General features: G+C 71.8%; 104 protein-coding genes, 1 pseudogene and 1 riboswitch (1 of these 106 only partly in view). Of the genes and pseudogenes, 50 read left to right on the forward strand and 55 right to left on the reverse strand.

The annotated features are described in order from the left end of the window. Positions 1-1,587, reverse strand: partial view of an acyl-CoA dehydrogenase gene (locus H295_RS0105260; RefSeq protein WP_020134287.1) — the 5' portion only. It extends 240 nt beyond the left edge of the window; only the first 1,587 of its 1,827 coding nucleotides appear in the window; its start codon is at positions 1,585-1,587; its stop codon lies off the left edge, out of view. 129 nt (positions 1,588-1,716) lie between these two features. Beyond that, positions 1,717-2,565 carry an intradiol ring-cleavage dioxygenase gene (locus tag H295_RS0105265; RefSeq protein WP_028809067.1) on the reverse strand — a complete coding sequence of 283 codons (849 nt, stop codon included), beginning with the start codon at positions 2,563-2,565 and terminating at the stop codon, positions 1,717-1,719. Positions 2,566-2,683: 118 nt separating this feature from the next. Here H295_RS0105265 and H295_RS0105270 point away from each other — a divergent pair, with 118 nt between their 5' ends. The 3 genes from H295_RS0105270 (at position 2,684) to H295_RS0105280 (ending at position 6,370) form a co-directional block, all read left to right on the forward strand. After that, positions 2,684-3,160, forward strand: a complete 477-nt coding sequence (locus H295_RS0105270) for an SseB family protein (protein ID WP_020134289.1) — start codon at positions 2,684-2,686, stop codon at positions 3,158-3,160. A 179-nt stretch (positions 3,161-3,339) separates the two neighbouring features. Further along, the gene (locus H295_RS0105275; protein ID WP_020134290.1) at positions 3,340-5,286 is read left to right on the forward strand and encodes a YncE family protein; all 1,947 of its coding nucleotides are present in this window, start codon (positions 3,340-3,342) and stop codon (positions 5,284-5,286) included. Between the two features lie 112 nt (positions 5,287-5,398). Next, positions 5,399-6,370: a pirin family protein gene (locus tag H295_RS0105280; RefSeq protein WP_028809068.1), complete on the forward strand. Its 972-nt coding sequence runs from the start codon at positions 5,399-5,401 to the stop codon at positions 6,368-6,370. Positions 6,371-6,464: 94 nt separating this feature from the next. On the opposite strand, the gene H295_RS0105285 is transcribed toward H295_RS0105280, so the two are convergent. Next, positions 6,465-8,621, reverse strand: a complete 2,157-nt coding sequence (locus H295_RS0105285) for a SpoIIE family protein phosphatase (protein ID WP_043217064.1) — start codon at positions 8,619-8,621, stop codon at positions 6,465-6,467. 155 nt (positions 8,622-8,776) lie between these two features. Here H295_RS0105285 and aspS point away from each other — a divergent pair, with 155 nt between their 5' ends. Both aspS and H295_RS0105295 read left to right on the forward strand, forming a co-directional pair. Next, positions 8,777-10,540 carry an aspartate--tRNA ligase gene (gene aspS / locus H295_RS0105290; protein ID WP_020134293.1) on the forward strand — a complete coding sequence of 588 codons (1,764 nt, stop codon included), beginning with the start codon at positions 8,777-8,779 and terminating at the stop codon, positions 10,538-10,540. A gap of 119 nt (positions 10,541-10,659) precedes the next feature. Next, on the forward strand, positions 10,660-11,598 hold the full coding sequence (locus H295_RS0105295; RefSeq protein ID WP_020134294.1) for an intradiol ring-cleavage dioxygenase: 939 nt from the start codon (positions 10,660-10,662) through the stop codon (positions 11,596-11,598). Positions 11,599-11,659: 61 nt separating this feature from the next. Here the strand turns inward: H295_RS0105295 and H295_RS0105300 are convergent, their stop codons facing one another. Next, positions 11,660-12,136 (reverse strand): hypothetical protein, encoded by a 477-nt coding sequence (locus H295_RS0105300; RefSeq protein WP_020134295.1) that lies wholly within the window; start codon positions 12,134-12,136, stop codon positions 11,660-11,662. Positions 12,137-12,238: 102 nt separating this feature from the next. Further along, a complete protein-coding gene (locus H295_RS0105305; protein WP_028809069.1) occupies positions 12,239-13,090 on the reverse strand; it encodes a DNA-binding protein in 852 nt (283 codons plus the stop codon). 372 nt (positions 13,091-13,462) lie between these two features. Between H295_RS0105305 and H295_RS0105310 the strand changes: the two genes are divergently transcribed. Next, complete coding sequence (locus H295_RS0105310; RefSeq protein ID WP_020134297.1) at positions 13,463-14,338, forward strand: helix-turn-helix domain-containing protein; 876 nt, start codon at positions 13,463-13,465, stop codon at positions 14,336-14,338. After that, entirely contained in the window at positions 14,335-14,547 is a 213-nt protein-coding gene (locus H295_RS0105315) for a DUF397 domain-containing protein (RefSeq protein WP_020134298.1), read from the forward strand. Before H295_RS0105310 ends, H295_RS0105315 begins: the two co-directional genes overlap by 4 nt. A gap of 413 nt (positions 14,548-14,960) precedes the next feature. On the opposite strand, the gene H295_RS0105320 is transcribed toward H295_RS0105315, so the two are convergent. The 3 genes from H295_RS0105320 to H295_RS0105330 form a co-directional block, all read right to left on the reverse strand. Further along, complete coding sequence (locus tag H295_RS0105320) at positions 14,961-15,491, reverse strand: GNAT family N-acetyltransferase (protein ID WP_020134299.1); 531 nt, start codon at positions 15,489-15,491, stop codon at positions 14,961-14,963. A gap of 89 nt (positions 15,492-15,580) precedes the next feature. Continuing rightward, positions 15,581-17,296, reverse strand: a complete 1,716-nt coding sequence (gene metG, locus H295_RS0105325; protein WP_020134300.1) for a methionine--tRNA ligase — start codon at positions 17,294-17,296, stop codon at positions 15,581-15,583. Between the two features lie 148 nt (positions 17,297-17,444). Further along, on the reverse strand, positions 17,445-19,109 hold the full coding sequence (locus tag H295_RS0105330) for a VWA domain-containing protein (protein ID WP_020134301.1): 1,665 nt from the start codon (positions 19,107-19,109) through the stop codon (positions 17,445-17,447). A gap of 271 nt (positions 19,110-19,380) precedes the next feature. On the opposite strand from H295_RS0105330, the gene H295_RS0105335 reads away from it, so the two are divergent. Next, positions 19,381-21,423, forward strand: a complete 2,043-nt coding sequence (locus tag H295_RS0105335; RefSeq protein WP_020134302.1) for a PhoX family protein — start codon at positions 19,381-19,383, stop codon at positions 21,421-21,423. A 14-nt stretch (positions 21,424-21,437) separates the two neighbouring features. Here H295_RS0105335 and H295_RS0105340 read toward each other — a convergent pair whose 3' ends face one another. Further along, positions 21,438-22,394 (reverse strand): LysR family transcriptional regulator, encoded by a 957-nt coding sequence (locus H295_RS0105340; protein WP_020134303.1) that lies wholly within the window; start codon positions 22,392-22,394, stop codon positions 21,438-21,440. Positions 22,395-22,543: 149 nt separating this feature from the next. Here H295_RS0105340 and snpA point away from each other — a divergent pair, with 149 nt between their 5' ends. After that, positions 22,544-23,206 carry a snapalysin gene (snpA, locus tag H295_RS0105345; RefSeq protein ID WP_020134304.1) on the forward strand — a complete coding sequence of 221 codons (663 nt, stop codon included), beginning with the start codon at positions 22,544-22,546 and terminating at the stop codon, positions 23,204-23,206. A gap of 79 nt (positions 23,207-23,285) precedes the next feature. On the opposite strand, the gene H295_RS0105350 is transcribed toward snpA, so the two are convergent. The 3 genes from H295_RS0105350 to H295_RS0105360 are packed head-to-tail and all read right to left on the reverse strand — an operon-like array spanning position 23,286 to position 26,938. After that, positions 23,286-25,211 carry an FUSC family protein gene (locus H295_RS0105350; protein WP_020134305.1) on the reverse strand — a complete coding sequence of 642 codons (1,926 nt, stop codon included), beginning with the start codon at positions 25,209-25,211 and terminating at the stop codon, positions 23,286-23,288. 22 nt (positions 25,212-25,233) lie between these two features. Further along, positions 25,234-26,181 carry an endonuclease/exonuclease/phosphatase family protein gene (locus H295_RS0105355; RefSeq protein ID WP_020134306.1) on the reverse strand — a complete coding sequence of 316 codons (948 nt, stop codon included), beginning with the start codon at positions 26,179-26,181 and terminating at the stop codon, positions 25,234-25,236. A 10-nt stretch (positions 26,182-26,191) separates the two neighbouring features. Beyond that, on the reverse strand, positions 26,192-26,938 hold the full coding sequence (locus H295_RS0105360) for an alpha/beta fold hydrolase (RefSeq protein WP_020134307.1): 747 nt from the start codon (positions 26,936-26,938) through the stop codon (positions 26,192-26,194). Between the two features lie 112 nt (positions 26,939-27,050). Between H295_RS0105360 and H295_RS0105365 the strand changes: the two genes are divergently transcribed. Continuing rightward, positions 27,051-28,379, forward strand: a complete 1,329-nt coding sequence (locus tag H295_RS0105365; RefSeq protein WP_020134308.1) for a PLP-dependent aminotransferase family protein — start codon at positions 27,051-27,053, stop codon at positions 28,377-28,379. On the opposite strand, the gene H295_RS0105370 is transcribed toward H295_RS0105365, so the two are convergent. Beyond that, positions 28,288-29,115 carry a hypothetical protein gene (locus H295_RS0105370; protein ID WP_020134309.1) on the reverse strand — a complete coding sequence of 276 codons (828 nt, stop codon included), beginning with the start codon at positions 29,113-29,115 and terminating at the stop codon, positions 28,288-28,290. The two genes, H295_RS0105365 and H295_RS0105370, sit on opposite strands and share 92 nt — an antisense overlap. A 210-nt stretch (positions 29,116-29,325) precedes the next feature. Between H295_RS0105370 and H295_RS0105375 the strand changes: the two genes are divergently transcribed. After that, a complete protein-coding gene (locus H295_RS0105375) occupies positions 29,326-29,847 on the forward strand; it encodes an SH3 domain-containing protein (RefSeq protein ID WP_020134310.1) in 522 nt (173 codons plus the stop codon). 114 nt (positions 29,848-29,961) lie between these two features. Here H295_RS0105375 and H295_RS0105380 read toward each other — a convergent pair whose 3' ends face one another. Further along, positions 29,962-30,390, reverse strand: coding sequence for a hypothetical protein (locus tag H295_RS0105380; protein WP_020134311.1), 429 nt, complete (start codon positions 30,388-30,390; stop codon positions 29,962-29,964). Positions 30,391-30,557: 167 nt separating this feature from the next. Here H295_RS0105380 and H295_RS47785 point away from each other — a divergent pair. After that, positions 30,558-31,206: pseudogene (locus tag H295_RS47785) on the forward strand (hypothetical protein); the annotation flags it as partial. A 1,099-nt stretch (positions 31,207-32,305) separates the two neighbouring features. Here the strand turns inward: H295_RS47785 and H295_RS0105395 are convergent. After that, entirely contained in the window at positions 32,306-33,541 is a 1,236-nt protein-coding gene (locus tag H295_RS0105395) for an amidohydrolase (RefSeq protein ID WP_020134313.1), read from the reverse strand. Positions 33,542-33,685: 144 nt separating this feature from the next. Between H295_RS0105395 and H295_RS0105400 the strand changes: the two genes are divergently transcribed. Continuing rightward, positions 33,686-34,237 (forward strand): tellurite resistance TerB family protein, encoded by a 552-nt coding sequence (locus H295_RS0105400; RefSeq protein WP_028809070.1) that lies wholly within the window; start codon positions 33,686-33,688, stop codon positions 34,235-34,237. A 47-nt stretch (positions 34,238-34,284) separates the two neighbouring features. On the opposite strand, the gene H295_RS47470 is transcribed toward H295_RS0105400, so the two are convergent. Next, positions 34,285-34,458, reverse strand: coding sequence for a hypothetical protein (locus H295_RS47470; RefSeq protein ID WP_020134315.1), 174 nt, complete (start codon positions 34,456-34,458; stop codon positions 34,285-34,287). 123 nt (positions 34,459-34,581) lie between these two features. Here H295_RS47470 and H295_RS0105410 point away from each other — a divergent pair, with 123 nt between their 5' ends. Next, positions 34,582-35,928, forward strand: a complete 1,347-nt coding sequence (locus tag H295_RS0105410) for a helix-turn-helix domain-containing protein (RefSeq protein ID WP_020134316.1) — start codon at positions 34,582-34,584, stop codon at positions 35,926-35,928. A gap of 503 nt (positions 35,929-36,431) precedes the next feature. Here the strand turns inward: H295_RS0105410 and H295_RS0105415 are convergent. After that, entirely contained in the window at positions 36,432-37,208 is a 777-nt protein-coding gene (locus H295_RS0105415) for a hypothetical protein (RefSeq protein ID WP_020134317.1), read from the reverse strand. A gap of 301 nt (positions 37,209-37,509) precedes the next feature. On the opposite strand from H295_RS0105415, the gene H295_RS48345 reads away from it, so the two are divergent. Beyond that, positions 37,510-37,644, forward strand: coding sequence for a hypothetical protein (locus H295_RS48345; RefSeq protein WP_020134319.1), 135 nt, complete (start codon positions 37,510-37,512; stop codon positions 37,642-37,644). Between the two features lie 26 nt (positions 37,645-37,670). On the opposite strand, the gene H295_RS0105430 is transcribed toward H295_RS48345, so the two are convergent. Beyond that, on the reverse strand, positions 37,671-38,492 hold the full coding sequence (locus H295_RS0105430; RefSeq protein WP_020134320.1) for a MerR family transcriptional regulator: 822 nt from the start codon (positions 38,490-38,492) through the stop codon (positions 37,671-37,673). Positions 38,493-38,588: 96 nt separating this feature from the next. Between H295_RS0105430 and H295_RS0105435 the strand changes: the two genes are divergently transcribed. From H295_RS0105435 to H295_RS0105445, 3 genes are all read left to right on the forward strand, one after another. After that, positions 38,589-39,158 (forward strand): hypothetical protein, encoded by a 570-nt coding sequence (locus H295_RS0105435; protein WP_158691022.1) that lies wholly within the window; start codon positions 38,589-38,591, stop codon positions 39,156-39,158. A 204-nt stretch (positions 39,159-39,362) separates the two neighbouring features. Next, entirely contained in the window at positions 39,363-40,598 is a 1,236-nt protein-coding gene (thrS, locus tag H295_RS0105440; protein WP_020134322.1) for a threonine--tRNA ligase, read from the forward strand. A 67-nt stretch (positions 40,599-40,665) separates the two neighbouring features. Beyond that, entirely contained in the window at positions 40,666-41,628 is a 963-nt protein-coding gene (locus tag H295_RS0105445) for a nucleoside hydrolase (RefSeq protein ID WP_020134323.1), read from the forward strand. 16 nt (positions 41,629-41,644) lie between these two features. Here H295_RS0105445 and H295_RS0105450 read toward each other — a convergent pair whose 3' ends face one another. Continuing rightward, a complete protein-coding gene (locus H295_RS0105450; RefSeq protein ID WP_020134324.1) occupies positions 41,645-42,781 on the reverse strand; it encodes a HoxN/HupN/NixA family nickel/cobalt transporter in 1,137 nt (378 codons plus the stop codon). A gap of 26 nt (positions 42,782-42,807) precedes the next feature. Beyond that, positions 42,808-42,997: riboswitch (cobalamin riboswitch) on the reverse strand. An 80-nt stretch (positions 42,998-43,077) separates the two neighbouring features. Here H295_RS0105450 and H295_RS0105455 point away from each other — a divergent pair. Beyond that, positions 43,078-43,425 (forward strand): ArsR/SmtB family transcription factor, encoded by a 348-nt coding sequence (locus tag H295_RS0105455; RefSeq protein WP_020134325.1) that lies wholly within the window; start codon positions 43,078-43,080, stop codon positions 43,423-43,425. A gap of 145 nt (positions 43,426-43,570) precedes the next feature. Here the strand turns inward: H295_RS0105455 and H295_RS0105460 are convergent, their stop codons facing one another. The 3 genes from H295_RS0105460 to H295_RS0105470 all read right to left on the reverse strand — a co-directional run bounded on the left by H295_RS0105460 (position 43,571) and on the right by H295_RS0105470 (position 45,131). Continuing rightward, complete coding sequence (locus H295_RS0105460) at positions 43,571-43,789, reverse strand: hypothetical protein (protein ID WP_020134326.1); 219 nt, start codon at positions 43,787-43,789, stop codon at positions 43,571-43,573. 44 nt (positions 43,790-43,833) lie between these two features. After that, the gene (locus H295_RS0105465; protein ID WP_020134327.1) at positions 43,834-44,049 is read right to left on the reverse strand and encodes a hypothetical protein; all 216 of its coding nucleotides are present in this window, start codon (positions 44,047-44,049) and stop codon (positions 43,834-43,836) included. Positions 44,050-44,186: 137 nt separating this feature from the next. Continuing rightward, positions 44,187-45,131, reverse strand: a complete 945-nt coding sequence (locus H295_RS0105470) for an LAETG motif-containing sortase-dependent surface protein (RefSeq protein ID WP_020134328.1) — start codon at positions 45,129-45,131, stop codon at positions 44,187-44,189. Between the two features lie 308 nt (positions 45,132-45,439). Here H295_RS0105470 and H295_RS0105475 point away from each other — a divergent pair, with 308 nt between their 5' ends. Then, complete coding sequence (locus tag H295_RS0105475) at positions 45,440-47,107, forward strand: glycoside hydrolase family 13 protein (RefSeq protein ID WP_020134329.1); 1,668 nt, start codon at positions 45,440-45,442, stop codon at positions 47,105-47,107. Here H295_RS0105475 and H295_RS0105480 read toward each other — a convergent pair. Next, positions 47,104-47,865, reverse strand: a complete 762-nt coding sequence (locus H295_RS0105480) for a DUF4142 domain-containing protein (protein WP_020134330.1) — start codon at positions 47,863-47,865, stop codon at positions 47,104-47,106. The two genes, H295_RS0105475 and H295_RS0105480, sit on opposite strands and share 4 nt — an antisense overlap. 212 nt (positions 47,866-48,077) lie before the next feature. Between H295_RS0105480 and H295_RS0105485 the strand changes: the two genes are divergently transcribed. Continuing rightward, positions 48,078-48,752, forward strand: coding sequence for a DUF6445 family protein (locus H295_RS0105485; RefSeq protein WP_020134331.1), 675 nt, complete (start codon positions 48,078-48,080; stop codon positions 48,750-48,752). 67 nt (positions 48,753-48,819) lie between these two features. Here H295_RS0105485 and H295_RS0105490 read toward each other — a convergent pair whose 3' ends face one another. Then, positions 48,820-49,296 (reverse strand): hypothetical protein, encoded by a 477-nt coding sequence (locus H295_RS0105490; protein ID WP_020134332.1) that lies wholly within the window; start codon positions 49,294-49,296, stop codon positions 48,820-48,822. A gap of 149 nt (positions 49,297-49,445) precedes the next feature. Here H295_RS0105490 and H295_RS0105495 point away from each other — a divergent pair, with 149 nt between their 5' ends. Continuing rightward, positions 49,446-49,928: a DUF7144 family membrane protein gene (locus H295_RS0105495; protein WP_020134333.1), complete on the forward strand. Its 483-nt coding sequence runs from the start codon at positions 49,446-49,448 to the stop codon at positions 49,926-49,928. 639 nt (positions 49,929-50,567) lie between these two features. On the opposite strand, the gene H295_RS0105500 is transcribed toward H295_RS0105495, so the two are convergent. Continuing rightward, positions 50,568-50,939 carry a DUF6479 family protein gene (locus H295_RS0105500; protein ID WP_028809071.1) on the reverse strand — a complete coding sequence of 124 codons (372 nt, stop codon included), beginning with the start codon at positions 50,937-50,939 and terminating at the stop codon, positions 50,568-50,570. A gap of 156 nt (positions 50,940-51,095) precedes the next feature. Here H295_RS0105500 and H295_RS0105505 point away from each other — a divergent pair, with 156 nt between their 5' ends. Together H295_RS0105505 and H295_RS0105510 are read left to right on the forward strand one after the other, a co-directional pair. Continuing rightward, on the forward strand, positions 51,096-51,746 hold the full coding sequence (locus H295_RS0105505; protein WP_020134335.1) for a DUF4328 domain-containing protein: 651 nt from the start codon (positions 51,096-51,098) through the stop codon (positions 51,744-51,746). 110 nt (positions 51,747-51,856) lie between these two features. Beyond that, positions 51,857-52,951 (forward strand): sugar ABC transporter substrate-binding protein, encoded by a 1,095-nt coding sequence (locus tag H295_RS0105510; protein ID WP_020134336.1) that lies wholly within the window; start codon positions 51,857-51,859, stop codon positions 52,949-52,951. 7 nt (positions 52,952-52,958) lie between these two features. Here H295_RS0105510 and H295_RS47475 read toward each other — a convergent pair whose 3' ends face one another. Further along, positions 52,959-53,117: a hypothetical protein gene (locus H295_RS47475; protein WP_020134337.1), complete on the reverse strand. Its 159-nt coding sequence runs from the start codon at positions 53,115-53,117 to the stop codon at positions 52,959-52,961. Between the two features lie 209 nt (positions 53,118-53,326). Between H295_RS47475 and H295_RS0105520 the strand changes: the two genes are divergently transcribed. The 3 genes from H295_RS0105520 (at position 53,327) to H295_RS0105530 (ending at position 56,299) form a co-directional block, all read left to right on the forward strand. Then, positions 53,327-54,529 carry a sensor histidine kinase gene (locus tag H295_RS0105520; protein ID WP_020134338.1) on the forward strand — a complete coding sequence of 401 codons (1,203 nt, stop codon included), beginning with the start codon at positions 53,327-53,329 and terminating at the stop codon, positions 54,527-54,529. A gap of 101 nt (positions 54,530-54,630) precedes the next feature. Then, entirely contained in the window at positions 54,631-55,290 is a 660-nt protein-coding gene (locus H295_RS0105525) for a response regulator transcription factor (RefSeq protein WP_020134339.1), read from the forward strand. Between the two features lie 106 nt (positions 55,291-55,396). Beyond that, the gene (locus tag H295_RS0105530) at positions 55,397-56,299 is read left to right on the forward strand and encodes a CPBP family intramembrane glutamic endopeptidase (RefSeq protein WP_020134340.1); all 903 of its coding nucleotides are present in this window, start codon (positions 55,397-55,399) and stop codon (positions 56,297-56,299) included. 32 nt (positions 56,300-56,331) lie between these two features. Here the strand turns inward: H295_RS0105530 and H295_RS0105535 are convergent, their stop codons facing one another. Then, entirely contained in the window at positions 56,332-56,703 is a 372-nt protein-coding gene (locus tag H295_RS0105535; RefSeq protein ID WP_020134341.1) for a hypothetical protein, read from the reverse strand. A gap of 85 nt (positions 56,704-56,788) precedes the next feature. Between H295_RS0105535 and H295_RS0105540 the strand changes: the two genes are divergently transcribed. Genes H295_RS0105540 through H295_RS0105550 form a run of 3 tightly spaced genes read left to right on the forward strand, consistent with a single transcriptional unit; the run spans position 56,789 to position 58,800 of the window. Continuing rightward, complete coding sequence (locus H295_RS0105540; RefSeq protein ID WP_020134342.1) at positions 56,789-57,418, forward strand: RNA polymerase sigma factor; 630 nt, start codon at positions 56,789-56,791, stop codon at positions 57,416-57,418. Further along, entirely contained in the window at positions 57,415-58,437 is a 1,023-nt protein-coding gene (locus H295_RS0105545) for a CU044_5270 family protein (RefSeq protein ID WP_020134343.1), read from the forward strand. The genes H295_RS0105540 and H295_RS0105545 overlap by 4 nt, the downstream gene beginning before the upstream one ends. Positions 58,438-58,473: 36 nt before the next feature. Further along, positions 58,474-58,800, forward strand: coding sequence for an antibiotic biosynthesis monooxygenase family protein (locus H295_RS0105550; RefSeq protein WP_020134344.1), 327 nt, complete (start codon positions 58,474-58,476; stop codon positions 58,798-58,800). A gap of 49 nt (positions 58,801-58,849) precedes the next feature. Here H295_RS0105550 and H295_RS0105555 read toward each other — a convergent pair whose 3' ends face one another. Then, positions 58,850-60,418 carry a carbohydrate-binding protein gene (locus H295_RS0105555; protein WP_020134345.1) on the reverse strand — a complete coding sequence of 523 codons (1,569 nt, stop codon included), beginning with the start codon at positions 60,416-60,418 and terminating at the stop codon, positions 58,850-58,852. 173 nt (positions 60,419-60,591) lie between these two features. On the opposite strand from H295_RS0105555, the gene H295_RS0105560 reads away from it, so the two are divergent. Beyond that, positions 60,592-61,218, forward strand: a complete 627-nt coding sequence (locus tag H295_RS0105560) for a phosphoribosylanthranilate isomerase (RefSeq protein ID WP_020134346.1) — start codon at positions 60,592-60,594, stop codon at positions 61,216-61,218. A gap of 117 nt (positions 61,219-61,335) precedes the next feature. On the opposite strand, the gene H295_RS0105565 is transcribed toward H295_RS0105560, so the two are convergent. Next, on the reverse strand, positions 61,336-64,155 hold the full coding sequence (locus H295_RS0105565; protein ID WP_234021566.1) for a transglycosylase SLT domain-containing protein: 2,820 nt from the start codon (positions 64,153-64,155) through the stop codon (positions 61,336-61,338). A gap of 323 nt (positions 64,156-64,478) precedes the next feature. Between H295_RS0105565 and H295_RS0105570 the strand changes: the two genes are divergently transcribed. Beyond that, complete coding sequence (locus H295_RS0105570; protein ID WP_020134348.1) at positions 64,479-65,537, forward strand: hypothetical protein; 1,059 nt, start codon at positions 64,479-64,481, stop codon at positions 65,535-65,537. Positions 65,538-65,629: 92 nt separating this feature from the next. Here H295_RS0105570 and H295_RS0105575 read toward each other — a convergent pair whose 3' ends face one another. Further along, on the reverse strand, positions 65,630-67,249 hold the full coding sequence (locus tag H295_RS0105575) for an alpha/beta hydrolase (protein WP_028809074.1): 1,620 nt from the start codon (positions 67,247-67,249) through the stop codon (positions 65,630-65,632). Between the two features lie 285 nt (positions 67,250-67,534). Between H295_RS0105575 and H295_RS0105580 the strand changes: the two genes are divergently transcribed. From H295_RS0105580 to H295_RS0105595, 4 genes are all read left to right on the forward strand, one after another. Next, a complete protein-coding gene (locus tag H295_RS0105580) occupies positions 67,535-69,754 on the forward strand; it encodes an MMPL family transporter (RefSeq protein WP_043217144.1) in 2,220 nt (739 codons plus the stop codon). Positions 69,755-69,900: 146 nt separating this feature from the next. Continuing rightward, positions 69,901-71,130: a sensor histidine kinase gene (locus tag H295_RS0105585; protein ID WP_020134351.1), complete on the forward strand. Its 1,230-nt coding sequence runs from the start codon at positions 69,901-69,903 to the stop codon at positions 71,128-71,130. Between the two features lie 70 nt (positions 71,131-71,200). Then, entirely contained in the window at positions 71,201-71,998 is a 798-nt protein-coding gene (locus H295_RS0105590; protein WP_043217145.1) for an inositol monophosphatase family protein, read from the forward strand. Positions 71,999-72,451: 453 nt separating this feature from the next. Next, positions 72,452-72,982, forward strand: coding sequence for a TerD family protein (locus H295_RS0105595; RefSeq protein WP_020134353.1), 531 nt, complete (start codon positions 72,452-72,454; stop codon positions 72,980-72,982). A gap of 4 nt (positions 72,983-72,986) precedes the next feature. On the opposite strand, the gene H295_RS0105600 is transcribed toward H295_RS0105595, so the two are convergent. Together H295_RS0105600 and H295_RS0105605 are read right to left on the reverse strand one after the other, a co-directional pair. Then, positions 72,987-74,333 carry a hypothetical protein gene (locus H295_RS0105600; protein ID WP_020134354.1) on the reverse strand — a complete coding sequence of 449 codons (1,347 nt, stop codon included), beginning with the start codon at positions 74,331-74,333 and terminating at the stop codon, positions 72,987-72,989. Between the two features lie 142 nt (positions 74,334-74,475). Next, the gene (locus H295_RS0105605; protein WP_028809077.1) at positions 74,476-76,323 is read right to left on the reverse strand and encodes a glycoside hydrolase family 15 protein; all 1,848 of its coding nucleotides are present in this window, start codon (positions 76,321-76,323) and stop codon (positions 74,476-74,478) included. Positions 76,324-76,530: 207 nt separating this feature from the next. Here H295_RS0105605 and H295_RS0105610 point away from each other — a divergent pair, with 207 nt between their 5' ends. Beyond that, positions 76,531-77,403: a DUF2182 domain-containing protein gene (locus tag H295_RS0105610; protein ID WP_020134356.1), complete on the forward strand. Its 873-nt coding sequence runs from the start codon at positions 76,531-76,533 to the stop codon at positions 77,401-77,403. Positions 77,404-77,541: 138 nt separating this feature from the next. Continuing rightward, on the forward strand, positions 77,542-78,198 hold the full coding sequence (locus H295_RS0105615; RefSeq protein WP_020134357.1) for a DUF1326 domain-containing protein: 657 nt from the start codon (positions 77,542-77,544) through the stop codon (positions 78,196-78,198). Between the two features lie 27 nt (positions 78,199-78,225). Here the strand turns inward: H295_RS0105615 and H295_RS0105620 are convergent, their stop codons facing one another. The 7 genes from H295_RS0105620 to H295_RS0105650 all read right to left on the reverse strand — a co-directional run bounded on the left by H295_RS0105620 (position 78,226) and on the right by H295_RS0105650 (position 87,621). After that, on the reverse strand, positions 78,226-78,450 hold the full coding sequence (locus H295_RS0105620; RefSeq protein WP_020134358.1) for a hypothetical protein: 225 nt from the start codon (positions 78,448-78,450) through the stop codon (positions 78,226-78,228). A gap of 43 nt (positions 78,451-78,493) precedes the next feature. Then, complete coding sequence (locus tag H295_RS0105625; RefSeq protein ID WP_020134359.1) at positions 78,494-79,735, reverse strand: acyltransferase family protein; 1,242 nt, start codon at positions 79,733-79,735, stop codon at positions 78,494-78,496. A 411-nt stretch (positions 79,736-80,146) separates the two neighbouring features. Next, a complete protein-coding gene (locus H295_RS0105630) occupies positions 80,147-80,368 on the reverse strand; it encodes a hypothetical protein (protein WP_028809078.1) in 222 nt (73 codons plus the stop codon). A gap of 375 nt (positions 80,369-80,743) precedes the next feature. Further along, complete coding sequence (locus H295_RS0105635; protein ID WP_028809079.1) at positions 80,744-81,511, reverse strand: polysaccharide deacetylase family protein; 768 nt, start codon at positions 81,509-81,511, stop codon at positions 80,744-80,746. Positions 81,512-81,711: 200 nt separating this feature from the next. After that, positions 81,712-82,821, reverse strand: coding sequence for an ABC transporter permease (locus H295_RS0105640; protein ID WP_043217147.1), 1,110 nt, complete (start codon positions 82,819-82,821; stop codon positions 81,712-81,714). A 676-nt stretch (positions 82,822-83,497) separates the two neighbouring features. After that, positions 83,498-85,936 carry a SpoIIE family protein phosphatase gene (locus tag H295_RS0105645; protein ID WP_020134363.1) on the reverse strand — a complete coding sequence of 813 codons (2,439 nt, stop codon included), beginning with the start codon at positions 85,934-85,936 and terminating at the stop codon, positions 83,498-83,500. Between the two features lie 116 nt (positions 85,937-86,052). Then, positions 86,053-87,621, reverse strand: coding sequence for a helix-turn-helix domain-containing protein (locus H295_RS0105650; RefSeq protein ID WP_020134364.1), 1,569 nt, complete (start codon positions 87,619-87,621; stop codon positions 86,053-86,055). A 204-nt stretch (positions 87,622-87,825) separates the two neighbouring features. Here H295_RS0105650 and H295_RS0105655 point away from each other — a divergent pair, with 204 nt between their 5' ends. Genes H295_RS0105655 through H295_RS0105665 form a run of 3 tightly spaced genes read left to right on the forward strand, consistent with a single transcriptional unit; the run spans position 87,826 to position 89,110 of the window. Further along, positions 87,826-88,131, forward strand: a complete 306-nt coding sequence (locus H295_RS0105655; RefSeq protein ID WP_020134365.1) for a hypothetical protein — start codon at positions 87,826-87,828, stop codon at positions 88,129-88,131. A gap of 13 nt (positions 88,132-88,144) precedes the next feature. Further along, on the forward strand, positions 88,145-88,327 hold the full coding sequence (locus H295_RS0105660; protein WP_020134366.1) for a hypothetical protein: 183 nt from the start codon (positions 88,145-88,147) through the stop codon (positions 88,325-88,327). A 15-nt stretch (positions 88,328-88,342) separates the two neighbouring features. Next, entirely contained in the window at positions 88,343-89,110 is a 768-nt protein-coding gene (locus H295_RS0105665; RefSeq protein WP_020134367.1) for a hypothetical protein, read from the forward strand. A 94-nt stretch (positions 89,111-89,204) separates the two neighbouring features. On the opposite strand, the gene H295_RS0105670 is transcribed toward H295_RS0105665, so the two are convergent. From H295_RS0105670 to H295_RS0105685, 4 genes are all read right to left on the reverse strand, one after another. Beyond that, positions 89,205-89,507 (reverse strand): SCO5918 family protein, encoded by a 303-nt coding sequence (locus H295_RS0105670; RefSeq protein WP_020134368.1) that lies wholly within the window; start codon positions 89,505-89,507, stop codon positions 89,205-89,207. A 90-nt stretch (positions 89,508-89,597) separates the two neighbouring features. Then, entirely contained in the window at positions 89,598-91,046 is a 1,449-nt protein-coding gene (locus tag H295_RS0105675; protein WP_020134369.1) for a DEAD/DEAH box helicase, read from the reverse strand. Between the two features lie 178 nt (positions 91,047-91,224). Then, on the reverse strand, positions 91,225-91,428 hold the full coding sequence (locus H295_RS0105680; RefSeq protein ID WP_007383480.1) for a cold-shock protein: 204 nt from the start codon (positions 91,426-91,428) through the stop codon (positions 91,225-91,227). A gap of 250 nt (positions 91,429-91,678) precedes the next feature. After that, entirely contained in the window at positions 91,679-91,999 is a 321-nt protein-coding gene (locus H295_RS0105685) for a MerR family transcriptional regulator (RefSeq protein WP_020134370.1), read from the reverse strand. A 737-nt stretch (positions 92,000-92,736) separates the two neighbouring features. Between H295_RS0105685 and H295_RS0105690 the strand changes: the two genes are divergently transcribed. Next, positions 92,737-94,104 carry a phosphatase PAP2 family protein gene (locus tag H295_RS0105690; RefSeq protein ID WP_020134371.1) on the forward strand — a complete coding sequence of 456 codons (1,368 nt, stop codon included), beginning with the start codon at positions 92,737-92,739 and terminating at the stop codon, positions 94,102-94,104. Positions 94,105-94,130: 26 nt separating this feature from the next. Here H295_RS0105690 and H295_RS0105695 read toward each other — a convergent pair whose 3' ends face one another. After that, the gene (locus H295_RS0105695) at positions 94,131-95,456 is read right to left on the reverse strand and encodes a transcriptional regulator (protein WP_020134372.1); all 1,326 of its coding nucleotides are present in this window, start codon (positions 95,454-95,456) and stop codon (positions 94,131-94,133) included. 188 nt (positions 95,457-95,644) lie between these two features. Here H295_RS0105695 and H295_RS0105700 point away from each other — a divergent pair, with 188 nt between their 5' ends. The 3 genes from H295_RS0105700 (at position 95,645) to H295_RS0105710 (ending at position 98,592) form a co-directional block, all read left to right on the forward strand. Continuing rightward, entirely contained in the window at positions 95,645-96,376 is a 732-nt protein-coding gene (locus H295_RS0105700; protein ID WP_020134373.1) for a DUF4232 domain-containing protein, read from the forward strand. A 59-nt stretch (positions 96,377-96,435) separates the two neighbouring features. Further along, complete coding sequence (locus tag H295_RS0105705) at positions 96,436-97,497, forward strand: right-handed parallel beta-helix repeat-containing protein (protein ID WP_020134374.1); 1,062 nt, start codon at positions 96,436-96,438, stop codon at positions 97,495-97,497. Positions 97,498-97,563: 66 nt separating this feature from the next. After that, positions 97,564-98,592: a methyltransferase gene (locus H295_RS0105710; RefSeq protein WP_028809081.1), complete on the forward strand. Its 1,029-nt coding sequence runs from the start codon at positions 97,564-97,566 to the stop codon at positions 98,590-98,592. A 69-nt stretch (positions 98,593-98,661) separates the two neighbouring features. Here H295_RS0105710 and H295_RS0105715 read toward each other — a convergent pair whose 3' ends face one another. The 10 genes from H295_RS0105715 to H295_RS0105760 form a co-directional block, all read right to left on the reverse strand. Next, positions 98,662-98,997 (reverse strand): TcmI family type II polyketide cyclase, encoded by a 336-nt coding sequence (locus tag H295_RS0105715; protein WP_020134376.1) that lies wholly within the window; start codon positions 98,995-98,997, stop codon positions 98,662-98,664. A gap of 19 nt (positions 98,998-99,016) precedes the next feature. Further along, positions 99,017-99,496, reverse strand: coding sequence for an SRPBCC family protein (locus tag H295_RS0105720; RefSeq protein ID WP_020134377.1), 480 nt, complete (start codon positions 99,494-99,496; stop codon positions 99,017-99,019). A 1-nt stretch (position 99,497) separates the two neighbouring features. Further along, on the reverse strand, positions 99,498-99,755 hold the full coding sequence (locus H295_RS0105725; protein WP_020134378.1) for an acyl carrier protein: 258 nt from the start codon (positions 99,753-99,755) through the stop codon (positions 99,498-99,500). A 43-nt stretch (positions 99,756-99,798) separates the two neighbouring features. After that, positions 99,799-101,049 (reverse strand): beta-ketoacyl synthase N-terminal-like domain-containing protein, encoded by a 1,251-nt coding sequence (locus H295_RS0105730; protein WP_020134379.1) that lies wholly within the window; start codon positions 101,047-101,049, stop codon positions 99,799-99,801. After that, entirely contained in the window at positions 101,046-102,314 is a 1,269-nt protein-coding gene (locus tag H295_RS0105735) for a beta-ketoacyl-[acyl-carrier-protein] synthase family protein (RefSeq protein ID WP_028809082.1), read from the reverse strand. Before H295_RS0105735 ends, H295_RS0105730 begins: the two co-directional genes overlap by 4 nt. Further along, positions 102,311-102,766, reverse strand: a complete 456-nt coding sequence (locus H295_RS0105740; protein WP_028809083.1) for a cupin domain-containing protein — start codon at positions 102,764-102,766, stop codon at positions 102,311-102,313. Before H295_RS0105740 ends, H295_RS0105735 begins: the two co-directional genes overlap by 4 nt. Before the next feature lie 94 nt (positions 102,767-102,860). Beyond that, complete coding sequence (locus H295_RS0105745) at positions 102,861-103,937, reverse strand: SchA/CurD-like domain-containing protein (RefSeq protein WP_020134382.1); 1,077 nt, start codon at positions 103,935-103,937, stop codon at positions 102,861-102,863. Positions 103,938-104,085: 148 nt separating this feature from the next. Continuing rightward, positions 104,086-104,820, reverse strand: a complete 735-nt coding sequence (locus tag H295_RS0105750) for a class F sortase (protein WP_420706189.1) — start codon at positions 104,818-104,820, stop codon at positions 104,086-104,088. Between the two features lie 158 nt (positions 104,821-104,978). Next, complete coding sequence (locus H295_RS0105755) at positions 104,979-105,482, reverse strand: hypothetical protein (protein ID WP_028809084.1); 504 nt, start codon at positions 105,480-105,482, stop codon at positions 104,979-104,981. 237 nt (positions 105,483-105,719) lie between these two features. After that, on the reverse strand, positions 105,720-107,423 hold the full coding sequence (locus tag H295_RS0105760) for an FAD-dependent oxidoreductase (RefSeq protein WP_020134385.1): 1,704 nt from the start codon (positions 107,421-107,423) through the stop codon (positions 105,720-105,722). 254 nt (positions 107,424-107,677) lie between these two features. Here H295_RS0105760 and H295_RS0105765 point away from each other — a divergent pair, with 254 nt between their 5' ends. The 5 genes from H295_RS0105765 (at position 107,678) to H295_RS0105785 (ending at position 111,638) form a co-directional block, all read left to right on the forward strand. Beyond that, positions 107,678-108,589 (forward strand): LysR family transcriptional regulator, encoded by a 912-nt coding sequence (locus H295_RS0105765; RefSeq protein WP_020134386.1) that lies wholly within the window; start codon positions 107,678-107,680, stop codon positions 108,587-108,589. A gap of 117 nt (positions 108,590-108,706) precedes the next feature. Then, entirely contained in the window at positions 108,707-109,030 is a 324-nt protein-coding gene (locus tag H295_RS0105770) for a hypothetical protein (RefSeq protein WP_020134387.1), read from the forward strand. A gap of 3 nt (positions 109,031-109,033) precedes the next feature. Further along, complete coding sequence (locus H295_RS0105775; RefSeq protein WP_020134388.1) at positions 109,034-110,320, forward strand: WXG100 family type VII secretion target; 1,287 nt, start codon at positions 109,034-109,036, stop codon at positions 110,318-110,320. Beyond that, entirely contained in the window at positions 110,317-111,015 is a 699-nt protein-coding gene (locus H295_RS0105780; RefSeq protein WP_020134389.1) for a hypothetical protein, read from the forward strand. Before H295_RS0105775 ends, H295_RS0105780 begins: the two co-directional genes overlap by 4 nt. Further along, on the forward strand, positions 111,012-111,638 hold the full coding sequence (locus H295_RS0105785) for a hypothetical protein (protein ID WP_020134390.1): 627 nt from the start codon (positions 111,012-111,014) through the stop codon (positions 111,636-111,638). The genes H295_RS0105780 and H295_RS0105785 overlap by 4 nt, the downstream gene beginning before the upstream one ends. A 141-nt stretch (positions 111,639-111,779) precedes the next feature. Here H295_RS0105785 and H295_RS0105790 read toward each other — a convergent pair whose 3' ends face one another. Continuing rightward, positions 111,780-112,133: a MerR family transcriptional regulator gene (locus H295_RS0105790; RefSeq protein ID WP_020134391.1), complete on the reverse strand. Its 354-nt coding sequence runs from the start codon at positions 112,131-112,133 to the stop codon at positions 111,780-111,782. Positions 112,134-112,896 lie beyond the last annotated feature (763 nt).

The raw sequence follows: 112,896 nt of genomic DNA on the forward strand, positions 1-112,896 counted from the left end.
GTTGAGGCCGACCTTGTAGATGTTCTTGACGTCCTGCTCGGTGGCCGCGAGGTCGGTCAGCATCAGACCGACGATGGCCTCCAGCTCCACGGCCGCCTTGGCCAGCTGCTCACGGGCGCCCGCGAGCTCCTCGCCACCCGTGCCCACCGCCAGGAACTTCTTGATGTCCTCGGCGAGGGAGTTCAGGGCCGCGCCCTGGTTGCGGACGATCTTCCGGAAGAAGAAGTCCTGGCCCTGGATCGCGGTCGTGCCCTCGTACAGGGTGTCGATCTTGGCGTCCCGGATGTACTGCTCGATCGGGTACTCCTGGAGGAACCCGGAGCCGCCGAAGGTCTGGAGCGACTGGGCGAGCTGCTCGTAGCCCTTCTCCGAGCCGTAGCCCTTGACGATCGGCAGGAGCAGGTCGTTCAGCGCCTCCAGCGCCTTGACGTCCTCGCCTTCCGCCTCCTTGACCTGGATCTCGTCCTGGATCGAGGCGGTGTACAGCACCAGCGCGCGCATGCCCTCCGCGTACGCCTTCTGCGTCATCAGCGAGCGGCGCACGTCCGGGTGGTGCGTGATGGTGACCTTGGGCGCGGTCTTGTCCATGAAGTTCGCGAGGTCGGGACCCTGCACGCGCTCCTTGGCGTACTCCAGCGCGTTCAGGTAGCCCGTCGACAGCGTGGAGATCGCCTTCGTGCCGACCATCATCCGCGCGAACTCGATGATCCGGAACATCTGGCGGATGCCGTCGTGCTTGTCGCCGATCAGCCAGCCCTTGGCGGGGTGGCGGTCGCCGAAGGTCATCTCGCAGGTGTTGGACGCCTTGAGGCCCATCTTGTGCTCGACGTTCGTCGCGTACACGCCGTTGCGCTCGCCCAGCTCGCCGGTCTCGAAGTCGAAGAGGTACTTCGGGACCAGGAAGAGGGACAGGCCCTTGGTGCCGGGGCCGGCGCCCTCGGGACGGGCGAGGACGTAGTGGAGGATGTTCTCCTCCATGTCGTGCTCACCCGAGGTGATGAAGCGCTTCACGCCCTCGATGTGCCAGGAGCCGTCCTCCTGCTGGACCGCCTTGGTGCGGCCGGCGCCCACGTCGGAGCCCGCGTCGGGCTCGGTGAGGACCATCGTGGAGCCCCACTGCTTCTCCACGGCGACCTTGGCGATGTGCTTCTGGACCTCGTTGCCCTCCTCGAAGAGGATGCCGGCGAACGCGGGGCCCGAGGAGTACATCCAGACGGCCGGGTTGGCGCCCAGGATCAGCTCGGCGAAGGCCCAGATCAGGGAGCGGGGCGAGGTGGTGCCGCCGATCTCCTCGGGCAGGCCGAGCCGCCAGTACTCGGAGTCCATGAAGGCCTTGTAGCTCTTCTTGAAGGACGCCGGGACCGGCGCGGTGTTCGTCTCGGGGTCGAAGACCGGCGGGTTGCGGTCGGCGTCCGCGAAGGACTCCGCGAGCTCGTTCTCGGAGAGGCGGGTCAGCTCCTCCAGGATGCTCTTCGCGGTCTCGACGTCCATCTCCGCGAAGGGCCCGGTGCCGTACACCTTGTCGCGCCCGAGTACTTCGAAGAGGTTGAACTCGATGTCGCGCAGATTCGACTTGTAGTGCCCCATGGCGACGGCTCCGTTAAGAGTTCGGCGAGGCACTTGGTTCCTCGCGCTAGTTCACGTACCAACAAGTAGCTACGATGATGCTACCCGTCGGTAATAAGCCGCAACCCCGATCCGGCCATCTGTGAGGAGTCACACCGCGACGGTCAGCGAGGCGGTGTACCCCTCCGCCACGCTCCCCTTCACCGCCGCGAGCTGCTGGTCGTGACCGTCCCGGAAGACGCTGTCCGTCTCCAGGGACAGCCGCCGCAGATTGGCCACGCTCGACCCGTACCCCTCACTCGCGTAGACCGTGTCGCACACGTCCTCGGGGAACGCCAGCTGTGAGGTGCTGGTGATCGCGGTCGCGCTCGTGGCGTCCCGGAGGCTGCCGTAGACCTCGAAGTGGACGTGCGGCCAGCGGCCCGGATAGCAGCCCGGGAAGACGCTGGTGAAGGTGACCTGCCCCTTCTCGTCCGTCTCCTGGACGCCCCGCAGGTAGTTCTCCCTGGTCAGGCCGTCGGTGTAGAGGGAGTAGCCGCCCTCCCGGTCGCAGTGCCACACATAGACGGCGGCCCCCTTCCGCGGAGTACCGCAGCCGGAGTCCGCGTCCACCACCGTGAGCGTCAGCGTCAGGGGCACGCCCTCGGCGGTGCCGCCCGCGGAGTCGCCGAAGCTGCCGGTGATGTCCTGGCGGACGACTCCGCTCTCCTTCAGCACGTTCACCCCGTTCGAGCCGTCGCCGGGGTAGGGGCCGGCGGTCTCCTCGGGGACGGCGGCGCAGGTGGTGCCCGTGGCCGCGTCCGTTCCCGCGCCCGCTCCCGTGGCCGACGGCGACGTCACGGCCGTGGGAGAGGAGGAGCCGGTGCAACCCACCAGGGGCAGCAGGCCCGCCCCCGTCCCCGCCATGAGCCGGATCATCCGTCGGCGGGCGAGCACGGGAAGGTCGTAGGAGAGTCCCCGGTCGTGCTCGTGCATCTCGTCATCGCGCTGTCGGCCCATGCGTCGACGCTACGGGCGGCCCCCACCGGAAACCCAGGGCCGGCCGCTGTCAGGTCACTGTCGGTTTCCGGGGCCGTAGCTGCCCGCCGCCCCCACCCCCCTCGGTAGGCTTACGCCCATGTACGGCTACGACCAGAACGCCGACGCCCAGCAGCAGTACGGCGTCCCGCCCCAGCAGCCCATGGCCGGCGGTGTGGGCGGGTACGGCCAGCAGCCGCCGCTGTACCCCGAGCCGTCCCCGCCCTCCCTCGCGGACGCGGTGCGTGCCTTCACCACCGGGCAGATGGCGGCCGAGGACTTCCAGCAGGTCTTCGCCACGTCCAAGGTCTACTGCCCGCGCGGCGACAACCCCGGGTTCCTCGCCCTGCACAACACCCAGCAGCCGGTGATCCCGATGTTCACCACGCTCAAGGAACTGCGCAGGTACGCGGGCAAGGAGTCCAAGTACTTCGTGATCACCGGCGCGGAGGTCCTCGACCTGCTGCCCACCGGGTACGGGTTCGTCCTCGACATGGAGGGCGAGCACCGGATCGTGTTCGACGCGAAGGCCGTGGAGCAGATGGTCGACTTCGCGATGCGGCGGATGTACGGGTAGCGGTCGCTCCGCGCGATCGAAAACTCCGTTCGATTGTCACAGCCATGCCATAGAGTTCCCTCCGGCAGCCGCGCCCCGCACGCCACCGCCTTCCCGGCGGTCCGCGTCCGGACGCCGCGCGGCGCTTTCAGCTCTCCCGGCACCGCCGGGATCTCTTGTGGGGGTACATCACTGTGCGCATGCGCAGCATCTCGGCCGCGACGGCGTTCGCGGTCATGTTCGGCTCGGTGGCGCTGAGCGTCGGCGCGGCCGGTTCCGCGTCGGCCGCCTCCGCCGTGGTCACCAGCCCCGGCGGCCTTGTCGTGGACGACGCCCTGCGACGAGCCTTCGTCAGTGACCAGGCCGACGGCCAGATCCTGGCCACCGACTACAACGGCACCCTCGTCGCACAGACCAGCGGCCTCGGCGACGTCACCGACCTGGCCGTCTCCGACGACGGCACCACTCTCTACGCCGCCGTCGCCGACCGCCACGAGATCGTCGCCCTGAACGCGACCGACCTCAAGGTGAAGGCCCGCTACCCCGTCGCCACCGACACCGGCCCACGCTACGTCGCCTTCTCCGCGGGCAAGGTCTGGTTCACCTACGGCGACCAGTGGGACGGCGACCTCGGCTCGGTCGACCCGGCGGTGGACCCGACGAGCGGTACCGACCCGGTGGCGCTGGCCCAGCTCCCGACCGAGGGAACGGGCATCGGACTGTGGGGCCAGGCCCTGCTGGACACCGACCCGCTGCGGCCGGAGCTGCTGGCCGTCGGCGAGACCGGGGACTCCTCGGGCACCGAGGGCGTCCTCGACGTGTCCGGCGGCACGCCCAAGGCGATCGCCTGGAACGACCACTCGTACGAGCTGAACGACGGCCTCGGCGACATCGACCTCGTCGCGGGCAGCGACCAGGTGCTCGTCAACGGCACCGACCGGCACGCCTGGGCGAACGGCACCCTCACCAAGGCCGGCGCCTACCCGGGCGGACAGCTCGCGGACATCGGACGCAGCGGCCTGATCGCCCAGGTCGCCGGCACCAAGATCGCGATCTACCGGCCGAACGCCACGCGGCCGGTCCGCACCTACGGCACCGGCTCCCAGCCGGCGGCCGACGTGGCCTGGGCCGGCGACTCCTCCCGGGTCTTCGCCCTCGTCGCGGGCAGCGGCGGCTACACGGTCAAGGTGCTCACCGGCCCCACCCTCAACGTCCCCACCCTCACCGTCAACGCCCCCGCCACGGCCACCCGCGCCAAGTCGCTCACCGTCACCGGCAAGCTCTCGGCGACGGTGCCGCTGCCCGCCGGGGCCCGGCTCTCGGTCACCCGCACCGACCTGGAGAGCCCGAACGGCAAGGCGCTGCCCGGCGTCACGGTGAAGGCCGACGGCACCTACTCCTTCACCAACACCCCGCCGGCCGGCGGCAAGGTCACGTACACGGTGAAGTACGCGGGCGACGCCGAGCACGCGGCCGTCAGCGCCTCCGACAAGGTCGACGTCTCCCGCGCGGCCACGTCCCTGAGCCTGAACAACAACGGCAAGCTGTACAACTACGGCACCGACGTGAAGTTCACCGCGCACCTCGGCAAGACCTACAAGAACCGCTCCGTCTCGATCTACGCGGACCCCTTCGGCAGCGACCGGGGGAAGAAGCTGATCAGGACCGCCAACGTCAACGCCGACGGCAACGTCACCGCGGTCGTCGACATGACCCGTGACACCACGGTCACCGCCGTCTTCACGGGCGACTCCCGGTACAAGCCGAAGACGGTGAAGTCCACGGCGTACGCCCGGGTCAAGGTCTCCTCCGCCGTCTCCAAGCACTACAAGAAGGCGAAGATCGGCTCGACCTCGTACTACTGGTTCCACAAGAACACGTCCCCGGTGATCACCACGACGATGACCTACTACCCGGGCCGCCAGCAGCGTCTGGACCTCGAGGTCTACTACGCGGGCGCGTGGCGCTCCTCGGACTCGCAGTACTTCTCGCTCGGTACGAACGGGAAGTCGGCGGTCAGCCTCGGCGCGCCCGGTGAGTCCGGCCTCAAGGCGCGGATCCGGCCGGTGTACGTGAACGGCTCGTCCGGCGACACGGTGAACTCGACGACGTACGGATCGTGGAAGTACCTGTACTTCAGCAACTGACGCGGTACGGCCTGAAGCGAGGGCCCGGAGGGAATGTCCTCCGGGCCTCTGCCGTTGGAGGTGGCAGAAAGTTCAATGCTCAACTAAACTCGAACCACAAGGAGGTACCGACATGCCTGCAGTGACTGTCGACAACCCGCTGACCCTGCCGCGCGTGGCCGCGACGGCGGACGCGGTCGCCCGTCCCGTCCTCGGCGTGACGACCGCGCCGAGTGGTTTCGAGGGTGAGGGATTCCCGGTGCGCCGGGCGTTCGCCGGGATCCATTACCGGCACCTGGATCCGTTCATCATGATGGACCAGATGGGTGAGGTGGAGTACGCGCCGGGCGAGCCGAAGGGGACCCCCTGGCACCCGCACCGCGGATTCGAGACCGTCACCTACATCATCGACGGGATCTTCGACCACCAGGACAGCCAGGGCGGTGGCGGCACCATCACCAACGGCGACACCCAGTGGATGACGGCCGGTTCGGGTCTCCTCCACATCGAGGCCCCGCCGGAGTCCCTCGTGATGTCCGGAGGACTCTTCCACGGCCTCCAGCTGTGGGTGAACCTCCCGGCCAAGGACAAGATGATGGCACCGCGGTACCAGGACATCCGCGGCGGCAACGTGCAGCTCCTGTCCACCCCCGACGGCGGTGCGCTGCTGCGTGTCATCGCGGGTGAGCTGGACGGCCACCAGGGACCCGGTGTCACCCACACCCCGATCACGATGATCCACGCGACGCTGGCGCCGGGTGCGGAGATCACCCTGCCCTGGCGTGAGGACTTCAACGGTCTGGCGTACGTCCTGGCGGGCCGCGGCAGCGTCGGTGCCGAGCGCCGTCCGATCCACCTGGGCCAGACGGCGGTCTTCGGTGCCGGTGGTTCCCTCACGGTCCGCGCGGACGAGAAGCAGGACTCCCACACGCCGGACATGGAGGTCGTCCTCCTGGGCGGACAGCCGATCCGCGAACCGATGGCGCACTACGGCCCGTTCGTCATGAACACCCGCGAGGAACTCCAGCAGGCGTTCGACGACTTCCAGAAGGGCCGCCTGGGGACGATCCAGGCCGTGCACGGGATGACTGAGGGCGGGCTGTAAGTCCGGTACCGCACGACATGACCCGATGCCGCACTTCAGTTGTGCGGCATCGGGTTTGTTCTGTCTGTGCACGGGCCAGCGTGCACACGGCGATCTACTGGGTCGAGGACCCGTCCGGTGGCTCATGGAGTTCGAACCAGAGGGTCTTGCCCTCGCCGCGGGGGTCGACGCCCCACAGGTCGGCGAGGAGTTCGATCAGCATCAGGCCGCGGCCCGAGGAGGCCAGTTCGCCGGGGCGGCGCTTGTGGGGGAGGTCGTCGCTGGTGTCGGTGACCTCGACGCGCAGCCGGCGGTCGCCGGGCTCGCCGCGGACCTCGGCGACCAGCAGCGCGTCCGCGTCGGTGTGGACCAGGACGTTCGTCAGCATCTCGGAGAGCAGCAGGACCGCCGAGTCGACCTGGTCGGCGGAGGACCAGTCGTGCAGCAGCTCGCGCAGCTGGTGGCGGGCCACCGCGATCCGTTCCGGTTCCGCCTGGGCCACCGACAGCATCGAACGGCGGGCCGGTGGCCCCGCGGTGGCCGTGTCGTCGTCCTGCGAGGTGTGCCGGTGCAGCAGCAGGACCGCTATGTCGTCCTCGCGGCGGTCGGCGAGAGGGCCGGTGGTGTGGTGGGAGGAGGGGCCGTGCACCGCCTGGACGAGGGCGTCGGCGAGCTCCTCCGGGCCGCCGTCGTGGGTCTCCAGGATCGTCCGGACGCGCTTCCAGCCGGTCTCGAAGTCGTGGCCGCCGGTCTCGATCAGCCCGTCCGTGCAGAGCATCAGCGTCTCGCCGGGCTGAAGGACGATCCGGGTCGTGGGGTAGTCGGCGTCCGGGTCGATGCCCAGCGGGAGGCCGACGTGTGTGGTGCGGGCCAGCACCGTGCCGTCGGCCAGGCGGATGGCCGGCTCGGGATGGCCGGCCCGGGCCACCTCCAGGGTTCCGGTCGCCGGATCGACCTCGATGTACAGGCAGGTCGCGAACCGGGTGTCGGCGGGATCGCCGCCCTCGCCGGCGCCGTACGTCATGCCGTTGAGGAAGCGGGAGGCGCGGGAGAGGACTGCGTCGGGGCGGTGGCCCTCGGAGGCGTAGGCGCGCAGGGCGATGCGGAGCTGGCCCATGAGCCCGGCGGCCCGTACGTCATGGCCCTGGACGTCCCCGATGACCAGGGCGAAGCGGCCGCCCGCAGTCGTGCGGGAGGTGCCGCCGGGCAGCGGGATCATGTCGTACCAGTCGCCGCCGACCTGGAGGCCGCCGCCGGTGGGGACGTAGCGGGCGGCGACGGTCATGCCCGGAATCTCCGGGCCGAGGCTCGGGAGCATCGAGCGCTGGAGCCCGTCGGTCAGCTCGCGCTCCGACTCGGCCACTCCCGCGCGGGACAGCGCCTGGGCCAGCATCCGGGCCACCGTCGTCAGCACCGAGCGCTCGTCCGGTGTGAAGGCGACCGGATAGGCGAAACCCGCCATCCACGCCCCCATGGTGCGGCCGGCCACGGTCAGCGGCAGGAACGCCCAGGACTGGCGGTCGAAGCGCTGGGCGAGCGGCCAGGTGACCGGGTAGCGGGAGCGGTAGGCCTCGGGGCTGGAGAGATAGACGGCACGGCCGGTGCGGACGACCTCGGCGGCCGGATAGTCGGTCTCCAGGGACATGTGGGAGAAGGGGCTCTCGTCGCCGGGCTGCTGGCCGTGGTGGCCGATGATCGTCAGCCGGTCGCCCTCGACGCCGAAGACGGCCAGGCCGTCGGGGCTGAAGCCGGGCATGGACAGGCCCGCGGCCACCCGCAGCACCTCGGCGGTGGAGCGGGCCTCGGCCAGTGCGCGGCCCGCGTCCAGCAGGAAGGCCTCCCGGGAGCGCCGCCAGTCGCCGGTGACCGCGGTGCGTCCGGCGGGGGTGCCGGGGGTCGGCTCGGTGACCTCCTGGAGGGTGCCGATCAGCCGGAACGACTTCTTCTGCCGGTCGTACGACGGCTTGGAGCGGCTGCGTACGGTACGGATCACCCGGCCCCGCTCGTCCATGATCCGGATCCGGACCTCGGCGAGGGTGTCCTCGGCGACGGCGAGGCCGACGACACTGATGATCTCGTTCCAGTCGACCGGGTGCAGCCGGGCCCGTGTCTGGGCCTCGGTGAGGGTGGCCTGCTCGGCGGGCAGGCCGAGCAGCCGGGCGGCCTCCGCGTCGACCGTGACCAGTTCGGTGGCGGTGTCCCAGTGCCACAGGCCGGTCGCGAGAGCGGTGAGGACATCCCCCACGGCGGGCAGGGGCTCACCAGTGCGCATTGCCCCACTTTAAGAACAGGGGATCGAGGAGTGCCACTGTTGACCGAGTCGTAATGGTGGGAGCCGGTCCTTGGTGCCCCGGTACGCTTGGGGGAGTTTCACGTGAAACAGACACGTGAGGCAGCCCCCGATCCGCGAAGGCTGGATGAACGACGATGCATCGGTACAGGTCCCACACCTGCGGCGAGCTCCGCTCCTCTGACGTCGGCACCGACGTCCGACTGAGTGGCTGGCTGCACAATCGGCGCGACCTGGGCGGCATCCTCTTCATCGATCTGCGCGATCACTACGGCATCACGCAGCTGGTCGCCCGGCCGGGCACGGAGGCCTACGAGGCGCTGGACAAGGTCTCCAAGGAGTCCACGGTCCGGATCGACGGCCGCGTTGTTTCACGTGGAACCGAGAACGTGAACCCGGACCTGCCGACCGGTGAGATCGAGGTCGAGGTCGGCGAGGTCGAGCTGCTGGGCGCGGCCGCCCCGCTGCCGTTCACGATCAACACCGAGGACGGGGTCAACGAGGAGAGGCGCCTGGAGTACCGCTTCCTCGACCTGCGTCGCGAGCGCATGCACAAGAACATCATGCTGCGCTCGTCGGTGATCGCCTCGATCCGCTCGAAGATGGTGGCGCTCGGCTTCAACGAGATGGCGACCCCGATCCTGTCCGCGACCTCCCCCGAGGGCGCCCGTGACTTCGTGGTCCCCTCCCGCCTGAACCCGGGCAAGTTCTACGCCCTCCCGCAGGCGCCGCAGCAGTTCAAGCAGCTGCTGATGATCTCCGGCTTCGACCGCTACTTCCAGATCGCGCCCTGCTTCCGCGACGAGGACGCGCGCGCGGACCGTTCGCCGGGCGAGTTCTACCAGCTCGACGTCGAGATGAGCTTCGTCGAGCAGGAGGACGTGTTCCAGCCGATCGAGCGGCTCATGACCGAGCTGTTCACGGAGTTCGGCGGCGGCCGGGAGGTCACCTCCCCCTTCCCGCGGATCCCGTTCCGTGAGGCGATGCTGAAGTACGGCTCCGACAAGCCGGACCTCAGGGCCCAGCTGGAGCTCGTCGACATCACCGACGTCTTCGAGGGCTCGGAGTTCAAGGCGTTCGCCGGCAAGCACGTGCGGGCCCTCGCGGTGCCGGACGTCTCGGCGCAGCCCCGGAAGTTCTTCGACCAGCTCGGCGACTACGCGGTCTCGCAGGGCGCCAAGGGTCTCGCCTGGGTGCGGGTGGCCGAGGACGGTTCGCTGTCTGGTCCGATCGCGAAGTTCCTCACCGAGGAGAACGTCGCCGAGCTGACCAAGCGGCTGTCGCTGGCCGCCGGGCACGCGGTGTTCTTCGGCGCGGGCGAGTTCGACGAGGTCTCGAAGATCATGGGCGCGGTCCGCGTCGAGGCCGCCAAGCGTGCCGGGCACTTCGAGGAGGGCGTGTTCCGGTTCTGCTGGATCGTCGACTTCCCGATGTACGAGAAGGACGAGGAGACCGGCGCGATCGACTTCTCGCACAACCCGTTCTCCATGCCGCAGGGTGGTCTGGAGGCCCTGGAGACCCAGGACCCGCTGGACATCCTGGGCTGGCAGTACGACATCGTCTGCAACGGCGTCGAGCTGTCCTCCGGCGCGATCCGGAACCACGAGCCGGAGATCATGCTCAAGGCCTTCGAGATCGCGGGCTACGACCGTGAGACCGTCGAGGACAAGTTCGCCGGCATGCTGCGCGCCTTCCGCTTCGGCGCCCCGCCGCACGGCGGCATCGCCCCCGGCGTCGACCGCATCGTCATGCTGCTCGCCGACGAGCCCAACATCCGCGAGACCATCTCCTTCCCGCTCAACGGCAACGCCCAGGACCTGATGATGGGCGCGCCGACGGAGCTGGAGGAGGCCCGGCTGAGGGAGCTGCACCTGTCGGTGCGCACGCCGCAGCCGAAGTAGACGGTGAGCTGAGGAGATGGCCCGGAACCGACGTCGGTTCCGGGCCATTTTGCTGTCCCTGTGGAAACCACAGTCCGCTCCGACGTGGATGACAGCCTTCTTACCTAACTTCCCTGCCCATGACAGGAATCCAGCCGGAACACCAGCAGTCGGCCCCCGGGCCGAAACACAAGAAGGACCTGACGCGGCGCAAGGTCGTCGTGGCCGGAGCGGGCGCGGCCGTGGCCGTGGGCGCGGCGGGCACGCTCGCCGCGTCGGGTGCCTTCGCGAGCGAGACCACCAGCACGGCGGCCTCGGCGAGCAGCACCTCCACCGCCGCCGAGGGCTGCTACCGGCTCACCTCGGAGACCACCGAGGGGCCGTACTACATCGACGCGGACAAGATCCGCCGGGACATCACCGAGGACAAGGAGGGCATCCCCCTCACCCTCCAGCTCAAGGTGATCGACTCCGAGACCTGCAAGCCGATCGCGGATGCCGCCGTGGACATCTGGCACTGCGACGCGCTCGGCATCTACTCGGGCTACGAGGCCTCGTCGACCGGCGGTGGCGGCACTCCCCCGAGTGGTGCCCCGAGCGGCATTCCGACGGGTGAGCCGCCGTCGGGTGCGCCGACCGGAGGCACTGGCGGTGTCCACCAGGACCCCACCGACGACGAGCGCTATCTGCGCGGCACCTGGAAGACCGACAAGCACGGCCAGGTCACCTTCAGGACGATCTTCCCGGGCTGGTACCGGGGCCGGACCGTGCACGTCCACACCAAGGTGCACGTGGACGGCACCTGGACCGACGCCGGCTACGAGGGCGGGCACACCTGCCACACCGGCCAGTTCTTCTTCGACGAGGAGTCCGTGCTTGCCTCCGCCGAGGTCGAGCCGTACTCCACCAGCACCACCGAGCGCACCACGCTCACCGAGGACACGATCTACGACCAGAGCGGCACCACGGGCGGCCTGCTCAAGCTGAAGTACAACAAGAAGAACATCGCCAAGGGCGTCATCGGCTCGATCACGATGGGCGTCGACCCGGACACGACGAACGACGGCACGTCCTTCTGACCCACGCACACCGAGGCGCCCGGGACCCTGAAGTCCCGGGCGCCTCCGCGTGGGCCGCGGCTCAGGTGTCGTAGGTTCCGTCCCACGGGTCCGCGAAGGCGAGGCGGTCGGGGTAGAGCTCTGCCCACTGTTCGCCCTCGTCCTCGCGGATCACCAGGCCGAAGCGGACGCCCTCGTGGAGGAGGCTGAAGGGGCGGATCGCGATGTCCGTGTAGGAACGGCGGGGGAGGCTGCGGAGCAGGGTCGCCCGGTGGACCTGGGCGCGTGTGAGCGGAGAGGCGTCGCCGACCGGGTCGCGCTGCTGCTCCGCCCAGGTGCCGGCACACCAGATGTCCGAGTCGCGGTAATTGCCCTCCGCGTCGAAGGTGTGCAGAACCGCGAACAGGCGTTTCTGATCTTCCCAGCCTTCGTCGAGGCGGAACCCCTCGGGAAAGGCATACGTGATCGACGCCAGGAACTGACCCTCCGCATACCGCCCGATCGTCTCGGTGCGGTGCTTCGGCTCGTACGCGACAGGAATGACCCCGGGCACTGCCATGGCGCAAACCATACGGCTTGGCGCGGACACGGCGATGCCCGGGTCGGTATCCGGACGGGTCCGGAGAGTCGGGCGGGTCCTGGTGGGGGCGGAGTCGACGGACTAACCGGTTCGGCAGTCGCGGCAGCGGCCGGGGGTCGGTGCGCGGAAGGGGCGGTCGCAGCCGTCGCACATCTGGAAGGGGTGTCTGGGCTCCGCGACCGGTGAGGCCGGGGGCCGTGGCGGTGGCAGTGGTGGTAGCTGGGCGGTCAGGCGGTGGGCCAGGAACGCGGCCGGGCGGACCAAAGGCTCCAGTGGCAGGTTCTCGGCCAGCGCACGGCTCACGGCGGCGGGGCCGAGGTCGCGCTCCAGCCAGGCGGCGACACCGGGAGCCAGATGTTCGGCGTCGGTGGCGGAGAGGAGGAGACGGGGGTCGCGGCGGCGGAGACCGGCGAGGACGTCGAGGGCTGCCTGGAGGAGTGCGGGCGAGGTGTATCCGGGTCGCGGTACGGCGGGCAGGCGCTTGCGGGGAGGTGGCTTGTCCGCCGCCGGGCGTCGGGTGGGTCTGCCGGAGGTCTCGGTGGCACCGGTCCGGTGACCTGGCTTGTTGCAGGAGACCGTGCGGGTGACCATCTGGCCGGTGGGGGTGCGGACCTGGGAGCGGCGGAGGTAACCGGCGGCCTGGAGTTCGCGGAGGGCGGCGGCGATGCGGGTGGGGCCCTCGGGGAAGCGCTTGGCGAGGGTCTTGATGTCGACAGCCGTGCCTGGTCGTACCGACTGGATGTAGCACGCCAGCCCGATGGCGAGCAGCGACAGTTCCTCGTGCTGGACGAGGTGGTTGCCGACCACCGTGAAGTTCTCGGTGTGGCGGGCGTTGTCGTGGACCACGCCGGACTGGGGTCGCGCGTGGGGGTGGTTTTTGCCCGGTACGCGGGACTGGGCGCGCGTGGGCGCACTAGGATTTTCGGCATCCATCGGGAAGAGGTCCGTTCTTCCTTGGTGGTCAGGCCCTCGCACTGGGATTGCAGTCCCGGCGAGGGCCGACGCATGTCTGGGGTTGTGGGTCTTGCTGCGCTGAGCGTAAGGCAGGCAACCGGTCCCGAATCCAGCCGAGTTGGGCATATTCACCCTCGCGGGTGAGTTTGCCCGGCGGGAGGGAGGGGTGGGGCTTGGTGGGGTCCTTTTTCCCCGTGGGTGGTTCATAGGGAGCGCAGGTCGCACCGGAACCCGACCCCTCGGATTCCGGTGCAGCGGTTGTCCAGGCCTTGTCCAGAGGTGTCCGGACTGTCCGGAGTACCTGTACGGGTAGGGGCGTTGAGGCACGGTCGTACGACGGAGGGGTGCGGGATGTCGGTGGACACGGAGGCGGGACGGCTCAGGACCGAGGCGGACGAGCCGGGTTGGGAGGTGGATCCTGACGACGACTGGGGGCTGGCCGTACTCGCCACGGTGGGGCGGCAGTTGCGGCTGCGGCGGGAGGCCGTGGGGCTGCGCGTGCCGGACTTCGGGGAGGCGGTCGGGTACGGCGAGGACATGGTCTACAAGATCGAGGCGGGGAAGCGGATTCCCAGGAAGGAGTATCTGGACCGGTCCGACGAGGTGTTGGACGCGGGCGGGCTGATCTCGGCGTCCTGGGAGGACGTGAAGAAGGTCCGGTACCCGAAGAAGGTGCGGGACCTGGCGACGATGGAGGAGAAGGCGGTCGAGATCGGGGTGTACGTGTGCAGCAGCATCCCCGGCCTGCTCCAGACGCCCGACCACGCACGGGCCCTGCTGGAATCCTGGCTGCCCGTCTACGCGCCCGAGGACCTGGAACGCCGCGTGGCCGCCCGGATGGCCCGGCAGTCGGTCTACGAACGCTCGCCCGCTCCCACCCTCGCCTTCGTCCTGGAAGAGTCGACGCTGCACCGCGGGGTTGGAGGCACAATGGTGCGGCGACAGCAGTTCGAACGTCTGCTGGAGGTGGGGCGGTTGCCCAACGTCACGCTTCAGGTGATGCCGTTGGACAGTCCACCGCATCCGGGCATGAGCGGGAGGATCGAGTTGCTGAAGTTCGAGGACGGCACCGCCGTCGGACGCTGCGACGGAGCGTTCAACGGCCGCCCGGTCTCGGACCTGAGGGAACTGCGGATCCTCGAGCTGCGATACGGCACCATCCGGGCCCAGGCTCTTCCCCCGGGGGAGTCGGCGGCCCTCATCGAGCGACTGCTGGGAGAAACATGATCCGCAAGCCCACTGCCGGTGACGCCTCCGGGCTCGCGTGGTTCAAGAGCAGCTACAGCGACGGCCCCGACGGTGACTCCTGTGTCGAGGTCGCCACCACCCCTGCCGTTGTCCACGTCCGTGACTCCAAGAGCCCCGACACCGGACCGCGCCTCGCGCTGACGCCGGGCGCCTGGAGGGATTTCGTGGCGTACACATCGGGGAACTGACCCACGGGTACCCACGTCCACGGCCTCCGACGGCGCTGCGCCACCACTGCGTGGAGCCCGGAGGCCGTAGGAGCAGGTGGCCCGGAACCTCCCCAAGGCGGACTCCGGTGTGCACGACCACGCCTCGCACAGCGCGCGCAAGGAGGCCGTCCAGGCTTGCCGACATCCGCCACCACGCCTTCTGCCACGTCGGCGTGGGGTGGCGGCGAGCGAACCCGTGGTCGGCGTCACGGTGCGGCACTGATGAGAAGACCTCAGCCGCCAACCCTCGTGGGCCGACAGGTGCCACGGCCAGGCGGAGACCAGGCTTGCGGCGGGTCGGTCGGCGAGCCGAACGGTCCGAGACCAGTGAGACGATCGCCTGACTTCCGGGCAGAAGAGCAGACTCAGCCGGCGAAGCACCGGCCCGGGCATCAGGGCCTCAGCAGTCCGCCCACCCACCAGTCGTGCGGTTTGCCGTCGTTGGCGATGCCGCGATTGCGCAGAGTCCCTTCGACGGTGAAGCCGAGTTTCTCGGCGACGGCACGCGAGCCGGTGTTCCCGGCCATGGCCCACCACTCGATGCGGTGGACGTCGAGGGTGGCCCAGCCCCAGTCGCACAGGGCCCGAGCCGCCTCCGCCGAGTACCCGCGTCCGCGCTGTTCCTTGACCGCCCAGTAACCGAGCTCCCAGACGCCGCGGCTGACGAGGGTCAGGCAGTACGAGCCGACCAGGGCGCCGGTGTCCTTGCGGAACGCGCCGAGGGTGTAGTCCCTGTCCTCGGCCCACTGAGCGGGCAGCTTCTCGTCGACGAGCTTCTCTGCGTCCGTACGCCGGTACGGCACCGGCACCGGCGTATAGAACTGAATGTCCTCGTCCTGGCAGGCTTCGTGCACCGCATCCACGTCGGCGGATGTGAAGGCCCGAAGCACCAGACGGTCGGTCTCAAGAGTCACCGGATCCATCGCGGCAGTATGAACACCACCGGCAAGCAGCGACCAGCGAATATCCGTCGGCCCTGCCTGCTGAGGCAGGGCCGACGCGACGGTGACGGTTACACCGAGTCGCCGCCGAAGCGCTCCTTGTAGTTCTCCAGGTCCTCGTCCGTCAGCTTGGCGAACAGGACCGGGGGGACCGTGAAGGGGATGCCGGGGGTGAGGGCGGTCAGGGTGCGGGCCTCGTCGGCGGAGATCCAGGTGGCGGTGTCGGAGGGCAGGGCGAACGCCTGGCGCATGGCGGCCGAGGTCGCCGGGATGAAGGGTTCCGAGACCACCGCGTAGAGGTGGATCAGGTTCATCGCCGTGCGCAGCGTCAGCGCCGCGCCGTCCTTGTCCGTCTTGATCTCCAGCCAGGGGGCCTTCTCCTCCAGGTAGGAGTTGCCCGCCGACCACAGCGCGCGCAGGGCCGCCGCGGCCTTGCGGAACTGGAGCGCCTCCATCTGCTGCTCGTACTCGGCGAGCAGCCGGGCGATCTCCTCGCCCAGCTTCGCCTCCGCCGCACCCGGCTCACCGCCCGCCGGGACCTCCTCGCCGAAGCGCTTCTTGGAGAAGGACAGGACGCGGTTGACGAAGTTGCCGAGGGTGTCCGCCAGGTCCTTGTTCACCGTGGCCGTGAAGTGCTCCCAGGTGAAGGACGAGTCGTCCGACTCGGGGGCGTTCGCGATGAGGAAGTACCGCCAGTAGTCGGCGGGGAGGATGTCGAGGGCCTGGTCCGTGAACACGCCCCGCTTCTGGGACGTGGAGAACTTCCCGCCGTAGTACGTCAGCCAGTTGAAGGCCTTGACGTAGTCGACCTTCTTCCACGGCTCGCGCACGCCCAGCTCGGTCGCCGGGAACATCACCGTGTGGAACGGGACGTTGTCCTTCGCCATGAACTCGGTGTAGCGGACGTCGGTGTCGACGTCGTACCACCACGACTTCCAGTCCCGGTTCTCCGGGTCCAGATCCGCCCACTCCTTCGTCGCGCCGATGTACTCGATCGGGGCGTCGAACCAGACGTAGAAGACCTTGCCCTCGGCCGCGAGCTCCGGCCAGGTGTCGGCCGGGACCGGCACGCCCCAGTCCAGGTCACGGGTGATCGCGCGGTCGTGCAGGCCTTCGTTCAGCCACTTGCGGGCGATCGAGGAGGCGAGCTGGGGCCAGTCGTCCTCGTGGGCCGCCACCCATGCCTCGACCTCGTGCTGGAGCTTGGACTGGAGGAGGAAGAGGTGCTTGGTCTCGCGCACCTCCAGGTCGGTGGAGCCGGAGATCGCCGAGCGCGGGTTGATCAGGTCGGTGGGGTCCAGGACGCGCGTGCAGTTCTCGCACTGGTCGCCGCGGGCCTTGTCGTAGCCGCAGTGGGGACAGGTGCCCTCGACATAGCGGTCCGGGAGGAAGCGGCCGTCGGTGGGGCTGTAGACCTGGCGGATCGCGCGCTCTTCGATGAAGCCGTTCTCGTTCAGGCGGCGGGCGAAGTGCTGGGTGATCTCGACGTTCTGCTGCGAGGAGCTGCGGCCGAAGTAGTCGAAGGCCAGCGCGAAGCCGTCGTAGACCGCCTTCTGCGCGTCGTGCGCCTGCGCGCAGAACTCCGCGACCGGGATGCCCTGCTCCTTCGCGGCCAGCTCGGCGGGGGTGCCGTGCTCGTCCGTCGCGCAGATGTAGAGGACCTCGTGGCCGCGCTGGCGCAGGTAACGGGAGTAGACGTCCGCCGGGAGCATGGACCCCACCATGTTGCCCAGGTGCTTGATCCCGTTGATGTACGGAAGGGCGCTGGTGATGAGGTGTCGAGCCATCGGGGGCTGCTCCCAGGTTGGTCGTGCGGGTGAGTCGCTAGTCGCTAGTCGCTTCGCGAGTCTTGAAATCGTATCCGACATGGGTGGGCCGCCCGCTTCCCGTTTTCGGCAGGGGGGAAGGGGGCGGCCTCGGGGTGCTGCTACGGCGTCACGGGCGCCAGTTCGCCAGGATGCCCTCGTAGATCTCCGCGTCCGTGAGTTCCTTCGGGGTCTCGCCCGCGAGGAAGTGGGACGTGGTGGGGAGCTTCAGCTTGCGGAGGTAGTCGAAGGCCTTGTTCTCCGGGTCACCGAAGGCGACGAAGGAGAAGAAGACGTTCGGGTGGGTCTTCGCCGCCTCCGTGAGGGCCTGGGTGGCGGGGGTCTTCGCGTCCGGGGCGCCGTCCGTCTGGAAGACGACGAGGGCGGGGGTGTCGGGGGCGTTCTTGGTGTGCTGCGCGAGGACTTCCTCGACGGCGGCGTGGTAGCTGGTACGGCCCATGCGGCCGAGGCCCGCGTGCAGGTCGTCGATCTTGTTCTCGTGGTCGGTGAGGGTGAGCTCGCCGGTGCCGTCCAGTTCCGTGGAGAAGAAGACCACGTGGACCGTGGACTCGGGGTCCAGGTGGGCGGCGAGGGCGAGGGTCTGCTCGCCGAGGGCCTGGGCGGAGCCGTCCTTGTAGTACGGGCGCATGCTCGCGGAACGGTCCAGGACGAGGTAGGTCCTCGCGGTGGTGCCGGTGAGGTTGTGGGCGGAGAGGGTGGTGGCGGCGGTGTCGTAGGCGCTGCGGAGGGGTGCGGGGACCGTCACCGACCGGCCTTCGGCCGGGTCGTCGTTCCCACCCGCACCACCCGTACCACTTTCGTCGTCGGCTGCGGGTGGCCCCTGTGGGGCGTTCTCGCCGTCGGCGGCCGCGGGGGCCTCCGGCTCGGGGACGGGCTCGGGCTCGGGGGCGGATTCGAGCTCGGGCTCGGCCTCGGGGACGACGTCGGCGACCGGTGCGGGCTCGGGCGCGGGTTCGGTTTCGGGTTCTACGGCGGCTGCGGGGGCGGGCTCGGGCTGGGGCTCGGGTTCTGCGACGGCCTCCGGCTCTGGCTCGGGAGCCTCGGTGGCTACCGGCTCGGGCTCTGCGGCCTCGGGCTTCGCTACCTCTGCTGCCGCAGGGACGGGCTCCTCGGCCACCGGCTCGTCCGGGGTCGCCTCAGGCTCCGCGGCGGGTTCCTCGGCAGCGGCCTTTTCGGCGACGGGCTCCTCAGCCGTCGTCGTCTCGGGCTCCGCCGGCGACTCCGTTTCCGCTGCGGGTTCCTCGGCAGCGGCCTCCTCGGCAACCGGCTCTTCAGCGACGGCCTCCTCGGCGGTCGCGTCCTGAGCCGCAGGCTCCTCAGCCGCCGTCGTCTCGGGCTCCGCCGGCGACTCCGTTTCCGCTGCGGGTTCCTCGGCAGCGGCCTTCTCGGAGGCCGGCTCCTCAAGCGCGGGCTCCTCCGCTGCCTGCGCCTCGGCCGCCGGCTCCTCGGCAGTCACCCGCTTCTCGGCGGCCGCCTCCGTAGGTGCCTCCGCGACCGGTGTCTCCACCTGCTCCGTCGACCCCGCCGGAGGCGTCTGCTTCGGGACCGTCACGTTGTCGAACGCGGCTGAGACCAGCTCGTGCTCGGAGTCGGAGTCCGAGTCGGTGGTCGGCGTCTCGGTGCGGGGTTCGGGGACCGTGGCCGTCACCTCCGCCGGAGGCGCCGGCTTCGGTTCCGTCGCCTCCTGCGAAGGAACCGCACCCTCTGCCTCGGTGGCAGCGGCCTTGCGTGATCGGCCGCCGAACGCGTTCCGCAGGAGAGTGAGAATGCCCATTAGCGCAACCCTTCGCATGAGTTGAAGCCCGTCAATCCCTGGCCAGGACGGACACGTAAGGTTAGCGGCCCCGGATGGCGATCTTGGGCAGGGGCGGGTGACGGGACCGCCTCCAGTCAAGACCTACTTCCGGACGTAACCCGTGGGCGCCCTCAACTCTCCTCCGTCCACCCCGGATTCATTCACCGTTCACCGCCCCGCCCTGCTCCCGCACAGACGCCCCCCTACCGTCCGTCAAGCGAGACTCAAGGGGAAGCAAGGGGAGAGCAAAGTGCGTGTGCAGCTGCCGTTGATCAACGCCGTCCACGGGCGGTCCGCCCTGACCTGTCGGTTCCGGTGCGGGGACGCCTGTTTCCACCCCGCGCCCAACACTTCCGCCAACCCGTACGTCGGCGACGTGATCGCCGCCGCGCTCAGCCGCCGTTCGGTGATGCGGGCCGCCGCCGTCGTCACGGTGGCGGCCGCCGCCGGTACGGCCGTCGCCGTTCCCGACGCCGAGGCCGCCGACGTCAGGAAGGGCACGCCCCGCGGCAAGGCTGCCCGTGGACTCCGGTTCGCGCCCGTCGCGCCCAACACCGCCGACACCGTGACCGTCCCGGCCGGCTACGCCCAGAACGTCGTCGTGCGCTGGGGCGAGCCCATTCTGCGCGGAGCCCCGGCCTTCGACCCGGAGCGGCAGACCGCCGCCGCCCAGGCCGGTCAGTTCGGGTACAACAACGACTTCCTCGCGCTGCTGCCCCTCCCGGGCGAGCGCGGCCGGCAGGTGCTCGTCGCCAACCACGAGTACACCGACGAGGTCCTGATGTTCCGCGGCTACGACGCCGCCAACCCCACCCGCGAGCAGGTCGAGATCGCCTGGGCCGCGCACGGTCTCGGTGTCGTCGTGGTGGAGGAGAACAGGAAGAACGGCGCCCTCACCCTCGTCCCCCGGCATCACCTCAACCGGCGCGTCACCGCCACCACCGAGTTCCGGCTGACCGGGCCCGCCGCCGGGTCCGACCTGCTGAAGACGTCCGCCGACCCGACCGGCCGCAAGGTCCTCGGCACGCTCAACAACTGCTCCGGCGGCACCACCCCGTGGGGCACCACCCTGCACGGCGAGGAGAACTTCAACCAGTACTTCGCCAACGCCAGCCGGGCGACCGACAAGCGGTACGGGATCGGGGCGGGAGCGAGTGAGCGCAAGTGGGAGCGGTTCGACAAGCGGTTCGATGTCGCGCAGGAGCCCAACGAGCCCCACCGCTTCGGGTACGTCGTCGAGCTCGACCCGTACGACCCGTCCTCCACGCCCCGCAAGCACACCGCGCTCGGCCGGTTCAAGCACGAGGGGGCGACCGTACGGCTGACGCACGACGGGCGGCCGGTGGTGTACTCCGGGGACGACGAGCGGTTCGACTACTTCTACAAGTTCGTCGGCAGCAAGCGGATGAAGCACGGCAGCGGCAGGGCCGTGCGGGAGCACAATCTCTCGCTGCTCGACGAGGGGACCCTGTACGTCGCCCGCCTCACCGGCGACTCCCCCGCCCTCGAGATCGACGGCACCGGGAAGCTGCCCGCCGACGGCGAGTTCGACGGCGGCGGGGAGTGGATCCCACTGGCCACGGCCACCGCGAAGGGTGCCGTGTCGCACGTCGAGGGCATGTCCGCCGACGAGGTGTTCGTGTTCACCCGGCTCGCCGGGGACAAGGTCGGCGCGACGAAGATGGACCGGCCGGAGGACATCGAGCCCAACCCGCGCACCGGCAAGGTGTACGTCGCCCTGACGAACAACACCAACCGCGGTGTCGGCGCGAACGCCCCGGCCGACGAGGCCAACCCCCGCAACGCCAACAAGCACGGGCACGTCCTCGAACTCACCGAGCGGTGGAACCGGGCCGACAGCACCGAGTTCGCCTGGACGCTGTTTCTCGTCGCCGGGGACCCGGAGGATCCGGCCACCTACTTCGCCGGGTTCCCGAAGGACCACGTCAGCCCCATCTCCTGCCCCGACAACGTGGCCTTCGACCCGCACGGCAACCTGTGGATCTCCACCGACGGCAACCAGCTCGGCTCCCACGACGGCCTGTTCGGGGTCGCGACCCGGGGCGAGCGGCGCGGTGAGCTCAAGCAGTTCCTGACCGTGCCGACCGGGGCGGAGACCTGCGGTCCGCTGGTCCAGGACCGGCGGGTGCTCGTGGCCGTGCAGCACCCCGGTGAGATCAACGGGGCGACGGTCGAGAAGCCGGCGAGCACCTGGCCCGACGGCCCGGGGAGGATCGTCCGTCCGGCGGTCGTGGCGGTGTGGCGCAAGGACGGCCACGACATCGGCGTCTGAACCGGACAAGTGCCTCAGGGCACGGCCGGAACCGTCGGGCGCCGCTCCCCGCTCCCCGCACCGCCCTGTTCCAGCCATTCCCGGTACGCCGGTGCCTGCCGTGCGCTCTCCCAGTACGCCTCCTCCAGCGCGGGACGGACCCCGTCCAGGTCCGTCTCGGTGCGGGCCGCGAGGAGGAGTCGTACGCCGAGCGGGTCGCCGTGCAGCCGTCGTACCGCCATGTCGGGGCGGGGCACCCGGGTGGGCTGGCAGACGGTGACGACCTCACCGGTGGCGACCAGGGCGTCGGCCGTGTGGTAATCGCCGTGCAGGACCGTGGGGTTGACGCCCGCCGCGCGGAACATCCGCTGCACGGCGTCCCATTCGCCGTCGACCGTGGGGTCGATCATCCAGCGGTCCCCGGCCAGGTCGGCGAGGGTGACCACGGGCTTCGCGGCCGCCGGATGGTCCGCCGGCAAGGACACGAACTGCGGCTCGCGTTCGACCAGGACGCGCAGGCACAGCTCGCGCGGGATGCGCAGCGGGCAGCCCTCCACCTCGTGCACGAAGGCCACGTCGAGCTGGCCGTCGGCGACCATGCGCAGCAGCGCGTTGGGGGAGACGTTCATGTGGAGGGTGGGGTCCTGGCCGTGTGCGCGCAGCCGGCGCAGCCAGCCCGACAGGGCCCGGCTCGCGGTGGAGCCGACACGGAGTTGCGGGCCGCCCGTCGCGGCCGCGCGGGCGTCCGCCACCAGGGAGCGCATCTCGGCCAGCAGGGGGCGGGCGCGGCTGAGGACGAGCCGCCCCAGCGGGGTGGGGCGGCAGCCGGATCGGGCGCGGACGAACAGCGCGCCGCCCAGGGCCTGTTCGATCCGGCGCAGCTGGGTACTCAGCGACGGCTGGGCGACGCCCAGCTGACGGGCGGCCCGGTGCAGGCTGCCGGTGTCGGCTATGGCCACCACCGCGCGGAGGTGTCTCACCTCGAGGTCCATGCGATCGGAGCGTAAGGCGGGGGCAGGGGTTGCACCAGGGGTGCCGAACTCCGGTGATAGGCCCGTACTATCGCCGGTTGGCATCATCACAGCCACCGCACAGGCACCGACACTCACATCGACGACTCACCCCCACCAAGGAGTCCTCGATGCGCAAGCACCCCCATGCCCTCACCGCCACGGCGGTCGCCCTCGGTCTGGCAACGGCCGGTCTGGTCACGGCGGTTCCCGCCTCCGCGGCACCGGAGCCCGCGCCGCGGGCCGGCTACACCGCGACCACGACGACGGACACCAGCGAGGCGTTCTTCCAGGCCGTCCTCGCGTCCGTGGCCGAGAAGCGGGCCGCGAACCCGAACAGCGCCGCGGCCGTCACCGTGGTCTACGACGCCTCCCGGGCACCCACGTTCAGCTCCCAGATAAGCCGCAGCGCCCAGATATGGAACAGCTCGGTGTCGAACGTCAGACTCCAGTCGGGGTCGGCGGCGAGCGCCGACTTCTCCTACCGGGAGGGCAACGACTCGCGCGGTTCGTACGCCTCGACGGACGGGCACGGGCGCGGCTACGTCTTCCTGGACTACCGGCAGAACCAGCAGTACGACTCCACCCGGGTCACCGCGCACGAGACGGGCCATGTGCTCGGGCTGCCGGACCACTACTCCGGTCCGTGCAGCGAGCTGATGTCGGGCGGCGGCCCCGGCACGTCCTGCACCAACGCGATCCCGAACTCCGCCGAGCGCAGCCGGGTGAACCAGCTGTGGGCCAACGGCCTGGCCGCCGCCATGGACAAGGCCCTGCACAAGTCCGACCGCTAGACCAGGACCAAGCCGCCACCCCCCACCCCGGTGCGGGCCGCCCACCACGAGAGGGCGGCCCGCACCGGCATGACGGCGGTCAGCGCGGTGAGGTGATCGCGCGGGCCGCCGCCACCTCCTGGCGCACCGGCTCCAGCACGCTGCCCGCGGGCCCGGTGAGGTCGGTGCGGACCTCGTAGAGGGTCTCCGCCTCGCGCAGGCCGTCCGCCAACTCCCGCAGTTGCAGGGTCACCTGGACGACCTCCGCGGTCGACGGGGGCGCGGCTCCGTGACGTACGCGGACCCGGGCCGCGGTCGTGGCGTCCACGATCCGCTCCACCGCGACGACCAGCGGCCACCAGGCCGCCGCCCGCCGTCCCATGGGCGGCGGTTCGGTCAGGGCGCGCTGGAACTCGGTGCGGATGACCGAGAGGTCGCGATAGAGGCGGCGGCGCATACGGGCGCGAGCGGCCGGTTCCACCCCGTTGCCGAACGCGCCCTCCACATAGGCCGCCGTGTCCGCGACCGCGTCCGCCAGGCGGTCGCCGACCCGGGTGTGCCAGCTCTCCGGCCACAGCAGGTACCCCGCGACCAGGGCGATGGCACAGCCCATCAGGGAGTCCAGCAGGCGGGGCAGCAGCAGGGCGGTGCCCTGGTGGTTGAGGATGTCCGACAGGAGCAGGATCACCGGGGTGATGGCGGCCGTCTGATAGCCGTAGCCCCGCGGGGTGAGCGCCGGGATCAGCGGGGCGAGCAGCAGCATCACCGGTACGTCCCACCACCCGCGCGGCACCTGGGAGAGCACCGCCGCCGCGACCACAAGACCGGCCACCGTGCCCAGCGCCCGCAGCAGCGCCCGGGAGAACACCGAGCCGAAGTCGGGCTTGAGGACGAACGTGATCGTCAGGGCCACCCAGTAGGAGCGGGGGACGGGGACGATCGAGACCAGTGCCTGGGCCAGCCCGATGCACAGCGCGAGGCGGAGCCCGTACCGCCAGGACGCCGCCGACAGGGCCACGTTGCGGGCGGCGCCTGCGGCCCGGACGCCGAGTGCGGCCGGGCGGCCGAGGCGGTCGTCGATGCCGCGCGGGTCCACGTCCGGTACGGCGACGACCTCGGCGGCGTGCCGCAGGGCGTGGTCGACGGCCCGGCTGGTCTCCGACACCGGCACGGGCAGCTTCAGGCCGATGGGGCCGGTGTATCCGGTCTCCACGGCCCGCGCGAGATGGCGGACCGTCTCGGGAATCTCCGGTGCCAGCGGCCGCCCCGACAGGTGGGCGGCGGGTGCGGCCTCCACCACCGGCGTGATCGCGTTCAACTGGGCGAGCAGCCGGGTCAGTTCGGGGCTGCGGCCGTGGTGGCGGGCGCGCCGGGCGAGGACGAGGTCGTACGACTGGTTCAGGGACTGGGTGACGGTGTGCCGTGCCTCGTCGTACTCCGCGCGGCCGCAGGCGGCCATCAGGTCGGCCACCGTCCGGTAGGTGGCCGCGACCGCCGCCCGTTCCGGCACCCCGGACCTGAGCGGCCAGGCCAGCAGCGCGAGGAGCAGGACGAGCAGGCCGCCGCCGGTCATCAGCAGCGGGGCGAGCCACCAGTCGCCGGGCATCGGAAGGCCCGCACCGACCACGGAGTTCAGCAGCAGGAGCAGACCGGAGACGGAGGCGACCGCGCCGATCGTCGAGATCATCCCGGAGACGAGCGCGACCGCGGTGACCGCGCAGACGGCGATCCAGCCCTGGCCGTACACCAGGGACCCGAGCGTGATGCCGACGGCGCCGAACAGCTGCGGGATCGCGATGTTGAGGATGCGCATGCGGTAGGCGTCGGCGGTGTCGCCGATGACGCCGGACAGGGCGCCCATGGAGACGAGGGCGCCGTACGCGGCCTGGTCGACGGCGAGTCCGACCGCCAGCGGGAGGGACATCGCGACGGCCGCGCGCGCCACGGCGGCCCGGTTGACGGGGGCCTGCTGGGCTTGGAGGTTCCGGACCAGCCAGTCGGGCGGGGTGAGGCCGATGCGGGACATGCGCTCATTATGAACACCCAGGTCAAGCGGGCCGGTGGAGTGCCAGGTCCACCAGCAGGGCCCGGTGGTCGGTGTCGGCCAGGTCCAGGAAGCGGGCGTCGCGCGCCGAGAAGTCCTTCGACACCAGGACGTGGTCGATCTGGGCCCCGATCACCGGGGCGGTGCGGGCCGGCCAGGTGGGGGTGCGGCCGGAACGGGCGAGACGGGCGGCGTCGCGCAGTCCGGTGTCGAGGAGCGCGCGGAAGGCCGCATGGTCCTGGGAGGCGTTGAAGTCTCCGGCCAGGAGGGTGGGTTCAGGACCCCGGGAGGCGGCGAAGTCCCGCAGGGCGCCCAACTCCCGCCGCCATGCCCCCAGCTGTCCCGGCAGGGGCGGCATCGGGTGCGCCAGTTGCAGGCGTACGGCGTGACCGCGCACCTCGGCGACGGCTCCCGGCATGCCCATGGTCGCCGGAACGGCGGGGGCGGCCCGCAGCGGGAAGCGGCTCAGGATGACGGACCCCGTGGAGCCGGCGCCCTCCACGGACCGCCGGTACGGGTACTCCCCGGCGAGGGTCTCCCGCAGGGCCGCCGAACAGCCGTACTCGCACTCCTCCACGAACACGACGTCCGGCTCCTCCCGGCGTACGGCGGCGACCAGCGCGTCGGTGGCCCGGCCGAACTCGACGTTGGAGGTGAGGACTTCCAGCCGGGCGAGCACCCGGCCGTCCGGTTCGGCGCCCTCGCCGTGGGGGGCGAGGAACCACGCGAGCAGGCCCAGGGCCACGGCCGCCCACAGCGTCCCCGGCCACCAGCGGGTGAGCAGGGCGAGGGCCAGCCCGAGGCCGGTGGGCGCGAGCAGCCACGGCAGGAAGGCGAGGAGCTGGGGGACGGGGGTGACGCCGTCGGTGTCGGCGACGCGGCAGCCGACGACCGCGCTCACGGCGGCGAGGAGCAGGGCGGAGGTCCAGATGCCGAGGCGCCGGTGGGTCACCGTGCCGAGCCTACGAGCGGGCGTCGACCTGCGCCAGGAACTCCCCGAGCGCGGCGTTGAACTCGGCCGGCCGCTCCAGGTTCGGCAGGTGCGCCGCGCCCTCGATCACGCACAGCCGGGACTCCGGGAGGGCCGCGTGCATCGCCTCCGCGTCGGCGACCGGCGTGTAGGTGTCGTCGGCGCCCACGACGACCAGGGCCGGGACCGTGACGCGGGGCAGCAGCTCACGGTGGTCGGAGCGGGCGGCGCGGGCACGCAGGGCGGCCGCGGCGGACTCGGGGCGGGTGGCCGTCATCATGCCGAGGACGTGCGCCTTGACCTCGGCGGCGGCGTACGGCGCGACCATCTTCTCCAGCACCTCCTCCGCGTACCCGGCCATGCCCTCGCGCAGCAGCCGGTCCGCCATGGCGTGCCGGATCCGTACGCCCTCGGGGGTCTCCGCCGCCGGGAAGGTGTCGGCGAGGACCAGGCCGCGGATCCGCTCGGGGAAGAGCCGGTAGCAGTCCATGACGATCTGGCCGCCCATCGACAGGCCCGCCAGCACACAGGCCGGCACGTCCTGGTCGTCGAGCAGCGCCTCGATGTCCCGGGCGAAGTCCTCGAAGAGCTCCACGGGGTACCCGCCGGGTGCGGTGCCGTAGCCGCGCAGGTCCGGGGCGAGGACCCGGCGGGAGGCGGAGAAGGCGTCGGTCTGGGGGCGCCACATGGTGTGATCGAAGGGGTGGCCGTGCACCAGGACCAGGGGAGTCGGCGTCATGATACGGACCCTAGGCAGCCGCCGTTTCTCGGTGCAATAAAATCTTTGCCCTCGGTGCAATCGCCGGAGGGTTCGCGTGCCCGTCCACCGGGCGCCGTCACAGGGGGTTCGAGTGCCCGACTACCGCCGTATCGCCGACCGCATCGCCGCCGACATCGCGACAGGACGGCTCCGGCCCGGCGAACGGCTGCCCCCGCAGCGCCAGTTCGCCCGCCGGCACGGGATCGCCGCGTCCACGGCGGAGCGGGCGTACGGCGAACTCGTCCGGCGGGGACTGGTCGTCGGGGAGGTCGGGCGTGGCACCTTCGTACGGGCCGGCCTGCCCGAGCGGCTCGGCAAGGGGCTCATCGAGGACGCCGGAGCGCCCGTCAACCTGGAGCTCAACTACCCTTCCGCGCCGGGCCAGTCGGACCTGCTCGCCGGCACGCTCGGGTCCCTGCTGCGCCCCGACACGCTGACCGAGGCCCTGCGCCCCGCGGCCGTCACCGGCACTCCCGCCGCCCGCGAGGCCACGGCCGCCCTGCTCGCCACCCCGCACTGGCGCCCCGAGCCGGACCGGATCCTCTTCACCGGCAACGCCCGCCAGGCCGTGGCCGCCGCCCTCGCCGCCCTGGTACGGCCGGGCGGCCGGGTCGGGGTCGAGGAGCTGACCTACCCGGTGGTCAAGGAGATCGCGGCCCGCCTCGGCATCACCCTGGTCCCGCTCGCCACCGACGCGGACGGCCCGCTCCCGGACGCCGTCGCCGCCGCCCACCGCACGGCTCCCCTGTCGGCCCTCTACGTCCAGCCGACCCTGCACAACCCGACCTCCGCGACCATGGGCACCGAGCGCCGGCGCCACCTCGCGGGCACGGTCACCGCCCTGGACATCCCCGTCGTGGAGGACCGCATCTGGTCGTTCCTCGCGCAGGCCGACGACCCGCTCGCGGCCCTCGCCCCCGAACACACCCTGGTCGTCGACGGGCTCTCCAAGCGGGTCGCGCCCGGGCTCACCGTCGGCTTCCTCGTCGTCCCCCGGCAGCGCGCGGAGACGGTGGCCGACGCCGTCCGCTCGGGCGGCTGGAGCGCGGGCCGGTTCGCGCTGGAGGCGGGCACGGGGTGGATGGCCGACGGGACCGTGGCACGGCTGGTCGCGGCGAAACGGGCCGACGCGGCGCACCGGCAGCGGCTGCTCGCCGCATGCCTGGACGGGTTCGCCGTACGGTCCGATCCGCGCGCCTACTACGCCTGGTGGCAACTCCCCGCCCCCTGGCGGGCGGACACCTTCACGGCCGCCGCGGCGGCGCTCGGCATCGCCCTGACGCCCGGACCGTCCTTCGCCGTCGGCCCGCACCGCACCCCGGACGCGGTCAGGCTCGGGCTCGGGTCGGCTCCGGTGCCGGATCTGGAACGGGCGCTGCGGACCCTCGCCGGGCTCGCGGCGAGCCGTAGCGACCGGTGAGCCAGCAGGTCAGGGCCACCGCCAGACCGACGGTCACCAGCAGCCAGGACACCGTGCGGAGCGTGGCCGTCAGCGCGTCGTAGACGGCGCCCGCGGCCGGGCGGTGCACCGGGTCCGGCAGGTCGGTGAGGGTGAAGTGGCGGCCCACGGCGACGGCGAGGGCGAGCAGCGCGCCGCCGAGCGCGGTGCCGAGGGCGGTCGCGGTGAGGGCGCGGCGACGGCAGGCCGCGACCGCGATCCCGGTGACGGCGAGGACGGCGGCCGTGACGGGCAGCCAGAAACCGGCGACTTCGAGCACGTCGTAGCCCTTCCTCAGGCGGTCGAGTTCGGCGGCCGGGAGCACGGCCACCTTCGTCCGGGGCAGGGCCTCGGACGTGTGTCCCGGGGCCAGTCGGCGCCCCACCTCGGCCAGGTCGACGGTCACCTCGCGGCGGCTGTCGTCGTGCAGCGCGCTCCACACGGCGTCGTGGACGGCCCGGTTGCCGGCGTCCCACGCGGCGGGGAAGGCCGGGGTGCGGGCGAAGTCGTGCACGAAGGGCCGCAGCGGTTCGTCGACCTCGTCCTCCAGCGCGTCCCGTACGGCGGGCTCGGCGGCCAGCGGTGCCATCGCGGTGACGTACCGGCCCGGATCGGCGAGGCCGTACGCCGCCCAGGCCGCCAGCGCGCCGAACGGCACCAGGAGACAGGCCACGGCGATCAGGGCGGCCGACAGGGCGCCACGGACACGGGGGGTCACCCCTCCAGGCAAGACCGCCGAAGGCGACCGCGCGAGCCGTGGAGCTGCGGATTAGGCCCTCCGGTGGAGGGTTCACCCGAACGGGTGTCTCATGGATCAAGGGGGAACCGGGAGATCCGGGGAAAACCGGGGGACGGACAGCGGGGGACATCGGGGGCATCGGGGACACCGGGGGACGTCGGGGGGCATCGGGGAGAAGGAGGCCGATCCATGCACCGCACCCCTACGGCCCTGCGGACCCTGGCCGTGGTCCTGCTCACCGGCGCGACACTCGCCGTCCCGGCGGCGGGCACCTTCGCCGCGGCCGCCCCGCCCACCCACGCCGAAGGCCACGGTCGCGGCGGTCAGGTCTGGGGCACCATCGTCTCCCGCACCGCGCTGAACGTGCGGGACGCGCCCACCACACACTCCGCGGTCGTCGACCGGCTCGCACCGGGCAGCCGGGACCGCATCGAGTGCATGGTCCGCGGACAGAGCGTCAACGGCAACCCGTACTGGTACTGGTTCACCGGTGCCGAGGGCTGGGTCAGCGCCGCGTTCGTCGACACCGGCGGCCGGCGTGTGCCGACCTGCGCGGACCCGTGTCCGCAGTGGAAGAACGACACCTGGAACAACGCCGACTGGAGCGACCCGGACTGGAACGCCGGATCCGACACCTGGGCGGCTTCCGGGACCGTGTCCTTCAGCTTCTCGGGGTCCTGGACCTGGACCGTGACCGGATCGTCGGGATGAGGGAATCGTCGGGATGAGGGAAAGGTCGGGGATGAGGGAAAGGTCGGGATGAGGGAAGGTGGGCCCCCTGGCCGGGTGACCGGCCAGGGGGCCCACCGCTGTGCCCGGACCCTCTCAGCGGATCCGGTTCCCCTCGGCGTCCTCGTGGGTGTAGTAGCGGTAGAAGAACACGACGAAGATGCCCGCCGCGACCGCGAGCCCCAGCGCCACCGAGCGCAGCACGCTCTCGCCGGTCTGGCTGTACAGGAACCCGACGGCCGCGCCGGCGAAGCCGGACTTCACGGCCGAGTGGAGCTCTCGCTTCAGCAGCGGGGCGAAGGTCGCCACGGCGAGGCACAGCACGATGAACGCGAGCGCCGTGACGCACCCGAACAGGACGTTCCAGCCGGTGATCGGCCCGCCGTCCCTGCGGTTGGCCGCGGCCCAGTAGCCGTAGACGAGCCCCAGGGCCACGGGGATGCCGTACCGGGCCGCGAGATGGACCTTCGGGCTGAACACGTCGGGTGTCCGGGCGAAACCGCCCGCGGGTGCCGCATGAGCCATGAGAGCACTCCTCTCTCCGCCCCCGGTATGCCCCTGCCTTCCAGAGCACACCTGGAGAGGGTCCCTGGCAAGTCGAAGGGGACGATTGCCCTCCCGGGAACTGCCCTTGCCGGTCGCAGCGGTTACCGTGCTGCGGTAAGTGATCGACGGGGGATGGGGAGGGAACGATGCCCGGGACCGTGCTGCTGCTCGCCGCCTCACCGGTGGGCAAGAGCTGTCTGGTGGACGCGGCGTCCGTGCTTCCCGTCCTCGCCGCGGTGCCGCCCGCCGTGCTCTCCGGCGCCGACACGGCCAACGTCGTCGAACTCGCCGACCCCCTGGAACCGCAGGCCGTCCTGACCCGGCTGCGTGCCGTCGCGGCCACGCCCGGTCCGCTCACCGTGTTCGTCGCCGGCCAGCTCGCCCTGGACCGGCGCCAGCATCTGCCCCACCTCGCGCTGGCCCGCACCACGCCGGCCACGGTCCGCTACACCGCGCTGCCCTGGCAGTGGATCCGCGAGGAGTTCCGGCTGCGGACACCGGGTTCGACGACGCTCTTCCTCGACCTGCACGCCGACGCGGAGACCTGGGGATGGCTGCGGACGCACGCCCTCGACTCCGGGCGCAACAACGCGGTGTACGGGCGGATCGCGCCCCCGCCGTCCCGCCGCAAGGTCGCGGTGCCGGCGTACATGAAGACGATCGCGACGATCCTCCGCAGCGGCCACCGCCCCGCGGAACCGGACCTCCACCAACAGGCCTTCGGCCGCCTGGGAAGTGACGCGTACGGCGACATCGTCCTCACGGTGCCGTCGGTGCCGGTGGCGGCGCCGCCGGGACGGGGGGTGGCTGGGGCGGTGTCGGCGCAGGGGGTGGTTGCGGCTCAGCGGGTGGCTCCGGTGCCGGGGGCGGCCGTGGCCCAGCAGGTGGCCCCGGCTCACGGAGTGTCCTCGGCTGGAGGGGTTGCCGCAACTCGTGAGCTGACTCCGGCCCATGGCATGGCCGTGGCTCAGGGGGTTGCGTCGGCTCAGGGGGTCGACTCGGCTCAAGGGGTCGGTCTGGTGCGCGAGTTGGTCCCGGCCGTGGACGTGGTCCCGGTCCCGGATGCGGCCCCGGGGCAAGACGTGGCCTCGGCTCAGTGGAGGACCTCGGCCCAGGACGTGCAGCTGGCTCCGCAGGGGGCTCTGGCCCGAGGAGTTGACCCGGCCCAGGAGGCCCCCCGTACTCACGACGTGCCCCGAGCTCAGGGGGTCGACTCGGCTCAAGGGGCCGGTTGGGCGCGCGAGTTGGTCCCGGCCGCGGACGTGGTCCCGGTCCCGGATGCGGCCCCGGGGCAAGACGTGGCCTCGGCTCAGTGGAGGACCTCGGCCCAGGACGTGCAGCTGGCTCCGCAGGGGGCTCTGGCCCGAGGAGTTGACTCGGCCCAGGAGGCCCCCCGTACTCACGACGTGCCCCCGGCTCAGCGCGTCGACCCCGCTCGGCAGGGCGTTCCCGGTGGGTTCTCCGGGGCGGAGCCCGTGGATCCGCACGCCTACATCGCCGCCGCTGTGCAGAGCGGGCGGCATCAGGATGCCGAGGTCGTTGCCGCCGCTCATGGGGAGGCCGCCGCCCGGGACCACGGGGCCGCGTCCGAGCAGGCTCTGCACTGGGCGGAGGTGCGGGCGGATCTGGCGATGTTCGCCGGGGATCCGGTGCGCAGCTGCCGGATCTGGCTGACCGTGGCCGAGGCGCGGCTCGGGGCCGGGCAGGCCGTGGACGCGGGGCCCGTGGAGACGGCCGTGGACCGGGCCCACCACCAGTGGGCGCAGGTCCGTGACGTGGAGCAGGTGCGGCAACTCGGCATCGTGCTGGCCGGGTTGCGGATGCGGGTGCCCGGACGCCGGCAGGGCGCGCTGGAGAACGTGCAGACCCAGCTGCGGAAACTCCAGATGCAGGGTTAGACGAGCATCGCCAGCGCCCCCGAGACCAGGGTGCGCACGCCCGGCCCGACCACCGACAGGTCCGGCGCGAAGAGCGGGCTGTGGTTGCTCGGCACCGCGTCGAACTTCTCCCACAGGTCCGCGCCGGGTGCCGCCTCCCACACGTCGGCCGGGGTGGAGGTCACGAACCAGTACGAGTACGGGAGTTCATCGATCGCGAGCTTCGAGAAGTCCTCGCTGCCCATCGCCGGGCCGGGGTCGAAGACGGTCACGGCGCCGAAGACCTCGCGGTGCACGGCGGCGATCCGGTGGTCGGTCTCCGGGTCGTTGACCGTGACCGGGAACGAGCCGCCGACGATCACCTCCGGCTCGCGCGGGCAGCCCGCCGCATGGCACTCGCCCTCGGCGATCCGGCGGATCGCGGCCAGCATCCGGTCTCGGACCGCGTCCGACTGGGTGCGCAGGTTGAGGGAGATCCGGGCGGTCGACGGGATGATGTTGGGGGCCGTGCCCGCCTCGATCCGGCCGACGGTCAGCACGGCCTGCTCCCGCGGCCTGATCTCCCGGCTGACCACCGTCTGGAGCCGCGTGACGAGGTAGGCGGCCGTCACGACCGGGTCGACGGTGGTCTCGGGCCGCGAGCCGTGACCGCCCCGGCCGTGCACCACGATCTCCACGTCCGTCGTCGCCGACATGATCAGACCCGGCACGTGCGCGTACAGCCCCGCCGGACCCGGTGCGACATGCTGGCCCAGCAGCACGTCCGGACGCGGGACACGGTCGTAGAGCCCGTCGGCGACCATCGCGGCCGCCCCGCCGCCGCTCTCCTCGGCGGGCTGGCCGACCAGCACCAGCGTCCCCGACCAGGCGTCCCTGCCGTCCGCGAGTGCCCGCGCGGCCCCCGCCAGCCAGGTCACGTGCAGGTCGTGCCCGCAGGCGTGCATCACCCCGGGGGCCTCGGAGGCGTACGGCAGTCCGGTGCGCTCCTCCACCGGCAGCGCGTCCATGTCGGCGCGCAGCAGGACGGTCGGCCCGTCCCCGTTGCGCAGGACGCCCGCGACCCCGGTGCCGCCGATGCCCTCGACGGTCTCGAAACCGGCCGCCTCCAGCCGCTCGGCGAGCCGGGCCGCCGTGCGGTGCTCCCGGAACGACAGCTCGGGGTGGCGGTGCAGGTCCCGGTAGAACTCCTCCAGGTCGGGGACCGGGAGGCCGGCGGTGAGGTCCAGCGCGGTACGGGCGGCGGGAGACGTCATGCGGGCAGCGTAGGCGCCGAGAGGGACGGGGGACCCCGGACCGACCGGGGCGGGGAGGTCCGCCGACGTCGACTTGGTGGAACCTTTGCCTCGGTGCGTCCGTTGACGGGGTGAGATCACTCAACGAGTACCGAGGTGACGTCGATGGCACTGTTCGACCGGCTCAAGGACCAGGCCAAGAACCTCCAGCAGCAGGCCCAGGGGCGCGGCGCGACGACCGGTGGGCAGGGACACGGCGGCTCGCGCGGGGGCGGTTCGCGGGCCCAGCTCGTCGGCGTGCTGAAGACGCAGCTCGGCTCGTTGAAGGCCGAGCTGAAGAGCGGTGCGTACCGGGACGCCAGCATGGCGATGTGCGCGCTGGTCGCCGCCGCCGACGGTCAGGTGGACGCGTCCGAGATGCAGCAGATGGAGTCCCTGATCCTCAGCAACGAGGTGTTGCAGAACTTCCCGCCGGAGCAGCTGCGCCAGCGCTTCCACAAGCATGTGGACCTGCTGACCCGCAATTTCCCGCAGGGCAAGGCGGAGGCGCTCCAGGAGATCGCCAAGGCGGCCAAGAAGCCCACCGAGGCCCGCGCGGTGGTCCAGACCGGCATTGTCATCGCGGGCGCGGACGGCCACTTCTCCCAGGCGGAGCAGGCGATCCTGAGGGAGGCGTGCGCGACCCTGGGCCTCCAGCCGGCGGAATTCCAGCTCTAGGCCTTCGGCTCCGGTTCTTCAGACAGGCCCCGGGGTTCCGGCCGGGCTCATTTCGACGTGTGCCCGATGACCTGCCCGACCTGGTGCGTCCGCTCGGCCGGCTGCTCCCCCGCTGCCTTCGCCGGCCCCGCGTTCGCCGCCAGGACGAGCGTGGCAACGGCCACGATCGCGGCGGCGAAACCCCTGGTGTAGCGCGCGGTGGTGCTGGTGCGTCCGAGCACGGCGGCCTCGCAGCGGTGGCGGTGGGTGTCCTGGGGGATGGCTGCGTATTAAGCACGCTTAATACGCGGTTTAACCTAGGGGCTGCGGGAGCCGAACGGCAAGAGGGACTCGGGGAGTTGGCCATGTCGGAGCGGGACGACCCGGGCGTCATCGGGCGACGGGTGCAGCAGTTGCGGGTCGAACGCGGCCTCACCCAGAAACAGCTGGCCGAACCGGCCTACACCCCGGCCTACATCTCCACCCTGGAGTCCGGCCGGGTACGCCCCTCCGACGACGCGCTCAGGCACCTCGCCGACCGTCTCGGCGTCGGCTTCGACGAGCTCGCCACCGGCCGCCCGGCCCACCTCGTCACCGATCTGCGCCTGCGCCTCACGGAGGCCCAGCGCACCCTTGCCACCGGCGAGGCCGAGGAGTCCGCCGAGCAGTACGCCCGTCTCTTCGCCGAGGCCGACGCGCTCGACCTCGCCGACGTACGGTCCGCCGCCCTGCTCGGGCTCGGGGAGTGCGCCGTGGAGACCGGTGAACTCGGCCCCGCCCGGGAGTACTTCGAGCGCGCCGAGCAGGCCCTCGGGCCCGATGTGCCCCTGCCCGCCCGGGTCCCGGCCCTGCGCGGCCGCGCCCTGTCCCACTACCTCGCCGGTGAACTCCGCTACTCCGTCTACCTGTTGGAGTCCACCCTCGACGAGCTCAACCGCGGCGGCCTCCACGACCCCGACGCCCTGCTCCTCCTCTACGCCAGCGTCATCGGGCCGTACATGGACATGGGCGCCCACGCCCGCGCGGCCCAGGCCGCCGAACTCGCCCTCGCGCTCGCCCCGCAGTCCGGCGACCCCGCCCTCGTGGCCCGTATGCACCGGTCCGTCGCCCGTACCCTGCTCGCCGAGGGCCGCCTCGCGGAGGCCGACGCCTCCCTCGCCAAGGCCGCCGAGCTCTACCGCCGGCTCCAGCTCCGTACCGAACTCGCCAACTGCCACTGGATGCGCGGCTACGTCTACGCCCAGAACGGCGAACTGGAGCGCGCCGAGGACGAGTTGCGGCAGGCCCTCGCCATGCTCTCCGCCAAGCGGGCCGCCCTCTACTCCAGCCAGGCCGCCGTCGAACTCGCCGACGTGCTGCACCGGCGCGGCAAGTCCGAGGAGGCCGCCGCCCTGCTGCACGACGTGCTCAGCGACCTCAGCCCCGAGCGCGGGGCCCTGCACTCCGCCGCCGCCCACCGTCTCCTCGGGATCATCGCCGAGGACGCCCGCGACACCGAGGCCGCCGAGGAGCACTACGTGCGCGCCCTGAGCCTGCTGGAGCGGGCCGGCGCCGCGGGTGACCTGGCCGACCTGTGCCGTCTGCTGGGCGACCTGCTGCGCCGTACGGGACGGGTCGAGGCGGCCCTCGACGCCTACCGGACCGGCCTCGGCCACCGCACGGCCCCCGGCACCACGACCCTGGGCCCGGCACCGGCGCAGCCGCCCCTGTGAGGTCCGGCGCGTTCGCACAGTCCCCTCTGTGACGCGGGTCGTACGGGCAGCGCCGGAGGCCAGGGGGCGGCCGCCGCCGTCCGGACGGCGGCGGCCGCCTTGGTGAGGACCGCGGGTGCGTTCGCGCGGTCCTCGGGGAAGGTCCCCGGCCCGCTCGGGACGGCGGGAGACGCCCCGGTCGGCGGCGGGCACAGGGACGGGGACAGGGGGCTGATGCAGGTCTCTGAGGCAGGGGCGGACTCCCGAACGCGCCCGGAGCATGCGGCTTGGAGCGAGGCGCTCAGGCCGACGCGGGGCGCAGGGCACGGGCAGGGGGTACGGGCGAGGGCAGAACGGCTCCGGCACAGTTCGACTCCACGACGCTGTGCGGCCGCTCCCTGACCGTCACCTCCGAAGGTAGTGAATCGGCGTGCCGTCTGTGAAGGGCGTCTGGGGGGCCGGCGGACGAGCTGTTTCGCCCGGGGGGAGAGAGGTGGCCGGCGAGCGCTGCCGCGTCCGACCGCTCACACCTGGACCCGGCCCCGTTTCCTGACCTCCGTCAGCCGCTGGGCTCCCACCTGGAGGGCCGTCCATGTGGCGTCCGTCGTCACGTCGCCGAAACCGCCGTTCGACACCATGATCGCGTCCTCGCCGACCCGGGCGGCGGCGGCCTCCAGCGTGAGGGTGACCGGCTCGCCGTCCGGCGACTGACCAGTCAGCAGCACCCGCAGCCCTTGCCGGGAGTCCCCCGTGTCCGGCAGCTCGGCCGCGGTCACCTGCACGCCCAGCACGGCGCCCGTGGCGGTCGTGGCCGCGAACTGGCCGCACTTGCCCGGGACCCGGCTCAGCCAGGCCAGGGTCTTGTCGGTCCGGGCCGGGTCCAGGGCGAACACCTGGTAGCGCAGCTGCGCCTCGTTCCACGTGTCGTCGAGCCCGACGACCGCACGCGGCTGGGCGTCGGCCCCGAACAGGTCGTCCGCGTACAGCGCGTCGAGCAGCCGCTGGCAGTCCGGCAGCTCGGTCTTCCCCTTCAACACCCCGTCGTGCCAGGTGGCGGTGCCCTGCGTGGGCGTCCAGGGCTCCCCGAGATCGGCCTCCGTGATCAGCGCGGCCTGCGCCATCGCCTCGGTGAGGGCGGTGGAGGAGGCGGGGGAGGCCTTCGGGGACGTCGGGGCCGCGCTGGTGGGCCGGGTGATCGGCGGCTTGGGGGCGGTGGGCGGGGTGGAGAGCGCCGAACACCCGGTGGCACCGAGAAGCACGGCGAGACCGAACACGGCGGCGGGGACACGGGACGGGGTCATGCCTCCAAGTGATCACCGGCCGCGCGGGGTCACCAGCGGTCGGAGCCGTACGGGTTACGCGAAGGTCGCGGACATCCGGCCCCGCCCTTTCCACGCCTACGGCTGCCCCACCGCCCCCGCACGAACAGCACAGGACCAACGGCTCTGAACCGCCCTCCCGGTCAGCATCTCTGGGCGGTCGGCGTCACGTGGGGCGGATCAGGGTCCGCAGTGCCAGTCGGCCGTACAGCGTGGCCAGTGGCAGCTCGGCGCCGAGCGCCATGGCGATCGCGGTGGTGAAGTCGCCCACGGGGCCGCGGTCGTGGTGTCGAACCAGGCGTCCACCACCAGCAGCGTCGCGGTCGCGGTGGCCAGCAGGCCGGCAGGCCGGTGGCAGATCTCGGACTTCGTCCTGGAACACGACCCGCTGGTGCGGGGCCACGTCTACGGACGCTGACCGACGCCAGGCCGGAGAGCCTCCGGTCAGGAGCGGGTCACCGGTGTCTGGAGTTCTGTCACCCAGTCGTCGTGGTTTTCCGGGCACTCCAGGTTGATCTCGCGGGGGTAGCCGGTCGACTCGTAGGCGTTGGCGTCGATCCAGCGGGCCAGGGACTGGGCGGTGGGGAGCACGGTGTTCATCGGGCCGCGGTGCACGATGGTCGCCGCCTGGTCGAGGGACGGCAGGTCGAGGATCCGGAAGGGGCCGTCCTGGAGCGGCGCGGAGACCTGGACGGCGGCGTGGACGCTGATCCTGCCGCCGCCCTCCGCCGCGTCCTCGTAGTACGCGACGCCGGGGCCCGTCGGCGTGATGCCCGCCGCGTCCAGGCGCCGGAACAGCTCGTCGTAGAGCGGTCCGATGACCGGGCCGATGTCCTCGGGCTCGAAACTCGCCGCCGTCGCGGTCAGTTCCGCCACCCGGACGGCAGGGACGCTCTTGATCACAACGTCGTTCGTGGGCATGTGCCCCTCGCTCTCGATCGCTCGGAGTCTCGCCTCGACCTGGACCAGCCGTGCCGCCGCGGCGGCCATCGCGGTCTCCAGTTCGGCCCGCCGCAGTCGCAGCATGCCGCGCAGTTCCTCGGTACCGAGCTTCTCGTCCACGATGTCCCGCACCTGCTGGAGCGTGAATCCGAGGTCCTTGAGCGCGATGATCCGGTTGAGACGGGCGAGCTGGGCAGCGGTGTAGTGGCGATAGCCGCTGGCGGGGTCGACGTGAGCCGGTCGCAGCAGTCCGGTCGCGTCGTAGTGACGCAGCATCCGGACCGAGACGCGGCCGTGCCGGGCGAAGTCTCCGATGGTGAACATGATGTCTCCGAGCTGACCGCCTGACACGGTGTGAGGGTCAAGAAGCTACTTGGTCCGCCGGCGAGGGGCTGTTCCCGTGCGTGGCAGGATTCCGCCGTGACTCCTTTGCCCCGCCCTGCCGAGACCGTGGCGACCGATGCCGGGATGCTCGCTCTGTGGGATCCGGAGAGCTTCACCGATGTCGTGGACCAGGACACATGGGACCTCCGGCTCGGTGCGGACGAGGACGTCCGGCGGTACATCCGGGCGGGCTCCCTGGTACCCCTCAGCATCCGGAGCGACGGTGCCTTCGCGGTCCTGGTGCGCTTCGGCAGCCCCGGCCGGCCTGCTCGGCTGACGGAACGGGAGCGTGCGCACGGGCTCCTCAGCTCGGACGCCTACCTCTTCTCGTCGTCGGGGCGGGTGTGGCTCAGTGGTATCGAGGCGGTGGGTGCGCAGGCGTGGCCCGAGATCGTTCAGTTCGAGCTGCCCGCGGGGCGGTACTCGGTGGTGATCCACCTGATCGCCTGGGAGGACGAGTTCTGCGGCGTCGACGACGACGGGGCTCCCTCGGCCACCGCTCTGCCCGACTTCGTCGTCCTCGTCGCTCCGGCCGGCCCGGGCCAGGACGTGTTCCGTACGGACGTGGAGACCTTCGCCCCACCCGAGACGATCCGACCCGGCTGAGGCCAAAAACCCTTCGCCCCGCTCCCCCGCCACCCCCTACCCTCACCCCATGCAGCGCGCTCAAGCACTCCCGTCCATCACGACGACGCCGGATCACCCCCGGCGCGCTGACCGCTGACGCAGTCCGAAGCCCCGGGGCGAGTGCCCCGGGCGTTCGTTGTGGCCGCCGGGTTCCCTCGCCCCCTGTGAGTGAGGGAGAGACCCATGGACGACCACCGCCGTCTCGGCCGAGAGCTCGGTCTGTTCGACACCGACCCGCTGATGGGCGCGGGGCTGCCGTACTGGTTGCCCGACGGGGCCGTCGTGCGGCATGTGCTGGAGGAGTACGTCCGGGAGGTCGAGCTGGGGGCCGGGTACCGGCACGTGTACTCGCCCGTGCTCGGCAAGCGGGAGCTGTACGAGATCTCCGGGCACTGGGACCACTACAGCGACGACATGTTCCCGCCCATGCGGATGGGAGGCGGCGAGGGGGAGGAGGTCGTGCTGCGGCCCAGTCTCTGCCCGCACCACGCCCTCATCTACCGGTCCCGGTCGCACAGTTACCGCGAACTTCCGCTGCGGATGGCCGAGTTGGGGGCCATGTACCGCTCCGAGCCGTCCGGGGTGCTCGGCGGTCTCACCCGCGTGCGGTCCATCCAGCTCAACGACGCCCACATCTTCTGCACCCCGGACCAGGCCGTGGCCGAGGCCCGCGCCGCCCTCGGGCTCATCCGGCGGGCCTACGACGACCTCGGCATCCGGGCAAGCCGGTACCGGCTCTCCCTGCCGGGGGGAGGCCAGGACGGCGGGGGCAAGTACGTTGCCGACCCGGAGCTGTGGCGCCGCGCCACCGGTCTGCTCGAAGAGGTCCTGGACGGGGTCGACCACGAGGCCGTCGAGGGCGAGGCCGCGTTCTACGGGCCCAAGATCGACGTCCAGGTCACCGACCCCGCCGGCCGTGAGTCCACCCTCTCCACCGTCCAGATCGACTTCCACCAGCCCGAGCGGTTCGGCCTTCACTACGTCGGCAGCGACGGGAGGAAACACCGGCCGGTCATGGTCCACCGCAGCATCATCGGGAGTGTGGAGCGGGCGGTGGCTCATCTCGTCGAGGCGCACGCCGGTGCCTTTCCCGTCTGGCTCGCGCCCGTGCAGCTCGCGGTGCTGCCGGTGGGCGACGGGCAGGAGGAGCGGGCCCTCGACGTCGTACGGCGGGCCCGGGCGCGCGGTGTCCGGGCCGAGCTGTCCGGCTGTGGCGACGGGACCCTCGGTGCCCGGGTCCGTGCCGCGCGGCTCGTGCCGTACCTGGCGGTGATCGGGGAGCGGGAGGCCGACGGCGACCTAGCGGCCGTACGGCTGCGGGGCGGGCGCAGGCCGGGAGCCGTGCCGGTGGCCGAGCTGCTGGCGCGGATCGGCGCACGGGCCGCTGATCGCGGGACTGAACTCTGGGCGGCTGCGTAAGGTCGGTGCCGTACGCCGGCACACGTCAGCGACGTACACGTACGCCAGTGAGGGAAAGGACCCCGCCGTGACCGGTCAGCCCATTCCGGTGATCATCGACTGCGACACGGGTGTCGACGACGCCCTGGCCCTGTTGTTCGCCGTACGGCATCCCGGCATCGACCTGCGCGCGGTCACCTGTGTCGCCGGGAACACCGACGTCGACGGCGTCGTCCGCAACACCCTGACCGTGCTGGAGCAGGCCGGGGCCGGGGACATCCCGGTCGCCCGGGGTGCCGAGCGGCCGCTGATCGAGCCGGTGCGCACCGCGCAGCACGTGCACGGCCTCGACGGGATGGGCGACCTGGGGCTGCCCGCGCCGACCCGGGTGGCGGTGGACGTGGACGCGGTGACCCTGCTCCGGCGGGAGATCCTCGCCTCGCCCCGGCCGGTCACCCTCATCCCCACCGCGCCGCTCACCAACATCGCGCTGCTGCTGCGCACCCACCCCGAGGTGGTGCGCAACATCGAGCGGATCGTGTTCATGGGCGGGGCCGTGGCGACCGGGAACGCCACGCCGGTCGCGGAGTTCAACGTCTGGCACGACCCCGAGGCGGCCGCCGTCCTGCTCACCGCGGGCGTGCCGATCACGATGTACGGCCTCGACGTCTTCGAGCGGGTCGTCGTCCCCGCCGCCGACGTACAGCGGCTGCGGGCGAGCACGGAGCCCAGTCTGCGCATGGCCGGTGAACTCCTCGCCCACCGCGACCCGGCCAGTACCGGCGACCCCACCCCCACCGGCGGGCTCGGCGACGCGGGCGCGGTCTGCGCGGTCGTCGACCCCGACGGACTGACCACCGAACTCCTGCCGGTGGAGGTGAGCCTGGCCCCGGGCCCGACCCGCGGCCAGACCGTCGTCGACCGCCGTCGCCGCCCCGGAGAGTCCGAGATCCACGACGGCGAGCGCGAAGTGACCCTGGTGGACGTCGGGTTGGGCGTGGACGTGGAGCGGTACGTGAAGCTGTGGCTGACGGCGGTGGAGGGCGCCTAGGGCCTGTTGCGGTCCCTCAGGAGCTGCTGACGCCCCACCGCTGCTCCACCTTCGCGAGCCGCCAGTAGGCGATCGCCCCCCCCCACACCACCACGAACAGACCGACGATGACGTACCCGACGTTGTCGAGGTCGATGTCGGCGATCCAGGTGGTGAGGGCGTCGGTGAGGTCGAACTTGTCGTGCAGGACGCCGACCAGCTCGATCGTGCCGATGAAGAAGGCGACCGCGATGGACAGTCCGGTGATGGCGAGGTTGTAGAACACCTTGCGCACCGGGTTGGAGAAGGCCCACTGGTAGGCGAAGTTCATGAAAGTGCCGTCGAGGGTGTCGAACAGGCTCATGCCGGCGGCGAAGAGCAGGGGCAGGCAGAGGATCGCGTACCAGGGGAGTCCGGCGGCCGCGCCCGAACCGGCCATCACCATCAGCGTGACCTCGGTGGCCGTGTCGAAGCCGAGCCCGAACAGGAAGCCCAGCGGGTACATCTGCCCCGGCCGGGTGATGGACTTGGTGAGCCGCCCGAGGATCCGGTTCATGAAGCCCCGCGAGTCCAGGTGCTGTTCCAGCTGCTTCTCGTCGTACGACCCCGCCCGCATCGCCCGGAAGACCTTCAGGATGCCCACCAGGGCGACCAGGTTGAGGGCGGCGATGAGGTAGAGGAAGGTGCCGGAGATCGTCGTACCGAGGAAGCCGAGCACCTGGTGGGTGCTGGAGCCCTCGTTCATGACCTTGCCGGCCAGCTGGGTGCCGCCCGCGATGAGCGCGGCGAGCAGGACGACGACGCTGGAGTGCCCGAGGGCGAACCAGAACCCCACGGACACCGGCCGCTTGCCGTCGGCCATCAGCTTGCGGGTGGTGTTGTCGATCGCGGCGATGTGGTCGGCGTCGAAGGCGTGCCGCATGCCCAGGGTGTAGGCGGTGATGCCGAGTCCGACGCCGAAGGCCTTGGTGCCGACCTCGTAGTGGGCGGGGACGACGAGCAGGAAGAGGATGCCGAACGCGACGACGTGCAGGGCGGTGATCACCGCGAGCAGTCCGGCGGTCTTGAGGGTGTCCTCGCGCCGCCAGCGGAAGCCGGGGGCGGCACCGGTACCGGTTCCGGTACTGGCACCGGTGGCGGGGGGCGTGGCCTTGGACAGGGCAGGCTCGGTCATACGGTCAGCTCCAACACCTCGTGGATCAGTTCCTGACGTGCCGTGGCCGGTCTCCTGGCTTACGGGTCGTGCGTGTCCGCGCCTGCCTTCCCAGTCGTACGACCAGTGGCTTCGACGGCACGGACACTTCCCGATCACAGTGGCGAGGGCCGCGCCGGTCTGGACCTTTGAGGGGTCGTCACCGGCTTCCCGAGCACCACGGCCCGCCCACCGTAGGGGGTGCCGGCCTCCCCTGCATAGCTGCGCACCTGCGCAGGTATGGAAGATCACACAGGGGCGCCTGCGAGGATGAGCCCATGCACCTCGTCCCGGCCGACCGAGCCGACCGCCGCACCATCGACGGACACCGGGTGTGCGACGCCATCGCCGCGATCGGCGACCCGGACGACGTCCGCACCTGGTCCGACCGTTTCGCCCTTCTCGCCGACCCCAACCGCCTCTCCCTCCTCCTCGCCCTGCACCGCACCGGCCCGCTCGCGGTCTCCGACCTCGCGATCGCCACGGGCATGAACGACCCGGCCGTCTCGCAGGCGCTACGGCTGCTGCGCGCGGCCGGGGTCGTGGCGGGGGAGAAGGAGGGGCGGGTGGTGCGGTACCGGGTGGTGGACGAGGCGGTACGGGGGTTGTTGAAGCAGGTGTCCTAGCGGGGCGGCCGGTCGTCGCGGGGGCGGGGGCGGGGGCGGAGGCCGGAGATACGGGTGTCTGTGCTTCGGGTGTCTGCGACGCCGGTGTCCGCGGTCTGGGCGACGGCCACGCGTCGCGGGTGAGCGAGCCGGCCGGCAGCCCGCTTCACCCCTCCGGTCCCCACCGTTCCGGGCCCACGCCGCGCCAGTCGATCCAGCTCGACTGCGCGACCTCCGCCGCGTCGATCTCCAGGCCCGCTCGGCGGAGGAATTCGGCCACGTCGGCCAGGTTGTGGGCGAGGCCCAGGATCTCGCCGTCCACGCGTACGCGGCGGCCGCCGGTGGGGGACGGCGGGTGGACGATCACTCGGATCGGGCCGGACATGTCTTCAGGATCGTCCGCGGTGTACGGTCCCGCACTTCGGTCCGTCATCGGTCGAGCCGTCCCCTCGCCTGGTCGCGCAGCTCCCACCACTCGGCGGGGCGTGGGCGCCGCCGCTCCCAGTGGGGATGGAAGAACAGCTCGGTCGACAGCCGGTACAGGCGTCGGCGCAGCTCGGTGCGGCCGGGGTGCTCGGCGAGGCGCTGGTACGTGGCGCTCCACTCCCGCTGCGTCCGGGCGAGGTCGTCGGGGAACGATCGCATGCCCGGATTCAATCATGTGTTCGATTTTATGGGCCAGGGCCGTCGTCTCCAGGTACGTGCGCACCGTCCGGCCCCGGACACGCCGAAGGGGCCGCCCGCACCGGTGAACCGGTGGGACGACCCCTTCGGAGGACGGGTCAGGCGCGCGTGGCCTTGCGGCGGCGCGTCGCCAGGACGATGCCCGCGCCACCCGCGAGCAGCACCGCCGCGCCGCCCGCGATCAGCGGCGTGTTGCTGCTGGCGCCGGTCTCGGCGAGGTTGTCACCGCCGCCACCGTTCGGGGTGGGGGCGCCCGGGGTCGACGTGGACTCCGAGGCCGACGGGGTCGGAGTGTCCGTGCCCGGGGTCTCGGACGCCGGAGGCGTGCTCTCGGAGGCCGGCGGGGTGGACTCCGAGGCCGGCGGGGTGGACTCCGAGGCCGGCGGAGTGGTCTCCGAGGCCGGCGGGGTCGCCGGAGGCGTGGTCTCGGTGGTCGTGCAGTCCTTCGTGCCGCCGTTCCAGGCAGCGATCAGCTTGTCCTTGATGACCGGGTGGTCCGGGCCCTTGGGGAGGTCGCCGTGCGGGAAGCCGTCCTTGGCGTCGAGCTTGCCGTCGAACTTGGTGTTGCCGCGGTAGAGGTCGACCTGGCCGAAGCAGCCCGCGTCGGGGATCGCGACGTCGAGGGTGTCGACGGCGCCGGCCTTGACGGTCACGCTGTCGAAGTCGTGGAAGACCTGCTCGCCGGAGGTGGCGAACGTCGGGCCGTGCGCGAGGTAGGACGCGAGGGAGGCGGTGCACGTGGTGGCGTCGCCCGCGGCGCGGACCTTGACGTGGACCTTGCCGTCGTCGCCCGGCTTGAGGTTCTGGTCGTCGACCTTGACCGAGGCGAAGAAGTTCTTGCCGTCGAGGGAGAACTCGCAGCGGTCCGTCTCGGTCTTCGAGCCGGCGCCCGTGCCCGGCTTGTAGTGTCCGCCGTCTCCCCAGCCCTTGCCGCCGGGGCAGTCGGAGGCCGAGGCGACGGAGGCGAGGGCGGCGGAGAAGGCGAGCGTCGCGGCGCCCGTCCCCAGCAGACGACGAAGGGTGACACGTCTCGCTATGGACATACGTATCCCGTCAGGATGAGAGTGAGTGATCACAGGAAGCATCAGAAACACTGGGCTCATTGGTCACATGCGCCACGGTGTTCACACATCGTGGTTCTCCGGCCGAATGCTGTCAACCTGCGGTGATGCAAGGGGCGTTCGAAAGCCGTCACAATTTCGACACAGCGGGAATGGGCGACTCCGGTAAAGCCCCGGTTGAAATTCCCGTGAGTGGACAGATATCCCCTTTGTCGCCCATTTTGGCGTCCGCTGTGTCCCCTACGCGAATTCGCCACCGTACGGAATGCACGCACTTCAGAGGAGCCCGCGTGATCTCCCGCACCACCACGCCCGACCTCTCCGGCAAGGACCCCGACTGGTGGCGGCAGGCCGTCGTCTACCAGGTCTATCCTCGCAGCTTCGCCGACGCGGACGGCGACGGCCTCGGGGACATCAGAGGCGTCACCGAGCACCTCGGCCACCTGGCCGCCCTCGGCGCCGACGCCCTGTGGCTGAGCCCCTTCTACCCCTCCGAACTCGCCGACGGCGGCTACGACGTGGCCGATTACCGGGACGTCGACCCGCGCCTGGGCAGCCTGGACGACTTCGACGCCATGGTCGCCGAGGCCCACCGGCTCGGCCTGAAAGTGATCGTCGATCTTGTCCCGAACCACACCTCCCACCAGCACGTCTGGTTCCAGGAGGCCCTCGCCGCGGGCCCCGGCTCCGCCGCCCGCGCACGGTACGTCTTCCGGGACGGCCGCGGCGCGCACGGCGAACTCCCGCCCACCGACTGGCAGTCGGTCTTCGGCGGCAGCGCCTGGCGGCGGGTGCCGGACGGGCAGTGGTACCTGCATCTGTTCGCCCCCGAGCAGCCCGACCTCGACTGGTCCAGCGAGGAGGTCCGCGAGGACTTCCGCACCACCCTGCGGTTCTGGTCCGACCGCGGGGTCGACGGCTTCCGGGTGGACGTGGCACACGCCCTGGTCAAGGACCTGACCGAGCCGCTGCGCGACCTCGGAGACCTGCCCGGGGTCGCCGAGGAGGCCCTGGACCACCTGGCGCCGGGCAGCCACCCCTACTGGGACCGCGACGAGGTCCACGAGATCTACCGCGACTGGCGCACGATCCTCGACTCCTACACCCCGCCCCGCACGGCCGTCGCCGAGGCCTGGGTGCCGGGCGCCCGCCGCGCGCTGTACGCCCGCGCCGACGAACTCGGCCAGGCCTTCAACTTCGAGTATCTCCAGACCCCGTGGGACGCCGACGCGCTGCGCCAGGTCATCACGGACTCCCTCGCCACCGCGCGCACGGCGCACGCCTCGGCGACCTGGGTGCTCTCCAACCACGACGTCGTACGGCACGCCTCCCGTCTGGTCCTGCCGCCGGGCACCGACGAGAACGCCTGGCTGCTCACCGGCGGCCAGGCGCCCGCCGTCGACCTCGCCCGGGGGCTGCGACGCGCTCGCGCGGCCACGCTGCTCATGCTGGCGCTGCCGGGATCGTCGTACGTCTACCAGGGCGAGGAACTCGGGCTGCCCGAGGTCGCCGACCTGCCCTTCGAGGTGCTCCAGGACCCGATCTGGGAGCAGACCGGACGGGTGCGCAAGGGGCGCGACGGATGCCGGGTGCCGCTGCCGTGGACCACGACCGGGCCGTCGTACGGCTTCGGGGCGGGCGGTGCCTGGCTGCCGCAGCCGCAGTGGTTCGCCGAGTACGCCGTCGAGGCCCAGGACGGCACGGAGGGCTCCACCCTGGAGCTGTACCGCACCGCCCTGCGGCTGCGCCGCAAACTCCTCCAGGGGGAGGACCTGACCTGGGTGCACACCGCCCCGGCCGGGGTGCTGGACTTCGTCCGGCACGAGGGCTGGCGGTGTGTCACCAATCTGTCGGAGACCGCGGTCCCGCTTCCCGAGGGGGAGGTGCTGCTCGCCAGTGGATTGCCGGCGAACGGGCTGCTGGGACCGGACACCACGGTCTGGCTCGGGCAGGGCTAGCCCACCGTCGGTGAGGCGCCCGCCGCCGGGGCGCCGCCGCCGTTCGCGTTGTTCTCGCCCGGGATCCCGAGCGGGGTGGACGTCGGGTTCGGCGGCGGGGTCAGCACGACCATCGGCGCGCCCGGCTGCGGGGCCGGTGGCGTGAGGTCGGTGGCGGGCAGCTTCGGCGGGGTGGTCTGCATGAACAGGGCCTGGTCGAAATTGACGAAGCCGGTCTTCTCCATGACCGTCATGTGGTCGAGCACCGTGTCGTTGGCCATGTCGGCCAGCGAGCGCACCAGGGAGTTCTTGGTGGTGGAGCGGATCTTCGCGATCGCGTTGAAGATCGAGCCGTGCGTCACCCGCAGGATGTTGGCGAAGTTCGAGTCGAACTGCTGGCCGGAGCTGGAGTCGATCGTGTTCACGAAGCCGACCTGCTGGGGGCTCGCCACGTTCGGGATGGTGATGTTCAGCATCGGGGCGATCTTGCGGCAGGCTGCGTCGAGGGCCGCGTGTCCGTCGATGAGGTGCTTTCCGGCCTCCTTCACCTCCGGGGTCGTCCCCTTCTGCTGGGCGATCTGACCCAGCGGGTACTCCCACAGACCGGCCGCCCGCACCTTGACGACGAAGTCGCGGTCCTGCTCGGTCAGCGGTCCCCACTGCGTCTGCGCGATGATTCTGTCCTGTGCGGTGGCCGCCTGACTGACACCCAGCATGGACGGGTACGCGAGCGCGCCCAGGGTCAGCGTGAGGGCTCCGCCTACGAACAGCGTTCCCATCGCGTTGCGCGAGAGTGGCACCGTGCCTCCTGCCCGATCGGTGACCCTGCCGGCAGCCGGGTCGAACGCACAGGAGTACGCACACGGGGGCTCAGGTGTTCACCGGCCCTTCCCCGGTTGACCGTTCGTTGACCGCTTCACGGGGAAGTCGCGGGGAAGTCCGGGGCAAATCACGGGAGAGAACGGACGGGCCCCGGATCTAGATTCACTGCATGTCCATGCCACAACAGCGGTCGCTTCCCGTCCTGCCCTACCGCAAGCCCACCAAGGGCCGCGACTACTGGGTCCTCGACGACGTGCTGCCGGACGTCGACGCCGTACGGGACCGCTGTCTCGCCAAGGACGACTGGGTGAAGGGGCATCCGTACACCTCGGAGACCTGGCCCGGACTGCGGACCATGCCCGGACTCGAACCCGCCGAACTCGCCCGGGTGGAGGGGCTGGTGCGCAAGGCCACCGGGGCCCCGAAGCTCTGGGTGCAGCAGGCGCCCGGCGGCGGCACCCTCAACCACAACTGCGTGCAGGTCGTGGGCGAGGGCGAGAGCGAGCCCCGGCCGCACACCGACTCCCGGGCGCTGTGCCGGTACGCCGCCGTGCTGTACCTGAACCCGGGTGTCCCCAAGGACTGCGGCACGAGTTTCTACCGGCAGTCCATGCCGGGCGGCCGGCTCGGCGGCAACGTGGTGCAGGCCCCGCACAACAACCTCGTCGAGGCCCTCGGCACGCGGTTCGTCGCGCCGGACGCCTTCGAGGAGGACGTACGGGTGCCGCACAAGTACAACCGGCTGCTGCTGTACAACGCCAACCTCGTGCACAGCGCGACCGGTTACTTCGGCGGGACGCTGGCGGAGAAGCGGATGACGGCGGTGTTCTTCTGGATGGCATGAGCGGTGTTCTTCTGGATGGCGTGAGCTGACGGGGTTTCACAGGTTCCGGCGGTTCCGGCGGGCGGTTCTAGTAGCGGACCGCTCGCGACACCTTCGCCGTCGCCTTCCCCGACAGGGCGTGCGTGCTGCGTGCGGTCGCCTGGCCGGTGCCGCCCGCCGGGACGTCCGACACCGTCACCACGACCACGTCGAGCAGCTTGCCGTCCTGGCCGGTGAAGTCGACCTCGACGGCGAAGGACTTCGCCGAGTCCGCGCGGTTGGTCGCGGTGACCTCCACCGTCGTACGGCCGTCGGCGGCGGTCTTGGGGGAGGCGAGCCGTACGTCGTCCCTGGCGTCGACGCCGTTCTTGATGTCGTCGAAGCGCCGGCCCGCCTCCGCCGTGGCCGACGACACCGCGTCCCCGGCCCGGGAGGCGGCCGAGGCGACCTTGCTCGCCACGGAGGACGGGCTGTCACCGTCGGAGCAGGCGGTGAGGCCGGTCAGGCCCGTGAGTCCGGTGAGGGCCAGGGCCGCCAGCAGTGCGGGCGTCGTCCAGCGGGTCATCTCGCCTCCCAGGATGCGGTCCCTCCAGTGAAGGGCCGCCGCCGTACGGCCGCACGCCCGGCGTCACCCGAATGGCCCACCCCCGTGGTGGCCGCCCGCGCTGCGCCGGATGGTCGAAGCACCTCGATCACGAAAGGTGGAACACGGCCATGACACAGCAACCGCACGCCACCCAGCCGTCCGCCGGCGGGAAGCAGCAAGCGTCGGCGGGCATGTCCGCGACCGCGCCGGGCCCCGGGTTCACGCCCACCGAGGCCGCGTGGGCCTCCGGCGGGGTCGTCTTCGCCGGTGTGCTGATGCTGATGAACGGTGTCCTCGCGATCTTCCAGGGCATCTCCCTGCTCGCCAAGGACGACGTGTGGGCCCGGGTCGGTGACTACGTCTACAAGGTCAGCCTCACCGGCTGGGGCGTGATCCTGCTCTGCCTGGGCGTGGTCGCCGTGGTGACCGGCGCGTTCATCCTCCGGGGCGCCGGGTGGGCCCGGATGACCGGCATCTTCCTGGCCTCCCTGAGCATGCTCGCCCAGTTCCTGTTCCTGCCCTACGCACCGGTCTGGTCGGTCATCATGATCGGCCTCGACTTCTTCGTGATCTGGGCGCTGGCGGTGTACCGGCCCGCTATGCGGGGCTGACGGGGGCTGTGGGTTCGGCCGGGCCCTGCGGATCGTCCCAGCGGGGCCCGGCCGCGACGGCGTCGGCGGTCGGGTCGGGGGGCGATCCCGGTCGGCCGGGCCCCATGCGGCCACCGAGCTTGCCGCACCGGACCCCGGCTTGCGGCCCCGCCCCGCCTTCGTTCCCGGGCCCGGCCCAGAGCAGACCGGCCTGGGCACCCGAGCGGCCCCACGTGGGGGCCCCGTCACGGGCACCACCTGCCCGGCACCACCTGCCCGGCTGCGGCTGCCCGGCCACGGCTGCGGACAGGCGCCGCGGGGCACGGGGACACCCCGAACTGGACCGCCCCGCAGAAACCCGCCCGCAGGCGCCCCGCGACCGCCGCCCCCCAGCACGGCATGCCGCCGCCGCAACCCGCCAGACCGCCGGACACCCGTACCTCTCGCCTGCCTGGCTGCGCCGCCCGGCTGCGGCTGCGGACAGAGGCCGCGGGGTATGGCAACGTCCCGGACTGGACCGCCCCGCAGAAACCCGCCCGCAGGCGCCCCGCGACCGCCGCCCCCCAGCACGGCATGCCGCCGCCGCGACCAGCCCGTCCGCCGGACAACCCCCACCCCTCACCTGCCCCGAACTCGACATGGACCGGGACGCGAGTCCCGTCAGACGTGGCCGAGGCCGCCGCTGCCGAAGCCTCCGCTGGAGCCGGGCAGCCAGCGTTTGCGGTGCTGGTCCTTTCCTCGTCTGGTTCCCGAGTGGTGGAGCTGGTGGGGCAGGAGCCGTTCCTGCCCGTCCATGGCGTCCGCCAGCTCGTCCGGTTCCCGCATCTCCCGGAGTTCGCGGACGGGACCCGTCTCCGGAAGGCGGGGCTGATCCTCCACGCGTGGCCGCGGCGATTCGCGGTCCTGGACCCGCATCCCAAACTGCACCGCCCACACCAGTGCACCGGCGATGAACAGGCCACCGACAAAGGCGGCGATCACGTTGAGTACTTCGCTCGACGTGGCCGCCAGGACAAACGTCGTCGTACTCATAGTCCGATTATCGCCGATTCGGCCCGAATGGGCAGCGACAGGCAGGCACAGGATCGAGTTCTCGCACGCTCCGCCCCCGCCGAGCAGACCCCCGTGAACCGTTTCCAGGGTTCGCAACGATGAGAGGGTGAACCGATCTTCTCCCCGGGGGACCACATGAACGAGAACGCCGTCCGACCCGCCCTCCGCCCCGCGCACGGCTCCGCCCGGCTCGCCGTCGCCGGGCTCACGCTCGCCGGTGCCGCCTGGGCGCTGCGGGCCGTGTGGCAGGTGCGGCTCGCCGTGGCGGGGGAGCCCGCTTCCGGGCCGCCGGACCAGGGCGAGGGCCGGCACCGCCCGCTCAACGCGCTGGAGAACTCGTACCACCTGGTCAGCGCGGCCGGCGACCTCCTCGTCCTGCTGTGCGCGGCCCTGTTCATCGGCTGGCTGTGGCGCATGCGGGACAACGCGCGCGCCCTGTCCGGCGAGCCGCCCCGCTACGCCGGCATCTGGGTCTACGCCTCCTGGGTCGTGCCGATCGTCAACCTGTGGTTCCCGCGCGGCATCGTCGCAGACATCCACCACAAGAGCGCCCCGGGCCGGAAGCTGCCCGCCGTCGTGAACGTGTGGTGGGCGCTGTGGCTGGTCGGACTGGTCACCGGTGTCGGGCTGATGTACGACGACAGCACCGACGAGACCATCGCCCGCGCCTACCACGGGGTCACCGGTCTGCTGCTCGCCGACCTCGCCGTCGTCGGCGCGGCCGTCGCCGCCGTCCTCATGGTGCGCACGCTCACCGACACACAACATGCGCACATCGGCGACTAGTTGCGGACGCCGAGTGGTGATCCCTTGAAGGAAGGCGGCAGGGCGTTTGATCAGGGGAGAGGGCACCTACTGTTGCGCCTACGTGACAGCCCCCCACCCCCAGGATCGCCATGCGTACCGTCCCCTCCGTCGTGGCCGTCTGCGCGTCGGCCCTTCTGCTCAGCTCCTGCGGAGTCGTCGGCAGTGACACCGCGGTGACCCCCAAGAAGGGCGACGACATCACCCTGGGGCTGCTGCTGCCCGACCGGGACACCAGCCGCTTCGACCGGTTCGACTACCCCCTCATCAAGCAGGAGGTGGCGACCCTCACCCACAACAAGGGCAAGGTCAGTTACGCCAACGCCGGGGCGAGCGCGAAGCGGCAGAGCGAGCAGTTCCAGCAGATGGTCGCCGACAAGGTGGACGTGATCCTGGTGGACGCGGTCGACGCCGCGGCCATCGAACCGTCCGTCCGGAAGGCGAAGGACGCGGGCATCCCCGTCATCGCCTACGACCGTCTCGCCCAGGGCCCGATCGACGCCTACGTCTCGCACGACAACGAACTCGTCGGCGAGGTGCAGGGCCGGTCCATCGTCCAGGCGCTCGGCGACAAGGCCGAGTCCAGCAAGATCGTCATGATGAACGGGTCGCCCGCCGACCCCAACACCGCCCTGTTCGAGAAGGGCGCCCACAGCGAGCTCGACGGCAAGGTCGTCATAGCCAAGCAGTACGACACCCGCGAGTGGCTGCCCTCGGTGGCCAAGGCCCACATGAAGGAGGCGATCGCCTCCGTCGGCCTGAACAACATCGCCGCCGTCTACTCGGCCAACGACGACATGGCGGGCGCGGTCATCGACGAGCTCAAGGAGGCGGGGGCGACCAGAATCCCGCCGGTGACCGGACAGGACGCCACCCTGGCCGCCGTGCAGCGGGTGGTGTCGGGCGAGCAGTACATGACGGTGTACAAGTCGTTCCTGCTGGAGGCCACCAACGCGGCGCAGATCGCGGTCTACAAGATCCAGGGCCGCGACCTCCAGTTCGACGCCCTGATCCGCGACAAGGTCAACAGCCCCACCCAGAACGACATCCCGTCGCTGCTGGTGCCGGTGGTCGCCCTGACCAAGGACAACATCGAGCAGACGGTCATCAAGGACGGCGTCTACACCGCGCAGCAGATCTGCACCGCCCCCTACGCGGCGGACTGCGCGGCCATCGGCCTCAAGTAGCCGTTCCTCAGGGGCCGGTGCGCACCCGGCGGACGACCAGGGCGGTGGCCGTCAGTGCGGTGACCGTGCCGAAGGCCAGGTGGACGGCGGTGTCGGCCGGGGTGAAGGACGCGATCGCGTTGCCCAGCACGCTGAGGACGAGCAGGGGCCACAGGACGAGGTTCACGGGGCACTCCAGAGTTTCGGTGGGTGTCGGTAGGTCTAGGTGGGTGTCGGTGGTCCCGACGCCGACGACGCTACGAGCCGGCACCCCGTCCGGCCGATCCCGCCCGCCGCCCGGTCCGGGGTACAGCAGGCTGTACTTTCCGGCTCCCGGCCGTGCGGTGAACCCCCCTTCCGCCTAGGGTCGTTGTCCTCCAGCCAGAGGAGGTTTCCATGGCCACCGCCGACCTGAAGGGCCTGGTCGTGGGCACCGCGACGACCGCGGCCGCAGCCCTCGGCCAGCTGGTCTCCGGACTGGGCACGGCCACTCTCGCGCCGTTCGTGCTGCTGTGGCTGGCGCTGCCCAAAGGGGTGCGCGTGCTGCACGCCCTGGCGGACATGGAGCGCGCCCGGCTCGCCCGCTGGGGCCCCGAGGTCATCGCCCCTCCCCGGCCGCCCGCGCGGCTGCGGGCCGCCCTCACCGACCCCACCACCCGGCGCGAACTCCGCTGGCTGCTGCGCCACCTGGCGGTGGGGCTGCCACTCGGCATGCTCGGTTTCGTGCTGCCGCTGCTCGCCGTGCGGGACACCGCCTTTCCGCTGTACTGGCGGCTCGCCCCCACCGACGCGACCGCCACCTCCATCGGGATCGGTGTCGCGCACTCCTGGCCGGACGCCCTCGCCGTGTGCCTGCTCGGCGTCGGCTGGATCGCCATCATCCTGGGGCTCGCCCCCGCCCTGGCCCGCCTCCAGGCGAGCCCGGGACGCCGGCTCCTGTCCGCAAGGCCCGACGCCGACCTCTCCCTGCGGGTCGCCGAGCTGACCGCCACCCGGGCCGCCGCGCTGGACGCCCACGCCGCCGAACTGCGGCGCATCGAGCGGTCGTTGCACGACGGCACCCAGAACCGGATCGTCACGGTGACCGTGCTGCTCGGGGCCGCCCGCCGGATGGTCGCCCGCGATCCGGCCGGCGCCGACGAGCTCCTGGAGCGCGCCCAGTCCGCAGCCGAACAGGCGCTGGCGGAACTGCGGACCGTCTCCCGCTCCATCCTGCCGCCGGTGCTCGCGGACCGGGGCCTCGCGGGGGCGCTCACCGGACTCGCCGCCGAGAGCGCGGTGCCGTGCACCCTCGACGTGGAGATGCCACGGCGGTGCGCGGCCTCCACCGAGGCCACCGCGTACTTCGTCGTCGCGGAGGCGCTGACCAACATCGCCAAGCACAGCGGCGCGTCCCGGGCCACCGTCACGGTTCGCGCCCCGGGCCCACGGCTCCTGCTGCGGGTCACGGACGACGGCCGGGGCGGCGCCGACGAGAACGGCGGCTCCGGACTCACCGGCATCCGGCGCCGGGTGGCCGCCCACGACGGCAGCCTCCTGCTGACCAGCCCGGCCGGCGGTCCGACGGTGGTGGAGGTGGAGCTGCCGTGCGGGACGTGAGCCGCCCCGAGGCCGTACGTGAGCAGCACGTCAGTGGTCCCAAGGCCGTACAGGAGAGCGCTCGGCCGGAGCGCTCCCATGACCCCGGAGGTGCACCTGCCATGCGGATCGTGATCGCCGAGGACGATCCCCTGCTGCGCGAGGGCCTCGCCCTGCTGCTGCGCGCCGAGGGGCTGGACGTGGTCGCCACGGCCGACACCGCCGACGGCGCGCTCGACGCCATCGACGCCCACGGACCGGACGTGGCCATCCTCGACGTACGGATGCCGCCCACGCACACCGACGAGGGGGTCCGCGCGGCCGTCGAGGCCCGGCGGCGCAGGCCCGGCCTCGCCGTCCTCGTGCTCTCCGCCTACGTCGAGCAGAGCTTCGCCACCGAGCTGCTGACCGGTGGCGTCGGCGGGCTGGGCTATCTGCTCAAGGAACGGGTCGGCCGGGTCGAGGAGTTCCTCGACGCGCTGCGCCGGGTCGCGTCCGGGGGCACCGCCATCGACCCCGAGGTCGTCGCCCAGCTGTTCACCCGGTCCCACCAGGACGCCCGGCTCGCCCGGCTCAGCCCGCGCGAGAAGGACGTACTCGCCCTGATGGCCGAGGGACTGGGCAACAGTGCCGTCGCGGAGCGGCTGTTCGTGACCGACGGGGCCGTGCACAAGCACATCCGCAGCATCTTCGCGAAGCTCGACCTGGCGCCGACCGACCAGGTGGACCGGCGGGTGGCGGCGGTGCTGCGGTACCTGGAGGACGCGCGGCGGACCCGCTGAAGTACAGCCTGCTGTACGGGGATTCGGGGCGTGCGCGGCAATGATCCGGGGGCGCCGCGCTGGTGTGCTGGAGACATCACATCAGCCCCCTCGGAAGGGATCCGCGGTGAGTGTCCAAGCCCCCGTCAGCATCGAGAACCGTCCGGTTCCGCACGAGCCCGCAGGCCTGCGCGGAAGCATCCGGCGCAACCCCCTGACCTGGTTCTTCACCCTGGCCTTCGCCCTGAGCTGGGCCGCCTGGACGCCGTACGTCCTGTCCCGCAACGGCCTCGACGTCTGGCAGTTCACCTTCCCCGGCGGGCGCGCCGGCAGCCAGCTCACCGGTGTCCTGCCCGGCGCCTACCTCGGTCCGATCGCCTCGGCGCTTCTCGTCACCGGGATCACCGAAGGACGCGCGGGCCTGCGGACCTGGCGGCGCCGGATGCTGCGGTTCAAGGTCGGCTGGCGCTGGTACCTGGTGGTGCTGCTCTCCGTGCCGGCCGCCCTGACCGTCGCCTCCGCCGTGCTCGCCGGCCGCGGTCCCGCGCTGCCGTCCGCGATGATCCTCGCCGCGTACCTGCCGGGACTCCTCATCCAGATGATCACCACCGGGCTCGCGGAGGAGCCGGGCTGGCGGGAGTTCGCCATGCCGCGGATGCAGCACCGCCACGGTCCCCTGACCGCGACCCTCGTCGTCGGCGTGCTGTGGGGCTGCTGGCACCTGCCGCTGTTCCTGACCGAGTGGGGCGGCGGGCCGCATGTGTCCTGGACCGTGCCGGTGCAGTTCGTCGCGATGACGATCGCCTTCAGCTTCGTGATGACCTGGGTGTTCAACCGGTCCGGCGAGAGCATGCCGCTGGTCATGCTGCTGCACACCGGCGTCAACAACTATCTCTCGATCGCCTGGACGGACATGTTCCCCTCGCTGTCCGAGCACGACGGGGCGCGGGCCCTCCTGCTCGCGGCGACGGTGGCGGCGGTGATCCTGCTGGTCGCGACGCGGGGGCGGCTGGGACTGCCCAGGCGGTGATCCGGGGTGCTCGGCGAACGGAACGGGCTTCCTCAGTCGGTCCCGGTCCCGGTGCCCGTCCCGGTCCCGGACGCGAACCGGAGCGAGATGCGCCGCAGGACCTCCGCGGCGGAGGTGTCGGTGCGGCCCTCGTCATGGACCTCGGCCAGCTGGACGAAGGCGAAGGCGAAGCAGTTGGCGATGCTCGCGATGGCGGGACCAAGTTCCTCCACCACGGCGTCCGCCGCCGCGTGGCCGCTTGCGTCGGCGGGCAGGTGGATGCGGGGCAGGGTCTCCACCAGCAGCGCGGACACCGCACCCGTCAACGAGGCCTGCCGGTCCGGGTGTTCTCGCACCTGCCGGCGCATCTCCAGTGCCTCGGTGAGGATCCCGACGACGTTCTGCATGACCTCGCGCTGTTCCATGGGACCGCAGCGTATGCGCTCGACGGCACACGCCATGTGACTCAGGGCACAGGAACTCGGCACAGCGGAGCGGAGCGTTACGGGTGTGAGCGAAACAGAGACGGCGGAACCCGAGCGGGCGCGGATACGGGCCGGGGACCGGGCGGCCTTCGGGGAGTTGTACGACCGCTACGCGCGGACCGTGTACAACCACGCCCTGCGGCTGACCGGGAACTGGGCGGAGGCCGAGGAGGCGATGTCCGAGACCTTCCTGGCCGCCTGGCGGACCCGGGAGACGGTCGAGCCGGAGGGCGGCTCGCTGAAGCCCTGGCTGCTCGGGATCGCCACGCACAAGGCGTACAACGTCAACCGGGGTCTGCGGCGCAGGCTCGCCTTCCTGGCCCGCAGTCCCCAGCCGCGCCCGGTGGAGGACTTCGCCGAGGAGAGCGCCGGCCGGATCGACGACGCACGGCGGCTCGCGGCGGTGCACCGCGCCCTGGGCCGGCTCAGCCGCCAGGACCGTGAGGTGTTCGCGCTGTGCGTGTCGGCCGGCCTCGACTACCGGCAGGCCGCCGAGGCGCTGGGCGTCCCGGTCGGCACCGTGCGGTCGAGGCTGTCACGGGCCCGCGCCCGCCTCGCCCGGCTGAGCGCGGAGACGGAACCGCCCCCGGCTCACGGAGGGATGGACAGTGAGGCCGCACTCGCGGCCCTGTTCCTGAAGGAGGAGACCCGATGAACGAGGCCGAGGAACTGGCGGCCACGGCGGAGTGGGACCTCCCGCCGGAGCGTCACCGTCACTTCAAGGACGTACTGATGCAGCGCATCGACGACGACAAGCAACGTGCCGAACAGCCCTCCGTACGGCGCCGGTTCGCCCGCGCCGAGCGGCCTTCCCCTCGGCGCCGGTTCGCCCGGCCGGCCGTGCTCGTCCCGCTGGTCTCCGCGGCACTGGCAGGGGCCCTGCTCACCACGCTCACGACCGGCGGGCCCACCCCCGCCGCGGAGACCCCCAGCGCCTCCGTCACCCTCCACCGCATCGCGACGGCCGCCATGGCGAGCGACGGGATCCGGGTGCGGGACGACCAGTTCGTGTACGTCAGGACGCTGGACCGCTCGAACAAGGGGAGTTTCACCGGGCCGGTCGAGCTCGGCGCGCTGCACACGGAGGAGCGCTGGACCGCCCAGGACCCCGGCCCGCTGCGGGTCACCGGCTGGCTCCGGTCCAGCGGCAAGGACGCGATCATGCCCGGCCGAGTGCTCCCGATGGAGACCACCGAGCCCGTCCCGGCGGGCGTGTACCACCCCACCTACCGGTGGCTGGCCTCGCTGCCCACCGACCCCGACGCCCTGCTCTCCAGGCTGTACAAGGAGGCCAGGCCGGTCGAGGGCGAGTCCCGGGACCAGGCGGTCTTCTCCCTGATCGGCGACCTGATCAGCGGCGCGGTCATGCCGCCCGCCACCATGGCCGCCTTCTACCAGGTGGCCGCGCGACTGCCCGGGGTGCGGGAGATCCCCGACGCCGTCGACGCGGCGGGCCGGCACGGCATCGCGATCACCCTCGACGACACCGGCTTCGCCACCCGCGAGGAGTGGATCTTCGACAGGAAGTCACTCACCCTGCTCGGCTCCCGCTTCTACCTCACCGACCCGGACCGGGGCATCACGACCGAGACCCTGGCCGGCACGAGTGCCGTGATGGAGACGGCGGTCGTCGACAGCAAGGGCGAGGTGCCCGCCCGGGCCGCCTCCCGCTGACGGCCCGCTGACGCCCCCTGGAGCACAATTGCGGACATGAGCATCGTCAAGATCAACGTACTCACGGTCCCCGAGGAGCAGCGCGAGACGCTGGAGAAGCGGTTCGCCGCCCGGGCGGGGAGCGTGGAGAACTCGGACGGGTTCGAGTGGTTCGAGCTGCTGCGGCCGGTCGAGGGCACCGACACCTACCTCGTCTACACGCGCTGGCGGGACGAGGAGTCGTTCCAGAAGTGGATGTCGGGCATGGCGCAGGCCTCGCACGGGAGCGGCGGTGAGGGGGAGCGTGGGGAGCGCCCCAGGCCGGCCGCGTCCGGCGCCACGCTGTGGAGTTTCGAGGTGGTCCAGCAGGCCGCGCCCAAGTAGGGGTGGGCGAAGGGGACCCCGGCTTTCGCGCCGGGGTCCCTTCCGCGCTCTACAGCGTGACCGGCTTGCCCCCGAAGGTCACCACCAGGCTGCCGTTCGAGGCGAAGGACCAGCCCAGGGCGCCGGAGTACGCGGCGCAGCGGGACCCGTTCGTGCCGGACCAGAACTGGTTCGAGCTGTCGGCGTCACCCACGTACCGGTCGTTGCCCCCGCTGTTGCACGAGGTGTTGGAGCGGAAGACCGAGGTGCCCTTCTCGAAGTTGAAGTTGCGCTCGGTGTTGGCGACGGAGACGTTGCTCGTGATCGTCATCGAGCCGGGGTTGCTGTTGTAGGTGAACCCGTGGTGGCCGTTGCCGTAGGCGAGCGCGTGCCGGACCACGTGGTTCACCGCGATGTCGTCGCCGCCGAGCTTGTAGCCGTTGCGGTCGCCGTTGCCGGACTGCGAGCCGTCGCTGAGGGTGCCGTTGCCGTAGGACAGGGAGTACTCGATGGTCACCGGGCCGATCGGGCCGGTGTCGGTCTTGGTGTAGAGGTCCCAGCCGTCGTCGATGTTGTGGTGCGAGACGGCGTACCGGAAGACGTTGCCGGTGCCCGTGGTCAGCTTCGCGGCGAAGCCGTCCGCGTCCTCGCCGTCGGAGTCGGCGTTGTCGTGCGACTCGGCGCTCAGGATCAGGTTGTCCGACGGCCACTGGCTCGCCGGGGTGGTGGAGGCGATCCGGCCGAGCTGGAGCCCGGTGTCCCGGTTGAAGCGGGTCACGGTGCGCTCGACGACGTTGTCGCTGCCGCCGACGTAGATGCCGTTGTCCCCGGCCCGCTCGACGACCAGGCCGTAGAGCTTCCAGTAGTCGGCGTTGAGCTGGATGCCGCGGTTGGCGGAACTCTCGCTCTGTGCGGCGAAGTTGAGCACCGGTGTCTCGCCCGGGTAGGCGGAGAGCGTGGTGCGGGCGGCCGCGGTGCCGTTCTTGCCGGCCGGGATGGTCACCGTCGAGGAGTAGGCGTACGTCCCCCCGCGCAGGTAGATCGTGCCGCCTGCGGAGATACGGCTGATGGCCGAGGTGAGGGTGGTCGGGGCGGTCACTGTGCCGGCCGCGCTGTCGGTGCCGTTCGGGGCCACGTACAGGGCGCTGCTGGACGGCGGGGTCGTCGTCCCTGAGGTCTCGGCGTCCAGGTAGTCGACGTTGGGCAGGCCGCCCGCGGTCGTCGGGTCGAGCCGGACCGTGTTGCCGCCCGCGGTCACCGGGACGGTGAGCGTCTTGGTGGTCCAGCCGGTCCAGGTGCCGGTGGACTCGAAGGAGGCCGAGGCGACCGTCGAGCCGTTCACGATGATGTCCGCGGTGCGGGCGGTGGTGGTGCCGTTGGCGAAGCGGACGCTCAGGGTCGCCGTGCCCGTTGCGGGTGCGGACACGGTGAACTGGGCGTAGGCGCCGGTGACGTTGGTGCCGTTGCAGAATCCGCTGCCGGAGTAGCCGGGGTACTCGGTCTCGACGGCTCCGGTGCAGATGGAGGGGGAGGTCTCGGCCTCGTACCGGGTCGGGGCGGCTTGCGCGGTGGTGCCGGACAGGGCGACGAGTGTGCCGGCGAGGAGGCCGACGGAGGGGATGAGGGGTCTCAGGCGCATCGTTCGTCTCCATGGGGTGTGGTGACGGGGGGCACGTTTTTCCGCGGACGTTCTGCGGGCGTTCTGCGGGCGTTCTGCGGACGCCCTTGGGACGGTAAGCGCTTGCCATGGTCGCGTCAACGGCTGTGTATGTGATTGCTGTTCACACATACGAATTGGATACGGTGGGCGGCATGACGCTCTTCGTGAAGATCTGCGGCCTGAGGACCGAGCAGGACGTCGACACGGCCGTCGAGGCCGGCGCCGACGCCATCGGGTTCGTGTTCTCCGACAGCCCGCGCCGCATCGACCCCGCGACGGCCGCCCGGCTGACCGCCCGGATCCCGGAGAACGTCCTGACGGTGGGGGTGTTCCGCCGCGAGCCCCTGGAGTACGTGCGCTCCGTGGCCACCGAGTCGGGCGTCGGGGCCGTCCAGCTGCACGGCCCCGAGGACCGTGACTACTACGCCTCCCTGGCGACCGGCGGCTGGACCCTGATCCGCGCCGCCGCCTTCGGCGACTCCGTCCCGCGCTGCGGGGAGTTCGGCGAGGACATGCTGCTCCTGGACGCCCCGGTGCCGGGCTCGGGCATCGCCTGGGACTGGTCCAGCAAGCAGGTGGCGGGCGCGGGCGAGAAGTGGCTGCTCGCCGGGGGCCTCACGCCGGAGAACGTCCGCGAGGCGGTCGACGTCACCCGCCCGTGGGGCGTCGACGTCTCCAGCGGCGTGGAGGCGAGCCGGGGCGTCAAGGACCCGGCCCTGATCACGGCGTTCGTGGAGGCGGCCCGCGCGGGAGCGCCCGCCGTCGGCCGGGTGGACTGACGACGGGCGCTCAGGTAGGGCTTTCAGGGGCGCGGGGCTGTGTCTATTTGCGGCTACCGCCGCGCGGGCGCGACCAGCCACGACGGTGCGGCAGACGGAATGTGACCCGTCGTGGCACTACTTCCCCCTCACCGGTACGAAAGCCAACGCATCCCAGGCGATCGACGCATCCCCCGTCCCGTCAGCCGTGGCCGAGCTCAGCGACACACTCGGCGTCCCCGTGAACGCGTACGACCCCAGCGACACCCAGGCGTTCTTGCCACCCGTGTCCTGCGAGATCGTCTTCTCCACGACCGTCCCGTCCCCGAGATCGATCCGGTACGTCGCCGACGGCGTGTTCGCCTCGTGGTCCGGCAGATGCACCATGACCTCCGCCGACCCGATCACCTTCCGGTCCGGCGTCCAGGTGCCCGTGACCACCGAGTCCGTGTACGACGGCACCCGCGTGTGGGTCAGCCAGAAGTGCCCACCGAACCCGGCCCCCAGCTGATGGAAGTCGATCTTCGAGGGATAGACGGTCGCTCCGTTCTGCTGCGCGGACCCGAAGGTGAACGTCAGCGTGCCCCGGCTGGTCCAGTTCCGCTTGCCCGCGCAGGGGTTGGCGGATCCGACCCGGAACTTCACCGTGTTCGGCACGTCGTCCACGATGAGGGCGTTCGCAGGGAGCGTGGAGGTGCAGGCCGCCGGGTGCGGGGCGGCGACCTTCGGCTCGGGGTCGCCCGCCGCGTACTTCAGCACCTCGGTGCCGCAGGTCGCCGTGCAGTCGGTCCAGCTCACCGGCTGGTGCCACCAGCACTTGAAGTCGTCCCGCTGGCACGGGCCTTCGGGCTGGCTGGAGCCCGCGACCTTGCGGGGCTTGGTGATGTCGCAGTCGTTGGCGGTGGGCTTGCAGAACGTGTCGTGCGCGGGCTCCGCGGCAGGCGCCCCGGAAGGCCACTCACCGACGGTGAACGCCCTGACGGTCGCCCCGGTCGCCGGGTCCGTCTTCTGCTGGGAGTAGGCGGCCCAGCCGAGCACCCGCTCCGGGTACGTCCACAGGTTGGGGGTGCGGGCGTCGTCGTAGCCGGACGACAGGAACATCTTCCGGTCGGCCGGGTAGAGGCCGTTGGCCGGGTTGTTGAACCAGCCGAGGCCCCACGGGGCGCTCGCGTCCGTCGAACTCGGCAGGTTCAGGCCGCTGTTGTAGGCCCACAGCGCGAGCCACCAGTTCTCCAGGTGCTTCGGGTCGCCGCCGTTGACGAGCAGGCCCCTGTCGTGGAGCTGGTTCCACTTGTCCTGGAGGATCTGGAGACCGGCGGCGATGTTGGCCGCGTAGTCCACGGTGAGCGCCTGCTGCTGCTCGGCGGTGTAGGTGGTGTCCGCCTTGGCCATGCCGCTGGTCACCTGCGAGATGCCGTAACCGCAGTCGGCCGCAGCCCAGTTGACGGTGTGGACGCTGCCGGCGTTGCCGTAGTAGCCGCCCTGGATGAAGTTGCTGCTCTCTCCGGCGGCCGCCCGGGAGCTGGCCTGGAGCAGGTTGGACTCCTGGGAGAGCACCCCGAGCATGATCTGCGCGGGCACCCGGCCGCCGCCCTTGAGCGGGGTCGAGGGGAACAGGCCCTGCGGGGTGTACGACGGGAGCTCGCTGCCGTTCCAGCCGCTGCGCCGGCGCACGTCGAGCTTTCCCTGCACGGCGAGGTCCGTCGCCCACTCGGCCTGCGCGGTCGAGGGCTGGAGCGACTGGAGCTTCGGGTCGTTGCGGGTGACGGCGCAGGCGCGGTCGGGGTCGGTGGTGGAGGTCGCCGGGTCGGTGTCGGCGCTCTCCGGGTCGACGCTGTCGGTGTGCACGCCGTCGGACAGGGCCGGGGACTGCTCGGCGCCCTGGGCCGCCGCCTTGGGCACGACCTTGAATCCGACGCTGCTGTCGCTGCCGGGCAGCACCGCGTCGATGCCGACCGGCGGCGCGACGTCCGCGGCCGACTTCCGGCCGCCTGCCGCCTCGGTGCCGTTGCCGACGGAGGTCAGCGCGAGCGAGCCGGTGGTGGAGACCTCGGCGGAGGCGGGCACGTCCAGCGTCCGCCAGCTCTTCGGCAGCGCGGAGTGCTCGACGGCGTCCTCGGCGTCCCGGCCGGTGACGAAGACGCGGCCGCCGCTGCCGTGCACCGCGAGGGAGCCCAGCGCGCCGGCGCCGAGGAGCCGGTCGGAGCCCGCGGAGGTGACCCGGCGCACCTGCACCTGCTTGCCGTCGGGCACCTGGTAGGCGAGCCCCTGGTGTGCGTCCGGCACCAGCCGGAACGGCGTACCACCGGTCTTGGCGAGGGTGCTGGTGCCGCCCTTGGCGTCCACCGAGACTACGGCGTCGCCCCGGGCGGCCGCGATCTCGTTCCCGAAGGGCACGGCGGAGGTGAGCTGACCGGCGACGGTCTGCTGCCGGACCAGCTTCGCCCGTGCCGTGTCGACGGTGAGCAGCTCGGTGTCGTCGCCCTGCGGCCGGGTCAGGACGGCCTGTTCGCCGTCGCCGCAGCCGGGGTTGAAGTAGGCGAGGGAGACCAGCTCGGGCAGTTTGGTCACACGGCCGTCCGCGAGGTCGACCACGGCGGCGAACGCGCCCTGCTGGAAGCCCTGTTGGTCGTTGACGGCCTGCCGGGGCGCGTAGACCACGACGGCCCGGTCCCCGGAGCCGGTCACACACGTCTGGCCGATCCACTGGTCGGTGTCGACGCCCGGCTCGGACAGGGTGGCCGCGGTGTGCCACCGGTAGGCGTCCGCCGCGTCGGCGACCAGGACGTGCAGTCCGGTGGCGTCACCGTCGTAGGTGACGATCCGGTCGCCGGACTTCTGCCAGCCGGAGGGGAGTTGCGAGGTGTCGGTGACGCGGTCCGTCGGGGCCGGCGCCGGGTCGGAGGGGCTGGTCAGGGCCGCGGACGCGAGAGGGGCGACGAGGGCCAGTGCCGCCACGGACACACCGGAAGCCGCGAGTATTCGCCCGCGCCGGTTCTTCGGCACCCAGCGGTGCCTGCCTCCTGGATATTCACGAATGGTGCGCAAGGAATTCCGCCTGGATTCATTTGTGAAGGTCGATACCGGCCGTGCGTTCCCCCAGGCCAGTGACGCGGAAGGTACCAGTCCGGTATGGCCGCACTGGGTGACGCGGGCGATCTACCGACCGGTATCCACGAAACGTCCACGGAATGAAAACAGCAAATTTCCTTTCCTTGCCGTCCCTTTGGACGTGGCATCTCGGCCCGGTCGTGTCAGTGCCTCGCCGCATACTGACGCCCATGCAGATGACGGAGCACGCACTCACACAGGCCTGGCGCCGGACAGTCGCAGGTTCTGAACTGCTCGACGACGCCATGCTCCCGCCCACCGGCACCTCACGCGACCAGTACACGCAGCGTGTGGGCGATCCCGGTGGCCTCTTCCTCGTCCTGGACGAAGACGGCACCGTGCGCGGCTACCGCAGCCCCTACCAGGAGATCTTCGCCACCCAGGACCTCGACCAGGCGCTGTACTTCGTCGCGGAGGAAGCGGTTCGTCGTCTCGCCGAGCACATCGTGGCTCACACTCCGGGCCAGGGCCCGGTCACCAACCTCGTCACCGGACAGGCCCAGTTGCTGGACCGGATCAACCCCGCTTGGGGAAGCAGATTCCGCAGCGGCGGCGTGGACGGTCCGCAGACGGTACAGCCGTGCGAGCGCGACCCGTTGGAACGCCTTGCCTGGATCGCCGGTACATGGCGCGAGCAGGACCCCTACACCCACCTGGCCTTCTTCCGCGGCGAGGGCGTCAGCGCCGAACAGATAGCCCTGCTCCACGGGGCGAACCCCGATCAGGTCGCCGCTGGGACACGTCTGTCGGACCTGCGCAGCCACGCCGGCGCCGGCCGCGACCACTGGGACATCGCCTGGGAGAGTTGCTGCTTCGGGCAGGAGGGCGACTGGGCGTTCCTGATGTACCACGAGACACCAGCCGGCATCCGGGCCGACAGCGCGGCTCTCTCCCGGCTCGGAGTCACCGAGACCGTGCGGCTGAGCGCCACCGCCGCCAAGGCCATCTACACCTTCGACTACGTGCGCGACGGCCGCCGCATCGACGACGACTGGGGTGTCCTGGAACTGATCTGGTACGAGCGGGGCCGCGCCCCCTACTACCGCGGCGGTGGGCTCGACTTCCTCAACCGGGCCATACGCCGCGCCGAACTGGATCACCCCGAGCTGACCGGCGAGTTCGAGTTGTACTTCCACGCGTTGGACACCGCACTCGGCCTTCAACTGCCCCGGCAGGACATCCAGGAGGAATCGGTCCGGGCCGCACAGTGGGCACGCGGCAAGGGCTGACGGCATCCTCTCTCGCATGCCCGGGCGGCGGGCCGGAGGGTGCGACTGCCCCCGCCCGTGACATAGCGGGCGGGGGCAGCAGGTCCGGACGGTCAGCGCAGTGAACCGATCCGGTCCACCCGCTCGTTCACCCCCTCGCGGAGTTCCTTCAGGGTCGTGCCCGGCGGGGCCACCGTGGGCTCCGACGACGGCGGCTGGGTCTCGTCCGAGCACCTCGCCCCGCGGGACGGGACCTTCAGGTTCACGAGGTAGTCCGTGATCTGGTCCGTCGCGCAGACGCTGCGGTTGAACGCCGTGTGGCCCTCGGCCTCGAAGGTGAGGAGACGGCCGTTGTCGAGCTCACGGGAGAGGGCCACCGCGTCCTGGTACGGGGTGTCCGGGTCGCCGGTGTTGCCGATGACGAGGATCGGCGCGGAGCCCTTCGCGTGGAAGGTGCCGGCGTAGCGGCTGGTGTGCTCGCCCTTCCACTGGACGCAGGCCGTGGCGTGCTGGTGGTCGTAGGTCGGCGGGCCGTACGCCATGGCCGGGCCCAGCAGCGGCGCCAGCCGGGCGTTGGTGGTGACCTCGCGCTTCAGCAGCGCCGGGTCGCCCGGGTACTTCTTGTCGACGCACTCGACCACGACGTTCGGGTTGAGGAAGTCGAAGCTCGCCGGGGACGGCGGCCGCAGCAGGAACGACGTGTTGTCGCGTAGCTGCGCCTTGCGCAGGGCCTCCCCGAAGGACGGCCAGATGACCTTGCCCTCGTTGATGTTGAACATCAGCCGGTAGACGAGGGTGTAGCCGTTGGCCTGGCCCCCGTTGGCGGTGGGCACCGGGTTGGCGTCCAAGTCGGCCTTCAGCTTCTCGAACGCCCCGCGCGGGTCGCCGTCACCGAAACCGCAGGTCGACTGGTTCGCCTTGCACCAGTCCAGGAAGCGGCCCATCGCCCCGTCCAGGGCGAGGTACTGCGGCCGGTCGTAGGCGTAGGGCCGGCTGGTGTAGTGCTCCGGGTCGTACGCCCCGTCCAGCGCGAGCGCCCGCACCCGCTTCGGGAACATCGCGGCGTAGACCGTACCGATGTAGGAGCCGAACGACCGGCCGTAGTAGGTCAGTTGCTTCTCTCCGAGGGCCTGGCGCAGCAGGTCGATGTCCCGGGCGACGTACTGGGTGCCGACGTACGGCAGCAGGTCGCCCGCGTTGTCCTGGCAGGCCTGGTCGAAGTCGGCGGCCTGTCGCACCGCCGGTTCGTAGGCGTCGGGGCCGGGGACGCCCTTGGCGGCGGTCACGGCCCGGGTGTAGGCCGGGTCGTCCCAGCACACCACCTGGGAGCTGCGGCCGACGCCGCGCACGTCGTAGCCGAAGACGTCGAAGTCCTCGCGCAGGGCGGTCGGCAGGTCGTCGTAGTTGTTGCGCACGAAGTCCACGCCGGAGTTGCCCGGACCGCCCGGCTGGAGGAACAGCGTGCCCTTGCGCTGGGACGGGTCGGCCGCCTTCTTGCGGATGACGGCGAGGGTGAGGGTCCTGCCCTGCGGCTCCCGGTAGTCCAGGGGCACCTGGGCGTTCGCGCACTCGAACCCGCCCTGGCAGTCGGACCAGGCGAGGGCCGGCACGGGCGGGGCGGACGGGGCGGTCGGAGTGGCCGGAGCGGCTGACGCCGAGGCCACGGCCCCGGTCCAGGCCACGGCGAGCGCGCTCACCGCTGCTCCGGTGAGTCTGAGTCGTCTGAACTTCACTGTTTTTGTTCCCCCTTGGGCTGGTCAGGCCTCAGTGAATCGGTTGTCCCACCGACGAATCGGTTCTCTCACAGAGGACACACAGCAAATCCCGCCGCGCGGTTCCCGCATGGTCCGCGCCGTCCGCCCGTCGTCCTGCGGGCCTACTCCACGGCCGCCGCCTACTGCGTACCGAGTAGCAGGGATGTCGGCAGGCGCACGACGACACGGCGGGTCTCGTCCGACGAGGCTGGACGGACTGTTCGACATCAGGACTGTTCGGCATCAGATGTGGAGACCCTCGCCGTGGCTGAATTCCTTTACCGCGTGGGCCGCCTGGCCTTCCGGCGACGCTGGTACGTCGCCCTGGTCTGGGCGGCCGTCCTGGCCGCCGTCGGGCTGGGCGCCCTGAAGGCGCCGGGCGCGGCCGACGAGGGCTTCTCCATGCCGGGCATCGAGTCCCAGAAGGCGTTCGACCTCATGGAGGAGCGCTTCCCGGGCGCCAGCGCGGACGGCGCGACCGCCCGGGTCGTCTTCGTCGCGCCGAAGGGCGAGAAGGTCACCGCGGCCGGCCACCGGAAGGCCGTCGAGAGCGCGGTCGCCGACCTGGCCGACGGCTCGCAGGTCGCGTCCGCCGTCGACCCCTTCCAGGCGAAGGCGGTGAGCAAGGACGGCACGACGGCGTACGCCACCGTCACCTACAAGGTCGCCTCCAGCGACCTCACCGAGGCGAGCAAGGCCCAGCTGGTCAAGGCCCTCGACACGGCCCGGGACACCGGGCTGACCGTCGAGGCGGGCGGCACCGCCATGGACGACGGCGCCGGCGCGGGCGGCTCGGCCGAGGCGATCGGCATCGCGATCGCCGCCGTGGTCCTGCTCGTCACCTTCGGCTCCCTCGCCGCCGCCGGACTGCCCCTGCTGACCGCGATCGTCGGGGTCGGCGTCAGCATGGCCACGATCCTCGCCCTCTCCCACCCCCTCGGCCTGTCCACCACCACCGGCACCCTGGCGATGATGCTGGGCCTGGCCGTCGGCATCGACTACGCCCTGTTCGTCGTCTCCCGCTACCGCGAGGAACGCGCCAAGGGCAGGGAACCCGGGGAGGCGACGGCCCTCGCGGTCGGTACGGCGGGCTCCGCGGTCGTCTTCGCCGGGCTCACCGTCGTCATCGCCCTCGCCGGACTCACCGTCGTCGGCATCCCGATGCTCACCAAGATGGGGCTGGCCGCGGCGGGCGCGGTCGTCGTGGGCGTCCTCGTCGCGCTGACCCTGGTCCCGGCGTTCCTCGGCTTCTGGCCGAACGCGGTACTGCGCCGCAAGGACCGCAGGAGGGGCCGTATCGAGGAGGAGGCCAAGGACAACGGCGGCACCCGGTGGGCCAGGTTCGTGCTGCGCCGCCCGCTGCCGGTACTGATCCTCGGCGTGGTCGGCCTCGGTGCCCTCGCCGTGCCGATGACCTCCCTCCAGCTGGGCATGCCCGGTGACGAGGCCAAGTCCACCTCCACCACCCAGCGCCGCGCCTACGACGCGCTCGCCGAGGGCTTCGGCCCCGGCTTCAACGGCCCGCTGACCGTCGTCGTGGACGCGAAGGGCGACGCCGACGCCAAGGCCGCGGTCTCGACGATCTCCCGGAAGATCGGCTCGACCGAGGGGGTCGTGTCGGTGTCCCCGGCCCGCTTCAACGAGACCGGTGACACCGCCGTCTTCTCGGCGGTGCCGTCCACCGCGCCCACCAGCGAGAAGACCAAGGACCTCGTCACCACCATCCGCGACGCGCGCCCGGCCCTGGAGTCCGGCACCGGCGCGACCTTCGAGGTCACCGGCAGCACCGCGCTGAACATCGACATCGCCGAGAAGGTCCAGTCCGCTCTCGTGCCGTACCTGATCGTGGTGGTGGGCCTCGCGATCGTGCTGCTGCTCGTCGTCTTCCGCTCGCTGCTGGTCCCGCTGAAGGCGGCCCTCGGCTTCCTGCTCTCCATCCTGGCCTCCCTCGGCGCGGTCGTCCTGGTCTTCCAGGAGGGCCACGGCGCCTCCCTGCTGGGCGTGGAGACCACCGGCCCGATCATGAGCCTCATGCCGATCTTCCTGGTGGGCATCGTCTTCGGCCTCGCCATGGACTACGAGGTCTTCCTCGTCTCCCGGATGCGTGAGGCGTACGTCCACGGCGAGACGCCCGCCCAGGCGGTGACCTCCGGATTCCGGCACAGCGCCCGGGTGGTCACGGCCGCCGCGCTGATCATGATCGCGGTGTTCGCCGGGTTCATGGGCGAGAGCGACTCCATGATCAAGATGATCGGGTTCGGGCTCGCCTCCGCCGTCCTGCTCGACGCGTTCGTGGTCCGGATGGCCATCGTCCCGGCCGTGCTCGCCCTGCTCGGCCACAGGGCCTGGTGGCTGCCGGCCTGGCTGGACCGGATCCTGCCCCGGGTGGACGTCGAGGGCGAGGCCCTCACCCGGGCCGCCGACACCCCCGCCCCTGCCCCCGCCGCCTCCCCCTCCGCCGACCAGGATGCGGTCCGCGTCTGACCCCGCCCCCACCAGGGCCGGATCTGACCCCCCACCCCCACCAGGGCCGGGTCTGACCCCGCCCCCACCAGGGCCGCCCGTGTCGTACGGCACGGGCGGCCCGTTTCGCTCACCATGGGACCCGAGCCCACGCACCGGAGAACACGATGATCACGAGCATGGAGCGGCGCTACGCGGACCGCCTGGAGGGACTGTCGGACCGCCACCCCTTCCTCGTCGACCTGGCGCTCGTCGTCACGCTGCTGGGGTGCGCGACCCTCGGCGCCTCGCTGACCCTGCCCGGTGCCACCCCACCCGACGACGACGGCCTGGCCGTGGTCCTCATGGGCGTGTCCTGTCTCGCCCTGCTCAAGCACCGCACCCACCCGCGCACCGCCGTCGTCGTCAACGCCGTCTGCGCCGTGGCCGTGATCACGCAGGGGTACCTTCTGACCCCCCTGCTGCTGAGTCCCGTCATGGCGTCGCTGTACTGGCTGGCCACCCTCACCGAGCGCGCCACCGTCCGCGTCTACGGCTTCGCGACCACGGGAGCGCTCACGGTCGCCGCCGCGCTCTCCGACTCCATGGACCATGTGTCGCTGCTCCTGCGGACCATCGGCCCGGTCTTCTGGCTGATGCTGCCGCTCGCCGCCGGCACCATGACCCGGCTGCGGCGCGCCTACCTGGCGGCCACCCAGGCCCGCGCCGAGCACGCCGAGCGCACCCGGGAGGAGGAGGCGCGGCTGCGGGTCACCGAGGAACGCATGCGGATCGCCAGGGAGTTGCACGACGTGGTGGCCCACCACCTGGCCCTCGCCAACGCCCAGGCCGGCACCGCCGAGCACCTCGCGCTGACCAACCCCCCGCAGACCAAGCGGATCCTGCACGACCTCACCGGCACGACCTCCTCCGCACTGCGCGAACTCAAGGCCACGCTGGGCCTGTTGCGGCAGAACGACGACGACGGCTCTGCCCCGCTGGAACCGGCCCCCGGCCTCGCCCGGCTGCCCGAACTGGTCTCCTCGTGCGCCTCCGCGGGGATCACGGTCACCGTCACCACGGAGGGGGAGCCGCAGCCGCTCTCCCCGGGCGTGGACCTGACCGCGTTCCGGATCGTGCAGGAGGCGCTCACCAACGTCACCAAGCACGCGGCGACGCAGCGCGCGCACGTCCGGTTCGCCTACGCGGGCAGCCGCCTCCTCATCACGGTCACGGACGAGGGAGCGCGCATCGCGTCCGGCCCCGAGCCCGCGAAGGGCTTCGGCGTCATCGGGATGCGCGAACGCGCCCAGTCCGTCGGGGGCGAACTGAGGGCGGGGCCGCGCCCGGAGGGGGGCTTCGAGGTCAGTACGGCACTGCCGTTGCAGCCGGCGGTGCGCGGGGAGGGCGACGCGTGACGTTCGGAGGCCATCGGGGATTCACCCGGAGGTCGCCGGGCCCCCGCCCGGTGCCCGTACTGTGACCGGCATGGCTGCTGACGTGGATCTCGACCGGGCACTGGAGGTCGCGACCGGGCTCGCGGCCTGGGCGTCGGAGGCGATCAGGCGGCCCCGCGACCCGGGTGCCGAGGTGCGGGAGAAGGACGGCCCCGCGGACATCGTGACCGCGACCGACGAGGCGGTGGAGACCCGGGTCCGCGAGGTGCTCGGGCGGGCCTTCCCCGGTCACGGGATCGTCGGTGAGGAGTACGGCCCGAAGGAGGGCTCGGCCGGTGCCCCGCACTGGGTGGTCGACCCGGTCGACGGCACCACCAACTACGCCCACGGCCTGGGCTGGTGCTCCTTCTCGCTGGGTCTGGCCGCCGCCGACGGCACCCCGCTGCTCGGGGTGGTCGCGGATCCCTGGCGGGGCGAGACGTTCACGGCGGTCCGGGGGCGCGGGGCGTACCTGAACGGCACCCGGACGTACGCGGCCGCCCACACCACCCTCACCGGCCATGTCTTCCTCACCGAATGGGCGGCGCACGCCCACTGGCCCGGACTGGACACCCTCCTGACCCGGCTCGCCGAACGGCACTGCACGGCACGGGTGATGGGCTCTACGGCACTCTCCCTGGCCCAGGTCGCGGCGGGCCGGGCGACGGCGGCGGCGATCGGCGCCTTCCACGCGATCGACGGCCTCCCTTCCCTGCTCATCGCCCGCGAGGCGGGAGCGGTGGCGGTCCCCGAACTCCCCTCCCACAACCAGCCGTTGCTCCTCGTGGCCCCGGCCGCGGCCGAGGAGACGACGGAGCTGTGGCATGCGTCGGGGGCGGCGGCCGGCTGACGGGACCGGCGGCGGGCATCGCCGAAGGCGAGGGGCTCCCGACGAGCGACGGACACGGACGAGGGCGACCGGCTTCCGGTGAGGGTTGGGCCGGGCCAAGGAATCGCGGGCTTCGGCAGATGGCGGAGCGGTCACCGGGCGACTGCCCTACGGCCGTGGCGTGCAACCGGCTTCCGGCAGCCTCGAGTGAGAAACCTGCGGCCCCGGTACCGCCGGTCGGCACACTCCGCCGGCCGGGCGGCAGGCCCAGCGGGCACGACGGCAGCGGGGCCGCGCAGAAGTCGTCGTAGTGCTTGAGCCGTTTGCCACCGCCTCGGGGGGTCGGCGGCGGATGACGAGGTCCTGGTCGAGATCTGACCAGGAGATGGCCGTCAGGGAGGTATCAACCGGCTGACCGGAGCACATACTTCAGCAAGCGGGAGGGTCCCGGGGCACTCTGACGGGGAGCGGCTGATGCATGCCGACGGTGCGGGGCTGGGCAAGGTCGAGGTGCGGCTGAAGTGGGACCCCAGTCCCTACGGGGAGCCGGCCCGGCACCTCGACATCATCGCCGCGACCTATCCGGCGGCCGATCCCTACGGCCGCCCCGAGTACGTCGTCTACCACGAGAACCGCGCCCCGGACGGCACCATCAACATGACCCGGCACAGCGAGAACGGTCTCGGCCTCGGCTATGTCGAGGTGCTCCAGCTGGAGTTCGAGCGGATGGTGTCCGCCTACGGGCGGGTCGTCGTCGGGGTCGCCATCCACCAGGACGGCGGCCCCCGCACCTTCGGCGACCTCACCCACTGCGGGGTGCTCGTCGTCGAGGGCTACCGCAGGCTGCTGGCCGACGACTTCGCCGGTGTCGCCGACGCCACCGCCGCCACGATCGCGGAGTTCACCCGTGACGGCACCGGCGCCTGGCACTTCGGAGAACTGATCCGGGGCTTCGACAGCAGCCCGACGGGATTCATGGCGGAGATGGGCAGCGTACGGCGGTGAGCTGTCAGGACGACGGGTTCAGCACGACCTTCGCCGAGTTGTTCCCGACCCGCGGGTCGAAGGCGAAGGCCGGACTGCCGTCGTAGGGACGGACGGTGACCCGGCCGGTCGCGTCGGGGACGACCTGGTCCACCCGCAGCCGGAACGGGAAGTCGGCCTTCAGGCCGGGGCTGGTCCAGGTCGGCAGGGTGCAGACGTAGTGGGGGACCGTGGGGTCGCCGGCGGCCGGCGCGGCCGTACGGCAGGTGCGGGGCACCGAGGTCGCGGTGGTGCCCGGCGGGAGGTAGTAGTCGATCGCCGGGACCGGGTCCCCGGAGGCCACGTCCGCGACCCAGGCCGGACCGCGGTTGACGAAACGGAACCCGGCGGCGACGGTGTCCCCGGCCGCGCCGCTCACCTCGGTGCCGTGCACGGCGAAGTCCGCGGTGTTGTCGGCGGTGATGTGCCAGGAGCGGCCGTTGTCGGAGGTGTCGAGGTCGGTGACGTCCCCGGCGGGCTCGACCTCGTAGTCGAACCGCTCGTACAGCGCGTGGCGGGTGACGGCGAGCCGCAGCGGCGCTGGCAGCTCCACGGTGGCGCCGGGCGCGACCTCGGTGTCGAAGGAGCAGGTCACGTACGTCATGGACGGGTACTGGCTGCCGCTGTCGTCCGGCCCGCTGTAGGTGCACTCGGGGTAGCGGGTGGCGACGTCGAGGCCGTACGTCGCCCACAGCTTCACGCTGAAGCCGCGGGCGGTCTCGTTGCCGGTGTTGGTGATGTCGAACGGCACGGTGAGACCGGTGCCGGGGGCGACGCCGGAGACGTCCTGCGGGGCGCTCACGCCGAGGTCGGGGCCGGAGCCGACGGTCACGAAGGTCTCCGTCGAGTACTCCGGGACGGAGAGCGTGCCGTCGGGGCCGCCGGTGGCGGTCGCGGAGTACTCGACCGTGCCCTGCGCGCCGACGGCGGCGCCGGGCGCGGCCCGCAGCTTCAGCTGGACCTGCGGGGTGTAGCGGACCGGCACGTCACCGGTGTCGCACACGGCGACGGTACCGGCGTCGTCCGGCACGCAGTCGGCGGGCCACTGCACCTCGGCGACCCCGGTGAGCCCGGAGACGTCGACGGTCAGGCGTCCGTCGGTCACGGTGTAGCCGGAGTTGTAGTGCTGGAGCCCGAGAGCCATGGACCGGTACGGGGCCGTACCCCCGCCGTCGGGGGCGGCGACGACGGCCTGCTCGTACGGCGCCTGGATCTCCAGCCCGTCGTTCGGATCCGAACCGTCGGCGAACGCGACCCCGCTCCCGAGCGCGGCGCCGACCAGCGCGCCGACCGCTCCCGCACACAGCGCACGTCGGACGGAGACAGAACTCATGACATCCCCCAGCTGGGACAGAAGAACCCCGGCCCGATGATCGGAACCGGCCGCCGACTGCGACCCCACCCACCCCCACAAGGTTGCCCCGCCCCTCCCCCTTCTTACCGACTTCTTGATCAACTCGACCCGGCCGTCGCGGTCACGGGTGCCAGCCTCCGGCCCTGTTCCGTGCCTTCTCCAGTTCCTCGTCGAGTGCCATGGCCGCCGTGACCAGGGCGAGGTGGGTGAACGCCTGTGGGAAGTTGCCGAGTTGCTCGCCCGAGGGGCCGATCTCCTCGGCGAACAGGCCGACATGGTTGGCGTAGGTGAGCATCTTGTCGAAGGCGTGGTGGGCCTGGTCCAGCCGGCCGCTGCGGGCGAGAGCCTCGACGTAGAAGAAGCTGCACAGGTTGAAGGTGCCCTCGGAGCCGCGCAGCCCGTCCGGGGACGCGGTCGGGTCGTAGCGGTAGACCAGGCTGTCGCTGACGAGTTCCTCGCCCATGGCGTCGAGCGTGCTCAGCCAGTCGGGGTCACGGGGCGAGACGAAACCCACCCGCGGCATCAGCAGCAGCGAGGCGTCGAGGACGTCGGTGTCGTAGTGCTGCACGAACGCCCGCCGCTTGTCGTGCCAGCCGCGTTCGACGATCTGGCGGAAGACGGCGTCCCGCGCGTCGGTCCAGCGGACGGTGTCGGCGGGCCGGGAGAACCTGGTGGCCGCGCGGACGCCCCGGTCGAAGGCCACCCAGGTCATCAGCCGGCTGTAGGTGAAGTCCTGACGCCCGCCCCGGGTCTCCCAGATCCCCTCGTCGGGCTGGTCCCAGTGGTCGGCCAGCCAGTCCAGCACCTCGCCCAGGGCGTGCCAGCCCCGGATCGCGCCGATGTCCCCGCCGACGATCAGCGCGTCGGACGCCTCGCCGTAGATGTCGAGCTGGAGCTGGTCGGCGGCCGCGTTGCCGGCCCGCACCGGGCGGGATCCCCGGTAGCCCTCCAGGTGGTCGAGGGTCTCCTCGGTCAGGTGGGGGTCGCCGTCGATCCGGTACATGATCTGCAGGGGGTCCGCCGAGGGCGGCCTGTCCGTCTCGATGCGTTCGCGCAGCCAACGGCGGAAGGCGTGCGCCTCCTCGTGGAAGCCCAGGTCGATCAGGGCGCGCACGGACAGCGAGGCGTCCCGGACCCAGGTGTAGCGGTAGTCCCAGTTGCGCTCCCCGCCGATCTGCTCGGGCAGGCCCATGGTGGCGGCGGCGATGGGCGCTCCGGTGGGGGCGTAGGTGAGCAGCTTGAGGGTGATCGCCGACCGGTTCACGATGTCCTGCCAGCGGCCCCGGTAGGTGCACGAGCGCAGCCACGACAGCCAGAAGGTGCGGCAGGTCTCCAGGGCGTCGGCGGCCTCCTCCAGGGTCGGGCGGGGCGGGGCCGGGTGCCCGCCGGGTGTGCTGGTGAGCACGACCGCCGCCGCCTGACCGGCGGAGAGGGTGAAGCGGGCGCTGATGTCGTTGCCGTCCTCGTGGAAGACGACCCCGTCGGTGGACTGGAGGTGCAGGTCGGTGCCCGGGCCGCGGAAGGCCGCGGAGTGCTCGTCGGGCCGCTCGAGGGTGTGCGGGGCGCGGCCGTAGTCGAAGCGCGGCTGACAGCTCAGCGCGAAGGGCAGACTGCCGCGTACGACCCGTACGACCCGCAGCAGCCGGTGGACGCCGGTCGGGGTGGAGGAGTCGTCCGGGACCATGAAGTCGGCCACCTCGCCGACCCCGCCGGGCGCCATGAACCGGGTCACCAGGACGGCCGTGTCGGACAGGTACAGCTGCCGGACGGTCATGCCGCCGTCGTCCGGGTACTCGGCGGCCAGCCGGCAGTGGCCTCCTCTCTCACCGTCCAGGAGGGAGGCGAAGACACTGGGCGAGTCGAAGCGGGGCGTGCACCACCAGTCGACGGTTCCGTCGGACGCCACGAGGGCGGCGGTCTGGAGATCGCCGACCATGCCGTGCTCCGCGATGGGCGGGTACCGGTTCACCTGATCTCCCTGTTCGGTCGGGGACGCCGCGACGATCCGGCGGCCGGCCGCCACGGACTCGCGCCCACCAAGCCTTCGGCACCGCTGGGACGGCCGCCTCACCCTCGGGGGGTGAAAGCAGCCCGGGGAGCCCGCGCGGGCCGCCGAGTCGGGGCTGTTGTCAGGGTGGTCGGGTCGTCCGGGGCGGGTCGCGGGGAGGGCGGGGAAATGTTCTCCTGGAAGGAGCCGCAGGAGAACACGCCGATGCGTCCCAGCCGGAGTTCCGCTCCCTTCGCCGGCCGGTCGGCCGCCCCGACCGGAACGGGTGGGGGACTGCTGCCCACGCGGGAACTCGCGGCCGCCTGGTCGCTGGTGGTCCTGATCGTGGTCCCCGCCTGGGTACTGACGATAGGTCAGGCCCGGGACATGGGGGTCGAGCCCGGCACGATGGGGATGGCCCTGCCGCTGTTCCTGCTGCTGTGGGCGACGATGATGGCGGCCATGATGCTGCCGTCCATGGCGCCGGTGGCCATCACCTGGGTCCGGGGCATCGGCCGGCAGTCCTCCGGCTGGGCCCGGACCGCCCGGACCGCCGAGTTCGCCACCGGATACCTGCTGGTGTGGACGGCGTCAGGGCTGCTCACCTACGCGGCGCTGGCCCTCACCGAGGGCCTGCTGGACGACCGCCCGACGGTCGGCCGCTGGATCGGCTCGGCTGCCTTCCTGCTCGCGGGCCTGTATCAGCTGGGCCCTTTGAAGTCCGTCTGCCTGCGGCACTGCCGTGACCCGCTGGGCCACCTGGTGCACTACTCCGGCTTCCGGGGACCCGCCCGCGACCTGTGGGTGGGCCTCCATCACGGCGCCTACTGCGTCGGCTGCTGCGCCGGCCTGATGGTGGTCCTCGTGCCGCTGGGCGTGATGAACGTGGCGGCGATGGCCGGGCTGGCCGTGGTCGTCTTCCTGGAGAAGCTGTGGTCCCGGGGTCCGCTGCTCGCCCGCGCCATGGGCGTCGTGTTCCTCGTGCTGGCGGTGCTCGCGCCGTTCCAGGACTGGCTGCTGCCGGGGCTGCGGGACTCGATGCCGTCGATGGACGACATGTGATCCCGGCGCCGGGTTCCGCACCGGCGGAACGAGGTGCAAGCTGGAAGGGAGACCGTCTCCCGATCCCGGGACCGGGCTCGGCACACACGGTCTCGCCACTCCGAGTGAGCCTCCTGGGCTCGGCAGGAGGGAAGCGAGATGACAGAACAGGCCACCACCGTGACGCGCTGGCATCTGACCGGCGACTGGTTCGATGTGTGCAACTGCGCCGTCCCCTGTCCGTGCACGTTCGCCCAGCCCCCGACCTACGGCCACTGCGAAGGCGTCCTGGTCTGGCACATCCGGGAAGGCGGCTACGGCGACGTGCGTCTCGACGGCCTCAACGTCCTGATGCTCGGCTCCTTCACGGGCAACGTCTGGGCGGGCGAGCACAGCGACCCCTACGCCGCCGTCTTCCTCGACGAACGCGCCGACGAACAGCAACGCGGTGCTCTCGGGGCCGTCTTCGGCGGCGAGGCGGGCGGCTGGCCGGCGCGGTTCGGACAGATGCTGCACCCCGAGATCCGCGGCATGGACGTCGCCCCCATCCACGTCGAGGTGGACGACGACCTCGCCACCTGGCGGGCCGAGATCCCCGGCCGTGTCACGGCGGCCGCCGAGGCGCTCACCGGCCCGACCAGCGCGGACGGCGCACGCGTCCAGGTCCACAACGCCCCGGGCGCCGAAGTCGGACCGGGCCAGGTCGCCACCTGGGGCCGGGCCACCGTCGACCGCGCGGACGCGTTCGGCTTCTCCTGGGACCGCTCCGGAAAGTCGAGCAAGCATTTCCCCTTCGACTGGACCGGCCCCGACTGACCCGCACAGCAGCCTGAGGGGGCCCGGCTACGCAGGGTCCGTGGCGAACAGGTCGAGGTGTCCGCACTTGGGGCAGCGGAACGCCACGATCTGGCGTCGGGGGCGGCCCATCCGCTTGGCGCCCCCGAAGATCCCCCGCTCCAACGCGCCCTCGATCCACCGCGCGTAGCCGCGAGAGTGCTCGCCGGCGTCCTCGATGAAGCCTTCCGACAGGCCGACGGTGCCGCAGTGCGTGCACGTGTGGTCATTCATCCCGCGAGTGTAGGAAACGGCGCCGGCCGGACAGGTGGTGGCCCTATGTCGTCGCCGTGGCCGGCACCGGTGTCGGTCGCGGTGCCTTCGTCCGGTGGGCCCTCCTCAGGAACGGCCTTTCGATGACGTAGTAGGAGAGCAGCGCCATCAGCAGCGTCAGCACGACCGTCGCCGCCAGGCGGCCCTCCTGGACGCCGAGGGAGGCGAGGAGCCGTACGACCGGGTAGTGCCACAGATAGACGCCGTAGCTGAGGTTGCGGCCCACCCAGGCGAGCGGGGTCATGGCCAGCAGGCGGGACAGAGCGGTCTCGGGCCGCAGTTCGAGCGCCGCGACCAGCGTGGCGGACAGGACCGCCACCACCAGGAAACCGACCGTGTAGTAGGCGGCCGTCCAGCGGCCGAGGTCCTCGGTCACCGGCACCTGCCAGGCGACGAGAGCCAGCAGCCCGAGCGCCGGCCAGGCCAGCCGTCCGGTCCAGGTGCGCAGGAGGGCCAGGCGGGGGTCGTCGGCCCGCAGCCGCGCCAGGGCCACGGCGACGAGGGCGCCGGCGAGCAGCTGGTCGGCGCGGGTGTCGGTGCCGTTGTAGATGCGGTGGGCCGCGTCGGGGTTCCACAGGACGCAGCGCCACAGCAGCGGCAGGACGCACAGGGCCGCGGTGCCCAGCAGGACGGTCCGGGCCCGGAACCTCCGCAGCAGGAAGATCAGGGCGAGCGGCCACAGGAAGTAGAACTGCTCCTCCACCCCGAGCGACCAGGTGTGCGCGAGCGGCGCGGTGAGGTCGGAGTAGGGGCCGGACTCCATGGCCCGTACGACGTTGGTGAGGAAGGCCGCCGACAGGCCCGCGGCCTCCAGCGAACCCTCGAAGCCCCACAGCGAGGTGGTCGTGCCGAGCACCGCGCAGACCGCGCACACGGCCAGCATCGCGGGCACAAGGCGCAGCCAGCGGCGCCGGTAGAAGGACGGCAGGGAGATGCCGCCGCGGCGGACGTACTCGGCGAGCAGCAGGCGGGTGATCACGAAGCCGCTGATGGTGAAGAAGACGTCGACGGCGACCGCGCCGCCGGGCAGGGCCTCGGGCTCCACATGGTGGACGATCACCAGCGCGACCGCGAGGGTGCGCAGGCCGTCGAGGCCGCCGACCCGTCCGGTGCGGGAGACCGCGGACGGAAAACCCCGGCTCGCACGGGGTGCGACCGGGGCTGGGGGTCTACGGGCGTCGACCGCCGTGTCCGCTCCTTCCCGCTCCGCTTCCGTCACGTCCGTCGAGTCCGGTGCCTTCGCCATGAAAGAGATCGCTTCTCACCTGCCGGCTGATTCGAGTAATCCCGGTGCGCCTAACCGGAAATCACGCTGACATGCCTCGCTGGGCGTCAGCTGTGGCGAATCACCGCGGAACCACAGGTCAGAAACAGGGTGGGCTCAGTCACACCCGGCACGGTGGCCGTCAGGGATGGCGGGGAGGGCAGGCGAAAGCGCACCGGCGCCGGCGGGCGGCACGGGCGGGGCGGCGTGGCGTGGAGCGGAGGAAGCTAGGCCGCTTCGGGCCGCGGGAAGGTCTCGTCCTCGTCGTCCCCGAAGTCCGGGGCCTTGAAGGGGTCGATGGTGAGGGGCGGCAGGGCCGCCTGGGTGCGCTGGGACTGCCCTTCGGGGGCGGAGAACAGCGAGTTCAGATCGATGGGAGGAGCTCCTTGCTGCTTACAGCTTGGTCATCTTCGAGTACGGACTCAGGATCCTCATCTGCGACGAGCCGAAATCGACGAGTACCGCGATTCCGTCCTCGACACCGAGCACCCGGCCGAGGCCGTACATGTCGTGCGTGACCTGGTCACCCACGGCGAAGTGCTTGGGCGCGGGCGCGACCGGGGCCTTGAAGGGGCTGGTGGGCAAATGACGCTTCGGTGCGGCAGGTTTAGTCATCGTCCTCAGTATGCGCCTACGACCCCCCACCCGTCGCCGCTTGTCCAGGACCGTTGCCAAGACGGGATGCAGGACGTCAGCCTCACCACCACGGCGCGCACAGGCCGCGGACCGGCAGTGCCTTCACTCTGACCAGGCTCTTCCTGTGGAGGGACCGCACGAGAGCGCGCCGCTCGCGCGCGCTCTTTCTCGGCAGCGCGTGCAGCACGGTTTCGAGGTGGCCGCGGAAGTCTCCGTGGCCTCGGACCAGAAGCGGACCCGTTCCAGCCGACGCGGGCGCCTACGCGGCACCGCCCCTTCGGGTCTCGGTCATGAGGGGAACGTACAGACCGACGTGGCTGGTGACCACCGGGTTTCAGCGGCCGAAGCCCGTTCTCAGTGCACCGGGAAGCCGAAGACGTAACCCTGGGCGCGGAGCTGTGGGAGGAGTTCGCGCAGGGCCTGCACCGTTTCGGCGCGGTCGCCGCCCGCGTCGTGGAAGAGGATCGTCGGACCGTTCGGGAGCTCGTGCTCGACCGTGGCGACGATCGCGGCCGTACCCGGGCGCTCGAAGTCCTTGGAGTCGACGTTCCAGCCCAGCGGCCGCATGCCGTGGGAGGCGGCGAGCTTGCGGCTGTACGGGGTGAAGGCGCCGCCCGGGGCCCGGTAGTACATCGGCCGCACACCCCCGGACGCCTCGGTGATCATGCGCTCGGCGTCGAGGATCTGCTGGGACTGGTAGGCCTCGGACTTCTTGTCCATGGTGGTGTCGTGGGACACCGAGTGGTCGCACAGCCGATGCCCGGCCGCGACCACCTTCTTCACCAGGTCCGGGTGGGCCTGCGCCTGCGTGCCCACCATGCAGAACGTCGCCTTGACCCCGTACTCGCGCAGCACGTCCAGGACCTGGGGGGTCCAGGCCGGGTCGGGGCCGTCGTCGATGGTGATGTTGACGCCGTGCGCGCCCTTGTCCGAGGCGTGCACGATCGTCACGTCGACCGGCTTGACCGCACGGGCCGGCCCGGCCGACGCCGGCGTCTTCGGGGACGAGCCCACGGCACCGGCCTGCGCGGTCCACATCGAGGCGCCGGCGGCGAGCAGCGTCACTCCGAGTGCCGCCCCCAGCACCTTGCCGTACCAGCCCCGCCCGCCGTGCCGTGCCATGTCCGCCCCGCTCTCCCGCAGTTGCTCACCCGTGCCGATGCACACACAACGATCGGCCGGTTCGTCTCGCGACAACTGGCAGGACGAGCGGGGGCGGTCAGGGGATGCGTCCGTTACCGATCAAGGACAATCCCGGAGTGGTTCCCGGACAACCGGCAGCCGGGCGACTGCCCGACTGCCCGACTGTCCAAGGGGGTTCGTCAGGCGGTCGCCGCGGAAGCAGCGGGCGCCGCGGTCTCCCGCCCGGCGTCGGCCGCCCGGCGCTCCCGCCACCACGAGGCCCCCCACGCGAGCACCGCGCCCCCGACCGCGTACGCGGACAGCACCCACAGCGCCGAACCCGTCGCGTGACCCGAGAAGTATGCCGTGTTGCGGACCAGGGTCGTGCCCGCCCCCGGCGGCAACGCCTGGCCGATCGCGCTCCAGAAGGGCGGCAGCAGCGGGGCCGGGTACACGCCGCCCGAGCTCGGGTTGCCGAGGACCACGAACAGCAGGATGACCAGGCCCGTGCCGAGCAGCCCCAGCAGGGTCTGGAGGGCGAGCGCCGTCGCCGCGGACGCCATGACGACCAGTGCGCCGATCGCGCTCAGCGCCCAGAAGTGGCCGCTCAGCGCGTCGAAGACCGGGCCCACGATCACCGCTCCGGCCACGCCCGAGACCACCGCGTACAGGACGAGGGCCCCCAGCCGGATCAGGGTGCGCTGGCGGTTGGCCGGGCGGGAACCCGCGGCCATCCCCATGATCGTGGCGGTCAGATAGCCGCCGATCACCCAGCCGAGGACGAGGTAGAAGGACGTCATGCCGCGGCCGTCACCGGGGTTGGGGGGCCGGATGTCCGTCACCGAGATCTGTCGCTTCTCGGACGTCTCGATCTTCTGGGCGATCTGGGTGGCCGTCTGGGAGACCGACGGGCCACCCGCCGAGGCGACCAGGAGGGTGTCCTCGGTGCCCTGCGGGTTGAAGACGAAGGCCGCGTCCGTCCTGCGGGTCATGACCCAGTCGCGGGCTTCTGCCGTGCTCGAAGCCGTCGTGGCCTTCACGGGGTTGCCGTCCAGCGCGTTGAGCTGGGCGACGATCTTCGCGGCGGCCTGCTGGGGGGCGACCACCGCCACGGGGATGCGGTGGGGGGTGGGGGAGTGGAAGGCGCCTACGTACGAGAGCACGAACGCCAGCTGGACGAGGAGGCCGCCGAGGACCAGGCCGAAGGCCCGGAACGTTACGGCGTCCTTGAACTCGGCGGCGAAACCGGGGGACTTGGGGGCCGGCTCCGTGGTGGGTCTGCCGGCGGAGGGGGTGGAGGGTGCGTTCACGGGCGCATCGTCGCACAGGTGGGTGAACGTGCCGTTCCGTTTACCGCCCGGCACAAAAAGGGCTCTTCACGCACGGCCGGGCCAAGCATCCGGCTCCGCCCGGGAGGGTCGGCTCCGAGCGCCCCGGTTCCGCCCGGGAGGGACCGCTCCGGGAGCCGTGACTCCGCCCGGGAGGGACCGCCCGGGGAGCCGCGACTGCGTCCAGGAGGGATTGCTCCGGGAGCCGCCGCTCCGTCTGGGAGGGGATTGCTCCGGGAGCCGCCGCTCCGTCCGGGAGGGACGGCTCCGCGTACCCCGGCTTCGCCCGGGAAGGACTCCGGCGGAGCCGACTCCGTCCGGCAGGGACGGCTCCGAGCGCCCCGGTTCCGCCCGGGAGGGACGGCTCGGGGAGCCCCCGCTCGGCCCGGGAGGGACGGCTCCGCGTACCCCGGCTCCGCCCGGGAAGGACTCCGGCGGAGCCGACTCCGCCCGGCAGGGACGGCTCCGAGTGCCCCGGTTCCGCCCGGGAGGGACGGTTCCGCGTACCCCGGTTCCGCCCGGGAGGGACGGCGGACCCAACTCCGCCCGGCAGGGACTGCTCCGGGAGCCCCCGCTCCGCCCCGGAGGGGCTACTCCGGGAGCCCCCGCTCCGCCCCGGAGGGGCTACTCCGGGAGCCCCCGCTCCGCCCCGGACGGGCTACTCCGGCACCGTCAGCTCCGCCCAGATCGTCTTGCCCGTGGCCGTCTGCCGGCTCCCCCACCGCTCCGCCATCTGCGCCACCAGCAGCAGCCCCCGCCCGCCCTCGTCGAACACCCGCGCCCGCCGCAGGTGCGGAGCGGTGCTGCTGCCGTCGGACACCTCGCAGATCAGCGTGTTGTCGCGGATCAGGCGCAGGACGATCGGTTCGGCGCCGTAGCGGACCGCGTTCGTGACGAGTTCGCTGACGATCAGTTCCGTCGCGAAGGACGCGTCCCCGAGGCCCCACGCCGTGACCTGCTCGCTCGCCGCCTTCCGGGCCCGGGACACCGCCGCCGGATCGCCGGGCAGGCGCCAGGTGCGCACCTGCGCGGAGTCCAGCGCGGAGGTGCGGGCCAGCATCAGGACGATGTCGTCGGCGGGGCGGGCCGGCAGGACCGTCCGCAGGACCCGGTCGCAGGTCTCCTCCAGGGGCCCCGCGTCGTCGGCCAGCGCCGCGCGCAGCAGGTTCAGGCCGACCTCGATGTCGCGGTCCGCCGCCTCGACCAGACCGTCGGTGTAGAGGGCCAGCAGACTGCCCTCGTCCAGTTCCACCTCGACGGACTCGAACGGCAGCCCGCCGAGACCGAGCGGCGGCCCGGCCGGCAGGTCCAGGAAGCGGACCTCGCCGCCGGTGGTGACCACGGCCGGCGGCGGATGACCGGCGCGGGCCATGGTGCAGCGGCGCGAGACCGGGTCGTAGACGGCGTAGAGGCAGGTGGCGCCCACCTCGCCCGGCGTCGGGGCCTGGGCCGCCGGGTCGTCGCGGGTCTCCGGCCCTTCCTCCCGGTCCAGCCTGACCACCAGGTCGTCGAGCTGGGTGAGGAGTTCGTCGGGGGTGAGGTCCACGTCCGCGAGGGTGCGCACGGCCGTCCGCAGCCGGCCCATGGTCGCCGAGGCGTGGATGCCGTGCCCCACCACGTCCCCGACGACCAGGGCGACCCGGGCGCCGGAGAGCGGGATGACGTCGAACCAGTCGCCGCCCACGTCCGCGCCGGAGCCGGCCGGGAGGTAGCGGTAGGCCACCTGCATCGCCGCGAGGTCCGGCGGCCGCTCGGGCAGCAGGCTGCGCTGGAGGGTGAGCGCGGTCCGGCGTTCGTGGGTGTACCGGCGGGCGTTGTCGACGCTCACCGCCGCCCGCGCGACGATCTCCTCCGCGAGCAGCAGGTCGTCCTCGGTGAACGGCTCCGGCGTGCGGTGACGCAGGAAGTGCACCAGGCCGAGGGTGACCCCGCGGGCCCGCAGCGGCACCATCATCACCGAGTGGATCATGTATCGGGCCACGGTCTCGGCGCGGGCCGGGGACGAATCGACCCACTTCCGCATCCCCGGGTCCCCGGGCGCGGGCAGGGTGCCGCGGCCGGCGATCAGGGCCCGCATCGGGGGTGTCCCGGCCGGGTAGAACGTGGTCTCGCCGGACGGCACCACCGACTCCGGGCAGCCCGCGAGAACCGAGCGCTGCGCGGTCCGCCGTACGGTGACCGGGCGGTCCGGCGGCACCGGCTCGGGTTCGTCGCCGAGGGCCACCGACTCCAGCAGGTCCACGGTGACGAAGTCCGCGAAGCCCGTCACGGCCACCTCGGCCAGCTCGTCCGCGGTACGGACGACGTCCAGGGTGCTGCCGATGCGCAGGCTCGCGTCGTTGAGGACGGCGAGGCGGCGGCGGGCCCAGTACTGCTCGGTGGTGTCGAACACGGCCGCGGACATGCCCCGTACCGTCCCGGCCTCGTCCTTCAGCGGCGACAGGAACATCGACCAGGCGTGGCCGCGGACCTCACCGGGCGCCTGGCCGAAGTTCTCGTGGAAGACCGGCTCGCCGGTGCGCAGGACCTGCCGCTGGAGGCGGTCGTACTCGTCGAAGGGCGCGGTGGGCTCGATCTCCCACAGGGTCAGACCGCGCATCTCGGCCACGGTCCGGCCCATCAACCGGGCCATGATCTCGTTGGCCGTCACCAGGCGGGCCTCGGTGTCGTAGACCGCCACCGGCACGGGCAGCTGCGCGAGGGTGAGGTCCCACAGGGCCTCCGCGGCCGGCTCGGCGGGCTGGTACACGCGTTCAGGGGCGGCGGGGGTGATCAGCCACGGCCGCGCGTCGTCGCCGTCCGTGAGCGGTGTCCCCTTCAGTCGTACGACGACCCGGTCGCCCTCGCGGTGCCGCAGCGCCACCTCGGTGGCCCAGCGCCGGCCCTCGGCGATGTTCCGGCGCGCGGACTCGGGCAGGTCGGCCGCGAGCAGCTCGGCCGCCGGACGTCCCACGACCTCCGCGGCCCCGTAGCCGAGCAGCTGCCGCGCCCCGGAGCTCCATACCGTGACCGTCCCGCCGGCGTCGACCACCACCGCCAGGTCCTCGGGCACGGGTCCCTCCCGGGTGCCTCCGGAAGTGCCGAACCTGCCGTCCATCCTCCCAGCCTCCCGCCCCACGGCTCCCGGCTCAAGCGATACGGGCGGCCGGTGCCCGTACCCGGGCGAGGTCCGCTCGATCAGCCGCGGAGCCGCAGTCCCGGATCCGGTGTGCGTCAGAGCAGGGCGCTGGTGCGCTGGTGGTCGGGGATGTCCAGCCACCAGGCCGCGGCCGTGCGGGTGGCGGGGAGGTAGTCGGGGTTCGTGCGGACCGTGCTGAGCACGTCGTCGCGGGCGGCCATGCCCAGGGCGTAGACGAGGCTCTCCAGGGTGGCCGCGGTCACCGGGTCCCGGCCGGTCAGCCACGCGCTGTGGTGGTGGGCGAGGGCCGACCGCAGGAAGTCGCCGGTGGAGCGGTCGGCGGCGACATGGCCGAGGCCGCGGACCGCGGCGTACGCGACGGTGCGCGGAATGCCGGGTGTCACCGCCAGCCACTGGAGCAGCCCCCGGTGGCGGTGGTCGCCGACGACCCGCAGCGCGTCCAGGAGCGGCACCGCGAGCTCCTCCCGCCGGGTGGCGAGCGGCCGGACGAGTTCCGCGGCGAGCGCGTCCGCCAGCACCGGCCGGTACGGGGTGGCCGCGAGCAGGAACGCGGCGTACAGCCGGACGTCGAAGAGCGGGCTGGCCAGCGCCTCGGTGACCAGGGCGGTCGGCACGGCGGGGTCGCCCACCCGGCCCGGCTCCAGGGCGCCCAGCCGCGCACTCACCCGCCGGACCGCCGCCGCGGCCGGATCGGCCGTGCGTCGCCCCGGCAGCGGGGGCGGCGGGCGGCGGCCGAGGAGCGCGCGGGCGTGCTCGGGGTGCGCCGTGGACAGATGGGCGCGCAGCGGTTCGATCTGGTCGCCGAACGGGCTGTCGTCCGCGCAGTCCCGCACCGCCCGCACCAGCCGGGTCAGCTGCGCCCCGTCGAACTGCCGGTAGTCCACCTTGCGGAAGCACGCCATGACCGCGCCCCGGTGCGCCAACGGCCCACTGGGCTGGGCGAGTTCGCGCAGTACCCGGTCGGCGGCGTCGGGGTGGGCGGAATTGTCCAGGGCGCAGACGATCTCGGTCGCCGTCAGCCGGGCCCGCTCCGCCGCCAGCGCCCCGCACACCGCGACGACCGTACGGGCGCCCCTGCGGTGGTTGAGGAGCCGGTTGAGGGACTCGAAGCGGAGCATCCACGGCAGGTCGTCGGCGATCACCATCTCCTCGACGAGCCGCTCGGCGAGCAGGGCCCAGGTGCCGGACGGCATCAGCACCACGTCGGGCCGTGCGCACAGTCCGTCGACCAGCTGGTCCCAGTGGTCGCCGGTCATCACGTCACCGGACACCGCCTGTTCCAGCAGGTCCTCCAGGTCCCTGGCGGCCGGGGCGACCGGGTCCACGTCCAGGACGGGACCGGGCGCCCAGTACCGCCACACCGTGCGCGCGGTGGCGGCGAGCAGGTTTCGGGGCAGTCCGAGCAGCTCCTCGTAGCGGCGAACCGCCTGCCACGGCACGGGAGTCCGGGCGGTCTCCCAGCGCGAGACGGTGCTGACGCTGACCTCGCGGTCGTAGCTCCCGCCCCGGAAGGCCGCGGCGAAGGCGGGCAGCGATCTGAGCGGTTTCTCCTCGGCCAGCAGCCGGTTGACCCGTAACAGCCATGCGACACGGGCCCGCCGCCCCAGCCCGGCCCCCGCGCCGTCCGCGGCACGCGCGTTCATACGGTCAGTGTGGCAGGAGTCGGGCCATCCGGCCCCGGGCCGGGACAAATCCCCTGACATACCCGAACTCCCCCGTCCGTGCCCCGCACCTTGCAGCGCGGGACGAGCTGTGCAACGCCCGCGGGACCGGCCCCGCGAGAGCGGTACCAACGAGGAACCGGCCTGTACGGACGGCCGGTCGGGGTGACGTCGGGGGGAGAACCGATGGGAACGGCACTGGCACTCGGGCATGTGATCGGCGTGGTGATCGCGCTGTGGACGTTCAACGCGCGGGCGGGCGGCTCCTTCTGGCGCGGCGTCTCGCCGTGGCTGCTGCTGATCAGTCCGGAGTGGTTCCTGGTCAGCGCGGTCAAGGCGATCGGCTGGGAGATCACGCTCGCCGTCTGGCTGGTGAGCGGGCAGCCCGCCTCGCCGTGGGGCGTCCGGGCGCACAGCCGCTCGGGCCGGATCACCCGGCTGAGCCCGGCCGAACGCGCCGCCCGTGAGCGCGAGTTGCAGAGCACCAGGTGAGGGAGGGACACACGTGCGGTACACCGGCGACAAGGATGTCCACTGCGGTGATCGGGCCTGCCGCAAGAGGGTGCGGGCCGTCCGCTGCCCGAGCTGCAAGGGCCGGGTCGGCCCCATGACCACGTGCAGACGGTGCGGCAACACCGGCTACGTCTGCCCGAACTCGCGGGACGAGCACCACGCCAAGGTCGGCTGAGTCGAGGAGGACGGGATGGAGATCCTGCACAGGCTGCTCGGTCCGCGGCGGCTGCCGGCCGGCAGACATGGCTACCAGGCGCCGCCGGAGGCTCTGGCGGAGGGCTGGGAGTGCGACAACCCGGACTGCGGCGAGGGCGGGTACTTCGCGAGTCCGCGGCCCGGGATCCCACGCCGCTGCGACGCCTGCGGCAGCGGCACCTACCCGCGCCACGCCTGGCCCTGGCAGCACGGCGAGCGCCGGGCCGAACTCGACGCGCTGCTGGCCGGGGCGGAGCGGGACGGCGACCGCTACCTCGCCCTGCTGGTCCGCTTCCATCTGCTGACCTGGACCTTCGAGGACCACCTGATGAACGGCCACCGGCACGACGCCCTGGCGACCCTGCGCGACACCGACCAGGGACTGCGGGCGACGATGCGCGAGGATCCCCTGTTCACGGAGGGCTCCTACCGCTACGCCCTGGTCCTGGGCGCCCTGCGCAGCGGCGACCCGGACATCGCGCTGCGGGTCCTCGAACCCTGGGTGGCACTGGCGCGGGACCGCGGTCCGGGCTACGGCACCGACCTCGCGTCGGACAACGCGAGCCGCACCGACCACCGCTGTCTGGTGAGCGCCTGCCTCGCGTGGCTGCGGGACGAACGGACACCGGCCCATCGCCGGTACGACACGGTCGTGCGCTGGGTGCTGGACACGGCCCGGGCCCCGCACGTGCGGGACTGGCTGACCGGGGACCAGGACGCGGCGCTCACCGTCCTGGACCCCTACTGGCAGTCCGGGCGCTGAGGGTCCGGGCCGCCCATGAGCAGGGTGCGTGGCCGGGCGCCGTACGGGGGTCGGAGGCGCGGCCACGCACCCGGTGGAGCGGGGGCGAGGAAGGTCAGTTCAGCGGGGTGTCGGCCCAGGGGAGGGACGCCGCCGGGTCGTTGAAGGCCTCCTGGCGCGGCGGCCGGACCTCGTGGCAGGTGAAGCCGAGGCGGGTCAGGGCCCGGCTCACCTCGTTGGCGGTGAAGTCCCGGCGGTCCTGCCGGGTGATCACCTGGCCGACCTGCTTGACCGGGTACACGTGGGCGCCCACGGTCACACACGGTCCGGTGGCGGGTTCGGGCTCGACGCCCTCCATCGACCTCTCGACCTCGCTCATGGTCAGGTCGAAGGGAAAACGGGCGATGACGATGCGCATGGCACCTCCACGGGGAGCGGTCGGAACGGGGACGGTGAGAACGCCCAGGGTGCGGCCCTGTTCGTCTCCTTCTGGGAGTGGGTCGTACGGCTAGCGGGGGGTGCGCGAGGGACGGCGGCGACCCCGGGAGGAACGGCTGCCGCGGCCGCGTGCCGCGGTCCCGCTGCGCTGCGCGGGCTCGGCGGCGGCCGGCACGGGGAGGGTGACCGGGACGCCCGAGGGGGTGCGGGCGCCGGTGATGCGGTTCAGCTCGGCCTCGCCCGGGCGGACCCGGGTGATACGGGCGGAGACGCCGGCGTCGGACATCAGACGGTCCACCGCGCGCCGCTGGTGCGGCAGGACCAGGGTGACGACCGTGCCGGACTCGCCGGCGCGTGCCGTACGGCCGCCGCGGTGCAGGTAGTCCTTGTGGTCGGCGGGCGGGTCGAAGTTGACGACGAGGTCGACGTCGTCGACGTGGATCCCGCGGGCCGCGACGTTGGTGGCCACCAGGACGCTGACCTGGCCGTCCTTGAACTGGCCGAGGGTGCGGGTGCGCTGCGGCTGGGACTTGCCGCCGTGCAGCGCCGAGGCCCGTACGCCCACCGACAGCAGGTGCTTGGCCAGCCGCTCCGCCGCGTGCTTGGTGTCCAGGAACATGATCACGCGGCCGTCGCGGGCGGCGATCTCGGTGGCGGTGGCGTGCTTGTCGTCGTCGCGGACGTGCAGCAGGTGGTGCTCCATGGTGGTGACGGCACCCGCGGACGGGTCGACCGAGTGCACCACCGGGTCGTGCAGGTAGCGGCGGACCAGGAGGTCGATGTTGCGGTCGAGCGTGGCCGAGAACAGCAGCGTCTGACCGTCCGGGCGCACCTGGTCCAGAAGGTAGGTGACCTGCGGCATGAAGCCCATGTCGGTCATCTGGTCGGCCTCGTCGAGGACGGTCATCCGCACCTGGCCGAGCTCGCAGTCACCGCGCTCGATGAGGTCCTTGAGCCGTCCCGGGGTCGCCACCAGGAGCTCGGCACCGGCCCGCAGGGCGGAGGCCTGGCGGCCGATCGACATGCCGCCGACCACGGTGGCCGCGCGCAGGCGCAGCGCCTTGGCGTAGGGGGTGAGGGCGTCGGTGACCTGCTGGGCCAGCTCGCGGGTCGGGACGAGGACCAGGGCGAGGGGGCGGCGGGGCTCGGCGCGCTGTCCGTCCAGACGGGCCAGCAGCGGCAGCCCGAAGGCGAGGGTCTTGCCGGAGCCGGTGCGACCACGGCCCAGGACGTCCCGTCCGGCCAGGGAGTTCGGCAGGGTCGCCGCCTGGATCGGGAAGGGCTCGGTGACACCCTCGGCGCGCAGCGCGGCCTGGAGCCGGGCGGGCAGGTCGAGGTCGGCGAACGCCGCCACCGCGGGCAGGGCCTCGGTGAGCGTGGTGGGCAGGGTGAACTCGCCGCGGGGGGCGGATGCGGTGCGGGGGCGCTGGTGGCCGGTGCCACGGGAGCGGCCACGGGACGTGTTGGTCCCGGTGTTACCTGCGCTACCGGTGTTCCCGGTGCGACGGGTGCGGTTCATGGCTGGGGAACCTTCCTCGATGCGTGCGGCACGTGTCGAGGAATTCCTCCGAGGCGCGGCGAAACCGCACGAGAATTCGCAAGAAAGAGCCGGGGAGAAAGCAATGCAAACAGTTGCGGGCAATGGGCTGGCCCCCCCACCCAAGAGTGCGGGCCCCAGCCGTAAAACTGCGTCAGCGTCAGGCGGGAACGATGTTCTCGGCCTGCGGGCCCTTCTGGCCCTGCGTGACGTCGAAGGTAACCTTCTGGCCTTCCTGAAGCTCGCGGAAGCCGGAGGTGGCGATGTTCGAGTAGTGCGCGAACACGTCAGCGCCGCCGCCGTCCTGCTCGATGAAGCCGAAGCCCTTTTCCGCGTTGAACCACTTCACGGTGCCAGATGCCATATTGAATCTCCCTAAGGGGCAGTGCCGGGATCCGCACTTTACGGATTCCGAGTCGCCGCGATGATCACCCCTCCGGTAAGACCCGGAAAGACCCGGAGAGCTTCGTGAAGAATCTCCGGAAACCAAAACTGCAACTTTTATCACGGTAACACACCGTAGATGCGCGGAGCCAAGTCGCCCGCAATTCTCGGCCGGTCCCCTCCGAAAATCTCGCCGCGCCCCGTCCGTGATTCTGCTGCGGCTGCGACAGTTATTCGTCCAGTCGGCGGCGCATCTCCTCGTTCTGGCGCAGGGCGTCGTCGAGCCGGTTCTCCAGGTCGATGATGCGGCAGGCCGCCTCGATCGGGGTGCCCTGGTCGACGAGCTCGCGGGCCCGGCCGGCGGTGCGGAGCTGACGGCGGGAGTACCGGCGGTGGCCGCCGTCCGAGCGCAGCGGGGTGATCAGTTCCGCCTCGCCGATGGCCCGCAGGAAGGCGGGGGTGATGCCCAGGATGGCGGCGGCCCGGCCCATCGTGTAGGCCGGGTAGTCGTCGTCGTCCAGACGGCCGGCGGGGGAGGTCTCGGCGGGCATGGCACCTTCGTTCCGGGGGCGCGGTGGGGCGCGTCGGCCCGACACAGTGCTCGAAAGGGCCGGACACCGACGGGTTCCGGTCCCGTCACAGGAGTGCCCGGATGGTCACAACCCTAACGTCGGCCCGTACGGAAATGTGGCGCCGCCCCAGCAGATTTCCATCGCACGAAGACACCTCCCGCTGCAGAACCCCGAGTGGCCCACGCCATGCCCCCACCCTGAGCCCGCTGTGCCTTCGTTGCGCCTGCGCCGGGTCTCTGTGCGCCCACGACGGGTCTCCGCTGTGCTCGCGCCCGGCCTCTGCTGCGCCTGCGCCGGGTCTCTGCCGTGCGCCGGGCTTCCGCTCGTGTCCGGGCTGCCTTCTGGTCGTGCCCGGGCCGGGTCTCCGCCGTGCCCGCGCCGGGCTTCCGCTCGTGCCCGCGCCAGGTTTCCGCCGCCCCGGCTCAGGCTGCTGTGCCAGATCCTCGGAGTCCCGTGACGAGCCGGTGTGCGCCGGGTGCGACGGCGGTCGTCGGCCCGGCCGGGAGCACCCTGTCCGGTTGTCCCCGCCGTGTCATACGCTGCACTTTCGGCGGCGTCCACGCACCCCGGTCCGGTGGGGGGCCCGGCGCCGGGCGGCTCAGGGAGGGGGCGGCTCACCGTGCGTGTGTTCGTGCCGCCGGAACCGAGACCGTGATCCGTCCCTCTTCCCCTTAAGGGCGGGCGGTTGTGTACGACATCTAGCGAAGTGGCCGACAGTGAGACAGATACTCCAGCGCATCGACGCACGGACGGGCCTCTGGGCCGTGGTGGGGGCCGTCGGCCTCGGCCTCTTCGTCGCGCTGGAACTCGCCGCGCGCGGCTACGGCCTCGAGGGGCCGCTGACCACACTGGTCCGCGAGACGGTCCTCCCGCCGAAGTCGGGGCCGCTGCTGTACGCCGGGCTGGCGCTGACGATGGTGGTGATGACCTGGCGGCAGCGGTTCATCGCGCTCGGCACCGCGATCGCCATCGACCTGGGCTTCCTCCTGGTCCGGTGGGTCCTCGGCATCGAGGTGACCCACGGCCACCCCTTCGGCAACGGCGCCCTGTGGGTGGTCCTGGGCTGCGGGGTCCTCGCCCTCACCCGCCGCACCGGCCCGGAACGCGTCCTGCTGCTGAAGGGCGTCGGCCTCGGCCTGGTGCTGGTGGCCGGCCGCAAGCTGGGCGACACCTGGCTGCTCATCACCGCGAAGAGCCGCCCGCAGGTGCTCGACCCCTATCTGGCGGCCGCCGACCACGCGCTCGGCAACCCCTCCTGGCTGATGGGCCGGCTCGTCACCGCCACCGGGGCGATCGGCTTCAACTTCCTCGACACCATCTACGGCCAGCTCGCGGTCGCCGCCGTGGTCGTGGCGCTCTACCAGCTGCGCAACGTGGCCGTCGACCGCCGCTTCCCCCGCCACCACCTGGTGCGGACCTTCCTGCTGATCGGCCTCCTCGGCCCGGCGATCTACATGATCTTCCCGGTGGTCGGCCCGGTCTTCGCCTACGGCACCGGCACCGACCACTGGGCGTCGATCGCCCTGTGGTCGCCGCAGATACCGAGCGACGGGCACTGGGCGGTGGCGAACCTGTGGCCCGAGACCCCGCCGCCGATATCCGCCCCGCACTCCATACCCTTCGACACGGTCACCCCCCGCAACTGCATGCCCAGCCTGCACACCGCCTGGGCCACCGCGATCTTCATCCACTCCCGCAAGGGCCCGCGCCTGCTGCGCGTCGCGGGCACGTTCTGGCTGATCGCCACGCTCTGCGCCACGCTGGGATTCGGCTACCACTACGGCGTCGACCTCATCGCCGGTGTGGTGTTCACCCTCACCATCGAGACGGCCGTGCGCACCTACGACCGCGGCTGGGACCCGGCCGGGCTCCGGCTGACGGCCTACGGCACGGGGGTCTTCGCGGCGCTCCTGCTGTCGTACGCCCTGCTGCCGGTCCAGATGGGCGAGAACCCCTGGCTGGCCGGCCCGCTGCTCCTGCTGGCCATGCTCTCCGTGATCTACGGCTACGTCCGGACCGTCGCCCGCTGGGACACGGCCCAGGTGCCGGTGCCGCACCCGGAGCCGCACCCCGAACCGGCCTGAACCGCACTGCCTGAACCGCGCCCGGATCAGCCCCCGACCCGCTCGATCCACTCGCTGCCGCCCAGCGGATAGTCGTAGCCGGGCCGCCCCACGTCGGCGCTGGTGCGGAACGGGTGGCCCGCGTTGTCGACGTGCACGGTCCCGCTGCGGTCGCCGCTGGACCAGTCCAGGATGAGGTCCCAGCGGACGTCGTGCGCCGTGGTGTGCGCGACGACGTAGAAGACCTCCGGGTCGGACTCGCTGACCTTGTACGGGAAGTCGCGCTGGCCGTTCTTCACGGTGACCGCCGGGCTGCCGCTGTCGAGGGCGATGTCGAACGACTTGGTCCCCACCCCGCCGCCGCAGCCGACGCCCATCGAGTAGTCGTTCCAGGCGAGCGGCGCGTTCTTGCTGAGGACGCGCACGTGCAACGCGTTCAGGACGACGGTCTCCGCCCCGGTGCCCTGGACGGTGAGCGCGACGCGCTGCTCGCCCGAGGAGACCGCCCCGTACGCGGCGGCCCAGCGCGGGGCGTCCTGCTCGCTCGCCGGCGGGCCCACCTGGGCGGGCTCGCTGTCGACGAGGAAGTGCTGGCTGCACGGGCTGTCGTAGACGTAGGGGCGGGTGGCGACGGCGAGCGGGGCGCCGGTGGCGGACGGCCGGGCGGCGGGTTCGCCGGTGTTCCGTGCGGCCCCGGGCCCGGAGTCCGCGGCTGGGCCGGTGGGCGAGGCGGAGGCCGACGAGGACGATCCGGATCCGCCGCGGTCCGCGGACGGGGTGGGGGAGGGCTCCCGGCCGGAGTCGGCGGCCCGGGTGTCGACGACCGTCGGTGCCGTGGCGTCCCCGGCGCGGAGGCCCATCGGGCGCAGGGCGTACGCGACGCCTCCGAGCGCGGCGACCACCGCGACGGAGGCGATCAGCGCGGTACGGCGACGGTGGGCCCAGGAGAAACGGCGGGGCGGGGTGTCGTCACCCACCGGGGCGATGACGACGGGTTCCCCCGTGTCGCCGTCGCCCGCGTGCGGTGTGGCATCCGCGTGCGGTGTGCCTTCCGTGTGCTGCGTGGCACCCGCGCTCTCGACAGAAGCCTCGCCCGCGCGTTCCGCCCTGCGGCCGCGGGCCGCGTCCGCCAGGATCCAGCGGCGGTGCAGTTCCACCAGCTCCTGCGGGGTCGCCTTGCAGACCCGGGCGAGCCGCTCCACGGGCGCGTACTCCACCGGCACCGCGGTGCCGTTGCAGTAGCGGTGCAGTGTCGACGTACTCATGTGCAGGCGCTTGGCGAGCACGCCGTAGCTGAGTCCCGAGCGGTCCTTCAGCTCCCGCAGCAGCTCCGCGAACGCCTCCGGCTCTCCGGCCCCCGTTGCCCCTGACACCCGTACCCCTCACCCCTGGCGTCCCGGGAACGCATTCCAGGGGCACCGCATTCTTGCTGGTCAAAGCCCGTTCCGGCGTTCCAGTGTCCCCAACTGCCCGTCGGCTGTGGCGGGCGGGACGGATCACCTTCCAAGCTCCGGTCATCCAATCACCACCGCCACCCGAACTCCCAAGGGGCACAGCAGACATGTCGAACCTCCGCACCTCCCGCACCCGTCTCGTCGCCGCCGCGGCCGGCACCGTCCTCGCGGCGCTCGCCCTGACCGCGTGCGGCGACGGCACGGGCACCAAGGACGAGGGCGCCGCGACCACGAGCCCCTCCGTCTCCGCGAGCGCGGACGCCGGCGCCGAGACCCCCGGGGGCGCGCCCCGCACGGACTCCACCGCGGCGGCGCCCACCACCGCGTCCGGCGCCCACCAGGCCGCGTCGAAGACGTCCACCCCCGCCCGCACCTCCTCGACCGGCTCCTCGTCCGGCTCCTCGGCGACGACCCCGGTCACCTGCGAGGGGTCGAACACCAAGACGGTCGCGGCCCCGCTGACCCGTCCCGTGAACCACCTGCTGCTGACCGTGACCAACACCGGCAGCAGGACCTGCTTCCTCTACGGCTACCCGTCCGTCCGGTTCGACGGGGCCCAGTCCGTGCCGCCGGTCATCGAGGACTCCCAGCCGCAGGCGGTGGTCACGCTGGAGCCGGGCCAGTCCGGCTACGCCTCCGTGAACCTGTCCGCCACCGACGGCAGCGCCGCGCACGGGCACACCGCGAAGTCCCTCACCGTCTGGTTCCAGGGCCGCTCCCTCAGCGGCAGCGTCGGCAGGAGCGCGACCCCGGCGCTGCCGGCGAAGGGCGTCTACGTCGACGACTCGCTCAAGGTCACGTACTGGCAGCAGGACATGGACGACGCCGTCTCCTGGTGACACGCCCCCAGGTGGACTATCCGTACTGTTCGAGAGCATTCGCCCCATAACGTACGGATATGATGAGATTTCATATCTCCTACCTGGCCTGTGCCGCGGCGGTCATCGGGGCGGCCCTGACCGCCGCCCCGGCCGCCGCCGCCCATCAGAGCACCCACCTGGTCTTCCCGGGACAGTCGATCCAGCGGGCGGTGGACACCGCCCAGCCCGGTGACACCGTCCTCGTGACCCCCGGCACCTACCGCGAGAGCGTCACGGTGAGCACCCCCGGTCTCACCCTGCGCGGCACGGGCCGCGAGACCGTCATCGAGCCCGCCACCACCAAGGCCGCCGACAGCTGTGCCGAGCACGGCAACGGCATCTGCGTGCTCGGGACCAAGGACCGCGACGTCGAGGGCGTCACCGTCGCCTCCCTCACCGTGCGGAACTTCACCGGGACCGGCGTGTTCGCCATGGCGACCGACGGCCTGACCGTCCGGAACGTCACCGCGGTGAAGAACGGTGTGTGGGGGATCGCCCAGGAGCGTTCGGTGCGCGGGCTGTTCGTCAAGAACACCGCCCGGGACAACGGCGACGCCGGTCTGTTCCTCGCCAACACCATCAAGGAGGAGGCGGGCGCCGCCGACACCCGGGGGACCGTCGTCGAACACAACCGCCTGGCGGGCAACCGGATCGGCATCACCGTCCGGCGCCTGCGCAACCTCACCGTCGCCGAGAACCACCTCACCGGCAACTGCGCGGGCGTCTTCGTCGTGGGCGACGAGAACAAGCCGCGGGCCGGCGCCCTCACCGTGCGCGACAACACCGTCGCGGACAACAACAAGTCCTGCCCGGCGACCGCACGGCTGGAGGCGCTCCAGGGCTCCGGCATCGTGCTCACCGGCACCGAGGACACCCTGGTGACGGGCAATCACGTCACCGGCAACGCCGGCACCTCCTCGCTGTCGGGCGGCATCGTCCTGTTCAAGAGCTTCGTGGGCACCCCCGGCGAGCGGAACCGGATCACCGGCAACACGCTGGAGGGCAACGCCCCGGCCGACCTCGTCGACACCGACACCGGACACGACAACACCTTCACCGGCAACACCTGCGCGGCGTCCCGGCCCGCCGGACTCTGCTGACCCGCCGTGACCATCCAGGAACACGAAGACCTCGACAACGACGAACTCGACAAGGGAGGACGGCCCATGACGGCCGTACAGACCGCCACACCGCCGTCCATGCGGCTTCGGGAGCTCGTGTTCGGGGCGGCCTGCGCCGCCGCCCTGCGCGCGGCCGCCCGCCTGGGTGTCGCCGACGCCCTCGACGACACCCCGCTGGCCGTCGAGGACCTCGCGGCCGAGGTGAAGACCGAACCGAAGACGCTGCGACGGCTGCTGCGCGCCCTGTCCTGCTACGGCATCTTCGCCGAGCAGCCGGACGGCAGGTTCGCGCACACCGACATGTCCCGGCTGCTGCGCGAGGACGACCCGCACAGCCTGCGCGCCATCGCGCTGTGGTGCACCGAGCCGTGGACCTGGCAGGCGTGGCCGGTGCTCGACGAGGCCGTGCGCTCGGGCCGCAGCGTGGTGAAGGACCTGTTCGGCAAGGAGTTCTTCACCTACCTCAACGAGGACGCCCCGGAGTCGGCCGACGTCTTCAACCGGGCCATGACCACCTCCAGCGTGCAGTCCGCGCGGGACGTGGCGGAGCTGCTCGACCTGTCGGGGAGCAGCTCGGTCGCCGACATCGGCGGCGGCCAGGGGCATGTGGTGGCGAGCCTGCTGGAGAAGCACCCCGCCCTCCACGGCACGCTGCTGGACCTGCCGCGCGTGGTGGCCAACGCCGATCCGCGGCTGCGCGACGGGGGCGCCCTCGCGGACCGGATGCGGCTGGTGCCCGGTGACTGCCGTGAGGCCGTCCCGGTCAAGGCGGACGTCTACATCATCAAGAACATCCTGGAGTGGGACGACGAGAGCACCACCCGCCTCCTGCGCAACGTCGTCGAGGCGGGCGGCCCGGGAGCGCGGGTCGTGGTCATCGAGAACCTCGTCGACGACTCGCCCTCGCTGCGGTTCAGCACCGCCATGGACCTGATGCTGCTCCTCAACGTCGGCGGGGCCAAGCACACCACCGAGTCCCTGACCGGCAGGCTGACCGGGGCGGGCCTGGTCATCGACGACATCCGCCCGGTCAACCCCTATCTGCACGCCTTCGACTGCATGGTCCCGAGCTGACCTCGGGCACGGTTCCACAACGCCGCTCGCCGGGCACACGACGGCGTGTGCCCGGCGAGCGGCGGTGGTTCAGGAGCGGGCGGCGTCCCGCTCCCAGGTGTAGAAGCAGCGCGCCATCGCGTCCTTCGGCGAACGCCAGGTCGCCGGGTCGTACGCGGTGACGTACGCCGACAGCCGTTCGCTGATGTCCCGGAACTCGGGGTGTCCGGCCGCCTTCGCGATGGCGGGCCCGGGGTCCTGCTCGGACTCGATGAGGTGCAGGTACACGTCGTCGAACTGGAAGAGGCTGCGCCGCGCGACCCCCACGAGGTGGGGGAGTTCTCCCCGGTCCGACTCCTCGAACACCTTGGCGATGTCGAGGGCCGACTCCGGGGCCATGCGGGCGACGATCAGGGACTGGTGCATCGTCAGGTCTCCGTCCCGATCAGTCCGACAGCACCGAGACGGGCCGGCGTTCTCCGGCCTCCTTCTCGATGCGGTCCCGGATCAGAGCCATCTGGACCTTGGAGTTCCGGTTGATGTTGTCCGTCATCCAGTCGTCGTCCACCGGGGCGTCCGGGCGCATCGCGAAGTCCTGCGTCCAGACCATCCGGGTGCCCTCGGGCCGCTCCTCGTACTGCCACACGATGTTCATGTAGGCGAAGGGCCCGGTCTCGACGCGGCGGGCGCGCACGGTGAGCGTGTCGCGGTCCGCCTCCCGCTCCGAGACCCAGCTCCACACCTTGCCGTTGTCGTCGGGGTGCATGGTGAGCCGGAAGGTGGTCCGGTTCCCCTCCTGGGAGAGGATCTCGGCGGAGGCGTACTCGCTGAACAGGTTCGGCCAGTTCGCCACGTCGTTGGTCATGTCCCAGACCAGGTCCAGCGGGGCCCCGATGGTGACCTCGTTCTGCGTGTGTCCGGTCATGTCAGGCTCCCGCGAGAAGCGCGCTGTTGACGAGGTCGAGGAACTGCCGAGGCGTCTTGCACTTCTCGGCGTCGGGCGGCATCGGCGTGCCGTAACGGTTCTCCAGCTCGCCCACGATGCCGAGCAGGCCCAGCGAGTCCAGGCCGAAGCTGTCGAAGCCGGAGTCGCTGAGCTGCTGGAGGTCCTCCGGGGCGACGGTGATCCCGGCGGCCTTCTTCATCAGCCCGGCCAGCTCTTCCACGGTGATGCGCTCACTCATACGGTTGTCTCCTTGCTCTGTGATCTGTGTTCGCGAGGCCTCGCTACGAGGCGTCGGCGGCACCGCGCCGGAGCACCAGCGCCGAGTTCGACCCCATGAGTCCCCGGCTGAGGACCAGCGCCGTGCGCGTCTCGGTGGCCCGCGCGCGGCCGGTGACGAGGTCGAGGTCGTGGCAGACGTCGAAGACGTTCGGGGTGGGGGGCAGCACGCCCTGTTCCATCGCCAGCACCGCCGCCGCGACGTCCAGCACGGCGGCCGCGGCCAGGCCCCGGCCGACACCGGTCTTCGGCGCCGTCACCGGCACCCGCTTGGCGTGCGGACCGAGGGCGTCGGCGAGCGCCAGCACCTCGGCGCGGTCCGCCTCCGGCACTCCGAGGGCGTCCGCGAAGACCACGTCGATCTCCTCGGGCGCGCAGCCGGCGTCCTCCAGGGCGCCCTGGATCGCCCGGGCCAGTCCCTCCCGGGACTCCTCCCAGCGGGAGGCGCCGGTGAAGGTGGCCGCGTGCCCGGCCACCAGCGCCCGCACCGGAGCACCCCGGTCACGGGCCGACTCCTCGGCCTCCACGACGACCATCGCGCCCCCTTCGGCGGGCACGAAACCGCAGGCCGACCTGGTGAACGGCCGGTAGGCGCGGTCCGGTTCGGCGACCGTGCTCAGCTCCTCGTACCCGAGCTGGCAGACCATGGAGTAGGGGGCGAGCGGCGCCTCGGTCGCACCGGCCACGATGACGTCGGTGCCGCGCCGCACGCCGCGCGCCGCGTGCGCCAGGGCGTCCAGGCCGCCCGCCTCGTCGGCGGCGATCACCCCGCAGGGGCCCTTGAAGCCGCCCCGGATGGAGATCTGGCCGGTGCTCGCCGCGTAGAACCAGGCGATCGACTGGTACGGCCCGACGAAACGGCTGCCCTTGCCCCAGAGCTGCTGGAGCTCGCGCTGTCCGAACTCACCGCCGCCGGAGCCGGCGGCCGTGACCACGCCCACCGAGAACGGCGCGGCGTCGGTGTCGGCCCGGCCGAGCCCGGCCTCCTCCAGGGCGAGGTCGGCCGCGGCCATCGCGAAGTGGGTGAACCGGTCGGTCTGGACGAGGTAGCGCTCCTCGATCGCCGACGGCGGGTCGAAGTCGCGCACCTGGCCCGCCACCTTCAGCGGCATCCCCTCGCAGCCCTCCCGGGTGATGGGGTCGATGACGCTGACGCCCTCCCTGGTGGCCTTCCAGAAGGCGTCGGTGCTGGTTCCGTTGGGCGCGACCACGCCGATTCCGGTGACGGCCGCGCGCCGGGCATGCGAGGCGCTCATAGCGTTTTCTCCCTCGGCAGGGTCATGACCACCGCGGACTGGAAGCCGCCGAACCCGCTGCCCACCGAGAGCACGTTGCGCAGCCGGCGCTCACGGGCGACACGCGGTACGTAGTCCAGGTCGCACTCGGGGTCGGGGGTCTCGTAGTTCGCGGTGGGCGGCACCACCTGGTGGGCCAGGGACAGCGCGCAGGCGACGACCTCGATCGCCCCGATCGCGCCGAGGGAATGACCCACCATGGACTTGATGGAGCTCATGCACGTCTCGTAGGCGTGCGCGCCCAGGGCGCGTTTGACGGCGGCCGTCTCGTGCCGGTCGTTCTGGAGGGTGCCCGAGCCGTGCGCGTTGACGTAGTCGATCGCGGTGCCGTCGAGGCGGGCCTGGCCGAGGGCGTCCTCGATGGCCCGGGCCATCTCCAGGCCCTCGGCGGTCAGACCGGTCATGTGGTAGGCGTTGCCGAAAGTGGCGTAGCCGCCTATCTCGCAGTACACGTGCGCGCCGCGGGCCCGGGCGTGCTCCAGTTCCTCCAGGACCAGCACCGCGCCGCCCTCGCCCATGACGAACCCGTTGCGGTCGGCGTCGAAGGGGCGGGAGGCGTGCGCGGGGTCGTCGTTGCTGGGGGAGGTCGCCTTGATGGCGTCGAAGCAGGCCATGGTGATCGGGGAGATCGGCGAGTCCGAGGCGCCGGCGATGCAGACGTCGGCCCGGCCCTCCTCGATGGTGTGGAAGGCGTACCCGACGGCGTCAAGGCCCGAGGTGCAGCCGGTGGACACGGTCTGCACCGGCCCGCGTGCCTCGAACCGCTCCGCGACCGCGGAGGCGAGGGTGCTGGGCGCGAACGCCCGGTGCAGATGCGGGCCGGCCTGCCGGTGGTCCACGTCCCAGCGCTGTCCGCCGTGGCTGACCAGCACGTAGTCGTGCTCGAGCCGGGTGGTGCCGCCGACCGCGGTGCCCAGGGACACCCCGACCCGCCAGGGGTTCTCCGCGGCCAGGTCGAGACCGGAGTCGCGTATCGCCTCCTCGCCGGCGACCAGGGCGAACTGGATGTAGCGGTCGGCGCGCGCGATCTGCTCCGCGTCCAGCCCGTGGGCCGCCGGGTCGAAGTCGCACTCGGCGGCGATCTGAGAGCGCAGCCCGGACGGATCGAAGAAGGTGATGCCACGCGTCGCCGTACGGCCGCTGGTCAGCAGGTCCCAGAACGCAGGGACCCCGATGCCGCCCGGGGCGACGATACCTATGCCGGTGACCGCCACGCGCCTGCTCATGAGCTCACCCGTGATCGCTCGGCCGTGGCGGCCACCTCGTGCGCCTCCACCGGGATCGGCACGCCGTTCGCGTCCTCGGTGTCGACGTGTCCGAGCGGCGGGCTCGGCGCCAGCGGGCCGAGGTGGAAGACCATCCGGGCCTCGACCCGGCCCACGTTGCGGAACCGGTGCCGCATGTGCGCGGGGATCAGGAGCCCCTGCTCGGGCTGGAGCGGGTGCGGCTCTCCGTCGAGGTCCACCTCCAGCTGCCCGCAGACGACGTAGATGAACTCCTCCGAGTACGGGTGGTAGTGCTCGGCGATGCGGTCCCCGGGCTGCACGATGGCCACGCCCATGAAGCCGCTGGTGGAGCCCACCGTGGTGGGGGTGAGCATGGCGCGCAGGTCGCCACCGCGCCGGGTGTTGGGCTCGACCTCGCTGAGATCCACGATTCCGGGATGACGATCGATCACGGCGTTCCTCCGAACATGTGCTGTAGCGACGTGCTGCACCTGCGTGTGCCGCACCTGCGTGTGGGCGTGGCCGGTACGGCCCCGGTGAGGGTGGTCAGGCGTCGGGCGAGCGGCGGTCGGTGACGAGGTCCATCGAGGACACCGCCCCGCCGTCCAGCAGCGCGGTCAGCTCGGCGTCCTGTCCGGCGTCGGTGGCGAGCTCGCCGCGCGCGTCGACGAGGCGCACCACGATGTCGTCGCGCTGGAAGATCGTGCTGCGCAGCACGGACGCCCGCGGATCGTCCGCGGCCGCCTCGTCCCGCCGGGCGAGCAGCTCGGCCAGCCGCATGCCCTGACCCTCGCGGGCCGGGTAGTACAGCGCGTGCCGCACCGCGTCCGGGCTCTCCTGGCCTGCCGTCACATGGTGGACGGCGGGCAGCGCGGCGCGGGTGAAGAAGACCCGGGCGGACTCGGGGTCGTCGAGGTCCCGGTCCTGCTCCAGATAGGGGTTGATGGCCTCCTCGACGGCCCGTACCGCGGGCTGCCGGGCGACGTACCGGAGCGCGGCGAGCAGGTCGCCCCGCACCTCGATGGCCCGCACGACCCGGTTGCCGTGCATGAACAGCGAGGTCCGGCACAGCCGGGTGGTGTCGTCGACGCGCGGGTCGGGGGAGGCGTAGTCGGCGAGGATCTTCGCCACGGCCTGCTCGCTGCCCGGCTTGACGGTGAAGGTGAGCGCGTGCCGGATCAGCCCGTCGCCGATGCGCGGGGAGGCCTGGAGCCGGCGCTCCTCGGACCCGGTGTCCACGGCGGGGCCACCGGTCTCGCGGACGATGTGGAAGCGCAGCGACCTGGTGTCCCGGACGCAGGAGTGCAGCGGCTCCACCATGTGCACGTGCTCTTCGCTGTTCACCCAGGTCAGGAAGGGCGGGGCGCTCTCCCACTCGCTGGTGATCAGCCACTGGGAGGGGTTCTCGATGGACTGGCACAGCTGGTCGCTGACGTGCCCGGGGACCGAGGCGACCTGGTTGCACAGCTGCTCGTAGGCCTCCAGGAACTGCTGCTGGGCGCCGTCGTAGACGTCGACCAGCAGGACGACCCGGAGCCTCGAACCGTCGAAGACGGACTGGGAGACACACTGCGACGCCTGTTGTGCAAGCGGTTTCGTGACACGTTCGGACGTGGTGGTCATGCGGTGCACAACTCCTTCGTGGGGGACGGGCGGACGTCGGCCGCACGGGGGGTGACGTCGGCGTGCCTTGATCCTGTGCCTCGCCTGTGAGGTGCGCGACTCGTATGCACCGAGCGGGTGACCGGCCCGGCGGTCGCCCGGAACCGGCTCAGGTCAGGTGGGCGAAGACCACCAGGTTGTCGGTGTAGTCCTTGACCGTGTGGTCGTAGTCGCCCGCGCAAGTGATGAGCCGGACCTGGGCCTGGGCGGTGTCGTCGTAGACCCGCCGGCTGGGGAAGTCGTCCTTGGCGAAGGTCTCCGCGCTGTCGACCACGAAGTTCGCCCGGCTCCCGTCGGCGCGTTCGACGTGGAAGACGTCTCCCTTGCGCAGCTCGCCGAGGTTGGCGAAGACGGCCGCCGAGGTGGCCGTGTCGACGTGCCCGGCGATGACCGACGTACCCGTCTCACCGGGGGTGGCGCCGTCGGCGTACCAGCCGACGAGGTTGGTGTCGGCGGCGGGAGGGGGCAGGAGCTGCCCGGTGGGGCCGATCACCAGCTTCGTGAAGGGGGCGTCGACCGAGATCTTCGGAATGAGCAGGCGCACGGGCTCCGAACGCGGCAGGTGCGGGCCCACTCCCGCGGCCGGCGCGGCGCCGTCCGCCGGGTTGCCCGCCACCGGGGAGGACGTGGACCGGGGGGCGGCCTGCGCGGGGCGGGACGGATCGCCGGGTGACGAATCGTTCCTGCCGCCGAACAGGCTGACGGCCAGGACCAGGATCGCCACGGCGGCCAGCACCAGCCCGGAGTTGGATCCCCGCCCGTTACGGGCCGGTTCACCGCCGCTCAGGCTGTCGAGGGGGCGGCTGCCGGAGCTGTCTGCGGGGGAAGAGGGACGAACTGCCAACGGAATCAACCTCACCGGGGCGCGGCGGCCCATCGGACGGGAGAGGGAGGGGACAGGGCGGGGGATCGGACAGCGGGGGCGGGCCCGGTGCGGGCCGGCGGGGCCGCCACGCGGCGCGCACGCGTGGCGGCCTCAGCGGCTATCGCATCCGGCATGGGTCAGGCCAGGCTTCCGGCGGTCTTCTTGCGACGCGCCGCGTACAGTCCGGTCCCGGCGACCGCGAGGACGGCGAGTCCGCCCGCCGTCATGCCCGGCGAGGCGAGCGCGCCGCCACCGGTGTGCATGCCGCCGCTGGGCTTCTCGTGGCTGCCGCTCCAGCCACCGTCCTCCTCCTGCTTGCCGCTCCAGCCGCCGGAGTCCTTGCCGCCCTGCTCGTCCTTGTCCTTGTAGGTCTCCGGGTCCATCTTGGGGTCCTTCGCGGTGCCCCAGTCGTCGGCGTTGACCGCGGTCAGCGCACCGCCACCGGTGTGCATGCCGCCGTGCGGACGGTCGTGGTCGCTGCCCTTGCCGTGCTCCTTGCCTTGCTCCTTGTCCTGCTCCTTGCTGTAGGAGGAGTCCGACTGGTCCCAGTCGCCGCCGGACGCCGCCCAGGCGCCCGGGGCACCGAGGGCGAGAACGGTGGAGGCGGCCGCGGTGGCCAGAATCATGCGAGCAGAGCGCATCTGACATTCCTTCCGTCGGTGGCCGGGCAGCTGGTGCTTCGTCAGCTGTGGTGGCCCGCCCCCGACGTGATCCACCGTCATCCAGCGGCCCGTACCTCACCACTCAAGGCGGTCACACGGGTGAACCCGACCGGGTCCGCGGTGGCCGAAAGGGCCCTCGCACAGACCTGACACAACGTCTGACGCCACGCCCGGCACCGTGCCTGACGTGGCGTCTGATCGCTGTGGGTGCGGAGGTCAGCCCAGGGACAGCAGCTCCCCGAGGACGTCACGCAGCACGGCCTCGGCGTCCGGGACCGGCCCCGCCGCCCGCCAGGCCACGAACCCGTCGGGCCGGACGAGGACGGCGCCCCCGGACGTCGTACCGTGCGCCTCGGCCCAGTCGGCGCCGCCCTCGGGCGTCAGCTCCGCGCCGGGCCCCTCGCCGATCCGGTACGCGTCCAGCGGGACCGGTGTGTCCGCCGCGACGCGCACAGCGGCCGCGTGCCAGCCGCCCTCGTCGCCGGCGCCGCTGAGCAGCACGAACGACCTCTCGTAGAGGTCCAGCGTGGAGATCGGCTCACCACCGCGGCGTACGGCCAGGTGGGGTGCCCTGCTGCCGGGGGCGCCGGACAGGTCGAGGCGGTCCGGTACGACGGGGGTCGCGGGGTCGGTGCCGACGACCGCGCCCACCGGATAGCGGTAGCCGAGCGCCACGTTCAGGATGCCGCGCTGCGGACCGCCGCCACCGGCGCCGGGCGGCGGGGCGTAACCGGGGTGACTGTGCTCGGCCGACCGGACGGCGGCGCGGGCGCTGGTCGCCTCCGCCACCGGGCGGCGCTCGGCGTCGTACGAGTCCAGGAGACCCTCACCCGCCCAGCCGCCCAGCACCGCGGCGAGCTTCCAGGCCAGGTTGTGGGCGTCCTGGATACCGGTGTTGGAACCGAACGCCCCGGTGGGGGACATCTCGTGGGCCGAGTCCCCGGCCAGCAGGACGCGGCCCGCGCGGTAGCTGGTGGCGACCCGCTGGGCGGCGTGCCAGGGGGCCCTGCCGGTGATCTCCACGTCGAGGTCGGGGACACCGACCGCGCGGCGGATGTGGTCGACGCACCGCTCGTCGGTGAACTCCTCCAGCGTCTCGCCGCGTTCGGGGTGCCAGGGGGCGTGGAAGACCCAGTTCTCCCGGTTGTCCACGGGCAGCAGCGCGCCGTCGGCGTCCGGGTCGGTGAGGTAGCAGACGATGAAGCGCCGCTCGCCCACGATGTCGGCCAGCGCGCGGGAGCGGAAGGTGATGCTCACGTTGCTGAACAGCTCGCCGGGGCCGCTCTGGCCGATGCCGAGCTGTTCGCGGGCGGGGCTGCGGGGGCCGTCGGCGGCGACCAGGTAGTCCGCGAGGATCCTGGTGTGCTCGCCGGTCTCGCGGCTCTTGACCACCGCGGTGACCCCGTCGGGGCCGCTGTCGAACGACATCAGCTCGGTGGCGTAGCGCAGGTCGCCGCCGAGCCGCTTCGCGTGCTCCAGCAGCACCGGCTCCAGGTCGTTCTGGCTGCACAGGCACCAGGAGCTCGGGCTGAAGCGGGCCAGTCCGCCGCCCTCGTCGATCTGCTTGAACAGCCACTCGCCCGCGTCGCCGACGAGGGTCGGGGTCTGGAGGATCCCGTGGTTGTCGGCCAGCGTGGCGGCCGCCTGACGGATCATCGGCTCGACGCCCGCCGTGCGGAACAGCTCCATCGTGCGGACGTTGTTGCCCCGGCCGCGGGGGTGGATGGAGGTGCCCCGGTGCCGCTCCACCAGGGTGTGCCGCACCCCCAGCCGGCCCAGGAACACCGAGGTCGACAGGCCGACCAGGGAACCGCCGACGATGAGGACCGGGACCCGGTGGAGGGTGGGGTCGGTCTGTTCGTCGCGTTCGGCCTGTTCGACCTGTTCTTTGTGTTCGGCTCGTTCTGCTCCGTGGTTCATCGCTCGCCTCCAGCGTGTCGTGTCCACCGACTCGTCCGGATACGGCCGGCAGCCCCATCCATGCCCCACGGCACGTAGGCGGGCCCAAGCTTCACCCGCTTAACGCGTTCGTTTCGCCGAGTCGGCGGGCATACGGGGGCTCTCCGGGGGCTGGGGGCGGTGGGCGGTGGCGGTGGGCGGCGCCTCCTTCCGGTGCCCGCACCCCGGGGCACCCTTCGCCCGGGGGCGTCGGGGACGGCGACTAGGGTGAGTCCGTGGAGCTCCTGCACCTGCGCTACTTCGTCGCCGTCGCCCAAGAACTCAACTTCTCGACCGCGGCCCGCAGACTGCACATGGCGGCGTCCCCGCTGAGCCGGCGCATCAAGGACCTGGAGCAGGAACTCGGCCACCGGCTGTTCGACCGCGACACCCACCATGTGAAGCTCACCCGGGCCGGCAGCGCGCTGCTGCCGATCGCGCGCGGGGTCCTGGAACAGGTCGACTCCATCGGCTGGCGCCTGGACGAGGCGGTCCGCCCCCGGCGTGCCACCCTGCTGGTCGGCGTCCCCACCGGCATCCACCCGGACCTGCGGGAGCGGATGGACGCCCTGGCGGAACGGGCCGGCGACCGGTTCGAGATCAAGCGCTGGCCCGGCCGCACCGAGCGCCTGGTCGACGCGGTGTGCGACGGCAGGCTGGCGCTCACCCTGGCCCGCCTCCCGGTCGCGGGCGACCCGGCGCTGGAGCAGCTGCCGGTGATGTCGGAGCGCCTGGGCGCGGTCGTACCGGGGGACCTGTTCGCGGGCCGGGAGTCGATCGCCCTGGCGGAACTCTCCGAACTCGCCTACGCGGGCTCCCCGTCCGCGGTGACCAACGCCTACTTCCGCGGACTCGACCGGCAGCTGCACGAACTGGGCATTCGCAAGCGCGTCGAGCTGGGCAGCGCGACCTTCGAGGGGGTCGCGGAGATAGTGGCCGGCGGACTCGCCTTCTCCATCTCCATGCTCGACGAGAGAAGCCCCATCCGGAACCACCTCCTCGGCAACGTCACGCTCCTGCCCTTCTCCGACTTCCACCCCCGCCTGGAGACCGGCCTCGTGTGGCGCAGGGACCGGGCCCGGGGCGGCGACCTGGAGGAGGTCGTCGCCATCGCCCGCGAGGTCTTCGGGGAGCCGCTGGCGGCGTGAACGCGACCCGTGCCGTGCCCGGCGCCCCGGGTTCGCACGGTAGCGATGGCAATGCCTCTTTGCCCATCCTTTAGTCTGGGCGGGCGTTGCTCGTAGCCGAAGACAGGGGGCCGCCGTATGGCGGATGAATTCAAGGTCGACCTGAGTCAACTGGACTCGTTCGGCCGGGTGTTGAAGCAGTCCGTGACGGATCTGGAGGAGGCGCGCACCGCGCTCTCCGCCGTCGGCGCCGACCAGATCGGGACTCCGCGGCTGGACGAGGCGTGCGAGACCTTCCAGAACCGGTGGAAGTACGGAACCGGGCAGCTGAAGGACATGATCAAGGCGGTGGACGAGGGCGTGGAGAAGACCGCGCTCAGCTACCGCCAGTTCGAGGACAACCTCTCGCAGGCCCTCAAGAAGATGGAACAGACGAACGCCGCGAACACCGGGGGCAAGTGAGCCGTGGCCGACAACCCCTACCCGAGCCTCGGCTGGAACCCGGTCCCCGGCATACCCGAGCAGGTCACCGCGCTGCACCGCAAGGTGAAGTCCGCCGCGGACACCCTCACCAACTGTCACCGTCAGATCGAGTACCTGCTCGGCGCGAGCTCCGGCTGGCAGGGCGACGCGGCGAGCGCCTTCCGGGACACGCTGGACGGCGACCTGAAGACCGCCATGAGGAACGCCGGGCAGTCGCTCGACAAGGCGGCCGCGGCGCTCGGCACCTGGCAGGGCGACCTGACCTCGCACCGCGACCTGGCCAAGAAGTACGACGACGCCGCGCGCGACAACAAGGCCGACGCCGACAAGGCGAAGACCCGCTACGACCAGGCCAAGAGCAACCCGGACCTCGGGCTCGCCGGCAAGCAGTACCCCAGCCAGGCGGAGGCCGACGCGGCCACGGCCCGTCTGCGCACCGCCGAACGCGAACTCGACGAGGCCACCACCCACCTCAACAACGCCAACGCCGCCTACAACGACGTCATCACCAAGGCGAAGGAGCTGGAGGGCACCCACACCGACGCCGCCGAGGCCGTCGCCCGCAGCCTCGACGAGGCCGACGACAACCTGGCCCCCAAGGAACCGGGATGGTTCGACAAGGCCCTCAGCGCCATCGGCGAGGGCCTCAAGGCGGTCGGTGAGTTCCTGGTGGAGCACGCGGGGACGATCGGGGCGATCGCGGGGTTGCTGGCGCTGCTGCCCACACCGTTGGCGCCGGTCTTCGCGGGAATCGCCGTGGTGGCGAGCGGGGTGTCCATGGCGAAGAACCTGGCGAGTGAGGACTTCAGAGATGCGCTGGGAGGCGAATACGGCCTGAAGGAAGGCGCGTTCGCCTGGGCCTCGATGGTCGGTGACGGCCTCGGCATGGTGCCCGGTGTCGGTGCCCTGGCCAAGGCAGGCGGCGAGGCGGGACTCGCAGCCGCGATCGCCCGGGAAGGAGGCGAGGCCATGTCAATGGGGTCGAAGCTCGGCGCGTTCGGCAGAGAAATCGTGCCCGCCTTCAACTTCAAGGCTCTCGACGTGGCCACCGACCCCATGACGGGTGTGCTCGACTACGCCGTCAACGGTGTCAACGTGGCCGCGAACATGGCGTCATCCCTGGAAAACCTGGGTGTGCTCCCCAAGAACGGTCCGGGACATGATGCGTCCGAGGTCACGAAGGGCGCCGCTGCCTCGACCGGCCTGGCCGACGGTGTGAAGGCCATTACCAAGGACATCGGACACATGATGGCGGGGATTCGGCTGTGAACAGGTCCCTTGCGCCAACGGAGATCGAACCGAAGCCGGAGTTCTGGTACGCGCTGCCCTACGGATACCTCCAGCTGGACCTCCAGCCGTCCCCTGAGGGCATCCAGGAGGTGGCCCGGCAGCTCAGCGCACTGCCCGACGACCTTCGCGACCGGGCGGACCAGGTGTTCCGGCTGTACGCCGTCGTCCTGACGATGCTGCGGAGCCAGGACGTCATGGGGTGCGCGCTCGGCATGCACCCGGACGAACAGGGCGGTGCCTCGCTGTCCGTGCTGACGGTCTCGACCGTCGCGGCCTCGGGGGCGAATCCCGCCGCGGTGCTGCTCCAGATGCTGGGCACCGGCCCGGACAACGGCATCGTGCCCGTGGAGCTGCCCGCGGGCACCGGGTACCTGCTGGAGACGGAACGGACCACGCTCGCGCCGACCGCTCCTCCGGAGGGTCAGGACGAGCCCGCGCAGGGGACCGTCTGGCAGGGCACGGTCGCCATCCCGGTCGCGCGGACCTCGTCGATCGTCACCGTGCAGCTGGTCACCCCGGCGGTGGAGCTGGCCGACGACTACCGCGGCGTGCTGCTCGGCGTCGCCCGTACGGTGACGTTCGACGACCCGGTCGCGCAAGACAGGGTGGACAACGGCACCGACTCGGCCTCGGATCCGGGTCGAGGGGCAGACGAAAGGAGCCCGTTCGGATGACAGTGCCGGAAGAGTGGAAACACGGTCTGGAGTCGAACACCCCGCCCGCGCCGTACGCGACGGACGGGTCGGACTTCCGGGGGGCGGTGCGCTACTACTACGTCGTCGCATGGAAGAACTTCCTCAAGTTCTTCCCGGTGTTCTTCCTCCTGTGGGTCCAACTGTTCGCCTTCCACCTCGACTATCTGCTGCCGGTGGCCATCGTCGGCATGTTCGGCATGGTGTGGACGCTGATCCTTCTCTACGGCCGCCTCACTTCGATCCGTAAGTGCTCGAAGATCTTCCAGACGTATCCCCTGGAATTCCGCACCCCGGTCGAGAAGATCGGCATGGAGTCGACCCACACGCTGTACTTCCGCCTGGGAGACCAGAAGGGCACCCCCTTCACCCTGCGTGCGAAGGACTCCCTGGGGCGCGGTCGATGGCCCGTCGGCATCGTCGACGGCGTCTGGTTCGCGGGGGACGAGCCCTTCGGCGGCGCGGTGATCGTGCCGGGCGGCGGCGAACTCCTCCTGCTCCAGCCCAGGGACTGGAGGGAGCGGGAAGAGGACCGCAACACCGCGGGACCGGAACGCATCGAGAAGGCGGCAAGGGCAGGCATCAAGCGCCCGTTCCGCCTCTGACCCATCCGGCGGCCGGACATCTCTCAGCTCTGGTCGCCGGGCCTGTGGCCGGGCCGGGCCGGGTTGGGCGGGCCGTCCCGCGTCGCCCCTGTGGTGCGGTTCGGCAGGGGCTCCCGGTGAGGCGGCGGCGCCGAGGCGTGATCAGCCGGAAGCGGGGAGGGAGGCGTCGGACGCGCCCTGCTCGGCCCGTCGGCGGTACTCCGCGTTGATGCGCTGCGCCTCCTCGAGCTGGTCCTCGAGGATGACGATGCGGCACGCGGCCTCGATCGGGGTGCCCCTGTCGACGAGCTCGCGGGCGCGCGCGGCGATCCGCAGTTGGTAGCGGGAGTACCTGCGGTGCCCGCCCTCCGAACGGAGCGGAGTGATCAGACGAGCCTCCCCGAGCGCCCGGAGGAAAGCCGGAGTGGCGCCGAGCATCTCGGCGGCCCGGCCCATGGTGTACGCCGGGTAGTCGTCGTCGTCCAGACGATCACTGAGGGGGTTGTCTGCCGTCATGTCACCTCGCTGTGCAACGCGTCGAGGGGCCCTGATGCCGTACGGCACCAGGGCCCCGAAGGAAATTCAACACCATCTGTCGGCTCTCGTGCTCGGCCGACCTTCTGTTTCCGCTACCAGCCCTGTCGAAGGGGGGTGCGGGGATCGCGGCTGCGTGACCGGGGACCACCTTCCAATCCGGGGTCTTGCGGTACCCGGCCGAGTGCGTCCCGGGCCGGGCGATCCTGATGGCGTCTGCGTCCTCCGTCCTTCCTCTGAACCTGAACTGAACTGCTCTGCGGACTTTCCTGTACTGCTACCCGCCAGTTCGTGTCTGCCGGGTCTCTCTCGACTCTGTAGACAAGAAGAGACTAACCCTGGCAGGCCCCAATGTCTACTCTGGCAAAGGTAGATTTCACTCAGTCGTGGGAACAGACACCCGTGACCTGCAAGGGTCGGTTCCCCGCGCGACCGTCGAGCCGCCACATCGTCGCGAAAACAGGCGTCGGGGCGGCAACCTTCTCGTCCCCTGCGGCAACTGAAGGCCGGAAGGCTGGATCGAACTACCGGGACGGGCATGAGGGCAACGAAGCACGCCGCGCCGCAACCGTGGCGCAGGCGCGGACAGGTCACGGGTACTCCCTTGGCGCCGCTGGTCGCCGGCGCGCCTGCGGGCCGTCCCCCCGGAAGCCACGGTGAGCGGCCGACCCGCGTCCGGGGTGCCCGGCGTTGACCAGCCTGCCGGTCGGCCTTCACCGCCACCACACACCCATGCACGACCGCC

Source organism: Streptomyces sp. 351MFTsu5.1, from assembly GCF_000383655.1.
Lineage (GTDB): Bacteria > Actinomycetota > Actinomycetes > Streptomycetales > Streptomycetaceae > Streptomyces > Streptomyces griseorubiginosus.

Coding starts and splice junctions, on each gene's coding strand:
- H295_RS0105675 (WP_020134369.1), bottom strand. CDS start 91,046: ATGAACCGCACCCGTCGCACCGGGAACACCGGTAGCGCAGGTAACACC.
- H295_RS0105785 (WP_020134390.1), top strand. CDS start 111,012: ATGACAGTGCCGGAAGAGTGGAAACACGGTCTGGAGTCGAACACCCCG.
- H295_RS0105700 (WP_020134373.1), top strand. CDS start 95,645: ATGTCGAACCTCCGCACCTCCCGCACCCGTCTCGTCGCCGCCGCGGCC.
- H295_RS0105460 (WP_020134326.1), bottom strand. CDS start 43,789: ATGTCCGGCCCGATCCGAGTGATCGTCCACCCGCCGTCCCCCACCGGC.
- H295_RS0105550 (WP_020134344.1), top strand. CDS start 58,474: ATGAGCATCGTCAAGATCAACGTACTCACGGTCCCCGAGGAGCAGCGC.
- H295_RS0105715 (WP_020134376.1), bottom strand. CDS start 98,997: ATGCACCAGTCCCTGATCGTCGCCCGCATGGCCCCGGAGTCGGCCCTC.
- H295_RS0105455 (WP_020134325.1), top strand. CDS start 43,078: ATGCACCTCGTCCCGGCCGACCGAGCCGACCGCCGCACCATCGACGGA.
- H295_RS0105560 (WP_020134346.1), top strand. CDS start 60,592: ATGACGCTCTTCGTGAAGATCTGCGGCCTGAGGACCGAGCAGGACGTC.
- H295_RS0105305 (WP_028809069.1), bottom strand. CDS start 13,090: ATGGATGCCGAAAATCCTAGTGCGCCCACGCGCGCCCAGTCCCGCGTA.
- H295_RS0105595 (WP_020134353.1), top strand. CDS start 72,452: ATGCATGCCGACGGTGCGGGGCTGGGCAAGGTCGAGGTGCGGCTGAAG.
- H295_RS0105270 (WP_020134289.1), top strand. CDS start 2,684: ATGTACGGCTACGACCAGAACGCCGACGCCCAGCAGCAGTACGGCGTC.
- H295_RS0105265 (WP_028809067.1), bottom strand. CDS start 2,565: ATGGGCCGACAGCGCGATGACGAGATGCACGAGCACGACCGGGGACTC.
- H295_RS0105470 (WP_020134328.1), bottom strand. CDS start 45,131: ATGTCCATAGCGAGACGTGTCACCCTTCGTCGTCTGCTGGGGACGGGC.
- H295_RS0105600 (WP_020134354.1), bottom strand. CDS start 74,333: ATGAGTTCTGTCTCCGTCCGACGTGCGCTGTGTGCGGGAGCGGTCGGC.
- H295_RS0105570 (WP_020134348.1), top strand. CDS start 64,479: ATGCAGATGACGGAGCACGCACTCACACAGGCCTGGCGCCGGACAGTC.
- H295_RS0105685 (WP_020134370.1), bottom strand. CDS start 91,999: ATGCCCGCCGAGACCTCCCCCGCCGGCCGTCTGGACGACGACGACTAC.
- H295_RS0105630 (WP_028809078.1), bottom strand. CDS start 80,368: ATGACTAAACCTGCCGCACCGAAGCGTCATTTGCCCACCAGCCCCTTC.
- H295_RS0105620 (WP_020134358.1), bottom strand. CDS start 78,450: ATGAATGACCACACGTGCACGCACTGCGGCACCGTCGGCCTGTCGGAA.
- H295_RS0105585 (WP_020134351.1), top strand. CDS start 69,901: ATGATCACGAGCATGGAGCGGCGCTACGCGGACCGCCTGGAGGGACTG.
- H295_RS0105350 (WP_020134305.1), bottom strand. CDS start 25,211: ATGTCCCGCATCGGCCTCACCCCGCCCGACTGGCTGGTCCGGAACCTC.
- H295_RS0105615 (WP_020134357.1), top strand. CDS start 77,542: ATGACAGAACAGGCCACCACCGTGACGCGCTGGCATCTGACCGGCGAC.
- thrS (WP_020134322.1), top strand. CDS start 39,363: ATGGACGACCACCGCCGTCTCGGCCGAGAGCTCGGTCTGTTCGACACC.
- H295_RS0105480 (WP_020134330.1), bottom strand. CDS start 47,865: ATGGGAACGCTGTTCGTAGGCGGAGCCCTCACGCTGACCCTGGGCGCG.
- H295_RS0105725 (WP_020134378.1), bottom strand. CDS start 99,755: ATGAGTGAGCGCATCACCGTGGAAGAGCTGGCCGGGCTGATGAAGAAG.
- H295_RS0105330 (WP_020134301.1), bottom strand. CDS start 19,109: ATGGGCATTCTCACTCTCCTGCGGAACGCGTTCGGCGGCCGATCACGC.
- H295_RS0105415 (WP_020134317.1), bottom strand. CDS start 37,208: ATGACCCCGTCCCGTGTCCCCGCCGCCGTGTTCGGTCTCGCCGTGCTT.
- H295_RS0105340 (WP_020134303.1), bottom strand. CDS start 22,394: ATGGACCTCGAGGTGAGACACCTCCGCGCGGTGGTGGCCATAGCCGAC.
- snpA (WP_020134304.1), top strand. CDS start 22,544: ATGCGCAAGCACCCCCATGCCCTCACCGCCACGGCGGTCGCCCTCGGT.
- H295_RS0105275 (WP_020134290.1), top strand. CDS start 3,340: ATGCGCAGCATCTCGGCCGCGACGGCGTTCGCGGTCATGTTCGGCTCG.
- H295_RS0105395 (WP_020134313.1), bottom strand. CDS start 33,541: ATGACGTCTCCCGCCGCCCGTACCGCGCTGGACCTCACCGCCGGCCTC.
- H295_RS0105485 (WP_020134331.1), top strand. CDS start 48,078: ATGTCCATGCCACAACAGCGGTCGCTTCCCGTCCTGCCCTACCGCAAG.
- H295_RS0105535 (WP_020134341.1), bottom strand. CDS start 56,703: ATGGAACAGCGCGAGGTCATGCAGAACGTCGTCGGGATCCTCACCGAG.
- H295_RS0105680 (WP_007383480.1), bottom strand. CDS start 91,428: ATGGCATCTGGCACCGTGAAGTGGTTCAACGCGGAAAAGGGCTTCGGC.
- H295_RS0105650 (WP_020134364.1), bottom strand. CDS start 87,621: ATGAACGCGCGTGCCGCGGACGGCGCGGGGGCCGGGCTGGGGCGGCGG.
- H295_RS0105610 (WP_020134356.1), top strand. CDS start 76,531: ATGTTCTCCTGGAAGGAGCCGCAGGAGAACACGCCGATGCGTCCCAGC.
- H295_RS0105770 (WP_020134387.1), top strand. CDS start 108,707: ATGGCGGATGAATTCAAGGTCGACCTGAGTCAACTGGACTCGTTCGGC.
- H295_RS0105755 (WP_028809084.1), bottom strand. CDS start 105,482: ATGCGCTCTGCTCGCATGATTCTGGCCACCGCGGCCGCCTCCACCGTT.
- H295_RS0105320 (WP_020134299.1), bottom strand. CDS start 15,491: ATGGATCCGGTGACTCTTGAGACCGACCGTCTGGTGCTTCGGGCCTTC.
- H295_RS0105490 (WP_020134332.1), bottom strand. CDS start 49,296: ATGACCCGCTGGACGACGCCCGCACTGCTGGCGGCCCTGGCCCTCACC.
- H295_RS0105545 (WP_020134343.1), top strand. CDS start 57,415: ATGAACGAGGCCGAGGAACTGGCGGCCACGGCGGAGTGGGACCTCCCG.
- H295_RS0105645 (WP_020134363.1), bottom strand. CDS start 85,936: ATGGACGGCAGGTTCGGCACTTCCGGAGGCACCCGGGAGGGACCCGTG.
- H295_RS0105465 (WP_020134327.1), bottom strand. CDS start 44,049: ATGCGATCGTTCCCCGACGACCTCGCCCGGACGCAGCGGGAGTGGAGC.
- H295_RS0105720 (WP_020134377.1), bottom strand. CDS start 99,496: ATGACCGGACACACGCAGAACGAGGTCACCATCGGGGCCCCGCTGGAC.
- H295_RS0105505 (WP_020134335.1), top strand. CDS start 51,096: ATGAACGAGAACGCCGTCCGACCCGCCCTCCGCCCCGCGCACGGCTCC.
- H295_RS0105590 (WP_043217145.1), top strand. CDS start 71,201: ATGGCTGCTGACGTGGATCTCGACCGGGCACTGGAGGTCGCGACCGGG.
- H295_RS0105520 (WP_020134338.1), top strand. CDS start 53,327: ATGGCCACCGCCGACCTGAAGGGCCTGGTCGTGGGCACCGCGACGACC.
- H295_RS0105665 (WP_020134367.1), top strand. CDS start 88,343: ATGGAGATCCTGCACAGGCTGCTCGGTCCGCGGCGGCTGCCGGCCGGC.
- H295_RS0105510 (WP_020134336.1), top strand. CDS start 51,857: ATGCGTACCGTCCCCTCCGTCGTGGCCGTCTGCGCGTCGGCCCTTCTG.
- H295_RS0105730 (WP_020134379.1), bottom strand. CDS start 101,049: ATGAGCGCCTCGCATGCCCGGCGCGCGGCCGTCACCGGAATCGGCGTG.
- H295_RS0105735 (WP_028809082.1), bottom strand. CDS start 102,314: ATGAGCAGGCGCGTGGCGGTCACCGGCATAGGTATCGTCGCCCCGGGC.
- H295_RS0105760 (WP_020134385.1), bottom strand. CDS start 107,423: ATGAACCACGGAGCAGAACGAGCCGAACACAAAGAACAGGTCGAACAG.
- H295_RS0105670 (WP_020134368.1), bottom strand. CDS start 89,507: ATGCGCATCGTCATCGCCCGTTTTCCCTTCGACCTGACCATGAGCGAG.
- H295_RS0105380 (WP_020134311.1), bottom strand. CDS start 30,390: ATGGCTCATGCGGCACCCGCGGGCGGTTTCGCCCGGACACCCGACGTG.
- H295_RS0105285 (WP_043217064.1), bottom strand. CDS start 8,621: ATGCGCACTGGTGAGCCCCTGCCCGCCGTGGGGGATGTCCTCACCGCT.
- H295_RS0105495 (WP_020134333.1), top strand. CDS start 49,446: ATGACACAGCAACCGCACGCCACCCAGCCGTCCGCCGGCGGGAAGCAG.
- aspS (WP_020134293.1), top strand. CDS start 8,777: ATGCATCGGTACAGGTCCCACACCTGCGGCGAGCTCCGCTCCTCTGAC.
- H295_RS0105635 (WP_028809079.1), bottom strand. CDS start 81,511: ATGGCACGGCACGGCGGGCGGGGCTGGTACGGCAAGGTGCTGGGGGCG.
- H295_RS0105655 (WP_020134365.1), top strand. CDS start 87,826: ATGGGAACGGCACTGGCACTCGGGCATGTGATCGGCGTGGTGATCGCG.
- H295_RS0105360 (WP_020134307.1), bottom strand. CDS start 26,938: ATGACGCCGACTCCCCTGGTCCTGGTGCACGGCCACCCCTTCGATCAC.
- H295_RS0105555 (WP_020134345.1), bottom strand. CDS start 60,418: ATGCGCCTGAGACCCCTCATCCCCTCCGTCGGCCTCCTCGCCGGCACA.
- H295_RS0105790 (WP_020134391.1), bottom strand. CDS start 112,133: ATGACGGCAGACAACCCCCTCAGTGATCGTCTGGACGACGACGACTAC.
- metG (WP_020134300.1), bottom strand. CDS start 17,296: ATGGCTCGACACCTCATCACCAGCGCCCTTCCGTACATCAACGGGATC.
- H295_RS0105300 (WP_020134295.1), bottom strand. CDS start 12,136: ATGGCAGTGCCCGGGGTCATTCCTGTCGCGTACGAGCCGAAGCACCGC.
- H295_RS0105745 (WP_020134382.1), bottom strand. CDS start 103,937: ATGACCACCACGTCCGAACGTGTCACGAAACCGCTTGCACAACAGGCG.
- H295_RS0105375 (WP_020134310.1), top strand. CDS start 29,326: ATGCACCGCACCCCTACGGCCCTGCGGACCCTGGCCGTGGTCCTGCTC.
- H295_RS0105315 (WP_020134298.1), top strand. CDS start 14,335: ATGATCCGCAAGCCCACTGCCGGTGACGCCTCCGGGCTCGCGTGGTTC.
- H295_RS0105705 (WP_020134374.1), top strand. CDS start 96,436: ATGATGAGATTTCATATCTCCTACCTGGCCTGTGCCGCGGCGGTCATC.
- H295_RS0105410 (WP_020134316.1), top strand. CDS start 34,582: ATGTCGGAGCGGGACGACCCGGGCGTCATCGGGCGACGGGTGCAGCAG.
- H295_RS0105400 (WP_028809070.1), top strand. CDS start 33,686: ATGGCACTGTTCGACCGGCTCAAGGACCAGGCCAAGAACCTCCAGCAG.
- H295_RS0105450 (WP_020134324.1), bottom strand. CDS start 42,781: ATGACCGAGCCTGCCCTGTCCAAGGCCACGCCCCCCGCCACCGGTGCC.
- H295_RS0105625 (WP_020134359.1), bottom strand. CDS start 79,735: ATGGCGAAGGCACCGGACTCGACGGACGTGACGGAAGCGGAGCGGGAA.
- H295_RS0105310 (WP_020134297.1), top strand. CDS start 13,463: ATGTCGGTGGACACGGAGGCGGGACGGCTCAGGACCGAGGCGGACGAG.
- H295_RS0105710 (WP_028809081.1), top strand. CDS start 97,564: ATGACGGCCGTACAGACCGCCACACCGCCGTCCATGCGGCTTCGGGAG.
- H295_RS0105430 (WP_020134320.1), bottom strand. CDS start 38,492: ATGTTCACCATCGGAGACTTCGCCCGGCACGGCCGCGTCTCGGTCCGG.
- H295_RS0105500 (WP_028809071.1), bottom strand. CDS start 50,939: ATGAGTACGACGACGTTTGTCCTGGCGGCCACGTCGAGCGAAGTACTC.
- H295_RS0105295 (WP_020134294.1), top strand. CDS start 10,660: ATGACAGGAATCCAGCCGGAACACCAGCAGTCGGCCCCCGGGCCGAAA.
- H295_RS0105280 (WP_028809068.1), top strand. CDS start 5,399: ATGCCTGCAGTGACTGTCGACAACCCGCTGACCCTGCCGCGCGTGGCC.
- H295_RS0105525 (WP_020134339.1), top strand. CDS start 54,631: ATGCGGATCGTGATCGCCGAGGACGATCCCCTGCTGCGCGAGGGCCTC.